Source organism: Paenibacillus sp. FSL R7-0652 (genome assembly GCF_038595045.1).
Lineage (GTDB): Bacteria > Bacillota > Bacilli > Paenibacillales > Paenibacillaceae > Paenibacillus.
Genome location: NZ_CP152001.1, coordinates 1,220,687 through 1,336,029, shown reverse-complemented (window position 1 = coordinate 1,336,029; position 115,343 = coordinate 1,220,687). Strand labels below are relative to the sequence as shown.

The 115,343-nt window shown below is 47.2% G+C and carries 95 protein-coding genes, 1 tRNA gene and 2 CRISPR repeat arrays (2 of these 98 running past the window's edge); of the genes, 41 read left to right on the top strand and 55 right to left on the bottom strand.

Features of this window, described 5'->3' with window-relative positions:
• Positions 1-405 carry the 3' end of an LCP family protein gene (locus tag MKY97_RS05885; RefSeq protein ID WP_342554564.1) on the top strand. Its footprint begins 597 nt before the window's first position, so 405 of the gene's 1,002 nt are visible here — the last part of the coding sequence; its start codon lies off the left edge, out of view; its stop codon occupies positions 403-405.
• 130 nt (positions 406-535) lie between these two features.
• Positions 536-1,804: an acyltransferase gene (locus tag MKY97_RS05880; RefSeq protein ID WP_342554563.1), complete on the top strand. Its 1,269-nt coding sequence runs from the start codon at positions 536-538 to the stop codon at positions 1,802-1,804.
• A 112-nt stretch (positions 1,805-1,916) separates the two neighbouring features.
• Here the strand turns inward: MKY97_RS05880 and MKY97_RS05875 are convergent, their stop codons facing one another.
• On the bottom strand, positions 1,917-2,648 hold the full coding sequence (locus MKY97_RS05875) for a hypothetical protein (protein ID WP_342554562.1): 732 nt from the start codon (positions 2,646-2,648) through the stop codon (positions 1,917-1,919).
• 213 nt (positions 2,649-2,861) lie between these two features.
• Between MKY97_RS05875 and MKY97_RS05870 the strand changes: the two genes are divergently transcribed.
• Both MKY97_RS05870 and MKY97_RS05865 read left to right on the top strand, forming a co-directional pair.
• Complete coding sequence (locus MKY97_RS05870) at positions 2,862-3,836, top strand: hypothetical protein (protein WP_342554561.1); 975 nt, start codon at positions 2,862-2,864, stop codon at positions 3,834-3,836.
• A gap of 25 nt (positions 3,837-3,861) precedes the next feature.
• Positions 3,862-4,104 (top strand): NHLP leader peptide family RiPP precursor, encoded by a 243-nt coding sequence (locus tag MKY97_RS05865; protein WP_342554560.1) that lies wholly within the window; start codon positions 3,862-3,864, stop codon positions 4,102-4,104.
• An 80-nt stretch (positions 4,105-4,184) separates the two neighbouring features.
• Here MKY97_RS05865 and MKY97_RS05860 read toward each other — a convergent pair whose 3' ends face one another.
• The gene (locus tag MKY97_RS05860) at positions 4,185-6,083 is read right to left on the bottom strand and encodes a HAMP domain-containing sensor histidine kinase (RefSeq protein WP_342554559.1); all 1,899 of its coding nucleotides are present in this window, start codon (positions 6,081-6,083) and stop codon (positions 4,185-4,187) included.
• A gap of 150 nt (positions 6,084-6,233) precedes the next feature.
• Positions 6,234-6,515, bottom strand: a complete 282-nt coding sequence (locus tag MKY97_RS05855) for a hypothetical protein (protein ID WP_342554558.1) — start codon at positions 6,513-6,515, stop codon at positions 6,234-6,236.
• A 146-nt stretch (positions 6,516-6,661) separates the two neighbouring features.
• Between MKY97_RS05855 and MKY97_RS05850 the strand changes: the two genes are divergently transcribed.
• The 3 genes from MKY97_RS05850 to MKY97_RS05840 all read left to right on the top strand — a co-directional run bounded on the left by MKY97_RS05850 (position 6,662) and on the right by MKY97_RS05840 (position 7,553).
• Positions 6,662-6,823, top strand: coding sequence for a hypothetical protein (locus MKY97_RS05850; protein WP_017690239.1), 162 nt, complete (start codon positions 6,662-6,664; stop codon positions 6,821-6,823).
• A 121-nt stretch (positions 6,824-6,944) separates the two neighbouring features.
• Positions 6,945-7,310, top strand: coding sequence for a hypothetical protein (locus tag MKY97_RS05845; RefSeq protein WP_342554557.1), 366 nt, complete (start codon positions 6,945-6,947; stop codon positions 7,308-7,310).
• Between the two features lie 39 nt (positions 7,311-7,349).
• Positions 7,350-7,553 (top strand): hypothetical protein, encoded by a 204-nt coding sequence (locus MKY97_RS05840; RefSeq protein ID WP_342554556.1) that lies wholly within the window; start codon positions 7,350-7,352, stop codon positions 7,551-7,553.
• A 188-nt stretch (positions 7,554-7,741) separates the two neighbouring features.
• Here the strand turns inward: MKY97_RS05840 and MKY97_RS05835 are convergent, their stop codons facing one another.
• Positions 7,742-9,004: an MFS transporter gene (locus MKY97_RS05835; RefSeq protein ID WP_342556246.1), complete on the bottom strand. Its 1,263-nt coding sequence runs from the start codon at positions 9,002-9,004 to the stop codon at positions 7,742-7,744.
• 176 nt (positions 9,005-9,180) lie between these two features.
• Here MKY97_RS05835 and MKY97_RS05830 point away from each other — a divergent pair, with 176 nt between their 5' ends.
• The 3 genes from MKY97_RS05830 to MKY97_RS05820 all read left to right on the top strand — a co-directional run bounded on the left by MKY97_RS05830 (position 9,181) and on the right by MKY97_RS05820 (position 11,600).
• Entirely contained in the window at positions 9,181-9,843 is a 663-nt protein-coding gene (locus tag MKY97_RS05830; protein WP_342554555.1) for a peptidylprolyl isomerase, read from the top strand.
• 493 nt (positions 9,844-10,336) lie between these two features.
• Positions 10,337-10,597 (top strand): YqkE family protein, encoded by a 261-nt coding sequence (locus MKY97_RS05825; protein ID WP_342554554.1) that lies wholly within the window; start codon positions 10,337-10,339, stop codon positions 10,595-10,597.
• Between the two features lie 208 nt (positions 10,598-10,805).
• Complete coding sequence (locus tag MKY97_RS05820) at positions 10,806-11,600, top strand: SDR family NAD(P)-dependent oxidoreductase (protein WP_342554553.1); 795 nt, start codon at positions 10,806-10,808, stop codon at positions 11,598-11,600.
• A gap of 243 nt (positions 11,601-11,843) precedes the next feature.
• Here the strand turns inward: MKY97_RS05820 and MKY97_RS05815 are convergent, their stop codons facing one another.
• Complete coding sequence (locus tag MKY97_RS05815) at positions 11,844-12,620, bottom strand: TIGR02206 family membrane protein (protein ID WP_342554552.1); 777 nt, start codon at positions 12,618-12,620, stop codon at positions 11,844-11,846.
• A gap of 297 nt (positions 12,621-12,917) precedes the next feature.
• On the opposite strand from MKY97_RS05815, the gene MKY97_RS05810 reads away from it, so the two are divergent.
• A complete protein-coding gene (locus MKY97_RS05810) occupies positions 12,918-13,892 on the top strand; it encodes a ring-cleaving dioxygenase (RefSeq protein ID WP_342554551.1) in 975 nt (324 codons plus the stop codon).
• 153 nt (positions 13,893-14,045) lie between these two features.
• On the opposite strand, the gene MKY97_RS05805 is transcribed toward MKY97_RS05810, so the two are convergent.
• The 3 genes from MKY97_RS05805 to MKY97_RS05795 form a co-directional block, all read right to left on the bottom strand.
• Positions 14,046-14,759, bottom strand: a complete 714-nt coding sequence (locus MKY97_RS05805) for a stalk domain-containing protein (protein ID WP_342554550.1) — start codon at positions 14,757-14,759, stop codon at positions 14,046-14,048.
• 242 nt (positions 14,760-15,001) lie between these two features.
• A complete protein-coding gene (locus MKY97_RS05800; protein WP_342554549.1) occupies positions 15,002-15,859 on the bottom strand; it encodes a hypothetical protein in 858 nt (285 codons plus the stop codon).
• Between the two features lie 181 nt (positions 15,860-16,040).
• A complete protein-coding gene (locus MKY97_RS05795; protein ID WP_342554548.1) occupies positions 16,041-17,318 on the bottom strand; it encodes a methyl-accepting chemotaxis protein in 1,278 nt (425 codons plus the stop codon).
• 331 nt (positions 17,319-17,649) lie between these two features.
• Here MKY97_RS05795 and MKY97_RS05790 point away from each other — a divergent pair, with 331 nt between their 5' ends.
• Positions 17,650-19,083, top strand: a complete 1,434-nt coding sequence (locus MKY97_RS05790; protein ID WP_342554547.1) for an aspartate ammonia-lyase — start codon at positions 17,650-17,652, stop codon at positions 19,081-19,083.
• A 119-nt stretch (positions 19,084-19,202) separates the two neighbouring features.
• On the opposite strand, the gene rpoN is transcribed toward MKY97_RS05790, so the two are convergent.
• Both rpoN and pruA read right to left on the bottom strand, forming a co-directional pair.
• Positions 19,203-20,549 (bottom strand): RNA polymerase factor sigma-54, encoded by a 1,347-nt coding sequence (rpoN, locus tag MKY97_RS05785; protein WP_342554546.1) that lies wholly within the window; start codon positions 20,547-20,549, stop codon positions 19,203-19,205.
• 246 nt (positions 20,550-20,795) lie between these two features.
• Positions 20,796-22,343 (bottom strand): L-glutamate gamma-semialdehyde dehydrogenase, encoded by a 1,548-nt coding sequence (pruA, locus tag MKY97_RS05780; protein WP_342554545.1) that lies wholly within the window; start codon positions 22,341-22,343, stop codon positions 20,796-20,798.
• A gap of 253 nt (positions 22,344-22,596) precedes the next feature.
• Between pruA and MKY97_RS05775 the strand changes: the two genes are divergently transcribed.
• Both MKY97_RS05775 and MKY97_RS05770 read left to right on the top strand, forming a co-directional pair.
• A complete protein-coding gene (locus tag MKY97_RS05775) occupies positions 22,597-23,520 on the top strand; it encodes a proline dehydrogenase family protein (protein WP_342554544.1) in 924 nt (307 codons plus the stop codon).
• A 508-nt stretch (positions 23,521-24,028) separates the two neighbouring features.
• Positions 24,029-25,951: a sigma 54-interacting transcriptional regulator gene (locus MKY97_RS05770; protein ID WP_342554543.1), complete on the top strand. Its 1,923-nt coding sequence runs from the start codon at positions 24,029-24,031 to the stop codon at positions 25,949-25,951.
• Between the two features lie 132 nt (positions 25,952-26,083).
• Here MKY97_RS05770 and MKY97_RS05765 read toward each other — a convergent pair whose 3' ends face one another.
• Both MKY97_RS05765 and MKY97_RS05760 read right to left on the bottom strand, forming a co-directional pair.
• The gene (locus MKY97_RS05765) at positions 26,084-28,156 is read right to left on the bottom strand and encodes an ATP-binding protein (RefSeq protein WP_342554542.1); all 2,073 of its coding nucleotides are present in this window, start codon (positions 28,154-28,156) and stop codon (positions 26,084-26,086) included.
• Between the two features lie 675 nt (positions 28,157-28,831).
• Complete coding sequence (locus MKY97_RS05760) at positions 28,832-30,502, bottom strand: PucR family transcriptional regulator ligand-binding domain-containing protein (protein ID WP_342554541.1); 1,671 nt, start codon at positions 30,500-30,502, stop codon at positions 28,832-28,834.
• 189 nt (positions 30,503-30,691) lie between these two features.
• Between MKY97_RS05760 and ald the strand changes: the two genes are divergently transcribed.
• A complete protein-coding gene (gene ald / locus MKY97_RS05755; RefSeq protein WP_342554540.1) occupies positions 30,692-31,825 on the top strand; it encodes an alanine dehydrogenase in 1,134 nt (377 codons plus the stop codon).
• Between the two features lie 105 nt (positions 31,826-31,930).
• Here ald and MKY97_RS05750 read toward each other — a convergent pair whose 3' ends face one another.
• Positions 31,931-32,848 carry a PD-(D/E)XK nuclease family protein gene (locus tag MKY97_RS05750; RefSeq protein WP_342554539.1) on the bottom strand — a complete coding sequence of 306 codons (918 nt, stop codon included), beginning with the start codon at positions 32,846-32,848 and terminating at the stop codon, positions 31,931-31,933.
• 1,227 nt (positions 32,849-34,075) lie between these two features.
• Between MKY97_RS05750 and MKY97_RS05745 the strand changes: the two genes are divergently transcribed.
• The 3 genes from MKY97_RS05745 (at position 34,076) to MKY97_RS05735 (ending at position 36,004) form a co-directional block, all read left to right on the top strand.
• Positions 34,076-34,759, top strand: a complete 684-nt coding sequence (locus MKY97_RS05745; protein ID WP_342554538.1) for a serine/threonine protein kinase — start codon at positions 34,076-34,078, stop codon at positions 34,757-34,759.
• Positions 34,760-34,853: 94 nt separating this feature from the next.
• Entirely contained in the window at positions 34,854-35,171 is a 318-nt protein-coding gene (locus MKY97_RS05740) for a transposase (protein ID WP_342553461.1), read from the top strand.
• On the top strand, positions 35,120-36,004 hold the full coding sequence (locus MKY97_RS05735) for an IS3 family transposase (RefSeq protein ID WP_342553462.1): 885 nt from the start codon (positions 35,120-35,122) through the stop codon (positions 36,002-36,004). The genes MKY97_RS05740 and MKY97_RS05735 overlap by 52 nt, the downstream gene beginning before the upstream one ends.
• Positions 36,005-36,203: 199 nt before the next feature.
• On the opposite strand, the gene MKY97_RS05730 is transcribed toward MKY97_RS05735, so the two are convergent.
• Positions 36,204-37,100 (bottom strand): AraC family transcriptional regulator, encoded by an 897-nt coding sequence (locus MKY97_RS05730; protein ID WP_342554537.1) that lies wholly within the window; start codon positions 37,098-37,100, stop codon positions 36,204-36,206.
• A 130-nt stretch (positions 37,101-37,230) separates the two neighbouring features.
• On the opposite strand from MKY97_RS05730, the gene MKY97_RS05725 reads away from it, so the two are divergent.
• Together MKY97_RS05725 and MKY97_RS05720 are read left to right on the top strand one after the other, a co-directional pair.
• Positions 37,231-38,118 carry a sugar phosphate isomerase/epimerase gene (locus tag MKY97_RS05725; protein WP_342554536.1) on the top strand — a complete coding sequence of 296 codons (888 nt, stop codon included), beginning with the start codon at positions 37,231-37,233 and terminating at the stop codon, positions 38,116-38,118.
• A 99-nt stretch (positions 38,119-38,217) separates the two neighbouring features.
• Positions 38,218-39,273, top strand: coding sequence for a Gfo/Idh/MocA family oxidoreductase (locus MKY97_RS05720; protein ID WP_342554535.1), 1,056 nt, complete (start codon positions 38,218-38,220; stop codon positions 39,271-39,273).
• A gap of 266 nt (positions 39,274-39,539) precedes the next feature.
• Here MKY97_RS05720 and MKY97_RS05715 read toward each other — a convergent pair whose 3' ends face one another.
• Positions 39,540-40,859, bottom strand: coding sequence for a glycoside hydrolase family 125 protein (locus tag MKY97_RS05715; RefSeq protein WP_342554534.1), 1,320 nt, complete (start codon positions 40,857-40,859; stop codon positions 39,540-39,542).
• Between the two features lie 254 nt (positions 40,860-41,113).
• On the opposite strand from MKY97_RS05715, the gene MKY97_RS05710 reads away from it, so the two are divergent.
• Positions 41,114-42,175, top strand: a complete 1,062-nt coding sequence (locus MKY97_RS05710; RefSeq protein WP_342554533.1) for a LacI family DNA-binding transcriptional regulator — start codon at positions 41,114-41,116, stop codon at positions 42,173-42,175.
• 169 nt (positions 42,176-42,344) lie between these two features.
• Here the strand turns inward: MKY97_RS05710 and MKY97_RS05705 are convergent, their stop codons facing one another.
• The 3 genes from MKY97_RS05705 to MKY97_RS05695 all read right to left on the bottom strand — a co-directional run bounded on the left by MKY97_RS05705 (position 42,345) and on the right by MKY97_RS05695 (position 45,227).
• Entirely contained in the window at positions 42,345-43,967 is a 1,623-nt protein-coding gene (locus tag MKY97_RS05705; RefSeq protein WP_342554532.1) for a hypothetical protein, read from the bottom strand.
• Positions 43,948-44,517 carry a sigma-70 family RNA polymerase sigma factor gene (locus MKY97_RS05700; protein WP_342554531.1) on the bottom strand — a complete coding sequence of 190 codons (570 nt, stop codon included), beginning with the start codon at positions 44,515-44,517 and terminating at the stop codon, positions 43,948-43,950. Before MKY97_RS05700 ends, MKY97_RS05705 begins: the two co-directional genes overlap by 20 nt.
• 194 nt (positions 44,518-44,711) lie before the next feature.
• Positions 44,712-45,227: a mismatch-specific DNA-glycosylase gene (locus MKY97_RS05695; protein ID WP_342554530.1), complete on the bottom strand. Its 516-nt coding sequence runs from the start codon at positions 45,225-45,227 to the stop codon at positions 44,712-44,714.
• 120 nt (positions 45,228-45,347) lie between these two features.
• On the opposite strand from MKY97_RS05695, the gene MKY97_RS05690 reads away from it, so the two are divergent.
• The 5 genes from MKY97_RS05690 to MKY97_RS05670 all read left to right on the top strand — a co-directional run bounded on the left by MKY97_RS05690 (position 45,348) and on the right by MKY97_RS05670 (position 50,041).
• Positions 45,348-46,268, top strand: a complete 921-nt coding sequence (locus MKY97_RS05690) for an AEC family transporter (RefSeq protein WP_342554529.1) — start codon at positions 45,348-45,350, stop codon at positions 46,266-46,268.
• A gap of 257 nt (positions 46,269-46,525) precedes the next feature.
• Entirely contained in the window at positions 46,526-47,593 is a 1,068-nt protein-coding gene (locus tag MKY97_RS05685; protein WP_342554528.1) for a WXG100 family type VII secretion target, read from the top strand.
• A gap of 39 nt (positions 47,594-47,632) precedes the next feature.
• The gene (locus tag MKY97_RS05680) at positions 47,633-48,115 is read left to right on the top strand and encodes an STM3941 family protein (protein ID WP_342554527.1); all 483 of its coding nucleotides are present in this window, start codon (positions 47,633-47,635) and stop codon (positions 48,113-48,115) included.
• Between the two features lie 566 nt (positions 48,116-48,681).
• Entirely contained in the window at positions 48,682-49,152 is a 471-nt protein-coding gene (locus MKY97_RS05675; protein WP_342554526.1) for a hypothetical protein, read from the top strand.
• A 49-nt stretch (positions 49,153-49,201) separates the two neighbouring features.
• Positions 49,202-50,041 (top strand): hypothetical protein, encoded by an 840-nt coding sequence (locus MKY97_RS05670; protein ID WP_342554525.1) that lies wholly within the window; start codon positions 49,202-49,204, stop codon positions 50,039-50,041.
• A 139-nt stretch (positions 50,042-50,180) separates the two neighbouring features.
• Here the strand turns inward: MKY97_RS05670 and MKY97_RS05665 are convergent, their stop codons facing one another.
• From MKY97_RS05665 to MKY97_RS05635, 7 genes are all read right to left on the bottom strand, one after another.
• Positions 50,181-50,432, bottom strand: coding sequence for a hypothetical protein (locus MKY97_RS05665; protein ID WP_342554524.1), 252 nt, complete (start codon positions 50,430-50,432; stop codon positions 50,181-50,183).
• Between the two features lie 250 nt (positions 50,433-50,682).
• Positions 50,683-51,237 (bottom strand): GNAT family N-acetyltransferase, encoded by a 555-nt coding sequence (locus MKY97_RS05660; RefSeq protein WP_342554523.1) that lies wholly within the window; start codon positions 51,235-51,237, stop codon positions 50,683-50,685.
• Between the two features lie 292 nt (positions 51,238-51,529).
• A complete protein-coding gene (locus MKY97_RS05655; RefSeq protein ID WP_342554522.1) occupies positions 51,530-54,250 on the bottom strand; it encodes a polynucleotide kinase-phosphatase in 2,721 nt (906 codons plus the stop codon).
• Positions 54,247-55,704, bottom strand: coding sequence for a 3' terminal RNA ribose 2'-O-methyltransferase Hen1 (locus MKY97_RS05650; RefSeq protein WP_342554521.1), 1,458 nt, complete (start codon positions 55,702-55,704; stop codon positions 54,247-54,249). Before MKY97_RS05650 ends, MKY97_RS05655 begins: the two co-directional genes overlap by 4 nt.
• A gap of 112 nt (positions 55,705-55,816) precedes the next feature.
• A complete protein-coding gene (locus MKY97_RS05645) occupies positions 55,817-56,635 on the bottom strand; it encodes a nucleotidyltransferase domain-containing protein (protein ID WP_342554520.1) in 819 nt (272 codons plus the stop codon).
• Positions 56,636-56,706: 71 nt separating this feature from the next.
• On the bottom strand, positions 56,707-58,200 hold the full coding sequence (locus MKY97_RS05640) for a TROVE domain-containing protein (RefSeq protein WP_342554519.1): 1,494 nt from the start codon (positions 58,198-58,200) through the stop codon (positions 56,707-56,709).
• Positions 58,201-58,370: 170 nt separating this feature from the next.
• Positions 58,371-58,470 (bottom strand) — tRNA-Asn (locus MKY97_RS05635).
• A gap of 159 nt (positions 58,471-58,629) precedes the next feature.
• Between MKY97_RS05635 and MKY97_RS05630 the strand changes: the two genes are divergently transcribed.
• Both MKY97_RS05630 and MKY97_RS05625 read left to right on the top strand, forming a co-directional pair.
• The gene (locus MKY97_RS05630) at positions 58,630-59,985 is read left to right on the top strand and encodes a WYL domain-containing protein (RefSeq protein WP_342554518.1); all 1,356 of its coding nucleotides are present in this window, start codon (positions 58,630-58,632) and stop codon (positions 59,983-59,985) included.
• Positions 59,933-60,775, top strand: a complete 843-nt coding sequence (locus tag MKY97_RS05625) for a WYL domain-containing protein (protein WP_342554517.1) — start codon at positions 59,933-59,935, stop codon at positions 60,773-60,775. The genes MKY97_RS05630 and MKY97_RS05625 overlap by 53 nt, the downstream gene beginning before the upstream one ends.
• 98 nt (positions 60,776-60,873) lie before the next feature.
• Here the strand turns inward: MKY97_RS05625 and MKY97_RS05620 are convergent, their stop codons facing one another.
• The 5 genes from MKY97_RS05620 to MKY97_RS05600 all read right to left on the bottom strand — a co-directional run bounded on the left by MKY97_RS05620 (position 60,874) and on the right by MKY97_RS05600 (position 64,146).
• The gene (locus tag MKY97_RS05620; protein ID WP_342554516.1) at positions 60,874-61,374 is read right to left on the bottom strand and encodes a hypothetical protein; all 501 of its coding nucleotides are present in this window, start codon (positions 61,372-61,374) and stop codon (positions 60,874-60,876) included.
• A 207-nt stretch (positions 61,375-61,581) separates the two neighbouring features.
• On the bottom strand, positions 61,582-62,322 hold the full coding sequence (locus tag MKY97_RS05615; protein WP_342554515.1) for a hypothetical protein: 741 nt from the start codon (positions 62,320-62,322) through the stop codon (positions 61,582-61,584).
• On the bottom strand, positions 62,319-63,017 hold the full coding sequence (locus MKY97_RS05610; protein WP_342554514.1) for an ABC transporter ATP-binding protein: 699 nt from the start codon (positions 63,015-63,017) through the stop codon (positions 62,319-62,321). The genes MKY97_RS05615 and MKY97_RS05610 overlap by 4 nt, the downstream gene beginning before the upstream one ends.
• Positions 63,010-63,405 carry a GntR family transcriptional regulator gene (locus MKY97_RS05605; RefSeq protein WP_342554513.1) on the bottom strand — a complete coding sequence of 132 codons (396 nt, stop codon included), beginning with the start codon at positions 63,403-63,405 and terminating at the stop codon, positions 63,010-63,012. The genes MKY97_RS05610 and MKY97_RS05605 overlap by 8 nt, the downstream gene beginning before the upstream one ends.
• 177 nt (positions 63,406-63,582) lie before the next feature.
• Complete coding sequence (locus MKY97_RS05600; RefSeq protein WP_342554512.1) at positions 63,583-64,146, bottom strand: STM3941 family protein; 564 nt, start codon at positions 64,144-64,146, stop codon at positions 63,583-63,585.
• 189 nt (positions 64,147-64,335) lie between these two features.
• Between MKY97_RS05600 and MKY97_RS05595 the strand changes: the two genes are divergently transcribed.
• On the top strand, positions 64,336-66,357 hold the full coding sequence (locus MKY97_RS05595) for a S9 family peptidase (RefSeq protein ID WP_342554511.1): 2,022 nt from the start codon (positions 64,336-64,338) through the stop codon (positions 66,355-66,357).
• 125 nt (positions 66,358-66,482) lie between these two features.
• Here MKY97_RS05595 and MKY97_RS05590 read toward each other — a convergent pair whose 3' ends face one another.
• Positions 66,483-67,172 (bottom strand): stalk domain-containing protein, encoded by a 690-nt coding sequence (locus MKY97_RS05590; RefSeq protein WP_342554510.1) that lies wholly within the window; start codon positions 67,170-67,172, stop codon positions 66,483-66,485.
• 275 nt (positions 67,173-67,447) lie between these two features.
• Between MKY97_RS05590 and MKY97_RS05585 the strand changes: the two genes are divergently transcribed.
• Positions 67,448-68,626, top strand: coding sequence for a MalY/PatB family protein (locus tag MKY97_RS05585; RefSeq protein ID WP_342554509.1), 1,179 nt, complete (start codon positions 67,448-67,450; stop codon positions 68,624-68,626).
• Between the two features lie 116 nt (positions 68,627-68,742).
• On the opposite strand, the gene MKY97_RS05580 is transcribed toward MKY97_RS05585, so the two are convergent.
• The 5 genes from MKY97_RS05580 to MKY97_RS05560 all read right to left on the bottom strand — a co-directional run bounded on the left by MKY97_RS05580 (position 68,743) and on the right by MKY97_RS05560 (position 74,702).
• The gene (locus tag MKY97_RS05580) at positions 68,743-69,819 is read right to left on the bottom strand and encodes an alpha/beta hydrolase (protein ID WP_342554508.1); all 1,077 of its coding nucleotides are present in this window, start codon (positions 69,817-69,819) and stop codon (positions 68,743-68,745) included.
• A 204-nt stretch (positions 69,820-70,023) separates the two neighbouring features.
• Positions 70,024-70,944, bottom strand: coding sequence for a hypothetical protein (locus MKY97_RS05575; protein WP_342554507.1), 921 nt, complete (start codon positions 70,942-70,944; stop codon positions 70,024-70,026).
• 459 nt (positions 70,945-71,403) lie between these two features.
• Entirely contained in the window at positions 71,404-73,443 is a 2,040-nt protein-coding gene (locus MKY97_RS05570; protein ID WP_342554506.1) for a hypothetical protein, read from the bottom strand.
• Positions 73,418-74,320: an ABC transporter ATP-binding protein gene (locus tag MKY97_RS05565; protein WP_342554505.1), complete on the bottom strand. Its 903-nt coding sequence runs from the start codon at positions 74,318-74,320 to the stop codon at positions 73,418-73,420. Before MKY97_RS05565 ends, MKY97_RS05570 begins: the two co-directional genes overlap by 26 nt.
• Positions 74,313-74,702: a GntR family transcriptional regulator gene (locus tag MKY97_RS05560; protein ID WP_342554504.1), complete on the bottom strand. Its 390-nt coding sequence runs from the start codon at positions 74,700-74,702 to the stop codon at positions 74,313-74,315. The genes MKY97_RS05565 and MKY97_RS05560 overlap by 8 nt, the downstream gene beginning before the upstream one ends.
• Positions 74,703-76,815: 2,113 nt before the next feature.
• Here MKY97_RS05560 and MKY97_RS05555 point away from each other — a divergent pair.
• Positions 76,816-77,613 carry a futalosine hydrolase gene (locus MKY97_RS05555; RefSeq protein WP_342556245.1) on the top strand — a complete coding sequence of 266 codons (798 nt, stop codon included), beginning with the start codon at positions 76,816-76,818 and terminating at the stop codon, positions 77,611-77,613.
• Positions 77,610-78,452: a 1,4-dihydroxy-6-naphthoate synthase gene (locus tag MKY97_RS05550; protein WP_342554503.1), complete on the top strand. Its 843-nt coding sequence runs from the start codon at positions 77,610-77,612 to the stop codon at positions 78,450-78,452. The genes MKY97_RS05555 and MKY97_RS05550 overlap by 4 nt, the downstream gene beginning before the upstream one ends.
• A 493-nt stretch (positions 78,453-78,945) precedes the next feature.
• Here MKY97_RS05550 and MKY97_RS05545 read toward each other — a convergent pair whose 3' ends face one another.
• Together MKY97_RS05545 and MKY97_RS05540 are read right to left on the bottom strand one after the other, a co-directional pair.
• Positions 78,946-79,599, bottom strand: coding sequence for a pyroglutamyl-peptidase I (locus MKY97_RS05545; RefSeq protein ID WP_342554502.1), 654 nt, complete (start codon positions 79,597-79,599; stop codon positions 78,946-78,948).
• A 104-nt stretch (positions 79,600-79,703) separates the two neighbouring features.
• Positions 79,704-80,705 (bottom strand): Gfo/Idh/MocA family oxidoreductase, encoded by a 1,002-nt coding sequence (locus tag MKY97_RS05540; protein ID WP_342554501.1) that lies wholly within the window; start codon positions 80,703-80,705, stop codon positions 79,704-79,706.
• Positions 80,706-81,149: 444 nt separating this feature from the next.
• Between MKY97_RS05540 and MKY97_RS05535 the strand changes: the two genes are divergently transcribed.
• The 4 genes from MKY97_RS05535 to MKY97_RS05520 all read left to right on the top strand — a co-directional run bounded on the left by MKY97_RS05535 (position 81,150) and on the right by MKY97_RS05520 (position 86,198).
• Positions 81,150-82,994, top strand: coding sequence for an AraC family transcriptional regulator (locus MKY97_RS05535; protein ID WP_342554500.1), 1,845 nt, complete (start codon positions 81,150-81,152; stop codon positions 82,992-82,994).
• 201 nt (positions 82,995-83,195) lie between these two features.
• A complete protein-coding gene (locus MKY97_RS05530; protein WP_342556244.1) occupies positions 83,196-84,167 on the top strand; it encodes an iron ABC transporter permease in 972 nt (323 codons plus the stop codon).
• Positions 84,168-84,169: 2 nt separating this feature from the next.
• Positions 84,170-85,222 (top strand): iron ABC transporter permease, encoded by a 1,053-nt coding sequence (locus MKY97_RS05525; protein ID WP_342556243.1) that lies wholly within the window; start codon positions 84,170-84,172, stop codon positions 85,220-85,222.
• A gap of 58 nt (positions 85,223-85,280) precedes the next feature.
• Positions 85,281-86,198 carry an iron-hydroxamate ABC transporter substrate-binding protein gene (locus MKY97_RS05520; protein WP_342556242.1) on the top strand — a complete coding sequence of 306 codons (918 nt, stop codon included), beginning with the start codon at positions 85,281-85,283 and terminating at the stop codon, positions 86,196-86,198.
• 238 nt (positions 86,199-86,436) lie between these two features.
• Here MKY97_RS05520 and MKY97_RS05515 read toward each other — a convergent pair whose 3' ends face one another.
• From MKY97_RS05515 to MKY97_RS05495, 5 genes are all read right to left on the bottom strand, one after another.
• Positions 86,437-86,859, bottom strand: a complete 423-nt coding sequence (locus tag MKY97_RS05515) for a macro domain-containing protein (RefSeq protein ID WP_342554499.1) — start codon at positions 86,857-86,859, stop codon at positions 86,437-86,439.
• Positions 86,860-86,945: 86 nt separating this feature from the next.
• Complete coding sequence (locus tag MKY97_RS05510) at positions 86,946-87,941, bottom strand: TIGR02452 family protein (RefSeq protein WP_342554498.1); 996 nt, start codon at positions 87,939-87,941, stop codon at positions 86,946-86,948.
• Positions 87,934-88,419, bottom strand: a complete 486-nt coding sequence (locus MKY97_RS05505) for an NADAR family protein (protein ID WP_342554497.1) — start codon at positions 88,417-88,419, stop codon at positions 87,934-87,936. Before MKY97_RS05505 ends, MKY97_RS05510 begins: the two co-directional genes overlap by 8 nt.
• Positions 88,420-88,472: 53 nt before the next feature.
• Positions 88,473-89,354 carry an NUDIX domain-containing protein gene (locus MKY97_RS05500; RefSeq protein WP_342554496.1) on the bottom strand — a complete coding sequence of 294 codons (882 nt, stop codon included), beginning with the start codon at positions 89,352-89,354 and terminating at the stop codon, positions 88,473-88,475.
• Positions 89,355-89,601: 247 nt separating this feature from the next.
• Positions 89,602-90,606, bottom strand: a complete 1,005-nt coding sequence (locus MKY97_RS05495) for a helveticin J family class III bacteriocin (protein WP_342554495.1) — start codon at positions 90,604-90,606, stop codon at positions 89,602-89,604.
• 199 nt (positions 90,607-90,805) lie between these two features.
• Here MKY97_RS05495 and MKY97_RS05490 point away from each other — a divergent pair, with 199 nt between their 5' ends.
• Positions 90,806-91,954, top strand: a complete 1,149-nt coding sequence (locus MKY97_RS05490; RefSeq protein ID WP_342554494.1) for a DUF418 domain-containing protein — start codon at positions 90,806-90,808, stop codon at positions 91,952-91,954.
• A gap of 152 nt (positions 91,955-92,106) precedes the next feature.
• Here MKY97_RS05490 and MKY97_RS05485 read toward each other — a convergent pair whose 3' ends face one another.
• Positions 92,107-93,687 (bottom strand): ATP-binding protein, encoded by a 1,581-nt coding sequence (locus MKY97_RS05485; protein ID WP_342554493.1) that lies wholly within the window; start codon positions 93,685-93,687, stop codon positions 92,107-92,109.
• Positions 93,688-94,117: 430 nt separating this feature from the next.
• Here MKY97_RS05485 and MKY97_RS05480 point away from each other — a divergent pair, with 430 nt between their 5' ends.
• Positions 94,118-94,318, top strand: a complete 201-nt coding sequence (locus MKY97_RS05480; protein ID WP_090917732.1) for a cold-shock protein — start codon at positions 94,118-94,120, stop codon at positions 94,316-94,318.
• A gap of 946 nt (positions 94,319-95,264) precedes the next feature.
• A complete protein-coding gene (locus MKY97_RS05475; RefSeq protein WP_342556241.1) occupies positions 95,265-97,001 on the top strand; it encodes a HAMP domain-containing methyl-accepting chemotaxis protein in 1,737 nt (578 codons plus the stop codon).
• A 205-nt stretch (positions 97,002-97,206) separates the two neighbouring features.
• Here MKY97_RS05475 and MKY97_RS05470 read toward each other — a convergent pair whose 3' ends face one another.
• The 10 genes from MKY97_RS05470 to MKY97_RS05425 all read right to left on the bottom strand — a co-directional run bounded on the left by MKY97_RS05470 (position 97,207) and on the right by MKY97_RS05425 (position 110,473).
• Complete coding sequence (locus tag MKY97_RS05470; protein ID WP_342554492.1) at positions 97,207-97,725, bottom strand: hypothetical protein; 519 nt, start codon at positions 97,723-97,725, stop codon at positions 97,207-97,209.
• Between the two features lie 759 nt (positions 97,726-98,484).
• Entirely contained in the window at positions 98,485-100,065 is a 1,581-nt protein-coding gene (locus tag MKY97_RS05465; RefSeq protein WP_342554491.1) for a hypothetical protein, read from the bottom strand.
• Between the two features lie 433 nt (positions 100,066-100,498).
• Positions 100,499-101,075: a CRISPR direct-repeat array (repeat unit 33 nt; unit sequence ATTTCAATCCACGCACTCCATACGGAGTGCGAC).
• Between the two features lie 183 nt (positions 101,076-101,258).
• Entirely contained in the window at positions 101,259-101,549 is a 291-nt protein-coding gene (gene cas2, locus MKY97_RS05460) for a CRISPR-associated endonuclease Cas2 (protein WP_342554490.1), read from the bottom strand.
• 10 nt (positions 101,550-101,559) lie between these two features.
• Positions 101,560-102,591, bottom strand: a complete 1,032-nt coding sequence (gene cas1c / locus MKY97_RS05455; RefSeq protein ID WP_342554489.1) for a type I-C CRISPR-associated endonuclease Cas1c — start codon at positions 102,589-102,591, stop codon at positions 101,560-101,562.
• Positions 102,588-103,247 (bottom strand): CRISPR-associated protein Cas4, encoded by a 660-nt coding sequence (gene cas4 / locus MKY97_RS05450; RefSeq protein ID WP_342554488.1) that lies wholly within the window; start codon positions 103,245-103,247, stop codon positions 102,588-102,590. The genes cas1c and cas4 overlap by 4 nt, the downstream gene beginning before the upstream one ends.
• Complete coding sequence (cas7c, locus tag MKY97_RS05445; RefSeq protein ID WP_342554487.1) at positions 103,234-104,103, bottom strand: type I-C CRISPR-associated protein Cas7/Csd2; 870 nt, start codon at positions 104,101-104,103, stop codon at positions 103,234-103,236. Before cas7c ends, cas4 begins: the two co-directional genes overlap by 14 nt.
• Positions 104,104-106,038, bottom strand: coding sequence for a type I-C CRISPR-associated protein Cas8c/Csd1 (cas8c, locus tag MKY97_RS05440; protein WP_342554486.1), 1,935 nt, complete (start codon positions 106,036-106,038; stop codon positions 104,104-104,106).
• Entirely contained in the window at positions 106,035-106,757 is a 723-nt protein-coding gene (cas5c, locus tag MKY97_RS05435; RefSeq protein WP_342554485.1) for a type I-C CRISPR-associated protein Cas5c, read from the bottom strand. Before cas5c ends, cas8c begins: the two co-directional genes overlap by 4 nt.
• 84 nt (positions 106,758-106,841) lie before the next feature.
• On the bottom strand, positions 106,842-109,310 hold the full coding sequence (cas3, locus tag MKY97_RS05430) for a CRISPR-associated helicase Cas3' (RefSeq protein ID WP_342554484.1): 2,469 nt from the start codon (positions 109,308-109,310) through the stop codon (positions 106,842-106,844).
• Positions 109,311-109,705: 395 nt separating this feature from the next.
• Positions 109,706-110,473: a DUF3800 domain-containing protein gene (locus MKY97_RS05425; RefSeq protein ID WP_342554483.1), complete on the bottom strand. Its 768-nt coding sequence runs from the start codon at positions 110,471-110,473 to the stop codon at positions 109,706-109,708.
• A gap of 352 nt (positions 110,474-110,825) precedes the next feature.
• Positions 110,826-111,390: direct repeats of the CRISPR family, unit length 18 nt; unit sequence ATTTCAATCCACGCACTC.
• 691 nt (positions 111,391-112,081) lie between these two features.
• On the opposite strand from MKY97_RS05425, the gene MKY97_RS05420 reads away from it, so the two are divergent.
• Both MKY97_RS05420 and MKY97_RS05415 read left to right on the top strand, forming a co-directional pair.
• Positions 112,082-112,660, top strand: coding sequence for a TetR/AcrR family transcriptional regulator (locus MKY97_RS05420; protein ID WP_342554482.1), 579 nt, complete (start codon positions 112,082-112,084; stop codon positions 112,658-112,660).
• A 74-nt stretch (positions 112,661-112,734) separates the two neighbouring features.
• On the top strand, positions 112,735-114,921 hold the full coding sequence (locus tag MKY97_RS05415; protein ID WP_342554481.1) for a YhgE/Pip domain-containing protein: 2,187 nt from the start codon (positions 112,735-112,737) through the stop codon (positions 114,919-114,921).
• A 192-nt stretch (positions 114,922-115,113) separates the two neighbouring features.
• On the opposite strand, the gene MKY97_RS05410 is transcribed toward MKY97_RS05415, so the two are convergent.
• Positions 115,114-115,343 carry the end of a hypothetical protein gene (locus tag MKY97_RS05410; protein WP_342554480.1) on the bottom strand. Its footprint extends 514 nt past the window's final position, so the window shows 230 of its 744 coding nt (coding positions 515-744); its start codon lies off the right edge, out of view — the gene reads right to left on this strand; it ends in the stop codon at positions 115,114-115,116.

Genomic DNA, 115,343 nt, shown 5'->3' with positions numbered 1-115,343 from the left:
GATGGCAAAACGGCCCTCCAGTATGTTCGTTTCCGGCATGATGCGACCTCCGATTTCACACGGACCCAGCGACAGCGCATCTTTATGACCGAACTTGCCAAGAAGATGCAGAGCACCACTTCTCTCTTTAAAATTCCTGAGATGCTGGAAGCAATCGCCCCTTATATCAAAACGGACCTCAGTCCAACGCAAATGCTGAAACTGGCTTCGCTAGGCTTCGATCTTCGTGTAAACGAGATCGATCAGCAGCAGATTCCGCCGAATAAGCTGCTGACAAACGAACGGGCCGGGGCTGCTCAGGTATTAGGTGTAAATGTCCCTAAACTTCAGGCTTACATTAAGAAATTATTTGAGAATGACAATCAGACTCCGGGCAGCTCATCTTCTGATGAGTCCAGTGAGTGACAATGCCATAAACAGTAAAAGGGCGGCTTAGGCCGTCTTTTTTAGTTCCTATTTTCGCCATTTAATGCAGCCTTAATGTTTGGAGGGTAGTCTTGTATGATGACCCCGGCCGGAGAAGGGAGGATTGTGGATGAAACTGCCAAAAATAGCCGAATGGACTGAACTGCGCGGGTTAGCTTTCCTGGCCATTGTCATGCAGCATAATATTGCAGAGTACATCTACCGGGCAGACATTGAGCAGCCTGATTCCGTTATGCTGACCATGATATATCATTTGACGAGGTTTGGTACCCCCACCTTCGTGTTTCTATCTGGTGTGATGCTGTTCTACCACCACCGGTACGTCAAACCTGATTATCCCCGGTTCATTGCCAAGCGGTTTGGTGATATTTATATGCCCTTTTTCATATGGACACTCATCTACTGGTTAGCTGTTCGTGTGTTCACCCCTGCGTTCTGGTCTTCAGGCATGCCGGATTTGGGAAGTTTTGTCCGTGAGCTGTTTATGCCGCAGACCGGATATCACCTTTGGTTCGTTCTAATGGTGTTTCAGTTTTATATTCTGTTTCCGTTGTTTCTCGCGGGGGCCCATGCCGTCCGGAAGCGGCTGAAGAATCTCAAACGTTTTACTTCGATGCAGCTGACGGTATCCATCATCCTGGCGGCAGCCCTACTGTACATGTGGCTTATGAAATGGTCATACTACGATATGCCTGATTGGACACGATGGTGGTCTGAACCTTGGTCTGGCCTGTTGGAATACCGTTCCTATTCATGGATTATGTACTGGTTTTACTTCTTGCTTGGCGCTGTCTGTGCCTGGACGGTGGAGAACTGGAGAAGCTGGACGGTGAGGGCGCTCCCTTGTACCACTGCCGTTTTTATTGTGATGTATATCTGGCTTGGCTACGATGTGCTGCGCGGGTCGGAAGATACGATGAACCTGAATATTTCTACTTATCTGAAACCGAGCACGTTTATTAATATTATGGCTCAGATGTTTATGTTCTACGGTTTTCTGGTGCTGCTGCGGGGTAAGAACCTGTGGTTAGAGCGCATACTCACCTGGATTGGACGTTACTCCTTCGGGGGCTATCTGGTTCATGCTCTCGTGATCTATGCCATTGCCTATGTTACCAGACCACTTCAGCTCAGCGGATGGCATTTACCCGTGACCATACTTTCCTTTGCTGTCACAGTTGTTACTTCGCTTGGTATCAGTTGGGCATTGTCCAGGCTGCCAGGCTCCCGCTTCACGGTTGGATTAGTGCGAACTCATAATAGAAAACAGCAGTCGGGCTCATACGGAAGTATGCCCGCGCATGGAAGAAAGTCATTCCCGGATCAAAACTCAACACCAGGTTCAGCTGTCAAAAATCAGATCCAGGAGACACCTTAATACGATAACAGCCAGCATCCAAATCTTTAAAAGAGATGGTCCATCTAAACGCATTACCAAAGAAAGAGCGTCCCCCATCCGGTGGATGCTCTTTCTTTGTATGCGCAGCTGCTTACTTCACTTCGTTTACAGCTGAACGTCCTGGTACATTCCCTGGACGGACCGGAACCGGGTGACCCTGATGCTTTTGATGAACAAATTTTTGCAGATCACCTGTCAGCTGCTCTTTAAGCTGATTCACCAGTTGTGTTTCGCTAATCCCCTTCGTTTGGGCGATTTCTGCCAGCGATCTGCCAGCCTGCAGCTGTTCATGTAATTGTTCGGTCGATATGCCGATGTAACGTGCGATTGCTCCTTTATCAAGCATGGAATGTTTCCCATGGTGTGTGAATTCACGCCGTAATTCACGAAGCGGTGTGTTCACAACTTTTTTCAATTTCACATCCATATCAGCTTTGGCTGCCGCGGCTTGTTCCTTCGTGAGACAGCCTTCGGCTGCGGCTCGATCAAGGCGCTCTGACAGCGTCGGCTTTAATTTCTGCAGCAACTGTTCCTCACTAAGACCTTTGCGTTCTTTGGCAATCTGGGACAAAGTCCTGCCAAGTTCCATCTGCTGCTTTAGATCGCGAAGTCCAATACCGAGCAAATCAGCAGTCTCACCGATCATAAACAGACCGTGCCCCGCATGCATACAAGGTTTTTTATTTCCTGCGGCTGATTCTGTCCGGTTCCCGTCTACCTGCTCCGAAGGAACAGCAGGACCAGCTAAAGCAGTCTGGCCCGGTGTAACGGTGATCATGGCAGCCGCTGCACCGACTGCCAGCCACGATTTCCAATTTTTCATTGCTTATCCGCCTTTCCTGTATCGATATCCTATGCCTCCCTAGTTTGGACCCAAATTCCAACTTTTTATGCTATAAAATGCAAATCGCCACCCTTTTTTCTCACAAATGATCACAAAAAATCCTATTTTTTTCAATACAAATGAGCTATAATGTATGTATCTCCTTGAGATTACTACATATTCCATATTTTGATCAGGAAGGACGTTGCCCTTATGCAGCGAGAATGGCTAGATCCGTATATGTTTGACGTGAATGCCTTGTTTGCTTCAACTGAAGAGCGGCTTCGGCAATACCCCGATCCACTGGCAGCACGTGCACTTGAGCAGCTCCGACTGCTCCACCCCGTAACGAAGGGGACAGGACACAGCTGCATCGGGTATATCACTCCGCTCTGGATGCAGTACACGGATGGACTTCCATCGGAACAGGCTCATCAGCTCAGTACAGCCTGTCTGCTGCACATGCTGTATTTTCTTAATCTGGATGACGTTATGGATGAACCGACTGAGAATGCCGTGCTCAAGTTGTCTTTAGGAAATCTTTACTACATCGATGCAATCCAAATCTATGGTGCATTATTTGAACCCGCTTCTGATTTCTGGAACTATTTCAGACAAGTTCTTCAAGAATGGGCCGTAAGTGTGAATGGGGAATTACACATCGATTATTTCCAGCAGCATCCGCTTCTCATCGCCCAGAAAGCATCACCATCAAAAATAGGAGCCATCGGTTCTCTGCTTCTGTTGGAACAGCCTGAGCGAATCGCTTCGGTCTGTGATGCATTGAATATCGTGCTCATGACTCTTCAGATGACGGATGACTTTACAGATATGAAACAAGATGCTGTGCATGGCAGCTACAACAGTTACCTCTCTCACATATCCGCAGCACTCCATCAGGAATACCGTGCTCACTCACTTCACGAATCTGCTCACCATAATGTATTTAATTCACAATTCATGAACACATACGTAGATATTGCACAGCAGTACAACAGCGCACTTACATCTTCTAACGCAGCCTTACCGCAATTCACTGTTTTTAATTCCGATCTGTGCGGCAGACTGGTACAAGCTGTTCAGGATATAGAAGATCACAAAAAAAGGCTCTATCAAGGCGGGTTTCACTACTGGATCAGCGAATTACAACCTCAAGCTTCGGGCAGGAGACAAGCTGATTCAGTTTAATCTAAATATGAAGGGAATGTTGGCGATGATGGTATTAGAAAAAACGCTGCAAGAGGAAATTATTGAAAAGGCTTGGACAGACGAACAGTTCAGACAACAACTTCACTCCAATCCCAAGCAGGCGCTTCGCGAAGCATTCGGGATTACAATTCCTGATCATATCAAGGTTCGCACGGTCGAGGAGCAGCAGAATGATTATGTACTTGTTATTCCTCCTAATCCTTCCAAAGTTAATTATGACGTCAATTGCGGTCCGTGGAGAGATTAAGCCGGTCCATTAGGTAAAATTGAATCCTGTATGAACTAAAACAGGGGTAGAACATTAAGCTGTGATCCTACTCGAGTTCGTCATTTGACGAACTCGGGAAAAGATACTACAGCTTCTGTTCCTACCCCTTTTGTACTTGTAAAACTGATCTGTCCATTCATCGCTTCTACGATGCGGAAGGTAACCATCATGCCTAATCCGGTGCCTTTAATTTTGTTGGAGAAATACGGTTCTCCCAATCGGGATAAAGCTTCCTCACTCATCCCTTCCCCGTTGTCTCTGACATGCACCTTGACTTTACCATCCTGTGAATAAGCCCAGATATCGATCTGGCCTTGTCCCTGCAATGCCTCAATGCTATTTTTGATGATATTGATAAAAGCCTGCTTGAACTTTGAGGAATTGCCTCGAATATGAAGACTTGGAGGAATATCCGTTGTAATTTTCCCACCTTCAAGATTAGCCATGGGTACAAGAATACCTTCAATATGCTCAAATTCATGTGCAATATTCAGAGATATAATATGATCAAATTCCGGTTTGGCAAAGGTCAGAAAATCGGTAATAATGCCAGATGCCCGGTCCAGTTCCTCCAGCGCAATCCGCACATATCCTTTATTTTTGTTATCCTCCTGCTCTGTCATAAGCTGAAGAAATCCTCGCGTAACCTGCAGCGGATTACGAACCTCATGAGCAACAGAAGCAGCAAGCTCGCTAATAATCTCCATTTTCTCGGATCGCTGCAGTTCATTATTAAACAGCTCCAGTTCCTTGGAGTACTCCAGCACTTTATTATGCTTTTCGGCAAAACGACTTCCAAGAATTGCGATCAAAGAGATGACAAATGCAACCATGGACCATTTCCACCATAACAGATGATATGTCCCGCTGCGCTGAAAGTACCACAGCAGTTCGAGTACGCTGATCAAAGAAAAAACACCAAAACCAGAGGCTAATAAAATAGCTTCACGGCTGCGCTGCAGCGCTTTGGCAATCGTACCTACGAACAGAATGGTCAACAGAATCACCAGCACGATGCCAACCACCCGCTGCACGAGCAGACTGTACAGCAGATCCCACTGCCCTCCCGAAACTACATATATAAACAAGGAAATCACGGCAATAATGGAATAAGCCCATTGAATTTTTCTTAACTTGGTAAATATACCGTATACTCCAGGACCAATAACTTGTTCAAAGAAATAACAAAGAGCGGGCATCCCCAGCAGCATCGCCAGATCAAAGAGAACAGAGTACAGGTCACCGTAGACTTGATAGAAGGTATACAAGAATTGCGAGTAAGTGATCACCATCGTGCCGATGGAACCCATGACAACACATAAGGATATCCATAATCCTTTATGAAACTGTCCCAGAAAAAATGTGCAGCTCAGCATAATAAGCGAGGTGAATACAAAAGTCGCACCTAAAATGACATCAATCAGACCGTTATGGATATACTTCTCCTGCAGCATGGAATAGGGGCCGACCTGAACATCACCTTGGATGCCTACCCATCCTCTCTCATTTTGAGCCCATACATAAAGTGTATTTCCAGAGTTTTCAGCCGATAACGGTAAAAAGACGGCGTTATTGTCGTAATTATAATGAAAATTCTCGTATACCTTCCGGTCTTCCAAATAAATTACAATATGATTACCTCTAATATTTTCAAAACGAATGGCCGAACTTCCATCATGCAAACGAGGTATCGTCAGACGTGTCCATAAGGAGACGGAAGACTTTTTATCACTACCTGTTATTCGGTCAGGACCCTTCTTCTCCCAAATTTCGTTCTCACCCTTAACCTCACTTATGAAGCCCTGATCTCCAGCGTTTCCCCATTTCACTTCCCATCCTGTAATGGTTACAGGCTGCTGAATCTCTTCTGGCGCGGCAAGCACGAGTCCATGCGGCATGCCCAGAATCATCCATACCGTCATCCACAAGATGATGATCGCTTTGGGCACATTTTTCATCCACAGCACCTCAAAGTTCTTATTTTCTCTTATTCATTCTCCTCATATATCATTCGCCGTCGTGAATCATGTCACCTTCTTAAACAAAACCTTAATTCACATAAAAGTTCATTTATAGTCATTTTTCCATTTTATTGTTATTCAAATCCGTTAATCTCGCAGGTCTTCAAACTGATTTTCAATCATTTCACGTTCCTTCTGCTCCACTTTCGTTCGAAATTCAAGCCACTGCTCCGTCTCTTCATCATCATAAATGGTCCATATATCCGAGAACAGAAAATCACGTAACTGAACAACCTGTCCCGACCAAATTCCACCGACCCAGAATAATCCATCCGGTCGACGAATGACAGTACGAGAGAATCCGGGTGTGGACGCTTTCTGTCCAATCCGAATCCGAGTAATCATATTGCCGAGTGTGAACCAGTCCACAGGACATCCCCCTTTATGTATTCAAGCTTCATCATAACATAGGCAAAACAAGAAAAGCTGTAAAAAACAGATGCTGCGATTCAATCCTTTTGATCATGTGTAATGGTTTCTCAAAGCAACACTCACCAAACAAGGAGATGATTACAATGAATGAGCCCCATCGTACGGTAGAAGTTGAGCATAAGGATGTTCAGCATAAATCGGATTCAAGTATGGTCGCTTCTACATTTATTAAATATGCCGCATACATCATTATCTTTTTTGGATTTCTCTACTTCCTCGTGAAGTATGTTTTCCCGAAATTTTAACGAATTTTGGACATAACCCTTTGTATTTGAGGGAATACTATCCTGCTTAAAGTAAGAACAATGTAGAATACACGATAAAAAAACGTATGCCACATAACTTGTGCGAAAGGAAGTGTCTCTTATGTCTGATAAACCAATCAGCAGTGTTGAAAGTGAACGTTATTATGACCGCTACCAGAGGTCTCGCGATATCCCGCCCGAAACGGAAGTACCTGCAGGAGATATGGATACTTTTGATGAAGTTTCCGGGCAGCGCATTGATATGGAAGATTCAGAACTGCCGCCTTCTCCTGCTGCGGATGAGGAAGGTCTGGAATCACGTTTGGCTGAAACGCCGCTGGAATCTGTACCTGATGCGGATTTAGTGCAGCCCGGCAGTCCGGTTGACCCTGCCGCACCCGATCCGGATGCCCTGCATGGGACAGATCTGCTGAATGGAGCCGGAGCCGATGCCAAACCACAGCAAAATATGCTGCCGCCGCGTTAAAGCTTCACCCTGCATATTCTGAAACAAGGAGGTGCTGACATGACCAAAAATGCTCAGGGAAGATCAAGTAAACAACCGGATAATCTCGTCACCGAGCGGGATATCGATCCTGATTTCGGGCTCTTTACCGAAGACTCTTTCCCGGACGCACTGGAGGATAAAGATCAGCGAGAGGCGATCGAACACGCCATCCCCAAGGAAGAGCGTTCCGCTTCCGTTAAACCCTCTTCGGATGAATCATAACATTATGAAACTGAATCGCACAGACAGCACGATATGAACGATTCCCATATGCGATTTGTGCTGTAACATTACGCTGCAGAAACCTCTTGGATAAGGGGTTTCTTTTTTTAGTTATTTTAAAAGTTGGCCTGAGTTTTTACAGAAAAAAGATGACTGCTGCATCTTCAGCGTCATCTCTCTATCCTGAACTACAGCGGCTGTTTCTCGGCAGACTTGCCTGCTCCAGGAAGCTTGTGTTCAAGTCTGGACCACTTCACCACAACTGCAGTAGCCAGAAGTGCAAGACCATTAATAATAAATATCCAGCGAATAGGAAGCCAGCCGCCAAGAACACCTCCGATAATCGGTCCGGCCATCGTCCCGATCTGGGCTGCCGACTGGTTCAAACTAAAAGCCCGTCCCCGAAATGCCGGTGCAGTCACCTGCACAATCATCGCATTGATTGCAGGGAATACAGCCGCAAAAAAGAGGCCATATACAAACCTGAGAATGCCAAAAGCGACATAACCCGTCGTGAAAAACTGCAGCAGGTTACCTACAGCTCCGCCTACAAGTCCAATAACCAATACTTTCCCAAACCCGATTCTCGATCCAAGCTTGCCCCAACGGGGAGCCATAATAACAGTCGCTACTCCTACCGCCGAGAAAATAATGCCGGAGCTTAACGAAGCCCGGTCAGGCTGAACACCCATCTCCATGACATACACCGTTAATAACGGCTCCAAAATCATGACCGAGAAAGTGCAGATCCCCATCATGCCCAGTACAGTGACAAATACCCGGTTCGCTCTGGCCTCACGAATATCATCCATGACATGTGAGCGCGCCTTATTCCGATTGAAGTTCTCTTCTCTGACCCAGAATGTCGCAATAAGTGCAGACACCAGCACCACAATCGCCGAAAATAGAAATGCACTCCGGTTGCCATAATAATGGCTGACAAGTCCGCCGATTAACGGACCGATGATACCGCCTGTCGCACCCGCAGTTGACATGATGCCTAAAGCGTACCCCGTCTTCTCTTCAGGTGTGTTTGTGCCTACGAGAGTAATTTCAGCTGGGACAAATCCGGCAAGCAGCCCTTGAAACAATCGAACAACAATGAGTGAATACGGGTCCTGTACAAAATAATTAATCAGATACAGGACAGCAAGGCTGTACCCTGAACGAATTAACATCGGTTTACGTCCGTATTTATCAGCCAATGATCCCCAGAAAGGCGACACAAGCGCACTTGCAAGAAACGTGATGCCAAAGGCCAGCCCTGACCAGAACTCCAGATGATTGCGAACGCCCAAATCGCTGCTTAGAAATAAAGGCAGAAATGGAATAGAGATCGAATATGCCGTGCTGCAAAAAAAGACACCGATCCACAAAATAATCAGATTACGCTTCCATGAGAAGTTCATACCCGCACGTCCTTTCCGTAGCTGACGCCGGGACTGCCGTATATGGAGAGGACGGAACAGACCCGTACGTCCCCCTGATGCGGAAGCATTTTCCTTATTTTACACCTATGCTCTCTTGAAGACCATCCCCAGTTCACCAGTTGAACACAGCTTGCATTGCCATGCTGCACCCGGAAACGGTATGATAGTTGAAGAACGAACCAAGGAGGAACCTATTCATGTCTTTACGGTGGAAAAAAACAACCGCAGTTTCGCTTCTTCTTATGCTGCTGCTGATCGTTATGAGCGGGTGTGGACGCCCTGCCAGCAATGCTTCTTCACAAACCCAGGTTCCAGCCCCGCCCGAGGGCCCGAATCCCGTGGCATCGATTGAGATGCAGGACGGACAGAAGATTGTCATTGAGCTTTACCCTGAGATTGCACCAAATACGGTATACAATTTCATATCACTGGCGAACAAAGGGTTCTATGATGGCACCATCTTTCACCGTGTTATTCCAGGCTTCATGATCCAAGGTGGCGATCCTGAAGGAAGAGGCACAGGCGGCCCAGGGTATGCGATTAAAGGGGAATTTACCTCTAACGGTCACAAAAATCATCTGAAACATACACGTGGGGTCATCTCGATGGCTCGCGGTGACAATTTGGATTCAGCTGGTTCCCAGTTCTTTATCATGTTAGGTGATGCGGATCATCTGGATAATGCTTTCGCCTCCTTTGGTAAAGTGACTGAAGGTATGGATGTTGTGGATGGTATTGCAGCACAGCAAACAGGCGAAGCAAATAAACCGGTTACCGATCAGGTTATGAAAAAAGTAACGGTTGATACGCACGGCCTTGAATATCCGGAACCGGTCAAGATTACAGAAGACAAGAAATAACAGACTCTCCTGCAGCAAACAAAAGCTCTGTCCTGTGCATCTGGCACGGAACAGAGCTTATTTAATGATAGCGTTTACACAATTGATTAGATCAGCCTGTTTTCTTTCAGTACTTTTGGTCATGTGCTGCATTCTCAATACAACCATCCTAATAGGCGCAGCCAACCAATAGCTGCAATCCACAACGGGAAGCTGAAGGCCACCCCCCATGCAAGCCCTTTCAACAAACGATGGTCTGTCTCCACGAACAACGACTCCTTTCTCCGGGGATAGTCGCAGTATCGGTAACATTATATGATTTTATACTCGTTTCCATTCGCCGTGACATACCCTTTTTCCTGTATCTATCCCGCCTTTGTTCTATCATTTGTTATGCATGGACTGCGGATCTTCATGGAATGCGCATCTTCATGGAATGCACATCGTGAACCTGATATACTATGACTACGAAACGATATAGACTATGATTCATGTTTGGAAAGGAGATTTTCCTATGGCAAAATCCAGAAGACACACCCCAGCGCCCAAAGCTCAGACACAGGACAAACCCGCTACGCTGAAGGATCTGCTCAGCAGCGATGTGCTGGAGAAGCTCAAAGCGCAGGCCAATGAAGCCAAAGCTGCCGAGGCGGAACGTAAAGAACAGGAACGTTTACAGGCAGAGGAAGCTCGTAAGGCGGAGCAGAAGCGTAAGGATAATGATTTTGAGTACTTGCTGAACAACAGCTCGATGGACTGGAAGAAACATAAGTAATATTGGAAGCAAAGAGAACTACACCTCTACCTCCACTCCCTCCTATAAAATGATACTTATAAAGCTGGTTATATGATGATGACTGGTTAACCGACAGGACCCAAACAGGGTCCTGTTTTTTAATATATATACATATGATTCATCACCCCCATGCCGGGTATTTAGAAGTAGAGTGTCCAAGGATAACCTATATATGGAGGGATCAGTAATGGCTGAACAACGTTTGGAAGGCAAAGTAGCGATTGTGACTGGAGGCGGCTCAGGCATCGGGAAGGCTTCTGCGATCCGTTTCGCCGAACATGGAGCCAAAGTATATATGTTGGATCGTACACCCGAGAATGCAGAGGAAACCAAACAGATCATCGAAAAAGCAGGCGGAGAAGCTTACGTCATTGAATGTGACATCTCCAAGCCGGAGCATGTACAGAAGGCGATGAATCAGGCTGCTGCAGAAGCTGGCCAGCTGGATATCGTTTTTGCAAATGCAGGTATTAATGGTGCGATGGCTCCTATTGAAACAATGAAAATCGAAGATTGGGACCAGACGATGGAGATTAACATGCGCGGCACGTTCGCAACGGTGAAGTATGCCATTCCTCATCTGAAGGAACGCGGCGGGAGCATCATTATTACCAGTTCGATTAATGGAAACCGCGTATTCTCCGGTATTGGATTTTCTGCATACGCTTCCAGCAAAGCTGGTCAAACCGCTTTCACCAAAATGGCCGCACTCGAACTTGCCCGTTATAAAATTCGCGTGAACGCAGTCTGTCCGGGTGCAATTGATACGAATATTGATGACAATACCTATCCATCCGATGACCTGAAGGATGTTCAGATACCAGTGGAGTTCCCTGAGGGACACGAACATCCGCTTAAGGGTGAACCGGGAACATCGGAGCAGGTCGCTAATCTGGTGCTGTTCCTCGCCTCAGACGAAGCCTCTCATGTGACAGGTACACGAATCTACGTAGATGGTGCTGAATCACTTCTTCGTGGTTGAACTCCATAAATTAAACAAACCCGCAAAAGCTTTGGATGACCAAAGCTTTTGCGGGTTATTTTAGGGTGTGTCTGAAAACGCTGAAGGAAGCCAATTTTGCCGAATTTTTGTTCCATGCCAGGAAGTTTACCGCAGGCGTGCCGGGGCACGTCAAGGGAAACTGACGCAGCATGGGACGAAAGGGGGAAAAGATGCACTTCAGCGGGTTTCAAGACACGCCCTAGTTAAAGATGAAGTTTCATGTCAGCCTTTGGAATGCAGCTGCGGCTGCTTGACCTTTTTTCCAGCCATCCGTTTCAGCCGCTCTGGAATGGCAAAGAGCAGCAGGTATAACAAGGAAAATAACACCAGAGCAAGAAGCTCCTCACCAAGAATGTAGACTGGATAAGGCCCAAGCACGTCTAACACGGAAGGTGTGTTCGGTTTATGTCTCAGAAACATATAATTCGCACCCAGTAAAACATCAACAATATACACCACCAGCGCCGCGACATTCACAAATATCATGGAGCCTGCAACTGATCGCCATCCTGGACGAAGCTGTTCCACCAATGTCATATAGAGCAGAGCAAAAATGATCATTGCATGAGCCGTAAAAAATTGGATGAAGCGAAAATGAGCAAATGCATAGCCCAAATTCGGTGTTACAATGGCCATCAGGGCACCTGCGATACCTGAGAAAAGCAGAGCAGAATACAACCATCTTTTGCGTGTTAGCAATAACAGTGCTGACAATAATAACGATAAGCTGCACAGCTCCAGCGGAAGTGAAGTCTGCAGGCTCCAAATCCCTCCATACACATACCAAAATTGCAGCAGGATCTCGCAGCCAATCATGAACCCCGCCAGCCCCATACGCGTAAGCTGGCTTGAACGTTTAGACATAGAACGGAGCTGACGTCTAAATAGAAATAACAGGAGAATCAGTACAGCGATGATGACGATCGATACGATATGTGAAGTCGAGAATGCTGCAAAAGGCTCTGCATCATACGGGTCAAGCCAAGATGGGTAGGCCATGCCTTTCCTCTCTCCTTTTGATCAGGTTAAAAGGGACTATTTCCTTACAATAGGAATGGTAACTTTTCTCATTCTGCCACCGAATCAGGTAACTGTCCACCTTCATATAAAATAAATATTGTATTATAAATATCTTTATGTTAAGATAAAGCCAAGAACAAAACATACAAAAAGTTAGTAACTTTAAATATGATAACTGAAAATGTGATTAACCTATCTTTGGAGTACTCACATTAGCGCTTCATGACATTCAGGATTTTTCGTAGGACTTCACTTTATCTCTAGGAGGAATATATTATGCTTATTAAAGGACTTCATCACGTATCCGCACTCACAGCACATGCTGATCAGAACTACCGCTTCTATACGGATATCATGGGCCTGCGCCTGATCAAAAAAACGGTCAATCAGGATGACGTCTCGGTCTATCACCTGTTCTATGGAGATGAGAAAGGAAATCCCGGTACAGAGCTTACTTTCTTCGAGATTCCGATGGCCGGGCGTACACGTGAAGGTGTGAACAGCATCTCGGCTACTTCCCTTCGTGTACCAAGCGATGCAGCTCTTGCCTATTGGGCGCAGCGCTTCGACGAATATGAAGTACCTCACGGCGAGATCATGCAGCGCGGAGGCCGTGCGACATTGGCATTCACAGACTTCGAAGGCATGCGGCTGATTCTTGTATCTGACGAACATAACACGGGTGTTGCAGGCGGCAAACCTTGGGATCGAAGCCCTGTACCTGCAGAATATGGCATCGTAGGTTTGGGTCCAATTCATCTGACTGTACAGGATGCTTCACTCACCGCACCTGTCCTCACCGAACTGCTTGGATTTAGAGCAAAAGGCAGCTATCCTGCTTTTACATCCGGTCAGCCTGATGTGCTTGTATTCGAATCTGGTGAAGGCGGCAGCGGTTCAGAAGTTCATCTGGAGGAGCGTAATGATCTGGAGCTGGAACGTCCTGGACGCGGCAGTGTTCACCACGTAGCCTTCCGTGTCGACAATGAGGAAGAATTGAGACAGTGGGTTGACCGCGTGCATCAGTTCCAGTTCCCAAGCTCCGGTTTTGTCGATCGCTTCTACTTCCGTTCCCTGTACTTCCGTGAAGCAAACGGTATTTTGTTCGAGCTTGCTACAGACGGCCCGGGATTTGATACAGACGAGGATTTTGCCACTCTTGGGGAATCCCTTGCGCTTCCTCCATTCCTGGAAGGACGCCGTGCCGAGATCGAAGCAAACCTGAAACCGCTGGATACGATGATTCGTTAATGTTCATAAGCACAAGGTAAACCAGCAATAGATTGTAATCACTAATGAATATAAGAAAAACGATGCTTTCATCATGCAGCTCAGAATTCAAACCTGGGTTCAGAGCCTGCCTGATGAATCATCGTTTTTTATGTTTGTGTTCCGTAAGAAGTTTTACTTGGTCAGATACGAGGTCGTGAGCGGTACAAACAGAGCTGAACCCGGATCTTCAGATACAATCTCGACATAGACAGCGTCTGTACCTTTCACATCCACATCAAGACTCATCATACCGGTTTCCGGAGTGATATTGAATTTTTTGAGAGTCGCGAGGTCCTGATCGTAGATATGAATCTCCTGATTTCCTTTCAGCGCGGCAAGTTCCAAGTGCAGAGAAGAATACTTTTTACCTGTATTGATCTGAATATCTTTTCCCTGCTTCGTAGGGTCATTATGCAGATAAACATCCTTATAATCCTTGCCTTTGTATGTGGTATCCGCAGGATCTTTAGTGTGCCAAGCGGTCGATCCCAATACGGATGTTCCAAGTACACTCAGCGTTACTTTTCCGTTTGTTCCTGGCGCAGGCGCAGATCCATTCGTTCCACCGATCAGGACGGATGAAGTTGCACCGTCATAATTGATCTCGGTTCCAAGCAGTGTCCCAACCGCACGCACCGGCAAATACGTTGTTCCGTTATATGTGATCGGCAGAACGGTCTTGCCATTCGCATCCTTGGCAGTCACTGTTTCACCGTTCAGCTTCAACGTAATTTTACTGTTCAGATATGCCTTGATCTGCTCCAGACCTGTTGCCGCCAACGCACCTGTACCTATCCCAAGCGTCAATGTGCCCACCATCAAACCGAGTACGACTTTTTTCTTCATCAAAATCCCTCCCAGACGTTTAAATGAGTTGTCCTTTATACATTTAAACGACTAAAGCGTGAATGTCAATTGTTTTCAGCATTTTTTCGAAACTTTTTTATATTCAGACAGCACAAAATGAGGCTGTAGTCACTCCTTTTTTTTCAGCCCCATCCGATGGTCATGCTTGCCATGACATGCTCCGTATTTTTATAGGTAATCCAATCTATATCGTTGTGCTGCAGCACAATTCCAACCTTTACTCAATCAAATGACTCGTAGTATTCCTCTTCATATACTTCCATACTATATTTTAAATCGCTCGCCTTCCATTCCCCATTCTGAAACACATAAGAAAACGTTAAATCGCCGGCATACAGCCCATCGCCATATGCCCCCGATGTAGAAACAACAAGCTTGTTATCCTCTACACTATAATAAGTCACACGACCAAATTGTAATTTCTCATAATACAGTACATCTCCGGCTGCCTTATCCACACGAGAGGACTCCGCTGGAACCCCGTTCAAGGTCACCCCAATCTCGATCTGGTCGGAGGTTACCGTAACTTTGGACTCCACACGTTCCTTCACAATCTCATCTAAAGTCTGCATCTTCATTACTTCCAGTGAAACCGGATCAAGAATGTGTGCCTGACCCAGATAAATTCCAGTGCCGTGCCCCTCCGAATACAACACCACAATCTCTTTTTTACCGTCGCCGTTCAAATCCAGTTCATGTACTTCAGGTTTGTACGAACCCCCCTCTGCTCTCCAATCACTAAATTCACGCTTTTTGCCGTCTGCCTCAACCACAAGGCCATTATATATATATCCCGAACCCTCAACACTCATCGGGTACACTCGAACGTTGTTATTCTCAGGTGCTGTCGAAACGTCATCTGCTTTAATCGGCATCATATCTTTAGCCTTATCTTTATTGCTGTTCACTGCATGGTTCATTCCATCTATATGGGAAGCCTCGACCGCTGCGGTCTGGCTGGATGATTCATCTATATTAAGCTGTTGTTGCGACTCATTTGTCGTTTTGGCAGTCGAAGTTACCGAAAGTGCGGCAACCGCCAAAATAATCATCAGCAGGATACCTGTCCAAGTTTTCAATATACTGGGCTCCTTCTTCTGTTGTGATATTCCTATTATATCTTCATTTATCGCCTGCGCGCTGCAATTTTGTTAATCTTTCTTAAAAAATCTTTACAAATCTTCAATCACACGAAAAAACGTTCGTCTTTAACCAAAATAAGCTAATTTCCCGGAAAATAAAAAGCATTTCGGAGACAGCTCAAGGCTGCATCCGAAATGCTTTGGTTTTGTCGAGCAGTCGATCTGTTAACTGCCTAAGTTCTTCTGCTGAAGAAGAGATTTCCTCCATGATTGCGGTCTCCTCATGCGCAGCATCCATAATGCGCTTAGCTTCATCCGAGAAGGAAACGGCTTTCCCTTGAATCTTTTTCACATGGCCATGGGTTTGTTCCACACGCCCTGTCTGGTCAGCAATTTTGGAACCGATATCATGGGCACCTTTCATAAATACTTCAACCGTGCCTGTAAGCTCATGCAGTGTCTGATCGACGGAAATGGTTCGCTGCGACTCATTCACAACCAGTCCATGCTGTTCATGGCTGAGCTGTACGGTTTCACGGATTCGCTCCTGCACTCGGCTGATCAGCTCATTAATGCGATGCACCGAATCTTTACTCTCGTCAGCCAGCTTGCGAATCTGCTGAGCAACAACCGCGAAGCCCGCGCCCTCTTCTCCGGCACGTGCCGCTTCAATGGAAGCGTTTAAAGCAAGCAGTCCGGTTTCTTCAGCAATATTTTTAACGGATTGGGTAATCACTTCAATATCCGAAGCTTCCTTCTCCAGAAGCAGCATAATATCACGGGATCGATTGTGAGATGCTGCCAGCTCGTCCATGCCTTTCATGAGCGATGAGAAGGTGCCTTTCGTATGATCCACCGAACGTTCCATCTGACCAGAGAGTTCTGTCATACCTACGGACTGATGCTGCATCTTCTGAAAATCACTTAACATTTCATCCGCTGTAATCAGGGAATGATGAGAAGTCACTTTCTGATCTTCTACACCGACCGCAATATGATCTACCGCTTCTGACATCATCTCAATCTGTTCGGCTGCCTGGGTAATTGCTTCACTTAAGGACTGAGCATTCTGAGAGGTTGTCCGTGTACTTTCCGCAATATCGTTCACGATGCTTCTCAGATTAGAAACCATTACGTTGAAAGCATCATATAATACAGTAAGCTCATCCTGAGTGCGGCGCTGCGGAATCTCCGTCGTCAAATCTCCGGAGGATACCTGCTGCGCTGCACGGGACAGCTGCACAATCGGACGAGTCAGATAGCGGGAAGCCAACCATCCGAGAATTCCGTTCCAGCATACTCCCATAAGCAGAACAATCGATATGTATAGCCAGCTCGGCATATTAAGCGAAATCCAATCCTTGACAAAAAAAATAAAAAAGCCGCTAGTTCCGTACGTAATAATTGAAATCAGTATCAAACCTGCGACAGTCTTAGCCCCTAAAGTCCACTTCATGTTCGCACCCCGTAGTCCTTTTTTCCTATTTTACCAATCATGTACCAAATTTCATGTGACATATATCACTGAAAACGCTCTATTCACCTCTGACCAATCGTCCATGAATGACTTTCATACCATTTAGCTCATAATGAATAAGACAAGCTTGGTACCCTCCCCCGCTGCTGTAATTAATAAAACAAAATTTAAATTCCCCAATTTAAATTATTATCGGTTACAACGAAAGAATCATTTAGCTTGGCATCTATTTTGCTTAAATGATATACTGAGTGCGCTTCAGCAGCGCTGGAGCAGAACTATTTTGATGATGCCAATGGAGGCGAACGAGATGTCTACTATGTCCACACGGACGGAGAAAGATTTTATCGGCGAAAAAGAAATCCCGGCTTATGCGTACTATGGAATTCAAACGGTGCGGGCTGTAGAGAACTTCCCGATTACCGGCGTTCCGGTGCACCGCGAACTGGTTACGGCGCTGGCTGCTGTTAAGAAGGCAGCGGCTATGGCGAACATGGAACTGAAGATGCTTCCGGGCAAAATCGGTGAAGTGATCATTATGGCAGCGGATGAAATGATGAAAGGCCATCATCTCGATCATTTTATTGTAGACTCCATTCAGGGCGGTGCAGGCACCTCCATGAATATGAATATCAACGAAATTCTGGCCAACCGCGGACTCGAACTGTTAACCAAAAATAAAGGGGACTACTTTCACTGTAACCCCAATAATCATGTGAACATGTCCCAATCTACCAATGACGTTGTACCAACAGCCCTGCGCATTGCAGCCTATCGTCTATCGGAGACACTGCTGGGCACGATGAAAAAACTGCAGGAGGCCTTTCGCAAAAAAGAAGTCGAGTTCAACGATGTGGTAAAAGTAGGGCGCACCCATCTTCAGGATGCCGTACCGATCCGCCTGGGACAAGAATTCGGTGCGTATGCCCGTGTCATTGGAAGGGATATCGAACGACTTGAATATGCCAATAAACGCATGCTCACCATTAACATGGGTGCAACAGCTGTAGGAACAGGACTCAATGCCAAACCGGAATACATCGTCAAGGTTACCGAGTATCTGTCAGAGGTCACCGGCCTTCCGCTGCAGACCGCAGACGATCTGGTTGATGCGACCCAGAATACAGATGCTTATCTGGAACTCTCGGCGGCTCTGAAAGTATGTGCAGTCAGCCTCTCCAAAATCTGTAATGACATCCGCATGATGGCTTCAGGCCCGCGTGCCGGACTGAATGAGCTGCTTCTGCCGCCACGTCAGCCGGGATCTTCCATCATGCCGGGGAAAGTCAATCCGGTAATGGCAGAGGTGATTAATCAGGTATCCTTCCAAGTCATGGGGAATGACCATACCATCTGTATGGCTTGTGAAGCTGGACAGTTCGAACTGAATGTGATGGGCCCTGTTATTGCATTTAACCTGCTGCAATCGCTGAAGATTATGAATAACGGGATTGATGTATTTACACGGTACGCCGTGGAAGAGATGGAAGCCAATCGGGAGCGCTGTGAGCTCATCATGAAACAAAGCTTTAGTGTCGTGACAGCCCTGAATCCTCATTTGGGCTATAATGTAGCTGCCTCCATCGTAAAAGAAGCACTGAAAACCGGGATGACCCTGCAGGAAATCATTCTGGAGCGAGGTTTGCTGACCCCTGAGGAATTGGAAGAGATTTTACATCCGGAACAAATGACTACACCTGGGATTGCCGGAGAACATTTCCTGCGTAATATGGAGCGCTTGTAAGTTCTCTAAGCTTAAAGGGAGTCAATGAAATGCCCTGTTATCCGTTTATTCGGTTAACAGGGCTCTTTTCTTTGAGGTACTTCACAGGTTGGTTTTAAAAAGCATACTCCGGCTTCTTCTCATCGCTTGGTCCGGGGAGAGGAAGCCTGATCCACTGGATGGCTGTTCCAGCGTTTTCGTTCCAAGGAAGGCAAAATCCGAAGTTCTTCCCTGTACTTCGCAACAGTTCGCCGGGAAAGAAGGATGCCTTCATCAGCTAGAACAGCAGCCAGCTGGCTGTCTGAGTACGGCCTATTGATCTGCTCGGTTCGAACAATTTCCTTTAGACGTCGTTTGACAGCGGATGCGGACGTCTGCTGTCCTGATACGGTTGATATGCCGGAGTCAAAAAAGCTCTTTGCCTCATAGATTCCATAAGGAGTGTGTATATATTTACCGTTTACAGCACGGCTGACCGTTGATTCATGCATATGAAGTTTCTCAGCAATAACCGCGAGATTAAGCGGTACCAGCGCATCAGGGCCCTCACTCAAAAAGTGCTTCTGCTCATCCATAACAGCCATCAGCACACGAAGCAAAGTCCTGCGCCTCTGCTGCACACTGCGCATAATGGCCCTCGCTTCTGACACCCGATTCTTCCAGAGTTCGCCGGGAGCCGAATCTCTGACCCAGCTGCTGCAGGCTTCATTCAAGGATACACGCGGATTACCTGCTGCAAGCAGTCTGAACACCCTCTCTCCGTGAAGCAGTTCCACGGCAGCATCGGGAACAACATAATGCGGGCGTTCAGCAGCTCCAATGCAGCGGCACGGCTTGGGGTCCAGCTGCGTGATATAGTTATACGCCGCCTGTGCTTCCCGCGAGGTGATGCCAAGTCTGTCTCCCGTTCGTCCAGGATGGAAAGGAACCAACGCCTCCAGGCCTGCCTGCACCATCTGCTCGGCGTACGGCGCTGCAGATGCATCACGGCGAATCTGCAGCAGCAAACATTCCTGCAGATTCCGTGCTCCCACCCCCGGAGGGTCCAGAGACTGCAGAACGTCCAGCCCTGCATTCAGCTCACTCATGGATACCTTTAATACAGTCTGAATGTCTGATAATTCCATCTTCAAGTATCCATCATCATTTACACATCCGGCCAAATAGACAGCCGCCTTCTCCAGTCCGTTCGGCATACTCATTAGGCGAATCTGCGAAGCAAGGATTTGTTCCACCGTAGGCTCTGTTCCTTTGGCCTGAAGTAAAGGATCATACGAAGTATGCCATTGCGTATTGTCTCGCCGCACTGATCTGAACGGGTACGCGGGCTGATCTTCCAGTTCAAGCAGCGGATTATCCGCTGCGGCTTCCTGCAAATAACGATAAAGCTCCTGACCAGACATGGTCAGCAGATGAAAGGACTGTTTCATCTCCGGCGTGATGGACAGCCGGAACCGCTGTTCCTGCACCAACTGAACATCTAACATCCGTCGCCCTCCTTATGTCAAGCTGGACATGAATTGAACACAGTGCGGTGCGCTATACGTTAAAGTAATGCCTTTTCTCCGGAACACTTCCATGACAATATAACCCGAAGAGCATCCGCTTGAATATCCCGTCTTCAATATTTTCATGGTAATTCGAAGTATTGTAAAAAAGGGATTTGCAGGCATATTACCATACAGTTCATTCATTGTCAGCATGTTAATACAGACATGCCGCATCCCGCTGCATTAATACTTTTCAGATACCAGCTTCGCTTGTGTAAACAGCAGCAGATAATCTCTGCCTCCTGCTTTGGAATCCGTTCCCGACATATTAAATCCGCCAAACGGATGGGTACCCACCAATGCCCCCGTGCACTTGCGGTTAAAATACAGATTGCCCGCAAAATATTGTTGTCTCGCCTGCTCCAGATGGGCCCGATTGCGCGAAATCACCGCACCCGTCAGACCGTAATCCGTATTGTTGGCAATCTCCAGAGCATCCTGAAACGAATCGGCTTTAATAAAGGCCAGTACCGGGCCGAATATTTCTTCCTGGGCAATCCTGGCCTGCGGGTCCACATCTGCTATTATGGTCGGCTCAATAAAATATCCTGCAGGATCTCCCGTACCTCCGCCATGGACCAGACGCCCTTCCCCTTTGCCAATCTCGATATATTCTGTGATCTTCGCGTAAGCCTTATCGTCAATAACAGGTCCCATGTAATTTTCAACTTCGAGCGGGCTTCCCAGCGTCAACTTCTGCGTACGTTCAATCACTTTTTGCAGTACTTCATCATATACATCCTTATGAATTATGGCACGGGAACACGCCGAACATTTTTGGCCCGAGAAACCAAAAGCCGAAGCTGTAATGGACTCGGCCGCCAGTTCCAGATCGCTATCTTGATCAACTATGATCGAATCTTTGCCGCCCATCTCGGCAATCACACGTTTGATCCATTTTTGGCCCGGAGCAGTACGCGCAGCCCGTTCATTTATTCGCAGACCCACATCCCGGGAACCGGTGAAGCTGATAAAACGTGTTAGTGCATGGTCGACCAGATAATCGCCCACTTCGCTTCCCGGCCCGGGCAGGAAGTTCACCACACCGTCCGGCAGCCCCGCTTCTTCCAGCAGTTCAATAAACTTGGCTGCGATGACCGGTGTCGTGCTCGCAGGTTTCAGCACGACTGTATTACCCGAAACCAAAGCCGCCGAGGTCATGCCTGCCATAATCGCCAGCGGGAAATTCCAAGGTGGAATAACGATACCTACACCGAGCGGAATGTACGTCAGTTCATTATCTTCCCCTGCAATGCGTACAAGAGGCTGCGGCTCACTGAGACGTTGCATTTCCCGGGCGTAAAACTCCATGAAGTCAATGGCTTCGGCGGTATCCGCATCCGCTTCCGACCAGGTTTTGCCCGCTTCATAGACCATCCAGGCGGAGAACTCGTGCTTGCGGCGGCGCATAATCGCAGCCGCTTTGTACAGATAACGGGCCCGTTCATTCGGGTCCGTATGTTTCCAGGTGCGGAATGTCTCTGCCGCCGTTTGAATGGCCTTCTCGGCCAGCTCCCGATCAGCTTGATGAATCGTTCCAACCACCTGATCTTTGGCTGCCGGGTTGACGGAGGTCAATGTGCGGCTGCCGGTTATTTTTTGCCCACCAATTATCATCGGATATTCCTGTCTCAGTTCGGATTCAACCTTACGCAGCGCTTCCTCAAAGGCTTTCCGGTTCGCTTCTACCGCAAAAACTGTAAATGGTTCGTTAACAAAAGGGATATTCATCAATGATTCCTCCTTCAAGATGCGGGTTCTGCCGCTATATCGCTGCTTGGATTCATGCAGCACTTACGTCTCAATCAAATATATGAAGCAAGAAGCGTGCCAACTCCGCTTGAGAATGAATTTTTTTTTGATTCACGGAGATAAAAATTTCCATAAAAAAATTAAGGCAAAACCACTGCACACAGCAGCTTTTGGCACGTTTTTTGCTAGATATATGAAATACACAATCATGAATGATTAGGGAGGAACCACGATGAGTGTCGGAACGGAACTATACCGTAAAACGTTGTTAACCGTGGCTGGCAATAAAGCAGTAGAAAACCTGTCGCTCAAATACGGGAAAAAGCTCGCTGGTAAGTTTATTGCAGGCAGTACGCTGGAAGAGGCACTGGATGAAATTCGCACTTTAAACAGCAAAGGCATTATGGCGACACTGGATCACTTGGGCGAGGGTATTACCCAATTACGTGAAGCGGCGCTATACCGTGATGAATATGTGAGGCTGGTGGACGGCATAGCGCATAGCGGCGTTGACTCCAATGTTTCACTCAAACCGACGCAGATGGGGCTGGCACTTGATCCCGAAGAGAGCTATCAAAATATTCGTACGGTTGCAGCCCGGGCGAAGGAGCACGAGCTCTTTGTACGCATTGATATGGAAGATAGCCCGTTCACGCAGGCCACACTCGATATGGTGCGAAGGCTGCATGCGGAAGGGCTTGATAACACCGGCACAGTACTGCAGGCTTATCTGCATCGAACGGAAGAGGATACTCGCGATATGATTCGGGAAGGCATTCGCCTTCGCCTCGTCAAAGGCGCCTACAAAGAGCCTGCTTCTGTCGCTTACCAGAGCACGACCGAGGTCATTCATCAGTTCAAAACGATGATTCGCCATCATCTTGACCAAGGTGTATACACAGCTGTCGCCTCACATGACGATCACATCATTAACTGGACAAAACAATACGTGAAAGATCGAGATATTTCTCCTGAGGCCTTTGAATTCCAGATGTTATACGGTCTGCGCATGAGTGAGCAGGAACGTCTGGCACAGGAGGGTTATCGTATCCGCTGTTATGTACCCTATGGCACGATGTGGTACCCGTACTACACCCGTCGTCTGGCCGAGAAACCTGCTAATCTCTGGATGGTTGTTAAAAATATGTTTCGCTAGAATGCACATAAAAAGCGCTGTTATGCCATGCAATCCACTCACCCTGGAGGGCATGGTTTTTGCCACTTTTTTAAATGACAGCTCCATCACAATTCGTCACCGAATCTTCAAACCGCATATATGTCTAAAAAATAAGAATAATCAAATTAAATGTCCAAAATTTTAGACTTAATTCTCGAAATTACGGTGTATTCTTCTCCGCTGCATTATTCTCTTCTCTCTCCAGCAGGTATTTCGGCTTATTTAAACACTTCAAAAGTGTCATATAACTTAACATTCATCCCGTGTATATTTTCTATAAAAAGTTATATTTTGTAGTAATATCAATATAAATCCTCATCTCCGTCTAATGAAATCGTATACATAAATTCCTCACTTCGAAGTAACCGTTCCCAAAAATAACATACGAACAGCAGATGTCAAAAAATATATACACAACACCCTGCAGACGATATACTATTTATAAATTCAATCACTTTAATCCGTATGCTGTAATGAGGTGATCCTGATGAGACATTTACTTCCCACTTTGAACGGACTAACGCGGACAGACATGCAGATCTACAATGAACTTCCCGTTAACGGACATTTCCTTTCACCAACACATCCAGATTGGGATATAACGACAGCGCGTCCTGTTTTTGCGCGTTCTGCTGCCGGAGCTGCTTATCTCTGCTGTTCGTCCCCTAATCAGCCCAGCTCGCTCATGGAGGAATATCCGTCTTCCATACTTTCTTCCGAGTCATCAGAATCCAACAAGGATCTGCTTCAACTAATGCTTCCTGTCCCGGTGATTTCGTCTTCCACCCCACTTGCACAAGCGATTCCATTGTTCGCCAAGAGCCCTGTTCTGCTCATTAAAAATGATCGTGACGAATGGGAGGGGTATATCTCCGCATCTGATGTCATGTCTTCCCTGCTTCAGGCTCATCGGCTGATGGAAGCCTATTTGGAAACCACGCTCGAGACAGCAGGCTCTGCACTGTCGTTAATTAATGAGGAAGCAAAGGTGGCCTACTGGACATCCGGCGCGGAGAACATCTTTTCTATTCGTAAAACCGATATTATCGGTGAGCCAGCCGCCAACTTTTTCCCTCCAGAACGGCTCCAATCGCTCAAAACGTTATATACCGGTGAGACCGTCTACCGTAAGCAGCATCAGCCAAGACCTGATCTGTTTGCGCTGATTAACGCCCGCCCTGTCAGACTGGACGGCCGCATTGTCGGAGCAGTTGCTGCCGAAGTGGACATTACAACCGAAATTCGGCTGCATCAGGAACTGCTGCATATGTCCTCCAAGGTACAGCATTTGGAAAAAGCGGTTGCCCGGCTTCGTCCCGAGACGGATCCATTCGCCCGTATCAAAGGCAGCAGTCCGATTATCCGGCAGTGTCTTGACACGATCCGCAAGATCAGCACCACTCCTGCTACAGTACTCATTATGGGTGAAAGCGGTACGGGTAAGGAGCTGTTCGCCAAAGCCATCCATGATCTGCGTGAACCGCAGACCGCTCCTTTTATTGCGATTAACTGCGGAGCCATTCCGGCTTCCCTGTTTGAAAGCGAATTGTTCGGTTACGAGAAAGGTGCTTTCTCCGGGGCTGATCCCAAAGGAAAAAAGGGGAAAATCGAACTGGCGGATGGGGGCACGCTTTTTCTGGATGAGATCGGTGAGATGCCTTCCGAACTGCAGGTAAAGCTGCTTCGCGTGCTGCAGGAACGGAGTTATTTCCCGGTTGGAGGCACCCGCATCAAACAAGCCAACTGCCGAATCATTGCCGCGACCAATCAGGACCTCCCTGCCATGATTGCCCGCAATCAATTCCGTGAGGACCTTTATTATCGCCTGAATGTCATCAATCTCATCATTCCGCCGCTCCGGCTGCGTAAAGAGGATGTTTACGAACTTACTCAGACATTTCTGCAGGAGTTCTCACTGCTCTACAATCGTCATATTGAAGTGATTCCTCCGGAAGTGTTCAAGCTGTTATTTCAATACGATTGGCCCGGTAATGTCCGTGAACTGCGCAACGTGATTGAACGTCTGACCATTCTGGCAGTGGATGGCGAGATTAAGTCGGAATATTTGCCTGATTCGCTGATCCCTGCAAACGCTAACGAAAAGTTTGAAATGAATCCTACAGCAGATAACCTCATCTCTGCAGGCCAAGCAGGAGCAGATCAACCACAGGTGACGGAGAAACTGCAGCATGGAAACACGTCGGAGGATGCTGCAGTATGGGACGCTCCCGGCAGTCAAGCAAGCTCCGAAGATCCGGGACTCTCTTATCAGCAGCAGCTGGATGCCTATGAGGCTCGGCTTTTGCAGCAATATCTGGAGGCTGCGGGAGGCAATAAACGAACATTGGCGAAGCAGCTCGGCATCTCCAGGGCTACACTGTATAATCGCATGAAACGGCTCGGTCTATAATACGCCGCAGGTGCCGATAGGCGGATTAAATGAACGAATGCACAGCTTAAAAACCCCGCAGTAACGGACCACCTGCCGTTTCGCTCGGGGTTTTAGACATTTCCAAAAAATATACAAAAACAAAATCGCTCCTTACAATATTCTCGCTAAGCGGATCAGTGCTGTTCTGAGATGGCGATAAAACGTAGCCCGGCTCATGGAACACACCTGTGCCGCGGCAGTTGGATTGCCAGCATGAGTCCAGTAAGCTGCATGCAGCAGCTTCTGGTCTTGAGGAGACACGCCGTGTACTCTGCCTTCCAGCAGGTCCAGAACGTATAACTGCAGCTGGATGCCATCCTTCACACCTGTTACTCTTTCCGCATACGGCTGCAGCTCTCCGGGAGAACGAAGATGTGCAAGCATTTTGCGTACCTCCTGCTCGGACCAAAGCTTTTGCCCTGCCGACGCTGTTCCAGGCTGTATTTGATTCGCTGGCAGATCCGGGTGAAGAAGCGACATCACCCAAGCGCCGAACTGCCCGCTGCGTAAATCGAGCTCCAGCACATCCGCCCGGTCCTCGTATCGGTCACAAGCTCGCGTAGAGGTGCTCCTCATCTGAAAACCGATGCTCCGCAGAAACAGCTTCAAATGCGGATTGGTTGCAACCAGAATGGCTCTCGCCCCGTCTCCCAGTAGGGACAAGCGGTCCAGCACCATATAGCCAACAAGTTCCTCGCGTGTATATCCAGGGACATCGTCTCGAGCCGCAGCCAGCAGCGCAAAGTGTGTATCGCTCTCGTCGGGATCACACTGCATCTCCTCCGGGGCAAAGCATTCTTTCATCTCATGCGGAAAATACTTCAAGAGCAGCTCACTTGTCTCCCGATGCACCAGCACGGTAATAAACATCGCAATCGGTTCTCCTCGCATGTCACGCTTCAAGACGATTCCCCCGGGATACTGCTGAGCCAGTTCATCCAAAAAGGGAGCATATTTCACAGCCTGCCAAGGTTCAACGCTGTATTCACACCACTGCTGCAGCAGTTTATGCATTGCGGGCAGGTCTTTCATGTTCATCGGTTCTAACGATGAGAACAGAGAGTCGCGGGATACATCGGCATACTTGCGATACTGGAGCATCGCTTCCTGACAGAGCAGCAGCATCTTACGCGCAATCTGACGCCGCTCTTGGGGGCCGGCTTGTTCATGGAGCGGTTTGAGCAGCTCGGCAATTCGAATCCGCATGCACTGCATGCGGTACGGCTCACGCTGCCGAAAGTCTCGCATCAAGTGCACTCTGGCCATATCATGCAGGGCCAGACCATCCGGTGCAGCGCGGATGAAAGACATTCGTCTCAGCATATGATACTCTTCGGGCTTAACCGCAATATCCAGCACAGCAGATAACAGTTCCTGATTTGCCGTCTCCAGCAGGGTTAATACTTCTACCATTGGATGCAGACGCGGCGTAGTAAGCTCAAGCAGGAGCCGGGCACTTATCATATGCGAAAGCTCGGCCCACTCCGCATGAGGAAGGTTTCTTCCTTGATCGGCCGCTTCCACCGCAAGTGCCAATCCAAGTGGATGTCCATCTGTCATTTTTGTTATGGTTCCGGCGACACTCGGTCTTAACGGACCGGCCGCTGCAATATATTCCGCAATCTCATCTGCATTGAAATGCTGCAGCTGCAGCTGTATCAGCCGCTGATACAGCCGTGGGTGCGTTCGCCATGCCGCTGAAAGTTCCGAACGGGAAGCAAGTATGATGAGTACCCCTCTTATATGAAGTTTGGCAATAAAAACTTCCATAAACCAGCCTTCAAGCAGTGCAAGCTCCTCGTAGTTATCTACTGCAATGACGAGCCGCTTTTCCCTGGGCATGCTTTTCAACACAGAGAGCAGCTGCGTGCCATGGCTTTTCAGCAGCCCCAGCTCTACCCCGAGTGTGGATATAAAATAATCTACAAACACCGAGGGTGTCGTACCACATGCCCGTCCGTCCATCCATACAGCCGTTGCTCCTCGTTCCCTGGCTATAGACAGCATTTCTGAAAGCAGTGATGATTTTCCAATCCCACCCATACCGGTAACTGAAAATATAGTCATAGGCGCTTCGGCATGCTCCAACCACTGTCTCAATGTCCTCAGTTCTTTGGTCCGACCGACAAAGCGTTTTCCGTCCCTGACATCGTTCTCATATTGAGCTTCACTACCGTTTCCCATATCTATCCTCCGTACTAGATTCTGACACTTCGACTATTGTTGATTTCTCATAAAATTGAGACTAGATTGAGACGCGCATATGCATATCCAATGTTAGAATCTTGATAAAAGCCAATTTATAGAAAAAGATACAGAGGCGGTTACACATGTATACGAACCGTATCACGGATACATATAACCACTTCTTAACATAAAGCAGCACTCCGCCGAGCACCTGAGCAAGCCTGTACACATCGTTTACCGACTTGGTTTCATGCATCCTTTCGTACCCTACTCCCAGCCCGATCATTCAGGAAAGGCGGATTTATGTGAAAAAACATCTTGATATCTGTAATTTGAGTGCACAACTCGGCATCCGTTCCCAACAGCTTCAAGCTTGGTTAAGCCTGAACAACCCAACTTTAGACCAACAGCAGTATGAATCAAAACCGTATGAACCAAAACGAAGGTCTAATCGTGTAACATCTGCATATCGTCTGGCAGCCCCTGCTTCTTTATCTTTGATTCTCTCATCCGCTTCATCCGTACGTTATCGGGGCCGCCTCTCTAGTGCAGGGTCTTCTCATGGCCTATCTCGATCTTCGCAAAGCATACAGCGCATCAATAAGCTGTAATCCGGTAAGACTCACTTTCAATACGTTCATATGTGCATCCTCATCTCCCCAACCTTAATTATCAAGGGGACAGCTCATCTCCTCCTTCAATCATGGCGTTAGCAAGCAGCGCCATCTCCAAACACACTCGTTTATCCTGCTGCATATAATCCGTTCCCAGCAGTTCTTCCAGTTTCTCCAGTCGGTTATATAGAGTCTGTCGATGAACGAACAGCTGGGCGGCGGCATCTCTTTTAGATCCAAAATTCGCAAGATAAGCGTCCAGTGTCTCTACCAATCTTAACTGGTGGTTTTGGTCATGCTCGATAAGAACTCCCAGATGATCCATGGCAAACGTCTGCAGGAAAGAAGGCGGCATTGCTTTTAACATTTGATATATACCCATACGATCATAGAAATGAACATGTTTCATCGGTTTGACAGAACGCGCCACCTCAATCACCTGATACGCTTCCTGTAGGCTGTCCTTCAGCCTTGTTAATTGATTTCGAAGTTTGCCGAAACCGGCGTGAATCTGTACTTGCTTCAGATTTGTACTGGCGAACCGTTTGACATCCTGAGTGATGCCTTCCAGCAGCTGCATCAGCTGCTGCTGCGAGGTCGTTCGCGCTTCTTCCTTCGCACAGCAGAGATAGACTTGATTGTTTTTCAGCATGACAAGACTGGTCAGATGATTCTTCTTGAGAAGCGAACGGAGCAGCACCAGAATATCCTGATGATTGGCCTCCATTCGTTCCCGGCCCGTTCCCTTCATACGGTGTTCAATCTCCAGTATACCTCCGGCAAACCAGTACTGCCCCTTCACCAGCAAACGAAGTCCCATGCGGGTTCTCGCCTGCTCTTCCTGCTGAATCTGGTCATTCATCAACTCTTGAATCAGTTCATTCTGGTTGCGTACCATCTTCTCTTCAAGAAATTGAGAACGAAGTGTAAGGGCCGCCGCAGCTTTGGCCGTATAATCCAGAAGCAGTTTAAGATACTCCACAACCGCTGACGGATGCACGATCATACCTATGGCTGAGAACACTTGACCAAAACAGACGACTGGGTAACACAAGAGTGAAGTCCCTTCATCCATGTGAAACCAAAGTTCGGTATCCGAATCGTTCAGATCCAGCTGCTCCACTTCCCGGCTGTACCAGCTATGGATCGCCTGCTCCATCTCCGGGGCAAGTCCGGGCACAAAACTGCCTGCTTCCATTGACGAAATGTACACTACCGGTTTGGCCGCATAGGTATGCAGCAGTTCCAACACAGCAGACAGATCGGTACTCTGCAGCGTTCGCTGTTGAAGTTCGCGGGAATAGGTCTCGAGGCTCTTTAACAATTGGTGCTGATGGTTAATAAGTAGAGAGTGGATATCCTGCGTAATCTCGACAAAACGTACCGGCTCCTCAAATACGATAAGCGGAAACTGGTGCAGGTTCGCGAGTTTAATGAGTGATTCCGGGATGGCATGAATGCTGGTTCCAAACTCTACACATAATCCAGCTGCTTCGCGGTTAATCAGCTGCATCAAATATGCTTCACGACCTTCTTCCGATTGAAGCCATAAACCCGTGGATAAAATAAGATCATGCTGGCTTACAAAAGGAGACACATTGGTTATTTCCAGCACATGGACCCAGCCCACCTGACGATTCAGGCCTTCCTGCCCTGCGGCAAGACGCGCTCGACCAAATACCGGACGCTGCAGCATATCTCGGACAGTAAATACGCGGTCATTTCGCAAAGTCGATCCCTCTCAGTGTCATTTTTTCTTACATTATAATCGATGGACATAAGTCCTGAATAGACTTATTCGACGAAATGTTGAGTCGATATTTCAAAAATTAGACATGGTGTAAGGTGCAAAACGACGTATGGGGTCATAAACTTGTAGTATAAGCTAACAACCAATAAATGGACGAGGTGCATGGCGATGAGAATCGGAATCCCCAAGGAAATCAAAAACAATGAAAATCGTGTAGCGATGACACCTGCCGGAGCGGCTGATTTCGTAAGTGCCGGGCATCAGGTTTTTATAGAGCAGGGTGCCGGACTAGGCAGTGGATTTCTGGATCAGGAATATACGCAGGCTGGCGCCGTGATTATTGAAACTGCCGCGAAGGTATGGCAGAATGCCGAACTAATCCTTAAAGTAAAGGAACCTCTCGCCGGTGAATACCATTATTTTCGCCCGGGTTTGATTTTGTTCACCTACCTGCACCTCGCCGCAGAGCCAGCCCTTGCCAAAGCACTAATCGAAAAACGGGTAACTGCCCTCGCTTATGAAACATTGGAAGTAGGCGGCTCTCTCCCGCTGCTCACACCCATGAGTGAAGTGGCCGGGCGGATGGCTGCGCAGATCGGTGCGCAGCTTCTGGAGAAGACAGAAGGCGGCAAAGGCATTCTGTTATCGGGCGTACCTGGCGTAAGCCGCGGCCGGGTTGTCATTATTGGCGGCGGCACGGTAGGGACCAACGCGGCCAAAATTGCACTTGGCCTGGGAGCAGATGTGACGATTCTGGATCTGAACCTGAATCGGCTGCGCCAGCTGGACGATATTTTTGGCAATCAGATCCAAACACTGGTCTCCAGCCCTTCCAATATTGCGTCCGCTGTCACTTCGGCGGACCTGCTGATCTGTGCGGTGCTGATCCCGGGCGCGAAAGCGCCAACGCTTGTCAGCGAGCAGGTCGTGAAGACCATGTCACCCGGGTCGGTCATTGTGGATGTGGCGATTGATCAGGGCGGGATCGTTGAAACCATTGATCATATCACCACTCACGACGAACCCACCTATGTGAAACATGGTGTCGTGCATTATGCGGTGGCAAACATGCCTGGCGCCGTGCCGCGCACGTCTACGGTGGCACTGACCAACGCCACCCTGCCTTATGCGCTGCAGCTGGCGAACCAGGGTGCAGCTGCTGCGATTCGCGGCAGTTCGTCCATTCGCAGCGCAGTGAATGCGCTGCATGGACATATCACGTACGAGGCGGTTGCCCGCGATCTCGGGCACGCCTATGTTCCTGCAGGACAGGCGCTGGAGGATTCCGCCGCGGTCCAGTAAATCTTGCGGCCGTTCCACCTGGAACCAACCGTGTCCAGCCTGTGGAACGCACAGAAGCGCAGTGCCCGAGGGGAAGATTACCCGGGTGCTGCGCTTCTTTCTTTTTTACACGATCCGTTCACTGCACACTTCGCGAAAATTGCAATCCCGGCATGCTCTGTGCGAAGGCATCGGCGTGAAGTAGGACATGTCCTTGGGACGATTGTAATACTCATCTGCCACACAGGAACGCATCTCCTCGATATAACGCCCTACGCTCTCCTCCACCTTGCGAATATCCTCCTCGGTGGCCCTGAACTCTTTATGTTTGCCGGTCAACAGGTACTCCACCCGAATCTCAATCTGCTCCAGCGGAATCTGGTAGTGCTCTCTTACATAGGAAGCGTACAAGATTAACTGATCGGAGAAATCATCCTCTTTGCCCGTCTTCCAGTCCACAATGACAATGTTACCGCTGCTGCGTCTGTATAATAAGTCCATCTTCACATACACGCGTGTATCATGCAGCAGCAGCGTATCCCATTTCTCAATCTCCAGAATCGTTGTGCTCGCACGGGACAAGTCTTCCCACGTCAGCGTCCGATACAGGTTACCTACGCAGGCGCCCGCACGTTCGCGAATAGTTGCGATCCGGTCGTTCAGTGTATCGTCGCCATAATAAATTTCGGACAACATCGTATGATTCTTCGGATGAAGACGCCACTGCTCGGGATTCATCGAATCCTTATAAGCCTGATTCAGCAGGTCACGTATCGTTTTCTCCAAGAAAACCTCACGCGGCTTGGGTTTCCCCTCTACCCTGCTCCGTACAGCCGACTCACACATCCGGTGTGCCAGATCACCAAAGACCAAATACAGATTGCTTAGCTGCTTCAGACGATACAGACGTACCTGCATCTCATCAGCTGATTCTGTTTTCCAACCGTTATGGGCACCGTAATAATGATAATAATATTTGCGCAGGCACTCATCGAACATACTCGCCCGCGACTGCGAATAAGACCACTGCGGGTATTGTGCCATATGAAATCTGCCTTTCTGTATATCGGATTTCCCCATACCAAATGCTGCATTAGGTACCGTAGGGTGGGTTCGAGGAACATTTATGTTTAATTTCTTCACGCCTCGCTCTGCAGCACAATGGACTGGAAGATCCTTTTATTGCTCACAGTATAAAGCTCTGACCGTTATGCCGCAACCCGGCTTGCATTATTTTCTTCCGAACGGAACCGTTTGAGGGGCGATACGTATCGTTTATATAGTTACATCAGGATGAAGAAAGCGGCACTCGTCATCGGTGAAGGAGATGATGATTCGGCTGCTCGGCATTAGAAATGAAGTTAGAATAAGAGGATTATTCTTCTATGCCGGGTAAGGGAATTGTCTTGTTTCAGGATCATCAGAATAAGGCGACCATGACGTGTTAATAGTGTTAGAATACTGAGATTGATTTTGTCAGGATAAAGAGGAAAAAAGACAATAGCGGGAATAAGCGTGAAAGCGGGAGAAGGAGTCGATCAGGGAGAGATTGGCATCTTAGTCTAGCCTCTCCATGCGGCGCTAACGATCCCCACAGACCTTATTCGCCCATTTTGTTGAGGATTAGAAACCTAACGATCTCCAGAGACGCTATTTAGCTGGATTTCAGCTGTCAGAGCGCTAAAATGGACGAATTACGCCAAATAGCGTAACTACGAATCGTTAGAATGTCAACATGGCTGTTTGGGGCGAAATAAGGCTTCTGGAGATCGTTAGAATTTGTGGAGGCGCTGAAACGTGGGATGATACAGGATTAGTTGCTGGAGTAACTTATTATGGTGGTGCGCATCAGTCCATTTACTTGAGTAACTTGCCATCGCGGTATATGCATCAGCCCAATTCACTTGATTCACTTATCAACGGGACCCACACCGACTTATTTACTTGAGTTACTTACTATCGTGGTTTTAGCATCAGCACACTTACTTGAGTTACTTGCCGTGATGGTGCACAGCGGCCCACTGGAACCTCATCAGCACCCTTCCACCCACTCATACATCAGAAAGTTGAATTCGATCATGAACAGCATTAATCTATTACGTGAATATAGTTTTCATATGAGTCTCTAACCATTTACAATCCTACTGAACTACTATTGCGGTGCGATTTACAGTACAACTAGAGTATAGAACACAGCGAACCACCCTTAATAACACTGCATACAATCACTACTGAAAATATGTACAGGCATATCCAAAAGGAGGCGCCACCATGAAGCAGCCGGATTGGTTCCAAGCGGAAGCAGCATTACAACAAATTCAAGTCATCGGAAGCGATCGAAATGAGCTGGTAAACATTATCGGCGAGGCAGCAGGAGTAAACTGCATTGGAATTGGTACGGATGCGGCTGTATTTACGTACGATCAGCTGCCGCAGTATGCCTTCAAAATGTACTCGGATCATGCTTTGGATAAATTAAATAATGAAAAACAGGTCTACACCCAGCTCCAGGGCCTGCCCTACTTCCCGACCTATTACGGCAGCGGCCGAAATATACTTGTCATTAGTTACGAACCCGGAGACACCTTGCTGGAATGTTTGGAAAAAGGAATCCCCGTCCCCGAGCAGGTCATGCTCGATGTAGACGCAGCGCGAGAAGCCGTTCGTCGCCTTGGGCTGAATCCACGCGACATCCATCTCAAAAATGTGCTTCTCCAGAATGGACGCGGCAAAGTGCTAGACGTATCGGAGTATATTCAGGAGGGAGACGATCATCGCTGGGAGCATCTGGTGTGGGCCTATCACAACATCTATCCACGTATCAAAGGTACACCGATCTCCCCCCGGATGCTGCAGACGATCAAATGGACATATAACCAGCTTGATCAGGCCAATCTCAAACTGGAAGACCTCTCTAAAAAAGCGAATCGACTGCTCTCCAGGTTCCTGAAATAAAACCACCCGGGTTTAGCCTGAAGTGCACCCCTTAGAATAGACATTGGAAAAACCCCTGGGTTTAACCGATGAAATTCTAGGGGGTGTATTTTTTATGGCGATTAAGGGACAAAAGTTTAAAACGTATTCGGAGACGTTGAAAAATGAGGCTATTCGTCTGCACACGGTTGAGGGCTGGACTTATCGAAAGATTAATGAGCATCTGGGAATTCATGACCCAGGACGAATGAAGCGCTGGATGAGAAAATATCGGGAACAAGGTGAGTTTGGACTGATGGATCAGCGAGGGCGACGTAAAGAATACTTGGACCAAGACCGTTATGTCCAAAAACTGAAACGGGAGAATGCGTTGCTAAAAAAGTGCTTGGTCATCTGGAAGGAGGAAGCAAACAAGAAAGATTTCAGATCATAGAAAAAGTAGCGGCATACGGGGATATCCAGAAACTTTGTGATGTATTTGGCGTGTCACGGAGTGGATTTTATGCCTACATAAAACGTAAACGATTTGACCGCGATACAAAGGCGATGAACCAAGTACTTCAAACCTATCAACGATATGAAGGGAAATATGGTTATCGACAACTCCAGTTGTTCCTTTGGCAAGATCAGGGGACTTGGATGAACCATAAAAAGGTGCTCCGCCTGATGCAAATGCTCGGTATTCAATCCAGGATTCGTCGTAAACGACGCTCCAGTGGCCCGTATGCACCTGCGCAGCGAGTAGCAGAGAACTGCCTGAAGCGAGACTTCAGTGCAGAAAAACCGAATCAGAAATGGGTAACGGACATTACCCAGTATCGTGTGGGAGAGCGCTGGATATATCTTTCAGCTATAAAGGATCTGTTTAATAACGAAATTGTGGCCTACGAAATAGGCGAACGCAACGATAATGAACTGGTGCTCCGCACATTCAGTAAGGCGTTTGCGAAGCAAAAAGACGTGACCGGACTCGTCGTTCACAGCGACCAGGGTTTCCAGTACACGTCTCATGCTTACCACGACATGCTGCCAAAGGTTGGCGCCCGAATCAGCATGTCTCGCCGAGGAAATTGTTATGACAATGCCTCGATGGAGAGTTTCTTCTCGCATCTCAAAACGGAAGGACTCTACCCTTATCATATCCGAACGCTTAACGAAGCACAAAGCAAAATCGAAAAATATATTCGTTTTTATAATCGAAAGCGGCCACAACGGAAACTGAAAAAACTGACGCCGGTAGAGTACCGACGCCAGTTTGCAGCCTAGGGTCTTTTTATAATGTCTACTAAATGGGGTCTTGACCATCCGAAAATCGGTTAAACCCGGGTGGTTCTTTACCTTTTTTTCTGCTTCACTTCTGCCCGGCTTCCTGCACATTTTCCCGCTCCGCTTCCTGCTCCTCTTCTATTCCTATCCCTTCTCATCAAACCTTATGTTCATGCCTTTCCTTTTCTCTGCCGCTTCTTCATCCATTCTTCATCCCCCGTGCCTGTGAAGGCGTCATTCCCTTGTACTGCTTGAATAATTTTGTAAAATAGTTTGCATTGTCACAGCCGACCTTGGCGGCAATCTCCGTTACTGTAAGACTGCTTCCCTGCAGCATGCGCTCTGCTTCACTCATCCTGCATCCGTTTACGTATTCTACGAGCGTACGTCCGGTAAGCTTTTTGAACATTTTGCAGAAATGGTACACGTTAAGCCCCACTTGGCCTGCAGCTTCACTTACAGATAATTTCTCCTGCGGCTCAGCCTCAATATGTGCAATTAACCGTTTAAACCGCTCGCGGTTAGGAAAATACCCTCCGCCCGATCGATCACGCAGCTGATGCGGCATAAACGTCCGGGCCATCAGGGTAAACAAGGCATGCAGCTTGGATTTCACCACAAGTTGGTAGGCTGGAGGCTGCATCGCCATCTCATCTACGGCTTCATTTAATAAAGAATAATAGCCAGCACAGGCTGCATTCTCAGCGGCCGGTTTAACCGGAAACCGCACACTGCCTTCCAGATAGGGCGCGACATACTGTTCGTGCACAGGATCGCTAGCAAAATCCTGAAACAGACCACGATTGACTACAATGGAGTCGTAATACACATCCCCCTCATCCAATGCGTATCCAACATGCAGTGCACCACCCGGGATGATAATGACCTCTCCCGCCTCGGCTTCATAAGGCCGGCTGTCAACATGGAATACCGCTCTTCCTTTACGCATAATGATCCATTCAAAATGCTCATGCCAGTGCAGATATAAAATGCATTCTTCAGCTTTTTTATCGGCACAGCGATTTTGGAACAGCTGAAACGGATGGGATTTATGATCAATTCGCGTATTCTCGTGAAGCGCTTTCAAGTCCAACACGGCTTTCTTCCCCCTCACCACAAAATCCGACTAATAAAGCACAAAATTGTTTAGAGCCTTCGCGCAGCTCCACGGCTATAATGAGTGTGTCACGAAGTACTATAAGCCAATATTGGAGTGAAATACAACCATGAATCCATCTATTCGTATCGGAACCCTTGTAGGCGGCCAGGATGCCGTTCGAGTCATTCCGCAGATCATGCAGCACGGCTTTGAATCCTTTAACCTGACGTTCTGGCAAACGACAGGAAGCCTTGACCTGGCAGAGACGGCCAAACGCGTTCGCGACATCGTTGACGAACAAGGCATTACTATTTCGGCTTTAAGTGTATTTGGTAATCCGCTCACCGGAACAGGGGATAACGCTGATACCTTGGCAAGCTGGGAGCGAGCTATTGACCATGCGCAGCTGTTTGGAGCAGATATTGTCTCCGGCTTTACCGGACGATTGACCAATCAGCCGATCGATGAATCGATTCCACGATTCAAGGAAGTGTTTGGTGAACTGGCGCGACGGGCGGCAGACCGGGGTGTGCGCATTGCTTTTGAAAATTGTGATATGGATGGGACGTGGCAGACCGGCGACTGGAATATTGCACATAACCCGGCTGCCTGGGAATTGATGTTTAATGCTGTACCTGATGAAAATGTCGGTCTGGAGTGGGAGCCGTGCCACCAGATGGTCAGCCTGATCGATCCGATTCCACAGCTCCGCAAATGGGCTCCGAAAGTGTTCCACGTCCACGGCAAGGATGCAACCATCGCCTGGGATGTAGTTAAGGAACATGGCGTACACGGCCCCCATGAGTTTGTATGGCATCGAACACCCGGCTTTGGAGACAGCAATTGGGCAGATATCATCACCATTTTGCGTCAGAACGGCTATCAGGGTACCATCGACATTGAAGGCTGGCACGATCCGGTGTATCGCGATGAACTTGAAATGACCGGGCAGGTCCATGCATTGAATTATTTGAAACACTGCCGCGGAGGAAGCTTTGTACCCAATCCGGTGTAACAGATAAACACCAGCACCTCATTTACCTAGGAATACGGGAACAAGCACAATCCCGGTGATCACATGTATTATTCACATCTTTGCGAGGGAGTTGAACATATGACCTATCCTTATAGGGTTATCATTGCAGGCTGCGGAGTAATGGCTAACACCTGGGCCGACTATGCCAAAGAGCGACCAGATACTGAAATCGTGGGACTCGTTGATCTTTACGAAGACACAGCATCTGCTTTCGCCAAGCGCCATAATCTTGCCTGTCCAACATTTACGAACATTCGTGATGCGCTTCAGGCTGTCGATGCCAACATTGTATTTGATGTGACCATTCCTTCCAGCCATTACGATATCGCTATGACTTCACTGCAGGCAGGTTGTCACGTTTTTGGCGAAAAACCGCTTGCTGAATCGTTCTCGGACTGCACCGATATTGTGCAAACCGCCCGCAGCACAGGACGCATTCAGGCCGTCATGCAGAATCGACGTTTCGATCCTCGCATCCGTGCCTATCGTCAGCTTATTTCCAGCGGAACGATCGGACAGCCAGGATATGCCGGGGCAGACTTCTTCCTTGGCCCGCACTTTGGCGGTTTCCGTGACCTTATGGACAGCCCGCTGCTGCTGGATATGGCGATACATACCTTTGATCAGGCGCGTTTTATCCTTGGAGCCAATCCGGTGTCGGTGTACTGCCACGAATTTAATCCTCCTGGTTCTTGGTATAAAGGCAATGCGATGGCGATATGTATTTTCGAGATGTCCGACGGGTCTGTGTTCGACTATCGCGGGTCCTGGTGTACTGAGGGCGTGCCTACATCATGGGAAGCAAACTGGCGGGTGACGGGTGAAAAAGGAACCGCCATCTGGGATGGTCATGACAGCATCTATGCTGAAGTGGTCAGCACGCTTACGCTGGAGGCTGATGGCAAGCCATCTTTTCTCCAGCGCGGTGAACGAATTGAAGCCGAGCTGCCCGTGATGGGCAAGACCGGACACCACGGCTGCCTGGAAGACATGTTTACTGCACTTGAAGAAGGACGCCTGCCCGAAACGGATTGCAGCGACAATCAATACAGCATGGCTATGGTTCTCGCGTCCCTCGAAAGCGCACGTACCGGGCAAAAGGTTCAGATTGCCGATTTGTTGAAAACGCTATAAAAACGATAGAACTCATATGAAGCTTGTTTGTAGGTTGTTAGAAAGCTGTTTTAGAGTTATTTAATTGATTTGATTATATCCTCTTATACAAACAAACCCGGATGCCATCTCCAGAACTAATCCCTGTCTCACAAACAGGGGTCAGTCCCCTCCCTCGGCCGTCCGGGCTTTTTTTTCATATGCAGCGAACGAACTTAGAACTCTTCTGAATACATCTCCAGCATAGCGACTTGTCAAAATATACGGCGATCACCCTGAATCTTCAGCTAAAGAATACCTTTCTTCATCGCCTTGTACACCAGCTGCGCAAACAAACTGTTGGACCATGCGAACCATGGACGCGTGTACGTATGCGGATCATCGACATGAAAACCTTCGTGCATATACCCCGTTCCCGCGTCGGTGTTCTCCAGCAAATCAATCATGGCGAGCATCTCCGCGTCATTGTCTGCCGTCAGTCCTTGCATGGATAATGCCATATGCCAGATGTACCCGGGAGGAGTGTGCGGGCTGCCAATGCCCTTGGCCGCTGTTCCTTCATAATAGTACGGATTTTCTTTACTCAATATAAAACGCCGTGTATTCTGATACACCACATCTCCCACGGATACATATCCGATATAAGGGATCGACATGAGTCCCGGTGTGCCCGCATCATCCATTAGACAGACGTTGCCATACCCGTCCGTTTCGTAAGCGTAAATCTGTCCATGTACCGGATGACGATAGGTACCATACAGGGCAATGCCGTGCCGGATTTCCTCCTCCAGGCGCGCCATACGGCCCACTAGCTGTTCATCACGGAACACCCATTTTGCAATCTCCCCCATCTGGCTCAGCGTCACTGCGGCGAACATATTGGACGGAATATTGTAGTGAAAATCACAGGCATCGTCGCTTGGGCGAAAGCCTGACCAGATCATGCCCGTATAGTTTACTGACATCCCCATTCCCTTGTTACGCAGTGTATCGTGCGCCGGGCAGTTACGCCGCATGAATCGATACGGGGATTGCTCTACATGACGCTGTTCTGTCTCCCACAGGTGCACGATCTGCTCCATAACCTTTTTAAAACGTTCATCAAAGATGTCTGTTAACTCAGTCTCACGCCAATATGTATAGGCCAGCTTCATGGAGAAACACAACGAATCCAGTTCAAACTTCCGTTCCCATACCCAAGGTGACATCTCTGTCTCATCATTCGCGTCCCAGTGCCAGCCATTGGCCGTTTCGTTAAAAGCGTTAGCATAGATGTCTATATCCGCATAGAATGTATGCCGTTTAATCAGCCCTCCGATAATCCGCTGCAGCTGCGCTTCATCCTTTGCCAGCGGAACATAATGGATCACTTGCTCCACTGAATCCCGGAGCCACATGGCAGGGATATCTCCCGTAATAACAAAGGTTGTACCATCATCTAACAGCTTGGTGGTCGTTTCGAGCGTGTTTGGAAAACAATTGCGAAACTGAGCCAGCAGCTTCGGTCTGTGCTTTAAGCGTTCATCTGCTTCAGCCAAAACATTAAGAACAGCTTGGGGTAATTCTAGCTCAGGCATCGGAATTTTAGGTAATCTGAACTGATCCATGGGAGTCCTCTCCTTTTTTATGTAAACTGTTAATCAACCAAAATAGACTAATATAGACCTTCCAATAGGACTATTGTTATTTTTGTTAGTTTAATTTATAATAACGTTATCATTCTGTAAGTTTACCTTTTACATGTAGGCACGTCAATTCACAATTAATCAGTTTCCTATTCAAACATCTACCTATAGAACATAAGTCATTCACCTACACGTCCATCCCGACTCATCCATCTGTCCATAAAAGGAGTAACCATATGTCTCGAAAAGTATCGATCCAGACGCTGGCTGACCAGCTGGGGTTATCCAAATATGCCGTGTCCCGCGCGCTCAGCGGTAAAACCGGCGTCAGCGAATCTACGCGTGCACGTGTTCTGGAACTTGCCCGTGCACTCGGGTATCGTCAGAATACACCCGGCTCGGCGGGTCATACTGCCAATACCAATCAGGCTCATGAAGCCGAGCCCCCATTTACCCTAATATGTATGAATCAGCTTAACCGCGGTGAGCCGCACTATTGGCAGCGTGTACTGTCAGGCATCATCTCTGGCTGTAACGAGCAAGGCTGGCATCACGTCATTGTGTCACCTTCACTGGACTTGCCGGGCAAGGAGATTTCACCTGAAAAAGCGATCGCACCTCATCTCGACTGGACACGCTGTGCCGGAATTATCGTTATGGGCGCTTTCCCGCATACCGTGCTGCAAACACTGGTACAGACAGGCCACCCCATGATTTTGGTCGATCATCAGGAGCCTTTGCTGAACTGTGATACGATCAGTCATGATAATCTGGAAGCTGGCATTACCGCTGCCAGATATCTGATATCGAAGCAGTGCAGACGAATCGGCTTGATTACCGATGACGGCCGTGCGGCAAGTTTTGCACAGCGTAAGATTGGAATCGAGCTGGCTTTGAATTATTTTCATACCGAGGCAGGGGAAGACGTGAGCTTTCAAGCTTGGGAGGTAGCCTATGAGAGAGGTGAATGGGTGAACAAACTCGCCGCCACAATTAATCGGCTCCCTGCTGAAGAACGCCCTGAAGCGTGGATTGGCGCAAACGACGATATCGCGATGCAGTGGATGCAGAAACTCGGGCAGATGAGCGTCTCGGTACCACAGGATTGTCTAGTCATTGGAATCGACAATGTGTACGCTGCGGCTTCCTCATCTCCTCCCCTTACAACGGTGCACTTGTGCAAAGAGGAACTTGGACGGCGTGCTGTCGAGGCTTTGCAGCGTCGAATCGAACGCCCCGGGACACCGAAGGAAACGGTTATGTTGTCCACCACATTGATTCCAAGAGATTCGGCTTAATGGCCTATCCACATCAAAAAAGAGCCTCGCATTTTGATGATGCAAGGCTCTTTTCTTTATAATTTATACTCGAAGACGTTTCCTAAAAGCGCTCACACTACGTTGTGACTATATGACTTCGCGTCTAATCTGTTATTGAACGATCTTGCCAACCTTTGCTTAGTGCTCGTTATTGATCCCAAGGCATACTTGAATCACTCGTAAGTTTTACTTTCCAGTCTACATCCCCGAAACCACGATGCACCACGGTTCGTTTTAAAGTCAATTTCGTACCCTTATCCTTGTTAAAACCATGAACAATCAGCTTTAGGTCATTAACAACGTACTCTTCCTTATTATTGGGTTTGTCTCGAATACCCATCACTTCGACAGGATACTCTCTTCCCTTAGGATCGATTGCAATCCACTGATCACCATAAAATTCATTTTTAAAAACACCGCCTCCCTCCAGAACCAGGGAAGCTTTCTTCTCCACGCCTGTATGAGCAGATTGCTGCCCAAACTGATAACTGTAGTCCATTACATCTATCAAATCCCCAAGGTGATTAAACGAGGCAAATAAACGATACGGATTATCCTTTCTGCTCAGATCAACTTCCATCGTCTGCCCCTCTTTCACAGGTATCGTGTAACCATCCAGGACAAAGCGAATATTGTCTGAATTCAATGTTACCAAAGACGGGTCCCATGTCTCCGATATCTTAAGTGGTCCTCCTGCACTCACTTGACTCAGATCACGATAACGGAATTTGGCCTGACGTGCAATGGGCCTGCCCCCGTTGAAAACGCGGTACTCTCCCGTGTCCATAACTTCAATATGATACAGAATGTCCATGTCCTTAGCCCAACCTTCTGCTGCTTTAGCGCGAAGCTCGTCGTTCAGATTCACTTCCAGATCAAGCCGGGTTCCATTTGGTGTCTGCACCAATTGTGTCATAGCCAGTTCCAGCCCCTCCGGTGTTGTATAGGACGCATTCATCGGGGTTTCTTTGGACATCACTTTGGCTTGGGTCATATCCAATTTGAACTGGAAGCCCCAGTTCACGGACACCTTTTTGTCCGTATAGGTTTGGGTATTCGCATCATAGCCATAACCATCCCCTACATTTAAATGTCCGAAGTCTCCACGAACAATGATTTCATCAGGGATATCTTGGTGCAGCTGAAACACAAGCTTATTAAAAGAGCCGCTCCCTTGCCTTGTATCAAACGCAAGCTCAGCAACGTCTTTTCCGTTTTTATCCGTGATGTGGATATCCTCGGCTTTTGAGCCGAGCAGATACATCGCTGTCCCATCAGGCGCCGTTTGCTGCAGCATAAGTATAAGTTGAGAACCGTCTACAAGCACATCTTCAATCTTGAGTTTGTAACCCTGATCATTAATATCCATGTTCGGGTTCACCACAAGTCCAAGCGGTTGAAGCCGTTTGTAGTCGTCTGCCAAATCGGCATCTCTCAGAACTTCCGGGACAGGAATATTAGGCAAAGGAGGAATACTTACGACGTTTACAGGCGGCTGAACTGGCTTTTCCTTTGTCAGATCCCAAGCAGCCCAAGCTCCTCCTGCAAGCAGTACCGCAGACGCTGCGGCGATTCCCGTTCGATAAGTCCATGTCCTCTTATGCGACTTTTTGGTTTCCCATGGTACCTGCACATGAGGTTCTTCCATAGACACATGATCCAGCTTCTGCATCACTTGTAATGTAAAATCTGCATCCGGCCCCTCGCGGAACAGCTCCTCTTCCCACTTGCGATCCTGCTTCTTGTCCTGCTCACTTGAAATAGGCTTCATAGGTAGATAAACCTCCTTTACGTTCCATCTGCTTTCTCAGCATTTTCTTCCCTCGATAGAGTGCATTACGCACTTGTGCGTCATTCATATCTGTAATTGTGGCGATCTCTTCATAGGTCAACTCATTGGTGTATTTCAAGAGCAGTACAAGCTTGTACGTTTCCGGCAACTGTTTAAGCTGAAGATGGATTTCGCGCTTCATCTCCTTGTGCAGCAAGCGTTTCTCAGGTGTTTCTTCACAAACCGAATAGATATCCTGATCTGCCGTCATCACCGCTTTCTTTTTCCGCATATGATCCCTCATCACGTTCACGGCAATGGTATACACCCAGGCCGAGAAACTGCTGCCTTCTCTTCTGGTCGGCAGATATCGATAGATGCGGATAAATGTATCCTGCGCGAGATCCTGGGCATCCGGGTGACTTGCGCCCATTCCGCGCATAATGCCGTAGACTTTATTTTTATATCGATCCACGAGCATGCTGAACAGCTGTTTGTCCCCGTCTATAATGCGCTGAATCAGTTCCTCCTCCGGTATCTGATGTGTCATGTAATCCTCCTTCTCTACAGCGTCCATGCATGGTTCTGTACTATATAGACGGAAGCCCTCCCTGAAACTTCTCACTTGTTCTAAAAAAAGAATCCACCCTCTCCGGCCATCGCCGAACGGGGTGAACTCACATAATCGCAGAACGGTTGAACTCACTTATACGAAGCTATTTCCAGTCATTACAGAGAACCCTCTCATTGTCCACCGTTCTTCTCCGCCACAAAATCCGCAAGCTGGGCATAGATTGCCACAATTTCATCCATCGACATGCGTACAAGTCCACTGGACGAAGGCGCAACGAACTCCTGAATCTCTTTCACAACCGGGTCATCCTGGAATCCCCACTGCACTTTGGACCGTTTGCTGTACTGGGTGTATACCCCTTTGCCGACAAAACAGGCAATATCCGGGCGGTAAGTCTCCAGCTTTTTGCGTAAAATCTCGCGTCCTTCCGCATACTCTTCCTTCGTAATATCCTCTATGCCTTTCGTTGGGCGGGCTACGATATTGGTGAAGCCATATCCCAGCTTCAGCAGTTCTCCGTCCTCTGTGGTATCGTACAGGCGCGGGGTCAGCCCGGAACGTTCCAGAATACGCCAGAAACGATTGCCTTTATATGCATAATGGTGGCCAGTCTCCCCCGAGGTAATGCTTGGGTTAAAGCCGATAAATAAAATCGATAGACCGGTATCCAGATGATCCGGGATCATAGTGCAGCACCTCCTGAACTTTTTTGAGCAAATGACCTTGCGACTGTGTATAAAATGATATAATGATCGAAGTGTTTTCCGTAAAGAACAGAAATTTTCATGAAAAAGGAAGCTGAACCAATGATTGCAGACATCATGTTAGAAGTCGTCCTGCCCGTCTTTCTCCTGATTGCTGTCGGGTCCTGGATGCAAAAGGTGTTCAAGCTGGACTTGTACACTCTCGCCAAGATCAATTTCTATTGTATTACCCCCGCAGCCGTCTTTATGAGCATGTATCACTCCAATATGTCCGGTGAACTGCTTGGCACGGTTACGCTTTTTTACGCGATCTATGTACTTATTCTCTATATTATCGGCTCTGTGGTTTCCCGCTCATTCCGCATGAACAAAGGCATGAAAGCTGCCTTCAACAACAGCATCATGCTGGATAACGCAGGCAACTACGGTCTGCCGATTAACGCACTGGTATTCCGGGGTGACCCGCTCGCCTCTTCCATTCAGGCACTGGTCATGTCCCTGCAGTCTTTGCTTACTTTCACCTATGGTGTATTGTCGATCCAAGGTGCGAAGCTAAAGGGCAACTACCGTGCAGTCATTATCGGTTTTCTGAAAATGCCTGTACCGTATGCATTGCTGTTAGGCATTTTGTTTCAGGCGTGGAAGCTGCCTTTGCCTACATTTCTGTCCATGCCACTCACCTATGCACAGCAAAGTATGGTTGCCGTTGCACTGCTGACACTCGGGGCACAAATTGTGAAATATCCGATTCGATTATATCGTCTTGATGTGTATATTAGCACATTTATACGCCTGCTGATTGGTCCGGCAATCGGCATCAGCATCGTGCTGCTGCTCGGAATGGAAGGCATTGCCGCTCAGGCACTCATCATCGCATCCGGTATGCCTACCGGGGTCAACTCATCCATTCTTGCCGAGGAATATGATAACGAACCTGATTTTGCAGCCCAGACGGTGCTGATCTCAACACTTCTTAACATTATTACGATTACGGCCCTGATTTCGTATGCCAAAACGTTCTAAAACACAGGCAGCGCCATATACACTTCAATCTGATCAGCTGCAAGCTATTAAGTCCACGCCCACTTTAAAGGTTGTGGACTTTTTGTCTACCTTAATTCCCTGCTTGCAGGGAATTAAGGCTCAAGGGCAAATCTAATCAAATCCGACTAAAGAAGTAATTTGCTCCTCAGATCCTTGTTAGCTGTTGCCAAATTCTGTTTCACTACGTAGAATAATTGGGTAAATATCCCTTATTTATATCTATTGAGGTGGTTTAGGTGACTCGAATTGTTGTTCCTCCTGAACGTCTTCAGGATATCTCTAGACAATTTGCTCAAGCTTCAGATCAAAGCCGTACCATGATTGGACATCTGAGCAGGCAGATTGCTTCTCTTCAGAGTCAGTGGTCCGGAATTACGCAGGAGCGTTTCTTTCAATCCTTTCAGACCGCTCATCGTCAAATGGAAAGCTTTTCTCAATCTGTATCCAATATCGGAACAGAACTGCAGGGAATTGCTGCACGTTTTGCACAAGTAGATCAGTCACAGGGATCCGGTTTAAAGACAACAGCAAGTACTTTGCAAGCTGATTCCAATGGAGGTACAACCCTTTCCAATATGTTCGACACTGGTAGGGATGCCTGGGGGAAACTAAATGGCATACGAGGCAATCTGGGATTTGCCGGAACAGCAATGTATGCCACACTGGCGACGTCCATGGTTCTCACCAAGACGGTACATTTCAAGCGCGATCCCCGTAATGCTGCCCGTGCCAAAATTCATAATGCTCCTTGGGTGAAAGGCAAGGGGAACTCGGTCCTTAGCCAAATGGCTCGTAAACTGGATAAGCAATTTCGAAATCCTGGTCTATTAATGAGAGGTTTAAAAGGATTTGATCAACTCGCGGGTAAGTTGAAAATGGGAAAACTAGGACTTGGGTTCAACAAAGCTAACAGCTTTAAGGAATGGACACGTAATGTTATTGGCGGTGTAGATAAAGGTAAGTACGGTATTAAAATATCCCAAATTCCTAAAATGATCGGAAAGAAACTGTTTCCTATCAACGTTGGACTTAATATATTTGATGAAGGAGTAAAGACTGTCTCCAAATGGAAAGACGGCAGTCTAACCAAAACAGACCTTGCTGTATCGGCATCTAATGTTGTCATTAAATCCGCTGCCTCCGGTATTGGCGCTTTTGCACTTGGCAGTCTTGGAGCATTAGCAGGTCCGCCTGGTGCAGCAATTGGAGCGTATATGGGAGGAACTATTGGTGCATGGGCCGGTAAACATATTGCGGGAGCTGCAGAAAAGGGCATCCGATGGGTGAGCAAGTTATTCAAGTGATACTACAAATTAAGACGAAAGCGAGTGATCAACGAATTCATGGAGCTTATTACATATCGTCGATCCATCGTGTTCTACAAGGCAATCACTTCGTTACTCTTCGTACTCTTGGGAATTTTCATGATTGCAGTTGTTGAAAAGGGTACTCTCGGCTGGTTCCAACCCATATATTATGTAACCATGTTTGTATTATCTGTGTGGTTTTTTGGACCCTTATTTTTTAAGTTCACTTACTTTTTAATGACCAAACCGTTACTCCTTTCTTATGATCAGTACCATGTTTTTCTTAGAAATCGTAAGTCAATTCCATGGTCAAGTATTAAGAAAATTGAAATCATCGGGAGTACAACCAACAAATTAGCGCAACCTGTTCCTGATATGTATCGCTTAACACTCTTGAATAGGTCTCAAATTGATATTTCCACTCACTTTTTATTGACAAATAAGGAACTGACAGATGGGTTTAAAACCTTACAAACAGCTTGGTCTCAAAATAAACATCGCAAGAATGAAGGAGAGTGAGCTGTCCAGCTAATCATGGAGTCAATCAATTTTAGTCGTTCAGTAGTCCTGTTAAGAGCTATAGGCTCTCTAATTATGATGATTTTAGGCAGCATGATGATCCTGGATCTTAAAAATATGGCGCTAGGCTGGTTTCGCCCTCTCTTTTATGTTTTCGTATTTGTTTTATCGATTTGGTATGTTTTTCCCGCCTTCTGCAGACTGGCTTTCTTTCTCTTTTCGAGAACGCCTATCATCTCATTCGATCAGTATCACGTGACTGCCAGAGACGGTAGATCCGTACCTTGGTCCATTATCAAGCGAATTGAAGTGGTTGGAGATACGATTAATAATATAGGGCAACCCGTGCCTAGGTTATATCGTTTTACTCTTTTAGATCGATCATGTGTCGATATGTCCACATATCATCTGCTAACAAATAAACAATTTACAGATGGTGCAAAAATGTTACGTACAGCCTGGTCTCAAAATAAACATCGTAAGGTGGATAAGTAATATAAGACAGACGTTGGGTGAGCAGCTTATTTAAAGTAGACATACTTATTCTCTTCCATTGAGGAGGAACTATGGAGTCCATAACCTATACTAGAAAAACAGCATTTTACAAATCCTTCGTCTGTTTTATTCTAATTTTGATTGCCTGCATACTTCTATATGAAATCTTGACCGCTGACCTCAGCTTCTTTCAATATGTTTATTACGGTTCGGCTTCATTTCTATGTTTTTGGTTCTTTGGACCAGCTTGGTTATCTTTAACTTGGATTGCATTGGCTAAGGAACCTATACTCGTTCGTTGGGACAAAACACAAGTCCTACTAAACAACGGTACGTCTATTCCTTGGAAAACGATTACGAGAATTGAACTTAAACAACCTTTTCTCCGTAAATGGGCGCAACATTCACCTCCCTTTTACCGGCTTCATTTACACCATAATAAGTTTCAAGATATAAACACATTTCATATGCTCACTGACAAAGAACTAACCACTTATTTAGGGATGCTGCGTCAGTACTGGCATCAATATAAAGACAACTAATATACTTCACCTGTAATATTCAGCTAATCGAAAGAAGGAGATTACACTCATGACTAGACCTCTAGTAACCTTGTCCATTGAGGAATTCGGGTTTGCGCTTGCTGCCCTTGGAGCAGAAGACATTGCCGCCGGGCTTCTAAAACCGATGTATGGTGAGTTAACTGAACAGCACTGGGAGCTTGTTCTGAGAGCTGCTTCTCATAGTTTATTGTCCAAAGGACTCATCGTACGTATGGAAGAAACGGAGGTTGAACTCGAGCCGGAGTTTCTGAAGATGCTGATGCATTTTGCTCAAAGCCGCAGTATGATTCGTGCCTATTCGGACAGCCTCGGACAAGAAAAGGTATTAACCATTCATCAAGATACAGATAACAACGATACATACTTATATCACTTGACCGTGGATCAACGTGTGCACCTGTTCACCTGGACAGAACCGAAGGAATGGAAGGAAGAGCTGTTCCAGTTTTACACGGGTCAGCAGCAGCCATTCATTGAGCATCCTACTCGGTTTAAAATAACGGAAGAACAATGGAATGTACTTACTAACGAGAATCCTACTTCCTTGGATTCCTTAACGAGTGATTGGGGACTGCCCTCCGAATCATGTGAGTTGCTATTACGTTGGCACGAGTCCTTTGAAGCATCTGATCGCCAAGTAGACAACCTAAGTATTATTCGTTACACCAGCGACCAAACGGAAATACCTTTGCCCGATCAAGCCCTGCTCCTACTTCATACCGAGCAGGGCTTCTGGAGCATTTCCAAAGATCACTCCGGCAGCGAAAATGATGCCAGCATCGAGATTACCCAACATTCCGCAGCATCCTTTCGCAGTCAGCTGCAGGCTTGGATTGATCACTCCGCTATCCCGGTCTCTCATTCTTAAATGAACATCCAACACGAAGAAGTCCAAGTACAGCGACTCACCGCTGCGCTTGGACTTCTTCTATACAGCCCCTCTTGAACTGCACCTGATGCTATCCCAATGGTCCGATCAGCCTTATTGCTGGAAGACCTGCGATGGACTATGATTCAACCGTGGTTCGCTCCGGAAACTTGCCGCCTTCCCGGAATAAACATCGCACAAGCCACTGAGCAGCACGGTTGAAAAAGAAGCTGGGACTGATCCCTTCCACCTGAACAGGCTCCAGTTCTTTCACACTTTCCTTAATCTTGTTCATTTCAATGAGTCCCATTTTCCGCTCATTTGGTCCGAATCGATAAATAACCTTTTCATCGTCCTCCGTCTGTTTCACCAACAAAATCAATGACGCCATACAGGTTACCCCCTATCGTTACTTAGTGAGATTCCAATGCTCCTTTTATAATTATTACCCAGAACAGGAAGATTAGATATAGGCCTTTGGTGCTTCAGACTGATCCAAACCTCCCATCTTCCCCACATAAAAATGAGGCCCTTTAGGCCTCATTTTGTCCGTGCAGGCAGCAATAGTTATGTTCATATGCCGTGTAAATTCAATAGCAAAAAACAGATATATAATGTTTTAAATACGTTGATATACGAAGTTAAATTGAAGTTTTGGTTGCAGCCTTCTCTGATGGTACAAGCCACGGAAACCGTTCCTTATGCGTGTACACTTCCCGGGCATTCACAATAGCCGGAATCACATCCTCCCCCTTATAAAATACTCTTCCCCCGATTTTCTGAACCGGCACATGATAAGAGATTCGCAAGGCTCTCATTAACACAGGCTCCAGTAACATGGCATAATAACTGATCTGCTTCATCTCTGCATAATGCACAATCGCAGATAATAAATCTGTGACATATCGCCCCCGAAAGGTCGACAAAATGGCCAGTTTATCGATCTCTGCAATGTTACCCATTTCCGCCTGAATCAAGGGATGTTCCAGAAATGGCCCAATTTCGTTCATCAGGCTTTCTTCGCCGTATGGTTTGATTTCAATCGAACCTACATAGTGACCTTCCTCGGTAACCACCACATACCTTTCCAGAAATTCCTCGGAGAACTCAAGCTCAAATCCTTTCTCGGTCCAGACCGTTGTCCATATTCCGTTGAACATGGCAAATTCCAATTCATTCTCAACACTTTTAAACATACGCTTCGCTTCCTTTCTGAGTCAGTTATACTGAAAACTCACCATTACTATCGGTACATATAAAGGTGAGATTTAGGAAAAAATACCATCCCATGACTGCAATAAACAAGCAAAGAAAGTGAAGAACAAACCGTTTATGCCGTTAAAAATAAACAACAAAAAAAGGAATGTACTCCGAATGATGAATCATCCAGTTCCATTCCTTCTCAGGTTTATACCATTACGACGGTGCACACAGAATAAATCGGTTCATATCATTAACCCAGAATGCACTTATCGTCTCTAACCTCTTTTACAAACGCGGATCCACACGCTCCGATTCGAGAGATAAAGCAGCCAGTACACATTCATGAATCCGCTCTACAGGTTCTCTGCGCACAAAACGTTCGATCCCCTCCATACCCAGAGCGCTTTCAAGCAGCGCATGTCTTTCCTTTTTAGACGTTTTGCGTTTACGCAGGCGGGATATATGTTCAGGAGCCAGATAATCCATGCCGTAGATGATATGCAAATATGCACGTCCCCGCACTTTGAGGGCAGGCTGAATCATCTTGTTACCGTTCCAGCTGCGGAACGTCTCGGGTTTGATAACGATCCCCTCATGGCCTTCCGCTGTAATCTCCTCCCACCAGCGAACGATCTCCTGCTCATCCGCCTCGTCCGTAATGACACGATATTCCGTTTCCATCATCAGTTCCGAGATTTGAGCCAGCTCACGGTTCTGCTTCATATGCCACTCATGTGTGTGCTCCCAGAACGTTTCCGTGCTGTGTGCCAGCGTATGGAAGGGCGCGATGCGAATGTCGTCAATATCATTTACATCCCAGCAGTAATATTGGAAGACATCCCGGAATGTCCGGGCATTCTCCAGCTTAACCTCGGTTTCCTGCAGCCAGTCCGCAGTATCGCGGCCTGCAGTCACGGCTTCACGAATCTTGTCCGCCACAGCGCTTCGATCCAGCAGAGCCGCTTCAGCCACATGAGCATATTGAGAAGCAATAAGCTCGCGAGCTTTCAGGTTCCAAGGTACAATCTCAGCATCCAGCAGGACAAACTCGGTCTGATACCGTTCAAAGTAACCATCTGCAGTCAGGTCCGCATGTAATCTGTTGAGCACTTGCTTCTCCGTCGTTTGATCAAAAAAGGATCGACCTGTGCGAGTGACAATGCTTCCCAACATAGGTCTGCCTACACGCTGTACTGCCGCCTGTTCATCACGGAACAGGAGCAGCACAGCCCGGCTGCCCATATGTTTTTTCTCCGCAACCATGCGGGTCACACCCTGCGAACGATAATAACGGAATGCATCCCTTGGATGCTCCATGAACCCATCCACGGAACATTGACCCGGGGGCGGGCTCATCGTTGGCGGAATATACACCAGTTCCTCCAGCGGCACTGTAAAATGGGAGAACGTATCCACTGCCGTCTGCGCCAATTCTCCCTGCACAGTGACGTCCAGCCGTGAACCTGTCTGAACAGTAAAACCGTCCTTAAACTTGCGAATGTTCGGCGGTGCAAAGCGCCGCTGCTCCCATCGCTTCAATGGACTATCTGAATCCTGAGCGTAGTCCTGCTTCGCAGGTACACTAACCGACTCCCGTTCCGGCATTCTCCACGCCGTCAGCATCCCGCCAAACACAACACCCTGATCAATATTTACAGTATCATTCACAATCGTAGGGTATGGTCTTGGGTCATGTCCCCAGACAATGCATTCACCAGACGTATGATCTACATACCAATCTCTGCGCACGGGTCTTCCCTTTTCATCCATTCCTTCCACATCGCCATAACGACAGTAATCCTGAATACGCTTCGACTGCTTGCCGATAAAATGATCCCGAATCCCGGCATGGGCCACTACAACCTGTCTTACCCCATTTCGTGTAAACACCAGGTGAGATGGCGCATGCAGCAGAAAGCATCTCAACGCTTCTCGTATCTTTTGGGCCTCATCACTGCCCTGCTCCTGTTCCAACTGCCGCAGTTCTGCTTCTACCCGCTCATCCCCATGACTTAATGTAACATCACGACCATCCAGATAACGCGCTATCTTCCAGCCATGGTTGCTGTCCACCATGTAAGCAAGCCCAGCGGCACAATGGCGTTCCCAGAAAAGCAAACATTGTAACGATTCCGGCCCGCGGCTGCTGACATCACCGACAGAAACGAGCTTTCGTCCCAATGGATGGCGCATGATCCCGTCGCCTTGTTCGTCCACGTAACCCAGACGATGAATGACCTCCATCATCTCATCATAACAACCGTGGATATCACCAATGATGTCAACACCTGCTCCCATATCGACCATCAGCGGATTCGCTGTGCGAAGAAATGTAACCGGGTACGGATGCTTCAGCACATAACTGGCATCGAAAGCTTCATCACGGATGGATCGCAGCGTACGCTTGAACTGCTGCGCCTGCTGCTTTACCCGCTGACGCCCACGCGGATGTCTGCGCTTGTCATCCCGTTCAAGCAGTACATGCTCCGGCACATCCAGCACCACAGCAATGACAGGTACATGGGCTTGACGTCCCAGATGGATCAGCCGTTCCCGATCCTCGGGATACAGATGCGTTGCATCCACCCAGGTCAGCTTGTTCAGACGACAGCGTGCTGCGAGCACTGCCTCCATTGCTTCAAAAGCTTTGGCTGATACCTGCTGATACTCCGCATACAGTACATCCGCTTCACTGCGATTCCGGTGCTTCCATTCTACATACTCATCGTCTCCTATCAACATTCGAAACTGGTCAGATGAGACCACCTCTGTAGAGCGAATAACCCCTTCCTCCACGAGCCCTGCCAGGAGTGTGCTTTTACCGCTGTTCGACGGACCAATCAGCACAATAATTCCTGCATGCGGCAGCTGAATCTCACGCTGTCTGTACGATGGTTTATCCTGATGCCTGTGCTGGACATTATCCGCGGGATGCGGCTGATCTCGGCACGGCCCGGTGTGTGAACGATCGTGATTGTCCGTATTCGGCTGTGTGTTTTTTCTCATGCGTGACCCTCCTTCCTCTGTGTGAATTTCACCAGCTGTGTCGGCTGCCCAAATCCTTCCTTATTCTCTCCGATACCTCTGATCTCATAGTCGTAACTTCCCTTCGCTGCCCATTGTGAACATTGGAAGTCCAACTCCTCGCGAGTCCATTCAAAGCGATGGTCATGGTGACGCAGCTGCTCACGTTCCATCGAATATACTTCGTTATATTCCTTGTTCGGTGTTGTAACCAGCAGTACTTTAGGCTGATACTCGTTCAGAATGGTATCCATAATACCATCCAGACGATACGCATCAATGTGCTCGATAACTTCACACAGAATCATCACATCCTGATGCTGCATCCGCTCGTCAAAATAAAACAGTGAACCGAGCATAAGCTCGGGTACAGCTTGGACCCCGGCCCGATCCTGCAGCTTGGCAAAACGGTCCATCGCCCGTAAACGGGATTGGCCTGATGGCTCCACGGCAAGAATGGTTTCCACGCCCGGGATGTAAGAGAGTCGGGCAGACAGCTTGCCTTCACCTGCACCCATATCTACAATACGTGCTCTATCCGGCAATGAAGTCACCATGTCTGTGATTGCACGATAGCGAAGCTCATTTAACCGCAAGGGCACTTCGGATGCACTTACAGCGGTATCTTCAGCTGCTGCAGAATCTGAAGTGCATTTCTCCTCCAGATCACTGTCTGCTTCTCCTGCCTGAGCAGTTCCATGGGGTTCAGCAGTTAACGGCCCGTGCTGGCGTTCATAGGTCCGAATCAGTTCGGCAAAAAGAAGCGTGCGCCTAACGATAAGTTCCTTGAGCGGATGAGCATCTAACCAACCCTCGCCATAACGCTTGATTTTATCAATCTCATCTTCACTGATGAAATAATGCTTGTAATTATCCAGCACCGGAATCAGCAGGAACAGCTGGCGCAGTGCCTGCTGTATCGTCTGCTTACCGCGAAGCGTGATGTGACGGACCGTGCTTCTATTTTTCAGATCAAAAGAATACGCCGACTCTCCCCGTCCTACGGTCACTTCGTACCCCAAGGGTGAAAACAGCTCCTCCACCACACGGTCTGGCAGATCGGATGCTGCAGGCCCAAACGTCAGCTCCAGTTCAAACGCATGGTCGACCCATTGAACATAAGCTTCCTTTGGTCTGCCATTCAGCGCAGTTCCCAGAGCTCCACGAATGTAGGAGCAGAACAGGCTGCTTGTCACAAACTCCCGGTCATTAATATACTGCGTGATATCATATCCATCCGGCGTACCCCTGACCAGATCAACAGGATCAGGCTCGGCGTGAATCAGCACCTCCGTCACCTGCTCTTCGGCCTTGGTGTACACGATCCGCACACGCACGCCCTTGTCTGTCCGGTCATACAAATTGTTAGGATTTTTGGCGAGCAGGTGGGATACCATCCCTGCGCTGGCTCCGCTTGCTTTTATAATCAGATGCATACCTTCTCCTCCTCTCATTTGAATCTTACTTTAAGAATGGCGCTGTTCCTTTGATGCCGATGTCCTTCACTCCACAGCTCTTTAATAATCAGCCCATTATGAGTTCGTCCGCTCATTCCTCGGGGGTTTCATTCCTTCTCTCCCAGACCTCCTGCACAGCCGTTCGAAAGATCCGGTTTAATACTTCAAACTCCACAGCGTCATGCCCTCCAATTCCAGCAACTATCTTCTCCACATGTGCAATTTGCGCTGCAATGTACGCCTGAATCGCTGGAAGCTGAGGTTCCATATCCATCTCTTCTCCTGCTTTTTTCCGCCGCAGCAGTTCATGAATCTCCGTATACAGCGATGTATCCGAAGGTATCAGGGCCTCTACAAGTTCTTCAAAGGACATAGGAGGCATCGTTTCATTACGCTCAATCCAGCTGCAGGCGAGCAGCGGTCGCAGCACATAGAAGTATTTTTTGATCTTTACTTGTTCTCCCTGCAGATAATCGCGGAAATTGCCTTTGGCCATATTGAGGTAGTGGTACATACATGACTTTGGCGAAAAAGTCAGTGGTGATATCGCCCGAATCTGTTCTGCAACGCTGTACCGCTCATCATACTGAATCGGGGACTGCAGCCACTCGAGCAGGGGCGGATTGGACTTGCGGAACAGCTTCAACGCCTTGCGTATATCCCATCCGTTAATATCCAGCTGATCACTGATTGGACGTTCAATGACATCCCGCTGATCCTCAATCGATAAATACCACGCCAAGGGCCTTACATAAATAAAACGCACATCGTAGTCACTGTCCTGCGAAGGGAATCCCCACGCGCGGCTGCCTGACTCACAGGCATATATGATGCGAACCTGCTCCTCCTGTTCAATCTGAGCGAGCTGTCCCGCAATGATACCTCTCATCGTTTGATCTACATGTGTCATCTCGCTCTCCTCCTCTGTCCACCGATTTAAACATTGCTGTGAAGTCCGGCACTATGATCGAGTCAAACGATCTAAAGTGTTATGCTCCGTACACGCTCGGCAATCGTCTCGTATCCTGTTATGGTGTCCGCAATATAAGTCAGCACGGCTTCACTCCAGCCATAGATATAAAAAGTTTGCCCGTCCCTCGGCGGGACCATCGCCTGTCTGTACGGGGTAATATCCACAATGAAGGCCTGCAGCTGCGGATTCATTGTCCGCCGATATCGTTCAAGCTCAGCGTAAAATGGACTGCCTTCATTTTGCTGCTCATCCGTAATCATAATGATCCGATCCACCCTCTCTTCAGCTTCCCGCAGCTCTCGTACAGGTCTTCCCGTATCCGTTCCACCTTGTGCACGAATCTGATCTGCCTGGGCCAAAATGGCTCTATCCAGTGCGGGGTGAGCATCCTGAACCCTTTGGTCAAATAACCAGAACAGCGAACTGCCCCGGGTTTGTTTGTACAGTGCCAAGGCAAGCACGGAACCGATACGTAAATAGTCTCCCTGCATGGAGCCGGAACGATCAAGAAAGATCGCTGTTCTTCCCGGCAGTGGTGGCAAATTGTGAATGGACAGCTCTACAGCCTGTTCCAGGGCTTCCCGCAGTTCTGTACGCTGCACCGTCTCATATGCTTTGACAAAGCGAAAGGGCAGTATACGCGATTGACGCAGTGCCTCAGCATCAGTTAGACGGCGGGTGACGTAAGCGATATTTTTCTTCTTAGCAAAAACACCGGCACGGTCCATCGCATTCAAATGGCGCAGCATGGCAAACATCGGCATCTGGAACATCAAGGCTTCCCAGATCTGGCGTGTTGGCTGAAGAATGGAGGTCACCACGGAATACGGCAGCTTTCCCTTCTCGATCTGGTGTATCTGGCTGGCCGGATTACGTGTCGTTCTCAGCTTTTGCAGTGCCTGCAATTGCGGGAGTAACGCCAGGTCTGTCTCATGTCCTCGCAAGTATCGGAACAAGGCCAGCTGCTTCTCATCTTTTGGACGGGGATGTGCGGTGGCGACCATATCACTCAAACTGTAACCACGCCCGCGTCCATTATATTTCATCACCCAGTATTCACTAATTTCGTTCAGAAACTGATTGATCTGCCGCTTCACTGCACGTCCCCCCTGCCCCCGTCCGCTTCCTCTCAAAATGGTTAGAAAATCCGCCAGATCCGCCGGCGTCTTCACGACATGGGAGAACACTTTCCCGAACTGCTTCGGGTCCAATCCGGACAATACAGCCAGCCCGTACAGAGGCTGCAGACGCATGAACCCTTCATTCCGGGCATACACCAAGGCTCGCGACATGAAGCCCGTATCCAGTTCAGCCATCTCCTGATGGCTGTATGCTGCTTCCTGCATCAGCTGATGTTCATCTGCATAGAACGTATTATTCATTGTGTTTGTCATCAGCATCTGAATATACTGTTCCTCCACCAGCCGCTCATATGCTGTATATTCATCATGATGATGCAGCACGGATCGAGGTGCATTAAATAATGATTTGGCTCTGCTCATTACACATCACCTCCTGAATGCAGAACGAAATATGATCTTAACTAAATCTGTCGATAACAGCTCTATAGTTTCTCGCGTTATAAATTATTCGTTTTTGCTTTTATGAAATACTTCCGAGGAAAAAGGGGGAAGGTTATACCTGCTCTACCGCTGAGCTACACCGCCACGAACGGCGGCGATTGGATTCGAACCAACGACCCGGTCGATTAACAGTCGAAGTAACCCTCCCAGGCGCCTCGGAATTCAGATCCGCCGAGCTTCTTCACTGCCCCGCTTCACACCCTAATTATGCTTGACACCTGGTTACACGAACATGGTGAAAGTATGACGACTTTGGGCTTCTTCGAGCGATTAGAGCAACTTTGCGATGAAAGCAGGCGTTTATGTTGTTACAATGAAAGAAACACAGTCCTATCGGGAGTGAGACACATGGCTAAAGAAAGCTTCGACAAAGAGATTCAGTTCCTGCGGATGCTGTCTCTGACCAGCGGTGCATATAACCGTCAGCAGTACGCCAAACGACTGGGCATCTCTGTACATACCTTTGATAAAACACAGCGCAAGCTGCGAGACATTCGCCAAAGCCTGACAGACCCGCACACCGACAGTGAGGGCGGATCGGAGATAACGGACCTTGTCCGATTTCAATACGGCGAGTCTGCCGAGCCGCTGCTGCTCTTCCTTTTTCGCGCCAAATCCATGAAAGAAACCGAAGTGGAGCGCCTGTCTGTTATTTTACGTACACTTCAGGATGCTGCCTTGACCGCAATGGAACTGCTTGATGCATGCTGCGCGGACCTGCCGGAGGAACTGGCTCTGCCGGATGAGAAAACGATCCGCTCGGATCTAAAGTATCTGGAGGAAGTGGGCGCCATTCGCAGAGAACCTGGCGGCCGTCCCTATCGATATGCGCTGCAGCAGGATGTGCTGACCAAGCTGACGCCGGAGGAGCAGCTGGAACTGTACGACTTCGTGGACATTATGGCGAATACGCAGGTTCCATCGGTGCAGGGATATTTATTACGGGATAGTCTGAAAAAAGTAATTAAGGCAAATTATCAGCAGGAAGAAGCAACAGAGCCATATATTTATAAGTACCATTATTATTCACGTATTCTGGACGAAGCACATCTGTATACCATACTCGGTGCAATCCGCCAGCGCAGACGTGTGCAGTTTAAGTATTTTTCACCAAAGAAACCGTCCAGCTACAGCTCGCAAAATACCAATCCGAAGTTCGAACGCGAGGCTGGTGGGAGCTCTAACCGGATCATTCCGATTGAGGTGGTTTATGATCATCAGTACGGCCGCTGGTATGTGATCGGGTATCAGAGCCGGCGAAGATTCGTAAAGTTTCGTATGGAGGGCATCACCCAGCTCGAGGAGCTTCACTCTATCGAAGAAGAGCATATGCAGCAGTTGAAACAAGAATGGGCGGAGATCAGCCGGTTCAGCTGGCTTGTCGATACGGGGCGTACGGTGACGGTGCAGGCGCGCTTTTTCCATCCGACAGATGGTCAGCGCAACTTTATTCTGGATCGCGTGAAGCTGCAGGGACAGTGGGGAACGATTACCCCGGAGACGGATCAGACCTTTCTGTATGAAATTCAGGTCAACGGCACCACCGAAATTAAGCCCTGGCTGCGCAGTTTTGGCTCCAGCTGCGAGATTCTGGCTCCTCCTAAGCTGCGCCAGGAGATGATTGAGGAATGGAAGGAGATTGCGGCGTATTATGAACCTGTTCGAGAAAATGTTCAACTACCAGATCATGACGAGGCTGAATGAGACGGGATTATTCACCTGGACTTCACAAGAAAGAGCCTGGCTGCGCATGATGATGAAACATCCCGCGGCACAAGAGGCACTGAGTCCAGCAGTTCTGGCCAAACTGAACAGCATGCTGGAGGGCGAACAGCACTTGAATCTGCAGGACTACCTGACCGAAAAAGCCAAGAGCGAAGAAAACAGCGTCTCCCATCCGCTGCTGAGACCGTTACGGCAGATGATACTCAACGGCCAGGGGTTTCAGATGACAGGACGTATTCGCAGCGGACGCATAGGTCAGGAGCAGTTCGGATTTCCGTATAAGCTCGAATATTCGATGGTTAAAAAGGAATGGTATGTGCTCTGGTATGCGCCTCATTTTGCGAGGTTAATGTCCACCAAGCTGCACAGCATCACCAGGCTGGAGCCTCGGCCTATCCAACCGGAGGCCGCAGCTCGATACAAAGCGAGCATAGCCCTGATCACCGAGAAACGCAAAACGACGATTACCATCGAGGTGCTTCCGGAGTTCAATGCGGAATTATCCCGTATTCTGTATGCTTTCTCGTGCTTTGAGAGACAAGTCGAGTACAACGAAACAGATCACTTGTACCGGATTCTGCTAACGGTTCCTCGAAACGAGATCGATTACGTTCTGTCCAAAATGCGTTTTCTTGGCAAGCGCGTCCGAATCAGCAACCACATCGCCCTGCAGGAACGTATGTCCGAAACGGCTGCCAAAGTACTGGCACGTTACGCGCAGTCCGAGTCTGGGCAGATGGATCAAGGAACGGCTTCACAGGGCGATTAGCATAGATAATCCGCTGCCTACTGCTGGCTTAACAACAAGGAAGCCTGATCTGATGTGCTGAACATTACAAGCCAAACAGACGGAATGCTGCCGGGGATTTATGAAGAGCTGCTGCTGTTCGCTGCATTCCGTCTTTTATTAATGGCATGCACTCCCATGACCACAGCAACCAATTCATAAGTGTCCAGGTATTCAGATTGGTTATCCAGCACAAATGCTCCGGAACTAAACCAGCCGCTTGTTCGGCGGAAGCTTGCTGCCATACGTCCGGCTCCGTCGGTCACATCATATTCCTGGGAAAATGCCGGAGCAAACACTTCATAGATGCCGCGCGAGCCCGCATCGTATTCATACTTTTTGCTGAAAAAACTGAATCTTGCTCGCAGCAGTCCCAGATGTGTACCGTCGGCTGCCGTCACGTCCCAGCGATTCGTTAACATGCGGAATTTACCGCTGCAGACCAGCCCCGTTTCATCCGACACATCGAGTGATGATCCAAATACACTTTTCAAATCCAGGTGTCCTGCCCGCTCCTGATCGGCATTCAAAATTTCGGTATATCCGGCATTGAAAAAATTATCTCTGAAGTATAACTGCATATCTCTATCTCCTTCCTGTTTTTGCCCTGTCTAATGATGCTCATCATGTTAATCCATCTTTTATTACTCTATTCGCAGTCATTATACATAAATTTACGTATTCAATCTGGAATAGGGTGCATATATCCTATCATTTCTTCCAAAAAGAAAAACGAGCAGCTTCGCCGCCCGTTATACCCGTCCTGTATTCTTTTGCTGACGCAGGGGTCAGACTTCTACTTTTTTATTGTTCATGTAAATGATGGCCCACACTAGAATTGCAGCAAGCGCCATTTCAAACAGTGTAGTTCCCCACCGACCATCGGCCCATATGACACCGTTGGCTGAAAATGAGATGCCCGTGCTTTCTTCGGTGAACTGGAACAGATCGTTGGGACTGAACTTCCCTTCAAAAACAACATTCTCCAGCCAACTAAGCAGGTTGATTAAGATCAAGAACGTGACGATCCCGATCCATGGGCCTGTTTTCCAGCGAAAAGTGCCTGCGACGCTAATGGAGAAAAAGACAATGATCGTCATAAATAAAACAATCCAGCCTGTAAATAACAATGTACTCATGACTTCAGCAATATTTATATTCGGTACATCAAAAAACGCTAACAAACTCAGCTCCAGTTTCATTGTGACATACAGGCAGACGTGGACAAAACCAAGCAGCAGCAGGCCTAGTCCGCAAAGCGCACCAAAAATGATAGGCGACATGACATGAGACAGCCCCGTTACCGGGATAAGACGTCGATTGTAGGAGCGAATGTTTGCCGTATAGGTTTTAATCATTTTCACAAAAATCGCCACACCTGCTCCCACATATGCCATGATACCAAGCACATTTCCAGTGACGCCAGATACAAATATGGTCAGCGCCAGCTGAACGATAATCAGGAGCACGACTCCTGCCAGCAGGGTGTTCCAGTTTCTTCTAAAGTCATACTTCAACAATGTCATCATTCTGCATAGACCTCCTTGAACATCTCATCTACACTTTTTCCATGTTTCAGCCTTATTGTCTCGACTTCCTCATGCATCACCAATTTGCCTTCCCGAATAAAAATCACTTCATCAAAAATGCGTTCAATGTCATTCACCAGATGTGTGGAAATGATCAGGCTGCTGTCCTCATCGTAAAACTTAACAATGGCATCCAGAATCTTGCCCCGGGCTACCGGGTCGACTCCGCCAATGGGTTCATCCAGCAAATACAATCGCGCCTTGCGAGACAATGCCAGTGTTAGCTGCAGTCGCTCATTCATGCCTTTGGACAGGTGACTAACACGATCATCCTCTGCGAGACTCATGAACTCCAGCATCTCCCGTGCTTTTGCCTCATCAAAATCTGCAAAAAAATCACGGTAGTACGCAATCGCATCCCTTACCTTCATCCATTTCTCGGTTAATGGACGATCCGGCATGAATGAAACGAGCGATTTCGTCTCCAGACCGATCGGTTGGCCCGTGACCTCAATACTTCCACTTGCAGGATGAAGCAAACCTGCAACAAGTTTCATCAATGTGCTTTTTCCGCTGCCGTTGCTGCCGAGCAGTCCTACGATTCGTCCAGGAGCGATATGGAGTGAGACATTATTTAATGCCTGCTTCCTGCCGTATACTTTGTTGACCTGCTTAAGTTCAAGTATGTTACTCATGTGTCTGTTCCCCTTTCTTCTGACTACCTTCTGCCAAAGCGTCCGTCACAATGGACACAATATCCTGCTCTTCAATTCCGAGTTCCTGCATTCCGGTGAGAAAGCGATCCAGCAGTTCACCGGCCATTTCCTTTTTGATCAGCATGATCTTCCTCTCCTCACTTGTTACATATCTGCCCAACCCCCGCTTTGTTTCAACCACTTCTTCCCGCTCAAGTTCCTGAAATGTACGCTGTACTGTATTCGGATTAATCTGCAGTTCGGCAGCCAGTTCACGAACCGAAGGAATTTTATCCCCTGCCTGGAGGGTTCCGGTTACAATCTGCCGTTTGATGTGCTGCATAATCTGCAGATAAATTGGCAGATTGTTGTCAAAATCTATAGGCACAATATTTTCGCTCCTTTCCGTGTCACTGTATTAGTTACATAGTACACTAGTGATATAGTGTTGTAAAGCCTATTTTTTTACATTACAAAAAAAGCAGATCGCTAAGACCTGCTCCTCTAGTCGTTATATACGATTCAAAAAAAGACTGCTTCAAGCCGATAAAACAGCTCTAGGCAGTCAGTATTCATTCGTGCTTTTCAAGTCATATGCCCTGTTATCCTTCACATGCTGCCAATGCTCCAACATTCTAAGGTACAGCTGATCCAGCGGCAGGGAAATGCTATTTTGAGCAATGCTGACCGTCGCATCAACCATATTGCTGTTCGCCATCATGAGCTTGCGTTTCATCCCGTTATGACGCTCCAGAAATGCCTTCTCGTCCTGAAGTTTAACACCGATCATCTGCTGTCCCATCAGCTCATACATAAAAATATGTTCAACATCCTCCCATGCCACTTTTCCGCCTGCAGTATAAGAGGAAGAATCAATAAATCCGTGCTCATTCATGACAAAAGAAGGCTCTTTCCTAATCATCTGTACCAAACTATAAACGAAACATATTCCAAAAAAGAGGACCGATAACAGGCCGATCACACTTGATATGATGGAAGCCCCTGCTTCTGATGAACGGTCAAACATCAGGAAGAACCCAGCACTCACAAAAAGCGCCGACCCTGCTGTAAGCCAAGCCATTCTTCTCCTGCTCGGATATTCCACGTGCTGCCCATAAGATGTGTTCAAGCGTAACTTCCTCCTTCTTGCCGCTATGTAGTGCACAGTTCAAAACAGGAACTGCATTGTACATTAAACCATTTCGAGCTGATCTTAAACATACTTCATTCAGTAAGTTATTGTCCCCTGCCTGTCTTTCCGTTAATATAAATGGAAAGCTTAGGAAATTATCCAATCTGAATGATAACGGGAGGGCACATGATGAACGAACAACGCGGTATGACATCGGAAGATTTGGTTCAGATTACATGGGTTAATGATCCGGTTCCGTCTCCCCAAGGTGGACATCTGGTCTATGTTAGCCGACAAGTCAATGACAAACATAACGGCTATCGTTCTCACTTGAGACTGCTTCATCTCGACAGTCGGAAGGACAGGCCCTTTACCTCTGGTGAGAACGATCATTCCCCTGCATGGTCACCGGATGAGAAACAGCTTGCTTTTATACGTGAGGTGGACGGCAGTTCTCAGGTGTGGCTCATTGCTTCGGATGGTGGTGAGGCTCAGCAGATCAGTCATCTGAAACATGGTGTGAGTTCCTTCTTATGGTCACCGGATGGCAGAACACTGCTTGTAAAATCCTCTGTAGATATGGATGAAGAGCAGGGAACACCATTGGCAGACCCCACGAAGGGGACCGGTAAAGACAGCACTCTTCCTCAAGAAAAGGTCATAGACCGGATTCGCATGAAATCGGACAGCAGCGGAATATGGAACGGCCGGCATTCTCATCTGTTTGTTATTGCGCCAATCAGCGCAGAAGCAATACCTGTAACGACAGGTCATTATGATATCGGCGATTACGCCTGGTCACCCGATGGAACACGGATTGCCTGGATCACCCAAATGCCTGAAAAAGGCGAGGATTACAGTGACTTTACGTTAACCAATCATGTTTATAGCTCCAAACCCGACGGATCAGATCTCCAGCAATTAACCCCGGAAGGATACACGTTTTACCGGCTTGCTTTTGCACCCGATGCACAGTCGCTGGCCCTGCTCGCCAGCGATCGTTCTTATGGCAACGCTACCCTTGTGAAGCTGTATATACTCCCGATAACGGGCGGAACACCCGAATGTTTAAGCACGCATTGGGATGTGCAGCTGCATCACAGCCTGGTCGGTGACATGCGGTCTCATCTCGTCACGACAGGTCCGATGTACTCACGGGATGGCTCATCCATTCTCTGTCTTGCTTCCATACATGGCAGCGTGCGGATAGCAAGATTTGCAGTGGATGGAAGTTATGCCGATTACATTTTGCCGGATGAATGTGAGATATATCAGTTTGCCGAGCTGGCACAAGGCCAGATTGTAGCGGCGATTGCCGATCCGCAGCATCCAGGTGATCTGTATCTGTATGAGCAGCCGAATGATGCCGGGGCCGAATCGGTACGCCTCACTCGGAGCAATCCACAACTGGAACAGGATATATGGCTGAGCACACCGGAAACGTTCTGGCTCGAGTCCTCCGATGGAATGCAGCTGCAGGGATGGATTATGAAACCTCATGGCATCGTCGAGGGTGTCAAAGTCCCAACCATTCTTGAAATCCACGGCGGCCCGCATATGATGTATGGTTACACCTTCATGCACGAGTTTCAGCTTCTTGCTGCTCAAGGTTATGCTGTAATGTATATCAATCCGCGTGGAGGTCTGGGATATGGACAGCAGTTCGTAAATGCCTGTCGTGAAGATTACGGCGGCGGTGATTACCGGGACCTGATGGAGTCTGTGGACTATGCTTTATCACAATATCATTTTATTGATCCATCCAGATTGGGCGTAACAGGCGGAAGCTATGGCGGTTTTATGACCAACTGGATCGTCGGTCATACCAACCGCTTCAAAGCCGCTGTTACCCAGCGATCCATCAGCAACTGGCTGTCGTTCTATGGTGTCAGTGACATCGGATATTTTTTCACGGAGGATCAGATTGGCGGAAACGTCTGGGAGGACACGGAAAAACTGTGGAAGCATTCCCCGCTCGCTTATGTCGGCAATGTGCAGACACCCCTGCTCATTCTTCATGGCGAACAAGATCTCCGCTGCCCGATTGAGCAGGCCGAGCAGTTGTATGTAGCGTTAAAACGCCTTAAGCAGACGACTCGTCTTGTTCGCTTCCCTGGTGCCAACCATGAGCTGTCCCGCGGAGGACATCCTCACTTGAGAATACGTAGACTGGAGCATATCATCGGGTGGTTTAACGAATACCTGTGATATAAGCTGAACCTGTACGAAGAGAAGCCTTGCAGTGCACGTTAAAAAGCCGTTTGTCCGCCATCCCTAAGGATTGCAGACCAACGGCTTGCTCTATTTCAATAGAGAGACACAGCACTAACCTCTTATTCTTCTCCCCAAATGACAGTAACTTCATTTAGATCCTTATTGTCCGAGGACACATTACCTGTAATGGTCACAGCGTACTTGCCTTCCTCACGGCCCAAAATACTGAATTCATCAGCTTGAATATCCTCACTTTTTTGAGTCAGGTTTTTGTTCTGGTAATAGGTTTTGTAGGATGTACCGATTGTCGTCAAGTTCTCCTTGGTTGTGTAGATGAGGACTACTTTTTTGTTACCATCAACCATATTCTCGATAAGGCTGGTTGTTTTAGCATCCTTTGGCAGCGGGAAATCAGCTGGCAAATACTTGGACTTCACGCCTGAAGCCTGAGTGTTCGTACCTGTGGTTGGAGACGCTGATTCACCGCCACCACTAGATGCAGATCCGCCTGAAGAGCTGGAAGAACCGATGCTTACCTTATTATTTTTGGCATCATATTTCACTTCGGTATTCAATGCTTCTGCTACGGAGCGAACCGGAAGATATGTACTGCCTTGATACGTAATCGGTGCAAGCTTTTTACCTTGATCACCTGTCGGTGTAAATTTCTGTCCATTTACTTCTAGTGCAAGTCCATGATTCAGATATGCTTTGATGGTCTCCAGCTGCGTACCTGCGTACACACCTGCTGATCCTGTAAGTACCATGCCAAATACACCTGCAGCAATCAGCCACTTTTTGTTCTTCATGTTTATTCTCCTCCAAAATTCAATAGAATATAATACGATGCCGCGAATTCATAATTCTTATAACAAGGAATTGTATACCCTTATTTCTTAATCTCACTTCATGTTAGCCATATCATAAGCACTTGATGAAAGGTTGTAAATAAAATCTGCAGAAATCAGGACTTGCGGCATATAAAAATGGTTTGGAAGTTGCGAAATTATACGATGTATTAGATAATGAGGTCTTGTTTGAAGGACGCAACAACGAATGAATGATTCGAGGAGGACCTTTTGTTATGGTAAATCACAGTATGTTTGATACACCATTGACCCGGTTGTCTACCGGTTCCGAGAAATGGGACGGACTGGAGCACTTCTTCGGTGTAACAGATGCACTCCCGATGTGGGTGGCCGACATGGATTTTGCTGCTCCGCCCTCCGTTATTGAAGCACTGCATACACGAGTGAGTCATGGAGTTTTGGGCTACACCCTTCGTACCGAAGCCTATCATGCTGCAGTCACAGACTGGATGGAACGGCGCCACAACTGGAAAATCAATGCAGACTGGATCGTATTTACGCCAGGTATCGTACCAGCACTCAGCATAGCAGTGCAGCAGTTTACTTCGCCAGGGGACGCTGTTATTATTCAAACTCCAGTGTATCCCCCCTTCTATAATGTAGTGAGGGATCAAGGCCGGGAGCTGATTATGAATCCGCTGATCGAAAAGCAGGGACAGTACACGATGGATCTGGACCAGTTGGAAGCAAGTCTGCAGACCGGTAAAGTGAAAATGCTGATTCTATGCAGCCCCCACAATCCGGTCGGACGCGTATGGACTCGCGAGGAACTGGAAGGACTTGCGGCGCTGTGCTTAAAATATAATGTACTTGTCGTTTCTGATGAAATTCATGCCGATCTTGTGTATGAACGCGGAGCCCATACACCGCTGAGCCTGATCTCGGAAGCGATCGCAGATCACAGCATCATCTGTACAGCACCGAGCAAAACGTTTAATATCCCGGGATTATCTACTTCCAATATCATTATTCCAAATGCCGATCTGCGGGCGCATTTTGCCCAAGGTGTCTCCACCATGGGGTTGTCCAGCATCAGCACATTGGGAGCCACAGCCACCGAAGCAGCCTATAACGGTGCTGAAGACTGGCTTGACCAATGCCTGACCTACATTCGCGGTAATATGGAATATATACAGCAGTTTATTGCAGAGCATATACCCGGCGTTCATGTTCATCTACCAGAAGCAACCTATTTGTTATGGGTCGATTTCCGTGGATTAGGCATGGATCATGCACAATTAAGCAGCAAACTGCTGCATGAGGCCAAACTCGCATTTAACGACGGAGTGGTATTCGGGGAAGAAAGTGCGGGATTCATGCGCATCAACGCAGCCTGTCCACGTGCAACGGTTGAAGAGGCCATGCGCAGATTACTGGTTCTGGTCGATAAGTAAACAATCAAAGTAAACCTAAGGGTGTCCCGGCATTTTTACCATGATTCTTCATGGTTAACTGCCGGGGCACCCTCTTTTTGTACAGCCAGACAATGTCGACATGCAGCCTATCCCTACTAATATTTATAATTCTGGATAAATTGAACCGTTGCCTTCATTGCCTGCTGTGCAGCCTCTCTTCCCAGATCAAACTGGTAATCATGCCCCAATTTCTCCGAAGTGGCTTCAAAGAACAATGTTTCCGTTGTGACACCCTGACGTTTCAGCGCCTCAGCCAATTCAATGGACTGTACAGTCAAGGGATCATCATTTCCGGAGGTTATAAATGAAGGTGGATACGCAGCGGAGGCCTGAAGTACCGTTGACATTTCATTCAGACGCGGATCATGTTCGTATGCCTTGGTTCCCGTATATGACCACAGAAATGTACGCATAAAGGGGAAACCTGTACGTTCGACTGTGCCCAGGTTATAAGGTCCGCAAAATAAGAGCACTCCTCTTAAATGTCCTGGCTCAAGCGAAGGGGCGATGTTCATTTGTTCTGCCAAGTCGGGATTTGTCACCACCGCCGCAGTTTGACTTGCAATCTGAGCACCTGCCGAATTGCCTGCAAGAAATATATTGTTCGGGTCCCCTTGATGTTGACTGATATGATTTTTAATATAAGCTAACGCCTGATTCGTTTGAATTACAGGCATGGGGTAGGTTGTATCCGGTCCTAGTGCATAATTCATGCTGACCACCACATGACCACGTTTGGCTAACTGCACCGCATAGTCGGCGATATCTTCTTTATCGCCCATTACCCACCCGCCGCCATGAACCCACAGTATTACTGGTAGTGCTCCAGCTGCTGTAGACGGATAATAAATATCCATTGTACTGCTCTGATGGCCTTCGTTGGCGTAGGCTGTATCGCTAATACGAGTAATCCCTTCCCATTCATTCGTATCCCTGCTGTTCCCGTTTGAAGAGATCCATTCAATTCCGGACTTCAGCAAAAAAACAGTTATTTTGGGCGTAAACTGCGCACTGATTCCTACAAATCCTGTAACCAGAACCAATACAGCGATAGGGAGCCAGTAACGTTTACGTTTCCACCCTGTTCTGCCTGCATGCCTCGAATTGGTTTTGTTCCCACGTTTCAACATGGCGCTATCTTCATGTTTCTTCTCTACCTTGGTCTGCAACAACCTGCACCTCGCTCCGTGATTACCGAACTAACCTATTTAAAAGAGTGTACGCATCAGAGCAGATCAAGTTTCTCGTATGAGCGCTTTCTTTTGCTGCTCTATCCTATTCAGGTAACATCAGTTCTCACTAAGATATGTGCTGATTTCTTCTATAAGATAGAGAGCGAGCAGCGGATCAAACATCGGATTAGAAAGCCGCTTTGTTCAAGAGCTGCTTTTAATCTCCTGACTGACTTTCACGTAGATCGCAGTTACTTTCTGCTCTAGGGTATATAAGTTCCGGTTGGCAGATGCCCACCTCTCAGCCGAAGAAACCACGGAGCCCAGAGCGTTTAATACGCGTGCAGGCTGACCCTTTTTCAGCGTTTGCTTGAAGCTGCGGAGCACATTGGAATATCTTTCTCTGGACAGACTGACCTGTTTCCTGGCTGTTTGTATCTGTTTCTTTACAGTACCCGTTCCCTTCAACATCGTTCGCAGCCGCTTCACTTCGGTATTTTTCCGTTTACGTGCTTCAGCAAGATCCTTTTTCTTCGCTCGAATATCCTCCCGAGCCAGCTGTACTATCGATTTCAACTTGTCCGTCTGAGCACGAACAGCTGCACTCCACTCTTTATTCTGAACAGCTTTGGCCGCAGATCGCTGCTTGTTTAGTGAGGTGTAGAGTTGAAACAGCGGTTCGTAACGCGCCTGCGTATGCTCCAATGTTTCCTGAAGAGCCGCCAGTTTGGCAGCATCAGTATCTCTTATCCTCTTTTTAAGCTGCACCAATACAGCTGCATTTTCAGTCCGAAGCTGTTTGGTTTTCTGTTCCCACATCTCTTTTTGTATCTTCCACTTCCCAGCACTCTCATAGGACTGCTGCAGGGAACGTCTGGTCTGTGCATCCGCCTTGTCCAATACCGTGTTCCAGGCTTTCTCTGCATTTACATTCAGACCGATGCCCTCACCGTGTACTGCAGCTGAAGACCAAACCAATCCAATACTGAACATCACAGCAAACACAATGAGCAGTCTCTGTCCCATCAATACTCTCTCCGGTTCTTTCGCCCCAACCCTTTTCGATTGTTTCATGAATGTTAAATAATGCCCTGTTACTGCTCTCTCCTTGAAGTTCAGATGCATACGTTAATTCCTCCTCTTTTCCATTGCTCAAGATTCAATGACAGTATCCGCTGACCCGAATAAGGACGAAGTCACTGGCTAAGCTAACTAATGACCTAAATAACGACTTAGCCCGTGTCAGCTAATGACCTGAAATAAGGACCTGGATCATGATTTAGCTAACAGCCCGGTTAACGACCTGATTCATGACCCTGCTGTAGATTCTCCCTAACAATCCAGCTAACGACAAAAAGCACCCGTAAGTCAGGCAGTATGCCTGCTCTTACGGGTGCTTCCCTCATGAGCCGTTCCCTATAAGATTCATTGAACCAGCGAATCAGTTGAATCTTTTTTTCTAATATATTCCACATAAGTGATTTGGTCAAGCTGGATGCTGCAGTACTTTATTTTGCAAAGGTTAACGAACTCTGCAGATTAAGTGCAATGAATTACGATGTGCATGACAGTTTACAGCTTGTTTTAAGGCGTTACCAAAATTGCTTTCATGTCCTCTGTCAGATCTTCCTCTTTTAACATCATATAGACACTCTGGCCTTTGACAAAATTAAGCTTGATCTGATAGACAGTATCCCTTTCCGTGTAATGACCCGATCTTTGACGCTGGAGCAGTTCGCTGATAATTTTTTTATTTTTGGTCGCGACTTTTCGGTTTCCAGTCAGGTTTTCATCGATAAATTGCGGATCAGGATAAACCAGTTTAGCTTTACCAGGGCTGTTAGTCTCCTGTTTGATAAACTGGGCTGAGGCAATTTCGTCCGTGGATACCTGCAGCTGATCATACAGCTTGTTATCTTTGAGCCATTGAATCAAGCGGCTATAGGTTGCTTTAATCTCATATGTTGAACTAAGATTAGGCCGATCCAACATATGCTTGGGCGATGACTCATCCATATAATTCTGATAAATCTCAGCTGATGCTAGAGAGTCCCACTCGGATTTCTGATCTTCATACGTTTGATCTAAAATTTCCGATTTCAGCAGCGCCTTGAATTCACGGATTAACTGAGGATCACTGATGTGTACAGCACGCTCTCTGAGGAAACTTGACCGGATACCAATACTTCGGACGTCGTCATCCAGTGCATAAGTTTCATATCTGGTTATTTTGTAATCCTCCCAGTTTTTCATATTCTCGAACTCCGATTGAAAATGGGGCTCTAAAACGGTGTATTGCCGAGACAGGGTTTTCCCATTCTTTAACTTATAATCAATAATGACGCTCTCTTCTCCTGGTATATATTGATTCTGTCCCCTGTCCTGAAGAGACGGATCGGCATCCACAATTTTCTGATGAAGGTCAAGAACCGCCTCGATATACCCCGACGTGTTAGAGTATAACTTTTCGTCATCCAGCTTCACATATTTATTATCAACATAGATAGAACGATCGCCGCCAATACGCACCTTCTCTACATTGTCCCTGGAGGGCACATTGGCTGCATAACCGTTCCAATCCGCAACAGGCACGTACAGGATCAGTGCCGCCGCAATCCCGTAGGCAGCAAATCGTGGCAGTAAACTACCGTTCCAGATTAGCCAGGTTTTGCGAATAATCATCTCGGCTCCAATATAACCGGCAATGCCTCCAATAATATATCCTGTGATGCCCCATAACTCCGAATTTCTGGGCGCAATTGCCGAAAGGTACGCACCACCCAGCAGCACAAGCGTGAACATAAATCCAAAACGAAAGATTGGCTTCACAATGCGGAATGTAATGGCCTGCGAGGCCGATTCCACATGCCGTTTACGATACAAAAGATATGACAGAACGATAAGGAGCACCGTCAAGCCAGCATAGATACCAATTTCGCTCCAGCCTGGGGCATCTTGAAGGACGCTCATTCGGGTGACCGGAGATATGCTTTCCATACCGGATTTGAGCGCATGCTCTGGAAAACCTAACAAATAACGCTTCAGATGCATCTCAAAAGTTCCCCAGAAGATTATTGGAATCAGGCTGATACCGTACACAGTAAGCCCTTGTAAGATCGACTGCCCAATACACATGCCTACAGCCACGGTCAGCATAAACATGAACAAAGAGATCACACTCATCGTCACGCCCCACATCCAGATCACACTGCCGTCAAAAATAAAAGCAGGTTCCTCCAGAGCGGCGGACACCCACGCGGTAACTCCGGCTGTAATCCAGATAGGAACCAGAATCATCACATATCCCGTCAGCAGGTTCATCGTCAGCAGATGTTTACGCTGCAGCGGCAGGCTGTGATATACAGAAGCAGGCCCACCGGCCTGAATGTACCGGAACAGGAATAATGCGATCGCGACCGGAACCGTTATCGCGAAGAACCAGTGAAATTCTCCACGCGCTCTGAACAAAGTGCTGATTTCTTCTGTATAATCTCGGTACTGTGTACCGATAAATAACGGAAGTGAATATAACAACAGAAGCAGATAAATGATACCCAGCCATCCATGCTGCCTTAGATTTTGGTACAGGATGCCGCGGTTAAAGTATAATCGGTTGAATGTCATAACCCGCACCCTCCATTTCATAGATAAAAATTTCCTCCAGCGTCAGCGGCAGCACATCCAGCAGATACGGATCATGCAGACGAAATTGCGCCGTAACATCTTCACGATGACCTTTAACAATGTACAAGGTGACACTTCCTCTTTTTTCTTCATGCAAAATGTGAACCTGTTCTTGCAGCGAACCGGCATGATCCGGGTGGCGGAAAGCAACCTGAATCTTGTGTGTGTCCGACTTAAGGTCATCCAGATCTTTCTGTACGATAATTTGGCCTTTGTGCATAATAGCCACATGGTCACAGAGGTCTTCGATCTCCCGCAAATTGTGGGACGAGATGATGATCGTTACCTGACGCTCCGCCGCTTCCTGGAACAGCAGGTTTTTGATCTGCTGCCGCATAACAGGGTCGAGGCCATCAATCGGCTCATCCATCAGCAGCACCTGAGGCATACAGCTGAGTCCAAGCCATACCGCGGCTTGACGGCGCATGCCTTTGGACATGCGATGAAGCTTGCGTTTCACATCTAGTTTGAATACAGAAGCCAGTTGATTAAATCGCTCATCACTCCATTGTGGATACACGGAACGGTAAAATTGAGCCATGTGAGTTATCGAAGATTGTGGAAAAAAGTACGGTGCATCGGCCATAAAAATGGTACGACCTTTAAGATCCAGATTTTCATAGATTTCCGCTCCTTCGATACGTACAGTTCCACTATCTTGACGATAGATCCCTGCAATGATTTTGAGCAGCGATGTTTTGCCTGCCCCGTTAGATCCGAGCAGACCGTAAATCGATCCCTTATGTATGTGCATACTTATTCCATCAACGGCCTTTTCCTGTTCAAAAGCTTTAATGACTTGATTAAGCTCAATCATGAGGCACCTCCTTCTCTATACGGGCCATCGCTTCTTCAAACAAAAGAGTCATCTCCGCCTTGGTTAAACCGGAAAACGAAGCTTCAGCAATCAGTTTCACCAAGGACTCTCTGATCTCATCTTTCATAGCCTCCTTCGGATGTTCCACAGATGATGATACGAAACTTCCTTTACCCTGCAAGGAATAAATATAACCTTCTCGCTCCAGCTCACGGTATGCCTTTTGAATTGTATTCGGGTTCACGGTGAGCTGTGTTGATAATGACCGAACGGAAGGAAGCTGCTCATCGGGTTTCAGAATACCGTATACGATCATTTCTTTGATTTTATCCACCAGCTGCTCATAGATCGCCTTACGGCTGCGTACATCCAATTCGAACATCCCGCACCTCCTCTCTAAAATGGTTAACTGTCAACCTTTATGCCTCCACGGTGCTCGTTTGGGCTTAACTCCTGACCAGTTAGCTCAGCTGCAGTCTTTATCAGTTAATTTGGGAAAAAGATCTTTACCCCTCATTCGTCCATTCGCGCACCGTATTAACTGTACTACTATTATTAATACACTTAATACAGATTGTCAACATGGTTTGTTGATTTTTCCCAGGTGGATGAAATATTAACGAAGTCTCCTTATATGGTATAATTGACATATCGATATATGTGAGGATAATGAGCAGGAGCGTCAGCTGCTGTTGTTAATCCTATTTGTTTTACAGGGAGAGCGTGTCTCAAACTCATTTTAAATAAAACTTCAATCTCCTGATGACTTGTACAGTGTGACAAAGCGATAGAGATTTCTTACAAAGTGATAATGAACATGAAGATATCGAATGGGTAATCATCGCGTAGGATGATACGAGGGTAATACGACGACAGGGCTGCATTTATGGAGTATGCGGAAATATTATTATTTGTCATTATCGCAACATGTGATGCCTCTCAGACAAAATGCCTCCGAAAGGTTGTTCTGCGCTGGCCCCTTCGATATGATGGGAGTACCTCGGTTATCTCATTGTAATGCTTAGATTTGCATTAATTCTTGGGCAGCTGCCTTTAGAACGCGGAATATCTGGCAGATTGAGAATGTACTGGGAATACGGATCGGATCAGCTGCCTGTCTAGATTGGACCACGATTGAATTTGGGAATGAACTGCGATTGAACTTGGTACTGAACTCGGGTGGTAAGGGATAATATGGGTTGAATCGGGTTCGGTTTGGATGAGTTGGATTGGGTTGCGTTGGATTGGGGTTGGGTTGAGTTAGGCTGGACTTGGATTGGTTTGAGTTGAGTTAGGTTGGAATTAATATGATTAGGCTGGGCGGGTTAGTTAGATAATTAGATAGTTAGTTAGTTAAATTAGGAATAATTAATCTAAGTCAGTTAAATTATATAAGTTAGTCACCTTATTAGGAGAGTCTTATTTTTTTGGTTAGTCGTGCTGTTTAGGTTTGTTGAGTTGCGTTGTGCTGCTCAGGATATTGAAATTAAGTTATTTAGATCAGGTTAGTGAAATTGGGTATCTAAAATACTTCAAATCGTTTCCAACTCGTCCGTCTCTCGTGCACATTTCAGAGATTTGTTTATCAAAAGGCGGACAAATATTTCAGATCGCCCCCTCATCACCCCTGACCTACATATAGATAAAAAGTTTTATTATTAAGATTTTAGTCTATATATAGTATCTAAATCTATGGACAAAAGATAGTATCTTTTTGAGAGCTTTGTCCACTCTTTGAAAGACAAACACCCCTATTTGTCCTCTTGTTATGGACACTCAATGTAACAGACTATAAAGTTTCAATCTTTAAAGATTAGAAAGACTTGAAGATCATTTTCTTGCTTACTGTGTGGTCTAATTATCTACCTGACATCTACTTTTAAATTTTGCAGCATCTCTTTTTTATTGTTTCATTTAGTTTAAATATTGGATTCATATCTTTTTGGTTCATATCTTTTTGGTTCATATCTTTTTGGTTCATATCTTTTTGGTTCATAATTTAGGTTTATATCTCGGTTTATATGTTTTGGTTTATATGTTTTGGTTTATATGTTTTGGTTTATATCTCTGGGTCCATTCGATTCAAATCATTTCATTGATGTCTTCATGTTATTTTGATTATGTTGCGTTATATTTCATTATCGTTTATTTCGTTTATGATTTATTTCATTTATAAGGAGCATTTGAAAATGACTAGACAACCACAGCCTGCTGAACGTAACAACCGTTTATATGCAGCGGCCCGCAGCAGTGATCCCTCAGAAACAGCCGGGATAAACGCCTCAGTGACTGCAAGTTCAAACTCAGCTTCAAATTCTACTTGGGGTTCTACTTCGGATCCTACTTCAAGTTCGAGTTTGAGTTCTACTTCAAGCTCGAGTTTTACTTCAACCTCGAGTTCTACTTTAGATGCTTCTTCAAGTTCAACTAAAAATACAAATACAAATACAAGTTCAAGCCAGAATCCAAGTTTAATTTCAGACACCAAAGACTCTCTGAATGAACTCTATGCTTCTTCACGCGTGCTGATTGTAACAGCAGTTGATGCAGAAAAGGATGCCGTTCTTCGCGGATTGGGTGAGCAAGCTGCAGCTTGCTTTGATGTCATTGCGGCGGGCGTTGGCCCTGCCTCGGCCGCAGCAGGAACTGCCGCTGCCATAGCTTTTGCTTCAGCAGCGGCAAGTGCACATGAGCTGGCGCAGGGCACCGCTGCGCCAGCTGAGTTGGATGCGGCACAGGCTTCTGCCGCATCTTCAGGGCCGGGGCCCGCTGCCGGGACCGGCGCACGATCATCAGCCTATGGGCTGGTGATCAGTGCCGGCATCGGCGGCGGGTTCCCCGGCCGGGCGGACGTCGGCTCCATCGTGGTAGCCGACGCCATGACTGCTGCCGATCTGGGCTCGCAGACGCCAGACGGCTTTCTCTCTGTGGACGAGCTCGGATTCGGCTCGTCCCGTGTGGCGGCGGACGCGGTGCTTGCCGCGCGCCTTCGCCATGAGCTGCAGCGGGCAGGGCTCGCTGTCAGCGGGGGCACCGCGGTCACCGTGTCCACGGCGACCGGGACAGCCCAGACGGCTGCGGAGCTGCTGCGCCGCGTGCCGGATGCTGCCGCCGAAGGCATGGAAGGCTTCGGCGTGGCAGCTGCCGCGCAGCAGTTCGGCCTGCCGGTGCTCGAACTGCGCGGCATATCCAACGCGGTCGGTCCACGCGACCGCGACGCTTGGCGCATCAAGGATGCCCTGGATGCGCTCCAGGCAGCAAGTTCTATTTTACGGGAGGTTATCACATCATGAATATTGCTTTTTCCCCTTGTCCTAACGATACATTCATCTTCCACGCATGGGTGCACGGATTAATTCCTGGCGCGCCTGAACTTAAGGTTCGATATGCGGATATTGACATTACTAACGGCCTTGCTGCGAGCCCTGTCGGACCGGAGATTCCGGAAGTGATGAAAATCTCTTATGCAGCGCTGCCTTATGTGCTGGAAAACTATGCTTTGTTACCTGCTGGCGGTGCTCTTGGTAGAGGCTGCGGTCCATTGGTTTTGACAGCTAATGATACAACCGATCCAGCATACCTGTCTGGACGACGGGTTGCCGTACCAAGTGAGCGTTCTACAGCCTATCTCCTATTCCGTCTATGGGCCGCGCAAAATGTACCTGGCGGTGTCGGGGAAATTGTGGTCATGCCCTTTGACAAAATAATGCCTGCCGTTCGCGACGGTCAGATTGATGCCGGACTGGTCATTCATGAAGCACGCTTTACGTACCAGAACTATAACCTGCAGCTGATGACAGACCTTGGCAGCTGGTGGGAAAATGACACGGGCTTACCGATTCCACTGGGTGCGATCATTGCACGCCGTGATCTGGACGCTCATGCACTCGCTGATTGGGCCCGTGCTTCTGTGGAGTATGCTTGGGCGCATCCAGAGGAGTCGAAATCCTACGTCATGGAACACGCACAGGAAATGGATCCGGAGGTGGCTGCTCAACATATCGATCTGTATGTCAATGAATTCAGTGCCAATCTGGGCGAAGACGGATATGCCGCCATTACTGCACTGCTGGGGCGTGCGATGAAAGAAAAACTGGTTCCCGAGTTCGACCTGAACCTGTTACGGATCTGATCTTCACATTATTCGGATGACCAACTGCTAACGATCTCTAAAGATCCTCACAGGCTCACAGAGCTTATTTGGCCCATTTCTGCACTCTACAATATCTAACGACCCTCAAAAACCTTATTTCGCCGAAAACAACTCTTTTTGATCTCACTCTTGTTGATTTTCGTGAAATAGCGTTCCTACAGATCGTTAGAATGTTAAAAGCGCCTGAATTGGCGCACATAGCATAGCGTCCGCTGAGATCGTTAGAATTTGCGCCATATAATCGTGCAGTATCATTGGAGCTAACGCGAAGTATCTTTGAGGTTAATCAACGTCCACCTCCTTAATATTGGACAATAGCTCGCAAAACCTTCCTCTAATTGGCGGATATACGTAAACATCAATCTAAATATGCATGTGAATTAGGGCATCTCCTCTCGCCACCTTTGTGACGTATTGGAGATGCCCTTTCGTTGATTCGTTCGTTCGACGGTTGGTTTTATTTGCACTCAGTTTATTTGATTGTTTCCACCTGTGTGTTTGTTTCTGTCTCTGACACAATCGTGCGGATTATGATCCGCAGTGCATCCAGCATCATGGACAGCGGTAAAGAAGGGACTGACGGCGCCGATGCTGCCATTTCTGTAGAGGCCGGAAAATGTATAAATCCCGCCTGCACAGACAGCTGCTCCAACCGAATATAATCCAGCACCCGATACATCGTGTTGTTACATATATAAGTTCCTGCCGTATTTGAGACAGCTGCCGGTATACCTGCTGCTGCCATTTCATTGACCATCGCCCGGATGGGCAGGGTGGAAAATAACCCGTCGGGACTTCCCGCCGCAATGGGCTCGTCCACAGGACGCTGACCCTGATTATCCCCGTAAGATCCGGGCGGGGTGTCTTTAACATTTATCGCGATGCGCTCTGGTGTGATGGCTGTTCGGCCTTTTGCCAAGCCGCATGAGATAACAACATCCGGCTGAAAAGCCTTCATTTCTGCAATCAACAGCTCTGCACATTCATCAAAATGCACAGGCAGCAGTATTGTTTTGATTACCGCACCCTCCAGGGCCTCATGATGTAATGCCTGCATCAACGCCCCCGTCGGATTTATGACATCCCCGCCAAAAGGCTCAAAGCCTGATATCAATATTCTTTTCATCCGCTCTCCCCCTGATATCATCCTTTCAATATGCAGCCTATCATTAATTTATCAACTTCACACAATGTCCGTCCCATCACACTTTCTCGCACAATCCGGCACACTTACTCCGATCTGTAACGCAGGCCCCATTGACGGCGGACTGTATCCATCAGCTTCATGATTTCCAGCGACTCGTCCAGCTTCATTGTGCTGCTCTCTGTGCGGCCCTGCAGGATGCATCGTCCAGCCTCTTCTGCTTCAAAGGCATATCCGATACAAGTCCGGTCATCCACAAATTTCTCTGGTTCATCCTGTCCGTTCACATGTAAATACGCTTCTTTACCTGCAAGGAAAAACGGCAGACGAATTCGGCCTTCCGTGCCGTAAATGACAGCCTCATTGTTCAGATTCAAACGAATCGCGCCATTTAATGAAGCTGACCGCCCTTCGGAATACGACAGCAGGACAGAAAATTGTTCGTCTACACCTGTTTCCCCGATATGTGCCGTGCTCCATACATGCTGAGGCTGTTCGCCAAAGATCATTGACGCAAAAGAAAGTGGATACACCCCGGCATCCAGCAAGGCACCACCGCCCAGATCCGGGTTAAGCAGTCTGCCTTCCGGCTCCCAACCGATACGGAATCCAAAGTCTGCCTGAACCATTCGCACCTCACCGATCCGTCCTTCTGCAATCCAGGCGCGTGCCTGGGCAATCGTCGGCAGGAAACGGGTCCACATACCCTCCATGAGAAAAAGCTTTTGCTCACGCGCCGTTTCCACCAGCTGTTCCAACTGACGTGAATTCATCGTAAACGGTTTCTCACAGAGCACCGCTTTCCCTGCTTCAAGGCAAGCCATCACATTTTCCTTATGTACCGGATGTGGAGTGGCCACGTAGATGATATCCAAATCAGGGTCCCGCAGCAGTTCATCATATGAAGCGTAAGCGTGTTCAAAACCGTATTCGGCAGCAAACTTTTCTGCACTGCCTGCTGTCCGTGAGCCAACTGCAGCTTTTACCGCGTTACCGGCATGCTCCAGATCTTTGGCAAACTGGGAAGCAATCCATCCCGTGCCCATAATGCCCCAACGTACCTTATCCTGCCCTGCTTTACGTGCCATAAGTGCATCCTCCCTAACGCATATTTCGGTACTGCCCATCTACCTTTTCAATCCTGCCAATATCGTATCTCTCTTATTTTACCAAAAAGGAGCCCTTTCGTCAGAAAATGATGCTGCCCTTGATTGCATTTCATTTCCGCATCAGATTTGCTAAGATGATTTGGAGACAAGCCGGACCACCATATACTAGAATGTATATCAATCGAAGGCAGGGCCGGCAGAAATGGATACGACAGCCGCCTCAATTAATCTCTTGTGATTTGGCACTATCCCTTCTCACAAGAGAAATGGATTGATAGTAAATCATAAGATGAATAAATGTCTAAATGGAAATAAAGAAATTCAAGTAAGTTGAAATATAGAAATTGAAGGATAAAGGTTGAAATATACAAGTATAGAAGTAATAAGCACAACAAGAGTAACAAATAGAAAGGAAGGTAAGCCATGATCAGCGAACCGAATATCGACCATAGCCGCATACCTTCAGACGATAAACATGAGCGCCCTTTGGGCGATTCTAATAATCAACGTTCCGCCCAGACCGCTCCGGGCAAACTTGCACAATACTTCATGACCAGCAGCAGCAGGGCATCATTAACTAGTAAGAACGCCGAGCTTTCCTCAAAAAACACAGCTTTTCGCGCAGAGTTTAACCAGTTCCTGGACCATACCTTGATTGAGCTTCGACGGGCAGTGTATGTTAACACATCAAGCAGCTTCCATTCGCGTTCAGATGAGCTCCCGCATCATACCTTCATCTACATGCACCGATTCAATGGCACACATATCGCGGGCACCGAGCAGACTCGTGTCGTTCGTAAAGCAGCCTGCCTATACCCGCCTGGAACAAGTCTGGAACTGCTATCGGATGTCGATCACGATGCCGAGCTGTATATTGTAGAATTTGACCTGTTTCGTGTTACGGAGAAAACAGAGGCGAGGCGCATCTATGAACGTGAACATGGTTCACCTGTTGCGGGATGGATTCAAGGTCCTTTTTACGGCATTCAACGTATCGCCGCCCAGCTGACCGAGCTCGCACAACCCGATCACCAAGCAGCCCCCCGTGAAATCAAAGTACAGCTGCTGCTGACTGAGCTGCTCTGTATGCTCTGGCCTGAAGATAATTCAAGCCCTGCTGCAGAACCGGAACAGGATGATCCCGAGTCGTGGCTCAAATCAACACTTCAATATATGCAGCAGCATTACATGCATGAGATCAAACTGGATACACTCGCTGAGCTGGCTGGCATGCATCCATCCTACTACTCCCAGCTCTTCAAGAGCCGAATGCAGAAAAATCCAATTGAGTACATCACTCATCTGCGCATGAACCGGGCCAAGGAGATGCTGCTGACCTCGGATCTGCGCATACGGGATATCGCACGGGAGGTCGGTTATCGTGATGAGTTCTATTTCAGCAGGCGTTTCCGCAACCATGCCGGATATGCACCAACGGCTTATGCCAAACAGGTTCACCGCAATATTGTTTCACTTTCTTATCCCTATACCGATCATCTCATGACTCTCGGGATCACACCCTGCGCAGCCCAAATCCAGGGTCATCTGCCGCATCTGCCTCGGTCACTACAAATGCCTTTTCATGCGTATGAACCTTGGGAACAAGGACGGCAGGCTTTTCTGGATGTGAATCCCGATCTGATCCTGACCAAAGATAACGCCGCGGCTAAAGCGATAGAGCATATTGGTGATGTCGCACCGATTATTACGATTCCGTGGAACCAAACCGACATGTTCGGTCATCTGGAACAAATTGCTTCCATTGTAGACCGCACACAGGCGGCAAAAGAATGGATAGATCGACATGAGCGCAAAGCGGAGCGAGCACGCAAAAAGATTAAAGAACAGGCTGGCAGCCTCACTGTTGCTGTAGGTACGTTGACAGCCAAAGGGCCAAGGATGTACAGTCACCGTAACTTCGGTCATGTTTTCTACCGCACGTTACAACTTGCTGCACCGAAGCGGATTCAGGCTGAACTGCAAGGTAAAGCTCCGGGGGTTGGCTTCAACTGGATGTCTTTCACTCCCGGTGAGTGGGACGGCTTGGAAGCAGATGTCCTTGTGCTTGCGACTGACAGCATGCATAATCGAGCGGCTCTGATGCAAAAATTAAAGAATGATCCGCTATGGAACAGCCATCCTGCCGTTCACAGCGGGCGAGTTCATCTCGTCGATTGGAACGCGTGGGTTGTTTACGCCCCATATTCCATCAACATCCAGCTTGATGAAGCACTCTCGATGTTGACGAACAAGCCTGCACTTTTGTAATCTATAAAATGTCCATTTCCCAAATCTTAATTTATGCCATGTACGGGCCTGGATTAAGATTTTATAATAATCACTAATTGATAATGATAATCAATAACAACGAAAGCTGTTATTTGTTATAAAGGAGTGACCCGTATCCAACACCCGGGACTGCCTCATCGCCCGTCAAGTAAACAACGTTCTACCGTAACCATTGGTCTGATGTTCCTGTCTGCCATCGCCTTCCTGCTGATTAGCATGTTTGCCGCCATTTCCTTGGGAGCCAAGGGCTTAACACTGGAAACGGTCTGGACCGCCGTGTTTCAATATACCCCTTCTGTGACATCTCATCAGATCATTCACGAGCTGCGGCTGCCGCGTGTACTGGCTGCTGCTGTCATTGGAGCGGCATTCGCCGTGGCTGGGGCACTAATGCAGGGCATTACTCGCAATCCGCTGGCCGACACCGGCATTCTCGGTATTAACGCTGGAGCTGCATTTGTAGTGGCACTGAGTTTTGCCTTCTGGCCAGGATTACCTTATGGCTGGATCATGCTTTTGTCCTTCATAGGTGCTGTGCTCGGCACACTGCTCATCTTCCTTCTCGGTATGGCAGCACCCGGGGGCTTGAGCTCCATCAGGCTCACGGTGGCTGGCGCAGTGATCGCTGCCATGCTTGGTTCACTAAGTACAGGGGTAGCCATTTATTTTGACTTGAGCCAGGACTTGGCCTTCTGGTACGCAGGTGGTTTTGGAGGCATGGAATGGCGTCATCTGAAACTGGTTCTTCCCGTGCTGCTGCTTACGCTGCTGTTGACTATGCCGCTCGCCCGGCGCATTTCGCTCATGTCTCTGGGAGAAGAGGTCGCCATTAATCTCGGGATGAATCTGCGCTGGACCCGTTTTCTTGCCCTTACCGCTGTCGTGGTACTCGCGGGTGTGTCCGTCTCGGCTGTAGGTTCCATTGGATTTGTAGGTCTGGTGATTCCTCATATGTCTCGTAAACTGGTGGGCGTCGATTATCGGCTTATCATTCCAATGTCTTCGCTGCTCGGGGCAATACTGCTGGTGCTGGCCGATCTTGGGGCACGAATCGCGAATCCTCCTCAGGAGCTCGCAGTAGGCATCATGGTTGCCTTTGTCGGTGTACCGTTCTTCCTCTATCTGGCCCGCAAGGAAAGGAGGGCTTTGTAGTGATGAAACGGGGAAAGAACTCCGCAGCAAGATGTCTGAAGAAATTCAATCAGCTCTCGCGCGGCCAAAGATCGCTAATGATCAGCGTCGTCCTGCTCTGTCTGGGAGCACTGGTGATCCTCATCAGTCTGAACACAGGCACAGTGCGGGTGTCACCTCTGGCTGTCATACAGACCTTCCTGGGACAAGGAAACGAACAGGACCAAATCATCCTGTTTGATTACCGCCTGCCTCGCATTCTGGTGACCGTCCTTGCTGGAGCGGGGCTGGGAATTGCAGGAGCAGCCCTGCAGGGGATTACACGCAACGCACTTGCCGACCCGGGAATTCTGGGCCTGCATGCCGGAGCTGCCTTTGGGCTGATTGTGTTTGTCAGCCTGTCGTTCAGTATGGACACCTTGGTGGCTCTGCTGATTCCGCTCTTTGCTTTTGCCGGCAGTACGGCTGCTGCTCTGATCATCATGCTGCTGTCCTATGACAAAAACAGCGGCGTATCGCCGATTAAACTTATTCTGGTCGGCATTGCCGTCGCTGCCGGATTCCACGCACTTACACTGTATCTGTCCCTGCGTCTGGACGAGGACACGTATTCCTTCGCAGCACGCTGGCTTGCAGGCAGTGTGTGGGGCCGTGACTGGATTCATGTACAGGCACTGCTTCCCTGGGTTGTGCTGTGTACCGCCTATATCTGGAGCCGTTCCAAAACGCTGGACGCCTTCCATCTGGGGGATGCCGCTGCCACCAGCATCGGCACTCCGGTCCGTTCCCGGCGCATCCTGCTGCTGCTCTGCTCGGTAGCCTTATCTGCAGTCAGTGTATCTATGGCTGGAGGCATCGGCTTCATCGGGCTGGCCGCCCCGCATCTGGCTCGCAGACTGGTCGGGCCGATGCATCGCCACTTGATTCCGGCCGCAGGACTGATCGGCATGGTCATTTTGACAGCTGCCGATACAGTCGGCCGGACGATATTTGCACCGAATGCCATTCCGGCAGGGGTTGTTGTTGCGGCGATTGGTGCACCTTATTTTTTATACCTGCTGGTACGGACCAAATGATTATCAATCAAAAATATGAATTCCATCCAAGAGATGTGCAAGGAGAATAACGAATATGTTGAAGAAAAATCTTATGTTTTTGTTAACCATCAGTTTGGTGCTGGTACTCGCAGCCTGCGGGACAGCCAAAACGTCCACCTCGGGCTCCGGCGATTCGAACAGCAGTGCAGCTTCCGGCGAACCGCGTATCGCATCCATGTCCATCCATCTGACCAATGATTTGCTTTCCCTCGGGATCACTCCGGTTGGTTCTGTCATCGGCGGCGAAGCAAAGGGGTTTCTGTCCCATGTAGCTGATCGCCTGAAAGATACGACACCGCTCGGCCCGGTCAAAGACCCTGATATGGAAGCTTTGCTTGCCCTTAAACCGGATGTCATCTATCTGGATGAGGAATTTTCCGGTGACGATACTGCCAAGTTCGAGAAAATCGCACCTGTGCATGTGTTCAATCTTGATCAGGGTACATGGCGTGATCACCTGAAAGAGATTGGCAAACTGGTAAACCGTGAGAAGGAAGCAGAGCAGTATATTCAGGACTACGACACGGAGACAAAGGAAGTCCAATCGCTGATCCATGATCAGATCGGTGACGGTACCGTGATGGCGATCCGTGTGACAGCCAAGGAATTACGTGTATTCAGTACACGCCGTCCCATGGGTCCTATTTTATACGATGATCTCGGCCTGACCCCAGCCAAAGGCATCAAAGAAATGGATACTGCCAAACCGTATCAGGTTGTATCGCGTGAAGTGCTGCCAGACTACGACGCTGACGCCATCTTTGTCGTGGTTAACTCGGACGATGAGGCACAAACGATGTTCAAGGAGCTGCAAAACAATCCGATCTGGCAGGGACTAAAAGCGGTCAAAGCAGGCCATGTATACCCGATTGGGGCACAGCCTTGGCTCGATTATTCTTCCATTGGTAACAAAATGGCTATGGATGAAGCCAAAGAGATGTTTTCCAAAAAATAATATTCACTTCCACTATTGATTAAAAAACAAAAAACCTCGCTTCGGCAAAGGCACAGCGTTCGCTAGAGCATAGAGCATATTAACCATGCTCCATCTCCATTTGGTATAGGGATTCGAAAACATGAGCATTATCCATCCCTCTACCTCGCGCGCTTCCTTACCAAGCTGAGGCTTTTTTGATTTAAGAAACATCCATCATACCGAGTTAAGAAACATCCATCGTACCGAGCACCATTGCTCATATTGTACATACAACAATTTCGATATCCATATCCGCAAACGTGTCCTGAATGATTACGCTAACCTTCTCCCATTTTAAGCGGTCCAGCCCGCAGCCAATTCGGGGCATTGCCAGATGAGTTATCCCCTGCTGCTCACAGACATCCCGCATCGATTCTACTGCCTGAGTCAGCGATAAATACGTTGGTTTGTTCGAAAACTTCGCTTTGGTAACCAGGTTAAAGGTGCGTCCAACGGCATAACAGCGCCCGATCTCCAGAGGCTCCTGCCGAGCTTGGTCTTGAAGTACCTGCAGATCAAACCGCTCCCGAAACTGCACCGCAATCCCCTTCCCCATTCTGGCATCTGCTGAAATACAGTGAGCCAGCCTATAATGCTCCTCTAATTCAAATAAATCCTGCTGCCGTTCGTGAAACTGCATGCGATCCCTTCCTTCTCTATTTTATTTGCCCGGATAAGATGGATGACTTTCAGACCTGTTTATGCTGCTGCAGGACTGCTTCCATCTCACGCTCCATCTTCTGTGTTCAAACGCTTGAACGCCTCCAGCGTTCGCTGTCCGGCACTCCGGTCATATACAGCAAATACGATACGATCAAAATAATCCTTGTATCCCTCTCCAATCAGTACATCGGCAAAATACCCTGCAACTTGTACCGGATTATTCCGAAACACACCACAGCCAAAAGCTCCCAGCACGATGCTTCGATGCCCCTGCACAGCTGCAATCTGGAGCACATATCGAATACGCTGCTTCATCACAGATTTGATTTGTTCATCCATCGCTTCATTTCGCTCCTTGACCACACCCGCATTTACGGCTGGAGCGGTAATAAATGAGCTGGTGTAATATTGATCCAGCAATCGGTCATAATCGTCCCGGATTACGGGCACATGAGGTGAATAGATCATATGATCTGAATAGAGGCAGGAGCGCTGCTTGCGATTGTACTCATACATTTCCTGCATCTGGACAATGCATGGATACAGTCCTGTTGCTCGCGCCAAGCTCTCCTCTTGAGCTTGACTTCCACCAAGGAAACCACCGCCCGGGTTTTTCGCTGATGCAAAATTCAGACAGACAACGTCTGTTCTTCCTTCTTCCACAGTCAGCCGGGCTGCCGCTGCAAGCGTTGTTTCTCCGGTGACTTCGATCCGTGCTGTTTTTCCTTGAGACCCAGTAGATATGGAGTTCTGCAGATTTCCGGATGAGCTGACTTGCGATCCTGCGCGCAGCTTCTCCCCTAGACCAGTAAGTTCCGAAGGCCGATACAGAACAGATTGCTGTACAGCCTGCTCCATATCTTTCTTGATATGAACAGCACGGTCATATCCGTTCACGTACACGCCTTCTTTCAGAATCTCCAACGTCTGATGTGCGGTACGAGAGCGCCCGGAACGCGAATTAACTCCTGTATGTTTTGATGATGCGTTAGATTGTTCAGACCCATTAACTCTGCTGCCTGATTCATTGTATTTATTGTATTTCTCCACATTACTCATTTCGATCACTTCCTATCTCTTCTCTCAGACGAGTAAGAATTTCGCCAAGCCAGTTCGTTCCCCGCCATGTCTTTCGATTACGAATTCGTGCATCTTCCTCTGCCAATCCCACTCCCCAGATCCGGTCGTCGGGGCTTGCTTCTACGAGCGTAGTGTCGCGGGTGTCCAGCAAAGCGGCCAGCAGGTCTTCATTTTGTGTGAATTTAGCCCGATTGCCTTCATAGACAATGCGCTGGCACTCGGCCTCCCATACCGTTTGGTCGAACCCAGCGACCTGCCTGCCCAGCTTCTTCTGTGCCGAAGCCGAACGGGTCTTCATGATTTTGTCTGCTGCGTTCTGGTCGCCAAAGAGCAGTGCTTTCTGATGCATCATATACTGCTCTGCACTCGTATAATGGACCCCGTCTACCGTAAAATTAGCGGGAAACCATTGGGAAAACGGCGATGCTGTACGCCAAAAAAATGTAAACTTTTCCATAGGTATCACCTCTTACCGATTTCATTAGCAGTCTTCTCTTTTTCTCAGATCAACTATAGTGTTTCTCGCTCTGGATTCAGGCGGTACAGCCGGGACGGCCGATGACCGGCACTGCTTGTGTATTCCCCCGTCTCCAGTACCCAGTCCGCCATTTTACGTCGAAAGGCAGCTGCCAGCAGTTTTTTGCCGCTTATAATCTCATAGACTTTCTGCAAAGCCGTCAGCGTAAACTTCTCAGGCATCAGATTGAACGCAATATCGGTATATTCAATCTTGGAACGCAGGCGCTCCAGCGCATAATGAATAATCCGGGCATGATCGAATGCGATCCCCTGAACGTCCAGCAATCTGATGCTGCTGCTCCGTACACGCCCCTCCACCTGATCCATCGTCTCCACAACTGCGGATAACTGCTCTGTTTCATGGGTCAAAATAAGCTGCAATCTGCGCTCCGTTACCCGTCCGCGTTCGTGAATATGGCGTTTCTCTTCAATTAACCTCTGCTCCACCCGAAACCAGCTCGCCTCACTGGCATCATCACCGGCTTGAAGCTGCAGTTCACTGCTGTCCACAAGGGACATATAAGAGCAGCTGATTACACGAGTACGCGGGTCACGGTCCACATCGCCCCATGTATAGAGCTGTTCCAGATAAATGTCATCCAGCCCTGTCTCTGTCTGCAGCTCCCTCCGAGCAGCTTCTTCCAGGGATTCCTGCATCGAGACAAAGCCTCCTGGGAGCGCCCACTGTCCGAGAAAAGGGTGGCCTCCCCGGCGAATCAGCAGCAGTCCAAGCTCCGGCTGTGCCAGCTTGCGGTAATTTTCCTGTTCTCCGCTGCGGATTGTAAATACGAGCATATCGACGGTAACCGATGGACGTTCGAATTCACCCGCATCATAGGTTTTCAGAAACTCTTCTTCACTTATATGAGACACATTTGATGCCTCCGTTCTGTTATTAACATTTTGTTATTAACAACTTGTTAATAACAATGTAACATATGATCTGTTTACAGGTCAAATCTTCCATTTTCGCTATCACGGGCTGCGCATCCATACCCAACACAAAAAAACCGTCATCCGGCACTCCTTAATTTCCAGAGTGAGGACGACGGCTGGGGCATACCCGAGATTTTGCAGTCTTCTTCCGCAGTGCAGTTCTCAGAGACCCGTCTGAGGTTTCTTAAAACAAACTATCCGAAACGTAGTATATTTTCTGCCCGTTCTTTTTGTTTCCGGGGTCGGCCACGATCGTGAAATATACACTTCCGTTCTTCGTCTGCACACCTTCAATTTCGCGCTTTCCGACATTCGTTATTTTCACAAGGGACTGATAAGTACCTGCACTCGAAATTTTAGCGATCTGAGGAGTTTCTCCTTCTGCTCCGCCAGATGTAAAGATTTGAGTTTTACCGAGTAAGTCTACGCCTTGGAAAGAACCATTCGGTCTAATAATTCCACTGCCCGACTGCGTAAAACTGGCGACCGCAGCTTTAACTGCAGCAGGGCTGTCCATCCGAACCTGCTTATTCTGATCAAGCAGCCTGTTTAATGCAGCCGTGTCGTATATGGACCATACCACCTTATCTGCCTTATTTTTTTCCTTCTTCATCTGAACCCGGAACACTGTATATTTACTGTTACCTCCGCCGTCAACCCGATACGTTTCCCCTTGTCTCGAACCATTTTTGTTCGCATAATTCATATAGGTGAACCGATGAAGATCGGTATAATCTACCGTTTTTCCGGCCGCGTACTGCAGCCTCGCCACCTGAAGTGACCAATATTGTCGCGTGGACGGGTCGGCTTTGGAACTGAAATAGAAATAGTTCGCCCCATTGTACGTATACATATCCAGTGTCTGACAATGACCGCTGTTCGTAATGGTCATATGATCCACATATGCTGCATCACTGCCTTTGATCAGCAGTCTGGATAGATGACACGCCCCACCTACCCGCTGCGTTACGTATACATACTTGTCCGCAACATAAGCCTTTTGTACGACCCGATCAAACTTGAGCCCTTTGAGATTGTAGGCCAGTCTGGCCGAAGCATTTACCGTTTTTCCGGGAGAAGCTGCGATTGCAGGTGTAACCGACATTACAAATACAATGAAAGCCAGAAAGGCAGACAGCAGCGTTTTCCATCTCATCGTTGTAACGTTCATGAATTGATTTTTAATCATAAAAGCGCCTCCTTATTCATCCGCAATAAATCAATAATCTGGATATTCGGCTGTCTCTGAGATTAAACCGCACCAATTAAATAATACCATATTTACCAATTAATAAAGCGAAAACAAAGCATGATTTTTATATTGTTCTTTTTAGCACAACTGTGTTATATTAATTTTAATTCATTTGTACCAAAAAAAGGAGGATTTCATGAAACGCATCGCCTTGCTCGACATCCTTCGGGGTTTTGCCATTATTGGAACTCTGGGAACGAACATCTGGATTTTTGCTTACCTTGGCGATCTGAACCTTGTGTTTGGAAATGCTCTTGAACCGTGGTGGAGTTCCGGGGACCGCTTGCTGCAGACGATTATGCTCATACTGGTGAACGGAAAATTTCTGGGCATGCTTACTTTGTTATTCGGGGCTGGTATGGAATTAAAACGACAAAAGGCTGTTCGTGAAGGATACACTTGGCCTGGTGTTTATATCTGGTCATGTGCACTTCTGCTCCTGGATGGTCTACTGCATTACATTCTCGTAATGGAATATGATGTACTGATGAGTTATGCCATCACTGGCATGATTGTTTCCCTGATCATTCACCGTTCCCGGCGCTTCATCCTGGTTATGATTTGGCTCGCGGGGAGTATACATGTTATTGGCGTGACCGGGATTACAGCTCTGCTGGCATTCGAATCCGGCGCAGCCTTGAATGGTATGGATACGATTACGCAGCTCTACGCTGCCGGTACGTGGTGGGAGCAGGTCATGTTTCGGCTGAATCATTTCGGATTTTTCCGTGCTGAATCTATTGCTATCATCCCTCTGAATGTCTTCCTTTTCCTGCTGGGGGCGATGTTCATGCGAACAGGAGTGTTCTCCAACGACGAGTCTGGACGTCTCAAACGCCGAAAACTAATGATTGCCGGGCTGGGAATCGGTATTCCTCTGAATCTGCTCTTACTTATTCCCGGTGGAATCATGGATCTCTGGGTACGGTATATCAGTGCACCTGTGCTCACGCTTGGTTACCTTGGAATCATTGCCTACGGGATGGAGAAAGGTATATTTGACAGGCTGTTCCAGCGTTTCGGCGAGATTGGCAAGATGGCGCTGAGCTGTTACATTTTACAAAATATCATCGCCTCAATACTCTTCTATGGCTGGGGACTGGGATTCGGCGGACGCCCATCTTCCCTGTACATTCTGCTGATATGGGCCGGTATCTGCCTGTTATTGATGATCTTCTCTCATCTCTGGCTGCGCTTCTATCCACTTGGTCCGGTCGAATGGTTATGGCGCAAACTATCCATCTCTCCTGTATCCAAAGTTACGTCACGAGATACTTCTATATAAATGAGCAGCACAACAGGGGCTGTCCGAAACTCCATCGATCATTGATCATAATCAACAACCGGTGGCCGCAGGACAGCCCTTTCCTCATCGATACTGATAACATCCCCAGCAAGCCTTATCCCCCTTTTTTGGCTGGTCTGGCATGTACCTGTTTACATTTCCACTGTCTCCGCAGGCAGACATAATGTGAAGGTTGAACCTGTGCCCATCTCACTCTGTACGGTTATTTTGCCGTTATGATCCTGAATAATTTTCTGACAAAGCGCAAGGCCAAGTCCTGTCCCCTCTTCCTTTGTTGTAAAAAACGGATTAAAAATGGCAGATAACGAACTCTCGGGAATCCCGCTTCCCGTATCAGATAAGGAGATCAACACGATATTTCCTTCCTGTTTCATATCGATATGTACCTCTCCGGGGTCTGTCATCGCTTCAAATGCGTTACGAATCAGATTGATCAGAACTTGTACAATTTTATCGCGATCCATATTTACACAAACAGACTCATCCCTCATATGAAGTGTAATCCGGTGTCCTCTTGAAGCAGCATCCGATTCAGTCAAAGACATGACCCGCTCCAGACATTGTGCCAGCTTTTCGGGTTTCATATGATGGGCTTGCGGTTTGGAAAATTGCAGAAATTCCCCCGTTAAATCGGTGACCCTTGTTACCTCGCTCATAATAACTTCATACCACGGTGCAATATTGAAGGCTTGTCCACGTGACAGCTGCAGAAATCCGCGAATAGCGGTAAGTGGGTTGCGAATCTCATGCGCCATGCCAGCAGCAAGCTCACCCACAGCCCGCAGTCTTTCGGAACGAAAGACTTCCTCTTCATTCTTGATCCACTGGCTGCGCTGCTGCTTAAGCAGCTGGTCTTCGGCAGCAGTCATGAACTGCTGCAGGTTCTGCGATAACTTCGGATAATGCGATATGCTGTAACTTACCTGCAGCCCTTGAAGCTGATTAGACAGCAGGGAGGCTATCCTCTCTTCGATATGCTGCATCTGAGGCAGCACTACAGCAAACCGGTCCCCTGCATACCGGGATACCCCGTAAGCTTCGGGAAACTGGTTTGTAATCATCTTACCTGTCCCCGTAATGACGGAACACCAGGGGTCATCTGATCCTTTTTTATACCCGCTGAAATTGTTGACATTCAATAGAACTAACAAGAAAGAGTGTTCTCTCTCCAGCGTTTTATGGAGCACCTCCACGTAACCTTCATAATTTAGCAAGCCCGTCAGAGGATCATGAAGAGTCAGAAATGTATTCTTTTCCCGAAGTTTTCGTTTCTCCGACTCGCTGTTCGTTAATGTATGGTATATAAAAACAATCAGGATGGCAGTCAGCAGATCGAAAAAGGATACAAGCAAAGTGTATGGTTCAATCGGAACGTAAGATAGTCGGATCAGCGTATATTGAAGCATGAGCAGCAGTGAAACCGGCAAGGTCTGTGTCATCTGCTGTTTGTTCTGAATCATGGAAATAATAAGCATATAGTAGAGCATGCTGCACCAGTTCAGTTGACTGAAATAGTGAAATGCACCAAGAACCAGCCACTGTATCTTTCTCAGAAATGGATAACGCTGTTCGCCCCATATGCTTATGATCAGTAAAGCACCTGTAACCATCATCCATATCGGATGTGATGTTTGTCCCAGTATATTTGAGGATACAATGACAAGCAGACAACCTAGTGGGAAAACTACCATCTTCATTGTGTAACTTAGCAAATAGCCTCGCCCCCTTAGACAGAAGTCACACTAACAACATATTCACAAATATTATATCGATTATGATTAGCTGATGTTGTCGATTATTGGAATCTGTTAAAATTCGCAAGGATGTATAATTTTTAAAAACAATAGGGCATATGAAGTAATTGTAATATCTAAACGTGCATATCGTGATCTTATGACTTTCTGAACTGCGCAAATCTCTCATCAATAATCAAGCCAGCTCTCTAAAGGTGAGGGGTCGAATTTATTTTTTTAGAAAATACATTCAAAAATTGACTTATATTGGCACGTGTGTTATGATCATATAGGTCGATACATTAGTGGACATCAAGTCTACGGTTTAACTGCCGGATGAGCATTCATCAGAGTTGAATGCCGCTCATTCCAATGATCGTACAAAACTTATTATTTTTGGAGGAATCACATGCAAACAGGTACAGTAAAATGGTTCAACGCAGACAAAGGATTTGGCTTCATCGAAACTGAAGAAGGAACAGACGTATTCGTTCACTTCAGCGCCATTCAAGGTGATGGTTACAAAACGTTGGACGAAGGTCAGCGTGTCGAGTTTGAAGTAACTCAAGGTAACCGTGGACCACAAGCGGAGAACGTTACTAAACTGTAATTGATACGAGGGCTGCCTTCGGGTAGCTCTTTATTTATGCCCACTTATTTCCATCACAGAAAAGAGGTTTTTATTCCAACAGATCATTATAAACCGATTGAACAAGTTGTATTTTCCACGGTTGACGACATCATTAACTTCTATTCACCTCAGCAAACGAGCACAGAAAACACCGAAGCTCACTCGCATCCTGCGCATACGGCAGATCCATCAGAACATACAGACCGCACTGCCGAACGTTAACCACGAAACTGCAGCACCTATCCGAATAAGCAAAAGGCCCTGAACCGCTTGAACGGTACAGGGCCTATTCTAGTTCTATTCTTATATACTCACTTTGTTCCTGCTGCTCAGGTTCACCTATTGTGATCGATTTCTATTTGGATGTCGGACGTACTAATGCATTGTCTGTCCAAGTTAACGGAAAAGTAAGCTTCAATGGTTCAAATGACGAATCCTCCTTTTGGTTTATCATAAGCAGCCGGGGCTTGTGTAACCATGGTAGAGGATGAAACTTGAGCCAATCTTAAATGAATTATCAGTGCTGGATCGATGTGATCCATACTGTGACCTGGCATGATAAACACAGCTTAAATGCATATGCATTTTTTTACGTAAAAACACGAAAATAATTCAAAAGTTTCAGTTCATAAGTCCTATTTTCATTAAAAAACCTAACATTAATATGTCGAAATAACGATATAACTGAGAAGTAGAACTTACCTGGATTTTCATATACGTGCATATTAAAAACAAATTATCGTTATTATATTTTTAGCAACCGTAGTTGTTTTCGCAGCTGCATTAAAGAAGTTCGTAGAAAATGAAGATGTATGTCCATCCTAATTTCAACACAATACGAAGCGTATACGACGTCCAGGTGAAGTCCTTTTTAATTTTACAGGAGGAGTGAACTACCTTGTTTAAAAAGCTTCGCTGGAGTACCATGCCATTTTTCGCAAAAAATCTGGTCATTTCATTCGGGAGCATCGCCCTTATTGGAATTATTCTGATCACTGCAGCTTACCAGCTGCAAAAAAGTATTCTGATTAACCAACTGCACGATCAAGCTAAGATTACAACGCTGAAATGGTCTCAGGATCTGGACACAAGTCAGGTCGAACAGGCCGTATCCGAAAAAAGTTATTCCGATACATATCAGAGCAAACTCCGGGACTATCTGGATTCCATTCATACCTTTAATCCCAATATTGCGCAGGCTTATATTTTCAGTTCGCAGCTGGACGAAAATAACGGGGCTCCGATTTATGCGATCCCGACCAGCCTGATCGAAGCATTTGAGAAAGAGAAGTTACTGCCTGGCACGAAGTATCCGCTATCCAACCAGATCGCACACGGTCTCCAAGATATGAATGCGACGGGCGGACCGGCATTTAGTGATTTTTATACCGACGATTTCGGTACCTGGACTACACTGATGTATCCCATCAAAAAAGCAGACGGCTCCATCTACGCAGCCCTGTACTTTGATGTCGATGCAAGTGCAGTACCCAAAGGACTTAATAAACTGCTTACATACGGTTTGATGTTCCTGATCGGCTTTCTGATCCTGTTCATGGTACTGCAGTTTATTCTGCTGAAAAAAACAATGCGCCCTATTCACAACCTGATGAAAGGTATTGAGGAAGTGAGCACAGGCAATCTGAACGTCACCGTTCAGACGGGACGCGATGATCTTGGTATCATTAACGAGAAATTCAATACGATGATTGATCGTTTCAACACAACCCTTTTCAAAGTGAAAAATACTTCACATCATCTCTCGAATTCGTCCAGAGAACTGCTGGATATTTCTGCGAGAAACAACGATAATATTCAATCCATCAGCACCAACATTCGGGAAATCTCTACGGGTCTGGTATCTCAGGATAAAGCCACTGTGGAAAGTGCACGCGCCATGACTGAAATGTCTACCGTGGTGCAGAACATCGCCGGAAGCTCTGCCGAAGTAGCGGATGAAGCTGTCAGCATGGAGCAGCGATCCAACAGCGGGCATGAAATTATGCAGCAGGTGATTGATCAGATGGGCCTGATCTCAGGTGCGGTGCAGAACACATACGCATCCATTCAATCTTTGGAAAATCGTTCCAATGAGATCAGCAGCATTGTGGGTATTATTACGGATATTGCCAGTCAGACTAACCTGCTCGCCCTGAATGCTTCCATTGAAGCAGCACGTGTCGGGGAAGAAGGAAAAGGGTTCGCCGTCGTGGCTGGTGAAGTACGCAAACTGGCAGAGCAGTCTCAAGAGTCCGCAACTCAGATTCGTGCACTGATCGATGAAATCCAGCGGGATATTGGACAATCTGCCGAGGCGATGGAACGTGGTTCGGAAGAGGTGGAAAAAGGACTCAACGTCACGCGTGAAACCGGCGCTTTCTTCGAAGACATCCGTACCGCCACCAACAAAGTGGCTAACCAGATTCAGGATATCTCCAGCTCCACCGAGGAAATCTCGGCGAGCACACAGGAAATGTCCGCAACTGCAGACGAGCTGTCCTCAAGTGTCAGCAAAGCAGCGAGCAGCACCAAGCACATCGAACAATCGATTGCCGAACAGGAAACCTCTATGGCTGCCATCGTCAGTGCCTCCGATGAATTAGCCGAAGTATCCGAGCAGCTGCAGGAACTCATCTCGTTCTTTAAGGTGAAGGAAGTATAAACCTGCTGCAGAAGGCATTCGTAAGCGATATGCGTAACCTGCAACTTACGTAACATGCGTAACATCAACCAAGGCTTGAGCTTACACTCAAGCCTTGGTTTTTTTACACCGAAATGTTCAAAGCATAAGTGACAATCGCTAGAATTGGAGAAGGCCATAATATGATGAAATAAGCTCTCCTGAGATCGTTAGCGTTCAACCTTGACTAGTTCATCGCATCAGCTATACTCCGCAAACTGCCCCTCACTTGCTCTAAACTTCGATAGGCTCCCGCAATCTTAACCAACTTCCATTCATTTTTCCGTTTCAAATAATGCACCGTCACCGCACTGGGCAGCAGACACACTCGCTCATCTCCCAGATCAAACCACTCCAGCTTAATTCCTACGTCTGATGCAAAACACTGCATACCTTCAGCTGTCCTTAATGTAACTAACTTAGATGGCTCTGTTCCCTGTTCTACTCCTGCTGCCTCTTCCTCCCAAACATCCACACTATCGAACAAATAATTCCCATCTGTCTGGAATGTCATATTCACCGTATATCCTACATAATCCATACTGATTACTTCCAGCTTTTCTCCCTCCACACTCCACACCTCATCCGCCTGTACTTTGGCCTGCTCCAGGGTGATCGACACGTCTATGGGTAAACATTGCGGTAACTTCCCTTTTTGTACGTACTTCTCCAATGAAATCACACCGATGTGCTGCTTTGTATTCATTGTTTGTTCGTCAGCACCTTTCTGAAAATGTTGGTCAAGAACATGCTATGAGTGGCACTCGCAAAGTAATAAGCTTTCCCGTTTTCATTCCTATCCATATTGGACTTCGCTGCTAAAGTTAAGAATAAAAATATGTATAGAATGGGTTGTATGTCGTATGAATGTTTAATAAAATGAAAGTAAGAGAAAATAAGAGTAGCCAGGCCAATGGCTACTCCTGCACAGCTTATGTGATGTGATCACCTCTGAGTAGTGCTAGTTCAAAACGAAGTGACCCAACCTTCGGCGGTCAACCTGTGGCGGGTCACTTCTTCTTACGATCGATGTATGTCAGCAACGCAATTACAAACATTGCTAAAAGCATTACTTGTTCGAAGGTAAAGTTCATGTGATCACCTCCTCTCAGGAGATGACCAGTTCCCACCACAAATTGGCTGTACAATTTAAATTATACCAATGTGTAAGTGCTCAGACGAGCACCTTTTTTTTTAAAAACTTACATTAGTTTCACACATTTACAAGAAGATCGTTACTGATACTTTGATCCGATTGCGACCCAAGGACACGCCGAGGAATTCGCTGACATGATCGTGGAACGGGCAGAGCAGAACCGCAAGTAATACATTTTGCCCACCTCTATCTTTATCTATCTTTAATCCTCTTTAGCTTGTTTCTACTTTTCTATAGAAATGAACAGATAAAGACGCTCGGTCAGGTGTAATATCCTGTCTGGGCGTCTTGTTTTATAGTGCAGCTCTTTTATTTCAGGTATCCTTTGGATTTCCAATATCGCTTCGCAAAGGACTCAACAGCATAGGGCAGTTCTCCATCCAGCAAATCCTGATTCGCTTGCATCAGCTCTTTGCGTCCACGTTCCAGCAATTGAACGGCATGTAGTAATTGGGGACCGCCTACATAATGAAGTTCAAGCAACAACGGCTCTTCCTCATCCTCTTCCTCCTGAGCCGAGTATTCAATTAACACAATTTCCGTGCCGTCCGCATGCTGGTGCAGCGTATAGAAGTATTTCTCCACCTTCGTCTCCCCTTGGGTATCCGTATACTCTCTACCAATACGCAGCATAGCTGGCTGGGGAACATCATTATACATTTGACCTGCTTGTCGAAATGCATAGTAGAAGTCTTCAATCCACAACCCATGCCGGTCATCATCATAATAATCGTCATACGGCTCCACGATAGGCAGCGCTAATAAATCACGAATACGTTGCGGCAAAATCAAGGTACGGACATACTGGTAATTTGATACGGACCGCAGCAAGGTATCCCATCCACGGTTGCTTAACTGCTGAATATCCGGAGGTGAGTCTTCCGTAAATACGCTCCATTCGGAGTTCTCACTGTTCACATAACGATATGCGCCTGAGATCATCCAAACAGGAGTGCCCGCTTGCTCGGCAAGTTCATTAGGAGAGCCTGAAGCTTGGTCTGCTGGCTCTATTTTGAGCAACAATGCACAGCCATGGTCGTCTTGAAAATACAGACTCCGGAAATAGCCCTCCGTATGCTCATCCCCGTAGACAGAACCTCGGCAAAACTGTCCATCCACCCAAAACTCATAGCTGTTCAGCAGCTCATCCTCCTCTCTTACAGGTAATAATGAAGGGTGAGTAAGACGCTCAATGTTCGCAGCTGTGAACTGATGATCTTCGAACCAATCCGGTACAACTGGCGCTAGTTCCGCGGCATAAATATACTCTCGTTTAATAATAGGCTGTCCCTGCTGCAGCCTCTTTATCATCTCTTCTCGCCATGGAAAAGGCTCTTCTGTATCTTCGTCAATTACACACTCAGGAACAAATAACTCCAGCATGTCAAAGCCTTTCCATGGTCCGTGATCCTCCCAATCTTCAAGCTGACGCTTCACTTTCCGCTGTCCTTGAACCTGAATTCGATATTGCTCTGTACTTACCAGCAGCCCACCTTCTACGCTGCCTCTCACCGTCAATTCTCCATGGTTGTAATCTCCCCAGAACATATCCTCCACATAAAGATTACCTGTAATATATATTTCCTGCCCTCCCACGAGCATATAAGGCGTTGTAAGATCACCAAGCACAACCAGGTTAGAAGCGGCCGCGTCGGATCCTGTGTTTCCAATATAACGATCAACGATCAGATTTCCCTCCACCATAATTAAAAAAGGCCCCTCATCCAGCAACAACTTACTGATATGAAGATCACCTGAATGCAGCCATACTTCCTCGGCATCAAATTCACCATCATGTGCTTCATTCTGTGTATACATCCAGCTTTCGTGAGGCAACCTCGTTTTGATATCGGCAAAAGTAACCTTTTGACCTATGTGATGTATGGACATGTCTTGACACTCCTCATCGGTTGATATATGGATAACATCTTCAAAACTTCTGATCTTCGAAGTTTAATTATACTGGAGGAAATTGAGTTGAGCTTTCTGCTGACGGCATTGCAGCGATAAGCAGCGCAAAGTTAATCACATATGATGTGAAATTTCATATACTCCACCACCTGGATTCCCATTTCATTTTTTATGTTGTACGTTGTTAGATTTTGGAGAAAAGTTTCATGTCGGATAGTAGGTGGCTTTTGTTTGGCTTACGCTTATCAACATGTGGATAATTGAATCGCGTCCGGTGTATACTTCTTCTTCCTCAAACCCTAATGATAGTAAACCTAAAGATGTAAACCTACTGATTGATTGCTCAGAGTGAGTAGCCGATTGCTCATTATGATCTTTCCATTGCTCATTTTGACACCTACTACCCTCTATGATTTCAATCCACGCACTCCATACGGAGTGCGACCACAAAGCTGCCCATCGCGAATGCCATAGTAGCTAATTTCAATCCATGCACTCCATACGGAGTGCGACCATTTACAGAATACGAAACAAAACATGGAATGATTATTTCAATCCACGCACTCCATACGGAGTGCGACTGGCGCTCTGTCCGGCTTTGCTGGTACCGGAATTTTTATTTCAATCCACACACTCCATACGGAGTGCAACCTGACACTCGCGCTTGGCACAAAGCTGCCGCAAAATTTCAATCCACGCACTCCATACGGAGTGCGACGTAAGCCTACGCAAATATCTCTAGTCGTACCGGTAATTTCAATCCACGCACTCCATACGGAGTGCGACTTGTTCTCTGGAGCAGTTCCGGTCCTTGCAGTTGTATTTCAATCCACGCACTCCATACGGAGTGCGACCATGCATCAGTTGGTGTAACTACAGCCGGAAGATTATTTCAATCCACGCACTCCATACGGAGTGCGACAAGTTGTAGAACCTTTCACGTGCTCTATCTCGATATTTCAATCCACGCACTCCATACGGAGTGCGACAGCGAAAAATAACGTAGATACCTCATCAATTGATAAATAGCAAACGTATCTTCGCTTTTATATCTTTTACTAACCTTCTAAATATCGATTATTGCTCAAATCTGTTGCCAAAAGGTCACGAAAAAGTGCTTTTCGAGGTGCGAATTCCCCGGGAAAATCATGTGAGCTTGGCATTCGCACCAGTTATAAGATCAGCGGATCACCCATATCATAGGTATCCTTAGCCCCGACATGATCTACTTTATTTTTGTAATTGTCACCAAGATTGTAGAAACGCAAGCTATCCGTATCCTTATCAATTAATTCTTCCAGTTCTAATCGTAAACGTCTAAATTGTGCAGCATCCAAAATACATTCAAATACCGAATTTTGAACACGTTGACCGTGATCTACACATTTTTTGGCCACTCTAGACAGTCTTCTGCGGCCTTCACGATCCATCGTACTCACATCATACGTTATCAAAATAAGCAAATTCCTTCACCTACTTCCATAAAAACGGCGGATATTCATCCAGATCGCCACGAATATGTCGTGCTAGTAATAATGCTTGAGTATAAGGGACGAGTCCCCAAGGTATGTTTTCATTCAAATACGGATGAGTGATCTTCTCCTGTTTGCGATCTTGCCATGCTTTTATTACTTTCTTACGAGTATCGTCGTCCATGATAACAGCCATATTTTCTTTGACATAAAAACCTTTGTCATTTACAACCTTCTTATTAATTAGTGAAAGGACAAAACGATCTGCATACACACCCCGAAGCTCTTCCATCATATCTAATGCCAAAGATGCTCTACCTGGACGATCCCGGTGCAAAAAACCAACATATGCATCAAGTCCCACTGATTCAAGTGCTGATTTCATATCATTCGCAAGCAATGTATACGCAAAAGAAAGCAGAGCATTCACTTTATCCAAAGGGGGACGTCTGCTCCGCCCGTAAAAATAAAAGGATTCCTTTTGCTGAAGGATCAGATCATCAAATACAGAGTTATACTGCACAGCCGCTGAGCCCTCCAGCCCTCGCAGCACATCCAACTGCTCCACCTCACGAAGAAGCATCATCGTTTCCCCGAGAGATCCTGCTACCTTTTTAATCCGCTCTGTGTCAATACGTAAAGCATAGTCCCTCGTGGCCCGTTCCAGAACCCACTTATTGTTATACAGCTTGCCTGTAATCATGTTTCGTGCGATCCGTGCACTGCGCGTCTCATCGTCCGAGATACGATACTGCTCCTTGCGAAGCACCACGTTCCCCCGATCCTCTCCAATCACCCGAGCCAGAAAACGCCCTGTTCGTGTCATAAAGGTGAGACTGACGTTACGTGCTGCACATGCACCCATCAAAGCAGGGCTCACTCCGGCGTATCCAAACGCACATATCGCCTCCAGATTATGCAGCGGATAACGAGCCAATATCTTGTCTTCCTGCTTCACAAGTACATTCTCTCCATCTAACGCAAGGTAAGTGTCAGGTAGCGTCACAAATAGAGTATTTAGAAGTTTTTTCATTCGTTCAACCTGCTTTCGATGTAACTTGAAACAGATCGTTTATTTAAAATATCTGGCACACATATGTTGATCAATGAGCAGCTTTGACAGTGCGGTCCGGTTTTGGCTTTTGGCGTATGATTTCGTTCAAAATAATGCCTCATCTCCTGAATGCTCGAACGCACTCGTTCCCGATCCGCTTGGGTAATGACAACTTCCACCCGATGTTTAATCTCATCATAATAAAAGTAAGCTCGTTGTATCTCACATACAAGCATCTCTTCGAGACACATCACTTGTGCCACCAATTGCGAATGATCCGAATCATTCCGTTTGGGCTTACCTCGCTTATATTCAACGGGAAAAGGAAGGTATAAACCTTCCTCCCCTCTCAGCGGAACACCTTGCGGATCACGGATAAATTCGACTACGTCGCAGACGCCTGTAATTCCGAGCGTTCTGGATTGCACAGGCAATGCCCGCACCACCAACTTGTCCCCCCGTTTTTCTCGAATTAAAGGCTCGTCTGCTTTTCGATGCAAGTGATCTCCTTCAATAGTGCGCACATTATCTTCCCACTGCTGTTCAATATGGATCAAGGCCCATTGTCTACGGCAAAAGTTAAAATGCTGAATGCCGGATAACAATAGGTAATCCTCTTCGTTATAGTCCATCATACTGCTGAACTTCCAAGCCCTCTAACGGCACTACAGTATACTCGTAATCTTCGTAAGACTTCGGTTCCAACACATCCGGCTTCAATGCAATTTGCAGTGAACGATGCACTTTGGCGGATGAATACTGCCCCATTTTGGAATTATGCTCCCACCAATACAACTGATGCACCTCCATACTTCCATCTGGACGAGCCGACGATGTATCATTTTCAAATAATGTTCTTAGCGACTCACGGATTTTTTCTGCATCTTCATATGTAAAACCTGTTTTCTCAGCAAGTTGTGTATTGATACTGCCGTAAAATACATACAACCCAAAATCTACACGGTGCTTCATGCCCATCGTATCCGAACCTTTTTTGTCCGGGTCTTTCGCCGTTGTCACCGAGTTCACACTCTTCGTAATTTGCATGCTCGTAATATCAATTCGATTCAAGCTTACAGCGGTGTGAATAGAGACCGGGCCACGAATACCTACCGATACGTCCGTTCCACTAAAAGCAAAAACTTGCCCGAAGCTGCGCACATCCATCCAGGACTGACATGCAGCATCTGCATATAGTTCTTTGTTCGCTTTTTTTCCTTTGGCATGTTCTTGCACAAGCTCATTGGCATCTACACGATCCTTAATAGAGCGGTGGGCATCCGTTCGCTTCTCATCTGATTGCACCAGGATAGACTCTCCCATATCTAACAGACGGTTACGAATTTTACGCTTAATGCACACGTCTGAAATTTCACCTAAACCATCGTAGTTCTGACGAGGACGATTTCCGTTCAGCGGATCACCATTCGGGTTTGCATTGCGGACAGACAATACAACGGCAAAATCAATTTTGCGATCAAGTGTACTCATTTAGTTATCCCCTTGTTCAATAGATTGGTTTTCTTCGTGATCTTCGGGTGCAGCTGCAGCAGTCTCTTTATCCTTTTTGCTTGTGTACAGGTCTTTCCTCTGGCTATAAAATCCAAGCAAATACAGACCTGTGAGCGGCTTGTCTGTGTAATCCTCAAGCTGAAGCTTGTCGCCTACTTCGTCCAATAATGAATTATAATAACGTGCGTCTGTGCCCATCCGAGCTTGATACGGTTGAAGATTCGATTGAATAATACTCCATGTTCTACCCGGGCGTTGAGCAAAAGCATTCATATAACGAACTGCATTCGTTGCCCGCTTCTCTTCCTTTCCTAACGCACTTCGTTCCAATACGTCTGCGATAGCCAACATTCTGCCAAATAAATAACTGCGATCCGTCGCTTCGAGATCAAGAGCCACGCCATACCCCTCCTCTTTGTTCACCAAAGCACAGGTAATGCTCAGTGATTTCTCCCACTCCCATAATTCCATGCCTACAGGGTTCGATGCACGATGAATAGCACTACGAACAATATCCATTGGAATAGGGCGTTGATCAATGATACATGGAAGCATCCGTTCCATGAGTCCTTTCACGATCTTGTCACTAGCCCGCTGACCATAAGCGGCAAAAGCTATATCTTTTGTTGCAGGAGCTCCGATAAAAGAGACAAACTTATCATTTTTATTTTTCCGATATCGATGTAACCAATAACAACTCTCATGCCATGCTGCAATCCGATCCAGATACAGGTTCTGATCTAGATTCCGATAATACATAATGGACATTCTACCTGGGGTTGCGGCATCCAGCGTCATGATGGTTACTTCATGCAAAGATTTATATTCTCCATCGTAACGATAACCCTGAATCGCATTGCGAATCTTCACTGCAAACTCTTTATGTGTGGTATCACCGTCAGTGAGCGCTTCTTCCTCCTCATCGCCCCATAAACTATAGGCATCATCATAAGGTTCAGGCATATTAAGATTCGTACTGCCCCACACCAGAAAAACTTTGCCATCTATCGTTGTGCCTTGTTTATCTATCAGCCATTTGAGCGCGTTATGCCCTTTCTGAGAAACCTCATAACTGACTGCGGCCGCTTCACGACTGGTGCGAAACCGTCCTCGAAATGTAAATCCGCTGGAATCATTTGCTGATATCAGCTTGGACTTATCCCCGGAGTGACGTATGCGCGATGCATGTTTATCCGCCACGGGCAGATACTCCCCGGTAACGAAACAAACATCTTTATCTTGCAAACTCATCTCATAAAACTGGGTAAACGACTGCTGGACGGATGCATCCCGCCACAATCTCGATTCAGGCTCCCCTGGAATATTCACAGCAAAGCGGACAAACGCCCCACTCTGATCGGATGCGATAACATTGAAAATGTCAGGCTTCTTACTCTCCTGACCTTCTGCACCCGCCACCCACTTATCCAGCAACTTTCCACGGTTATCCGTGTGCAGCACACCCCGATTTACTAAATCAGCGATCAACGTACCTTTGCTCACATAGGTCAACACACTCTGTACCTTGGCATGACTAAAAGGTGAATCACACCAAGCTTTAAGCTGAGCTAGATAATCCTGATGGGGAGTTCCCCTGACTTCTCCACAAAACGAGATGTAGTCTCCCGCCACAAACATTAGTTTATCAAATAATGGATGAGGTACAGGTGTTATTCCAGCACGACTTGCTGAAGACTCCGTACAAGGAATAACAGTGCTGCCATCTTTTTTATCTACGACCTTCGCATTGACGATCTCTCCTGATACATTCAAATGCACCTCAATATGCGCTGTCTGCGTAGTGTGGGAGATCGGAATCAAGGCGTACTCTTTACCATTCTTCTTCGTTTCAAACTGCCCCACAACCTTGGCATGGTCATCATAGGTTTTGCTTAGATTGGCAAGCCAGTTCATTCACGCACCTCTTTTCCAAACCATTCAGAATGAAGGTCATCGACCGACTGCATGTTAGAGTTATCGAACACTTTCGCTGAACCTTCCCCAGCTTTGCGAACCAATGTGCATTGATCTGGACGATCAAATCGGATAATGCCATGTTTCATTTTTGCTTTCCACAGCCGCACTTCACGCTCATTACGTCCCGTCTCGTCAGGATAGCTGATCCCGTGCAGCATCGTGCCAAAATCAAGCTCCCCGATACCATCATAAAAGCCCTTATCTTCACCAAATGTACAAGGCTCTACATACCCCTGACATTCACGTGTGCCAAGAAAAATATCTCTTCTTCCTCCGACCTGAACGGCCCGTTTGGCAATATTGTGGTGCTTGTGTTCGTTCTGATCATGCAGCAAGTCTTCACGATGTTTATTAAATTCAAAATGAGCTCTCACCTGATAACGAACATCTCTTAGATACGTATAATAGGCCAGCGTGTTGCCCCCGCTATATTCAATTGGACGCATGCCTTTGGATTCCGTTTGAATAGGATTCATGATGCGAACCTCGTCTACAATCCAGATCAGCGTTGGTTTCCAATATACGGACTCCACGATGCCTTTGAGTGCCTGGTATGTAGGAATTTGATAGGAAAATTTTTCTCCCCCAAGCTTCGTCAGCGGGTCAGTGAATAACGCATAATTTCCCGAAACTTCAAATTCAATCTGATTTCTCACCAGTTCTGCTCACTCCTTTCTGTTTCATGCAGCAGGGAGATCATGTGGCATGAATCTCCCTGCTGCAATTCAAATTTCATCTTTTCAAATCACAGCCATATCCCAAGTGCCCTCGCCCTTAGGCTCCACACCGAAATGTTCGGAATACGCTGGTTCACGCAGAGCAAGGACATGACCATGCAGCAAGTGTATAACATCCCCATTTTTCTCTAACTGCCTCAATTCCTGATCATAGATGTTCACCGTATATTGTTGAGCTTCGCGTAACAGGTCTCCCAACTCGTTAGGTTCCAATTCACCATTTAAATCCAGAATTAGCTGCTTCCCTTTGTGACCATAAGGCACAATTACCGCCGTAGCGTTGTTGGATATGGCCTCAAAATACTTCTCTGCTGTAGCAATGGCATAATGGTTCAAAACCTCTGGTTGCTTGGCGTGTTTGAGTCTATAGGCATCAACGTAATAACGGTTACGATCTATTAGATCAAACAAGTTTTTCTGTTCAAGTTTCTTGATCGGGTAATGCATCTTGTCTTCTATATGATGAAAATAATATTCAAAATAACGAGCGATCGCAGCAGAAGATAACAGATCATTGCCCAATAAGGCTGGATTGTCCCTAAATTCCTGAAGGACTCGCTCTGTTTTTTCTGCACCGATTTTTATATCTGGCAAATGGGTTAACACTTCATCCGAAGCCCGAACAATATACACATTGCGACGCTCATCCTTGCCATGACGGTTGCATCGTCCAGCCGCTTGGGCAATGGAATCTAGACCAGCCAATGATCGTACAACACACTCGAAGCTGATATTAACGCCCGCCTCAATCAACTGTGTACTTACGCATATGATCCGTTCACCTTTTGCCAAACGTTGAATCAGACCCTCCTGCTCGTCATTGCCCGAAAAAACATCTTTCCGATGCGCCGGACACATATTCGTGCTCAGGTGTACAATTTGAACTCCTTCATCTTGCAGCCACTCTACTTCATTTAATGTTTCAAACAGCTTTCGAACAGCCATTTTGGTATTCAAAATAACGAGTACACTGTTCACTTCCCGCATCTGATCTTGTACAAAAGAGGAAAGTTCCTCGGCACCCCAGCCAGATGGCGATTGTTGTGTGAGATCATGTATTTCAACGCGTTTGAAACTGCGTCCCACGTGGTCCAAATCTTGAATAATCTCAGGTTCTTCCGAGAAATGGAGCTTGTGTTTTACAAAATCAAGTCCTGGCTGAGTCGCTGTACAGAGCAGCAAGCTGGAACGCCCGATCACATGTAAAAAGTTAAGCGCCGCATTAAAAAGCGAGATACAATGCACGGGCACGGACTGCACTTCATCAAATACAATAACAGCGTTTGATAACTGATGAAGTCTCCTTACATTGCGAGTACCTTTGGCATAGAACGTGTTGAGAAACTGAACCATCGTTGTAAAAATAATCGGGCGATCCCAATGATCTCGGGCCAGCTTGAGATTTTTGGTACGGACCTCATACATTTCACCGTTATCATCATCCTGACGGTCTTCAAACTTATCATCAATAACGTTGGAATGATGCTCCAGAATCATGTCATCATTTTGCAAAATATTGCGAATCTCCGCGGCGTTCTGTTCTATGATGGTTGTGTATGGAACGATATAGATGATACGCTCTTTGTTATGCTCTATAGCATGTTTCAGTGCATAGCGCATACTGGCAAGGGTTTTGCCGCCACCTGTGGGTATGGAAAGGGTGTATACACCGGAAGGACGATATGCAAACTCTTCACACTGGCGCGACATTTCTCTCCGTAAAAGATTTATGGGGGAGTTGGCAGAGTCTCCTTGTTCAAGCGCTGCCAAGTGCTGAGACAACAAGGTATAGCTTTTATGAAAAAATGATCTGTGATCTATTAATTTTGTTGAGGCCTCATTTTCCTCGAAAATTCTTGTGTTGGTTCGATCTGCGTCAATCAAGCAGCTAAACATGTATTTCATAAGTAATGATCCCGTAATGGGTGGAAGCTTGTGATCCTTAATGATCTTTATGTAATGTTGAAGTTCTGCTGTGGCAAGTTCGAATAATGAATCTAAATGCTCGGGAGGATTGTTCTTAAAAAACTCTTCTTTTGCTTGTTGGTATTGCTTCAATTCTTTAGTGACGACACGTTCTATATAAGGAGATGTTTGATCAGGAGATACATAGTCTCTCAAGCCTTGATGATGTGAGATGATGCAGTTAGCAATCCATTCGGCTGTGACTTTGAACTGCGGTGCAGCCTGGCTGATATGGTAGCGCTCATGGATCAACTTTCCTCCGGCAGTAGAGTGATCTACCGATCCTTTTTGTGGAGGTTTGTCGGGGTTTGCTGCGGCTTCTTGAATGTAATCGCGAAATAGCTCGGTGTTTTTGCCCATGTCATGCAATAAACCTGTAATGCCAGCCAGATTTTTGATGCCAATCTTCTCTCCAGCCTGTTCTGCCCCAAGCTGCACCTCGATTAAGTGCGCCTGCACCGTTTGAATCTCGTTGTCTTTTTGACGGATATGCGCAATGTAAGTCATGCCTGCTCACCCTTATAATGAATATTTTAAATAATCCACTAAAAATCGACACAAAAATCTATTTTTATACAATTCTCTAGTCAAAGACGAATTCCTTTTAGCAGTTACAATAATTAAATTAATTCTCAATTCTTCATCTCACGCTTTTATTGACATCAGACACTCCCTTGATCTATAATTTATGTAATAGGAATGAGTTGACTCGCACATGGGTTCGACCCAATTCATTCGCTCTATAAGGGCATTAACCATTAACTCGTACATTGGTCCGACCTAATGGTAACTGTCCTTTAGTTATTTTTATCATGTTTTTACCTATACTGGATATACTATTATATGTGGCCGCACATTGGTTCGACCACCTAGAGAGAGCGTACATTGGTACGCTCTCTTCTCTATTTCAACAATTGGTACTCCCAAATTATTGGAGCTAGAGGAGAAATTATATTCTGGTATAATTCAATCAGTTCTTGGTTGTTGGCCTTACGGGCAATATGTCCATAGTTCGATCGATAAAAAATAGTTGTAAGAAAAACGACTAAATCAGCTAGCTGTACTAGTTGGCAATGATGTGAATCCTGAAGAAATGAACTATTAAATATTCGATTTGTTGTAGTTTGTTGGCGAATAACCTGAACTAACAGTTCTCGCTCCTCTGCACGTCCCCGATCTGGAATGATAATACCAGTTTCGTTCTTTTCATTAAGCTCATTCTCAATTAATTTAATCAAATTTCCCATAGCAAGTTGATGCATATTAGTGTGATGGGTCTCGCCTGTATTGTTTTGATAAGATTTTTTATCAATGACTGTAGCAAACACTTTACAGTTGTACCGAGCAAGTAAAACTAACATTTCTTCTGCAATACCAAATCGATCTTTAACTGGAATTTTTGAATACAAGTCATCCCCGTCAAAAAAAGCCTTACTGTGGATTTCATAATCTCGAAAAAATGGCATTGTATTTATATGTTTATTGTTTAACCCTTTAATTTCACCTTTTATTTGAAGTGCTGATTTATAAGAGAGAGCTTCAAATTCCCTTTCAAGCTCTATAACACTATTATTCGGAACCATAATCCCACCATAACAAACAACAGGTTGCTGTGAAATATCTCCAAACCCAGTATTACCTGACTCATCCAAGTAAAATCCATTAATCACCTATGTTCCTCCCACTCCTTGAATAACTTTTAATCCTTCTGAATCATTATGTAACCACGCCCCGGTTAAAGGGCGCATTTTGAATCTACTTCTTACAATCACAATTTAGCATTTTCAATCCACACAATTCAATGAATTGTGACATATTACAATCACAATATAGCAGAAGAAAATTTAAAAAGCAATCTTTTTCCAAAGTAAAACAACTACCTTTTTAAAACAGGCAGTTGTTTTGATAAAGTGTTAGAATCAGTTATTTATTAAAGACGAGGTACATCCAAATATAATTCAATCTATGCATTCGTTTAGAGTTTGACTTCCTCCTGTGCTGCTAGATACAATTGTGGATCGTCATTTGAATCCAAGACTCATGTAGAGTGCGACTGCCTGCTGCTTCTTCTGCCGCTCTTGCCTCTTCTATTTCAATCCACGCACTCGGGTAGAGTGCGACTTAATTTTAAAATTATAGTCATGCGACATTGTAGTATTTCAATCCACGCACTCGTGTAGAGTGCGACGTTCTATTTAACTGGGCGAATATCGACATCACATGATTTCAATCCACGCACTCCATACGGAGTGCGACTACCCGCTTCCTTGCTTCTCGCGCAGTTAGCCGAGATTTCAATCCACGCACTCCATACGGAGTGCGACCACCTAAGAGATCTGGAGTTTTCCCAACAAGTTGGATTTCAATCCACGCACTCCATACGGAGTGCGACAGACCACTCAGACGAGTGCAAAGGTTACTCGGCTATTTCAATCCACGCACTCCATACGGAGTGCGACCACAGGGGTAATGGAGCGCATGTCGCGGTGGTTTGATTTCAATCCACGCACTCCATACGGAGTGCGACTACCCTGGCCGGATTCACCTTTACACCAACAGCCCGATTTCAATCCACGCACTCCATACGGAGTGCGACAGCGAAAAATAACGTATAAACATTTTCTCCAACCAAAATGTCCCGCAATTCCGCACTTTCTAATCAAGATTCCCCCTAATTTTATACAATGCAATCAATTAATTCAACAAATTTGTTGCCAAAAGGGAATAACAAGAGGTGTTTTTGGTGCGAATCCCCCAGGAAAATCATGTGAGCTTGGGGTTCGCACCACGAGCAAGCTTGATCTCAGGAACCTAACGATTCACAGCGACGCTATTTGGCCCATTTTGAGCATTCTGAGATTCTAGCGATCTCCACAAACCTTATTTACTTGAAATGACGCGTTTTGTTCCACATTTTGGAGGTTTGAACCACAATAACGCTTCTGGAGATCGTTAGATTTTAAAACTTCACTCAGGTTGCAAAATAAGGTTCTGTGGGATCGTTAGCGTGATGGTTCCCCCTCCCCCCTTTCACTATGACAAACATCACATCCAACATTCCCCTCAAATGCTACATTAATTAACGACCAAATGACCAATATAGTAAATTGGTCATTCACAAGATCAGCTTCATGGACTACTTCCATCGTTCCACAGGTGCAGCACCACGGCTTACTTACATTTAGATTCACAACTTCTTCACCTGCAGCCCCAATGCTTCAACTTGTTTTACCCGCTTCACCCATTACACACGTCAGACCCCAAGGAGGTGCATAGCCGTGAAAACGATAGATCGAAGGCAACAGGTGATGGACTCTGCCGAGAAATCCTTTGCCCTGTTTGGCTACAAAGCCACAACGATGGAGCAAGTGGCGAGACTGGCCAATGTGGGCAAAGGAACGATCTATACCTTTTTCGAGAACAAAGAAGAATTGTTTGATGAGATCCTGCGCTCGATTATTGCAGACATGAAACGGATTACGGAACAGACCGTGAAGGAAGAACACTCTTTTCTGGATAACGTGCATCGGAGCATGGACTCGCTGCTGGAATATCGGGAGGAGCATGAGCTGCTGATCAAGCTTTTCCAAGAGGTCAACGATTTCGGGACACCTCAAGCAAGAGAGGGCCTGCAAAAAGTAGAGAAAGCCATTCTCGAATACCTCGAGCGTCAGGTTAGTTGGGCCATGGAGTTACAGCAGATTCGGAGCGATGATCCCAAGCTGGTCTCATTTGTACTGCTGAAGTTATACGTCAGCCTAACATCCGATTGGAATAAAGCGCATCCTACTTTGCACAAGGATCAGATCAAAGCTTTTGTGGGCCTCTTTCTCAAAAATGGATTATCCCCCACCTAGAGTAACGCCTGCGGACGCACATACCATACTAAATAGAGAAACAAGGGATAAGCGTAAGATAGGGAGAGAACATCATGAAATCATTTCGTGTATTCGGGCAGGATCTGAAATCCGCCCTCCAAAAACCAAAAGTATGGATTCCCATTCTCGTTGTGCTGTTCATTCCCGTGTTATATAGCGGACTGTTCCTGAACGCCTTCTGGGACCCATATGGCAAAATGAATGAATTACCTGTAGCCGTGGTCAACACGGATCGGGGTGCAGTTTACAATGACAAATCGCTTGAAGTCGGCCAGAATCTGGTCGATGAGCTGAAAAAAAGCGATGATTTTAACTGGCAGTTCGTCACCCGCGACCAGGCAGAACAAGGCATGAAAGACAACAAATATTACATGACCATTGTCATTCCAGAGGACTTTTCCGCCAAAGCAACTACCCTGATGGATGAGCATCCGGCTCCCGCAGAGCTGATCTACGAGCCCAACGAAGGCTACAATTTCCTTGCGGGTCAGATCGGCGGCACAGCGGTCAAACAGATTCGCTCCAAAGTCTCTGCCAAAGTCACTGAATCATATACCGAAACCCTGCTGGATAAGGTCGAGAAAATCTCGGACGGTTTGGCGGATGCCGGAGACGGCGCAGGTAAAGTCCATGATGGAGCAAGTAAACTGGGCGAAGGGGCGGCTGCGTTAAAAGAAAACCTGGCGAAACTGGCTGACGGTGCAGGCAAGCTGCAAAACGGTACCGTTTCGTTAAAAGAGGGCACAGCCTCCCTGGCCAAAGGCACAGGTGATCTTCACACCGGCGCGAGTACCTTATCTAATGGTCTCGCACAATTGGCTGCCGCCGGCACCAAGCTGGGTGACGGCGCAACCCAGGCGGCAGCTGGCAGCAAACAGCTGCATGCCGGTATCCAAGCTGCGCAGGAAGGCGCGTCCAAACTGGACGCCGGACTCGCAGCAGCCGAACAAGGCAGTGCCAAGCTGACTGCGGGACTGCAGACTTCCGTGGAAGGCAGCGGCAAAGTCAGCGAAGGCGCCAAAACGGTCGCCGAAGGGCTGGCTCAACTAGCCAAGTCCAGTCCTGAACTGGCTGCCAGCCCCGCTGTTCAACAACTGCTCGCAGCCAGTCAGGCTGTAGCCGCTGGCAGTGAGCAGGTATATCAAGGCGGACAGCAGCTCGTTGCCGGAAGTCAGCAGCTGCAGGCTGCACAGCAGCAATTACATCAAGGCAGCAGCCAGCTGGTTCAAGGTGAGCAGCAGCTTGTACAGGGCGCTGCCCAGTTATCCGGCGGACAAGAGAAGCTCACTGCCGGACTCAACCAATTTAACGAGAAGTTAAATGAAGCCGCGGCTGGTGGCGCCAAACTGGCAGCAGGTTCAGCGCAGCTGAACGCTGGTGCAGGCAAGCTTTTGACTGGAGTAGATAAGCTGGAAGGCGGCGTGTCTACACTAACAGACGGATCTCATAAGCTGGCTGACGGTGCAGGTAAACTCAAAGAAGGCACGTTCAAATTAACCGATGGCTCTGGCGAACTTGCCACCAAATTAAATGACGCAGCCGACCAAACAAGCAGTGTGAAAAAGACCGATGAACTGGTGACGATGTACGCCGAGCCTGTTCATGTCGATGAGCACAAATTAAACGAAGTGCCGAACTACGGCACAGGATTTTCACCCTATTTCCTATCACTCGGATTATTTGTCGGTGCATTGATTGCAACACTGGTTGTGCCAACACGCGGCAGCAGTGTAAGCGACGCAAGCGGCTGGAATCGTTTTGTCAGCAAGACACTTGCGTTCACCATGATGAGCGGCGTTCAATCGCTGCTTGCTTCCTGGCTGGTTTTATACGCTCTGGGTCTGAAGGTACAGAGTGTACCGTTATTCCTTTTGTTCAGTTTCGTCACCAGTCTGAGCTTCATGTATATCATTCAGGCTTTGGTCACTTGGCTGGAAAATCCAGGCCGTTTCCTGGCGATCCTGATGCTGATCTTCCAGCTCACCACAAGTGCAGGCACGTTCCCGTTGGAGCTTATTCCAAACTGGCTGAAAGTGTTTAACCCTTGGCTGCCAATGACCTACTCGGTAACTGGTTATAAAGCGGTTATTTCAAGCGGACAGTTCGGCGTCGCTTGGGACCAAATCGGCATTCTGTGCATCTTCGCTGTTCTCGGTCTGGTCGGTACATTATCGTATTTCCTGAAACATCGGACGGTCGAAAACGAAAGCCTCAGCAGTGAAGCTGTATTACAGGCTTAAATAAAGCGACTTCAAGCTTAAGTATAAGCATTAGATAAGATATTGAAGCAATATGAAGTCGAAGTATTAGACTATTAACGAATAGAAACCAAAAGGCATATCCCCTGTCCTGACTCGCTAATTCACAGCCAGTCTGGCGTATAGGATATGCCTATAAATATTATAAGATCTATCATACTAATACAGCTGAACTTACCTAGGATTCAAAGTGAATAAAAAATTCCAAGTTGAGCCCTTCACTTCAATTTTCGCTGTAGTTCTAGTAGCAACTCTAGCTGCTGGGGAAGGTACATTTACTGGTGACCATCCATAATTTCTTGGAAGTATTGTTCCAGAGGTACCTATATCCAAAACTTTTGTTTGATTGCTTATTGCTTTACCACTAATACCCATCCCATTTTGGTGAACCTCCATCTTTTTCT

Excerpts from the sequence above, each read along its gene's own strand:
- pruA (WP_342554545.1), bottom strand. The coding sequence starts at position 22,343 with ATGAATATCCCTTTTGTTAACGAACCATTTACAGTTTTTGCGGTAGAA.
- cas4 (WP_342554488.1), bottom strand. The coding sequence starts at position 103,247 with ATGATGGACTATAACGAAGAGGATTACCTATTGTTATCCGGCATTCAG.
- MKY97_RS05700 (WP_342554531.1), bottom strand. The coding sequence starts at position 44,517 with ATGACACATCAGATACCGGAGGAGGAACTGATTCAGCGCATTATAGAC.
- MKY97_RS05830 (WP_342554555.1), top strand. The coding sequence starts at position 9,181 with ATGTCTTTACGGTGGAAAAAAACAACCGCAGTTTCGCTTCTTCTTATG.
- MKY97_RS05680 (WP_342554527.1), top strand. The coding sequence starts at position 47,633 with ATGGAGCTTATTACATATCGTCGATCCATCGTGTTCTACAAGGCAATC.
- rpoN (WP_342554546.1), bottom strand. The coding sequence starts at position 20,549 with ATGTTAGATGTTCAGTTGGTGCAGGAACAGCGGTTCCGGCTGTCCATC.
- MKY97_RS05590 (WP_342554510.1), bottom strand. The coding sequence starts at position 67,172 with ATGAAGAACAAAAAGTGGCTGATTGCTGCAGGTGTATTTGGCATGGTA.
- MKY97_RS05705 (WP_342554532.1), bottom strand. The coding sequence starts at position 43,967 with ATGAAGCCTATTTCAAGTGAGCAGGACAAGAAGCAGGATCGCAAGTGG.
- MKY97_RS05540 (WP_342554501.1), bottom strand. The coding sequence starts at position 80,705 with ATGGCACGTAAAGCAGGGCAGGATAAGGTACGTTGGGGCATTATGGGC.
- MKY97_RS05515 (WP_342554499.1), bottom strand. The coding sequence starts at position 86,859 with ATGCAGTTTCACGAACGGCAGCAGGATTTATTTGAATTAGAGGAGCAT.
- MKY97_RS05620 (WP_342554516.1), bottom strand. The coding sequence starts at position 61,374 with ATGCAGTTATACTTCAGAGATAATTTTTTCAATGCCGGATATACCGAA.
- cas3 (WP_342554484.1), bottom strand. The coding sequence starts at position 109,310 with ATGACTTACATTGCGCATATCCGTCAAAAAGACAACGAGATTCAAACG.
- MKY97_RS05745 (WP_342554538.1), top strand. The coding sequence starts at position 34,076 with ATGAAGCAGCCGGATTGGTTCCAAGCGGAAGCAGCATTACAACAAATT.
- MKY97_RS05660 (WP_342554523.1), bottom strand. The coding sequence starts at position 51,237 with ATGTTTAAAAGTGTTGAGAATGAATTGGAATTTGCCATGTTCAACGGA.
- MKY97_RS05870 (WP_342554561.1), top strand. The coding sequence starts at position 2,862 with ATGCAGCGAGAATGGCTAGATCCGTATATGTTTGACGTGAATGCCTTG.
- MKY97_RS05725 (WP_342554536.1), top strand. The coding sequence starts at position 37,231 with ATGAATCCATCTATTCGTATCGGAACCCTTGTAGGCGGCCAGGATGCC.
- MKY97_RS05845 (WP_342554557.1), top strand. The coding sequence starts at position 6,945 with ATGTCTGATAAACCAATCAGCAGTGTTGAAAGTGAACGTTATTATGAC.
- MKY97_RS05490 (WP_342554494.1), top strand. The coding sequence starts at position 90,806 with ATGAAACGCATCGCCTTGCTCGACATCCTTCGGGGTTTTGCCATTATT.
- MKY97_RS05690 (WP_342554529.1), top strand. The coding sequence starts at position 45,348 with ATGATTGCAGACATCATGTTAGAAGTCGTCCTGCCCGTCTTTCTCCTG.
- MKY97_RS05805 (WP_342554550.1), bottom strand. The coding sequence starts at position 14,759 with ATGAAGAAAAAAGTCGTACTCGGTTTGATGGTGGGCACATTGACGCTT.
- MKY97_RS05595 (WP_342554511.1), top strand. The coding sequence starts at position 64,336 with ATGATGAACGAACAACGCGGTATGACATCGGAAGATTTGGTTCAGATT.
- MKY97_RS05720 (WP_342554535.1), top strand. The coding sequence starts at position 38,218 with ATGACCTATCCTTATAGGGTTATCATTGCAGGCTGCGGAGTAATGGCT.
- MKY97_RS05415 (WP_342554481.1), top strand. The coding sequence starts at position 112,735 with ATGAAATCATTTCGTGTATTCGGGCAGGATCTGAAATCCGCCCTCCAA.
- MKY97_RS05770 (WP_342554543.1), top strand. The coding sequence starts at position 24,029 with ATGAGACATTTACTTCCCACTTTGAACGGACTAACGCGGACAGACATG.
- MKY97_RS05530 (WP_342556244.1), top strand. The coding sequence starts at position 83,196 with ATGTTCCTGTCTGCCATCGCCTTCCTGCTGATTAGCATGTTTGCCGCC.
- cas7c (WP_342554487.1), bottom strand. The coding sequence starts at position 104,103 with ATGAGTACACTTGATCGCAAAATTGATTTTGCCGTTGTATTGTCTGTC.
- MKY97_RS05550 (WP_342554503.1), top strand. The coding sequence starts at position 77,610 with ATGAATATTGCTTTTTCCCCTTGTCCTAACGATACATTCATCTTCCAC.
- MKY97_RS05545 (WP_342554502.1), bottom strand. The coding sequence starts at position 79,599 with ATGAAAAGAATATTGATATCAGGCTTTGAGCCTTTTGGCGGGGATGTC.
- MKY97_RS05640 (WP_342554519.1), bottom strand. The coding sequence starts at position 58,200 with ATGAGCAGAGCCAAATCATTATTTAATGCACCTCGATCCGTGCTGCAT.
- MKY97_RS05475 (WP_342556241.1), top strand. The coding sequence starts at position 95,265 with ATGCCATTTTTCGCAAAAAATCTGGTCATTTCATTCGGGAGCATCGCC.
- MKY97_RS05875 (WP_342554562.1), bottom strand. The coding sequence starts at position 2,648 with ATGAAAAATTGGAAATCGTGGCTGGCAGTCGGTGCAGCGGCTGCCATG.
- MKY97_RS05575 (WP_342554507.1), bottom strand. The coding sequence starts at position 70,944 with ATGCATCTGAACTTCAAGGAGAGAGCAGTAACAGGGCATTATTTAACA.
- MKY97_RS05495 (WP_342554495.1), bottom strand. The coding sequence starts at position 90,606 with ATGATTAAAAATCAATTCATGAACGTTACAACGATGAGATGGAAAACG.
- MKY97_RS05470 (WP_342554492.1), bottom strand. The coding sequence starts at position 97,725 with ATGAATACAAAGCAGCACATCGGTGTGATTTCATTGGAGAAGTACGTA.
- MKY97_RS05480 (WP_090917732.1), top strand. The coding sequence starts at position 94,118 with ATGCAAACAGGTACAGTAAAATGGTTCAACGCAGACAAAGGATTTGGC.
- cas8c (WP_342554486.1), bottom strand. The coding sequence starts at position 106,038 with ATGAACTGGCTTGCCAATCTAAGCAAAACCTATGATGACCATGCCAAG.
- MKY97_RS05750 (WP_342554539.1), bottom strand. The coding sequence starts at position 32,848 with ATGGCACAATACCCGCAGTGGTCTTATTCGCAGTCGCGGGCGAGTATG.
- MKY97_RS05505 (WP_342554497.1), bottom strand. The coding sequence starts at position 88,419 with ATGGAAAAGTTTACATTTTTTTGGCGTACAGCATCGCCGTTTTCCCAA.
- MKY97_RS05560 (WP_342554504.1), bottom strand. The coding sequence starts at position 74,702 with ATGTTCGAATTGGATGTACGCAGCCGTAAGGCGATCTATGAGCAGCTG.
- MKY97_RS05840 (WP_342554556.1), top strand. The coding sequence starts at position 7,350 with ATGACCAAAAATGCTCAGGGAAGATCAAGTAAACAACCGGATAATCTC.
- MKY97_RS05715 (WP_342554534.1), bottom strand. The coding sequence starts at position 40,859 with ATGGATCAGTTCAGATTACCTAAAATTCCGATGCCTGAGCTAGAATTA.
- MKY97_RS05815 (WP_342554552.1), bottom strand. The coding sequence starts at position 12,620 with ATGGCCTACCCATCTTGGCTTGACCCGTATGATGCAGAGCCTTTTGCA.
- MKY97_RS05820 (WP_342554553.1), top strand. The coding sequence starts at position 10,806 with ATGGCTGAACAACGTTTGGAAGGCAAAGTAGCGATTGTGACTGGAGGC.
- MKY97_RS05850 (WP_017690239.1), top strand. The coding sequence starts at position 6,662 with ATGAATGAGCCCCATCGTACGGTAGAAGTTGAGCATAAGGATGTTCAG.
- MKY97_RS05860 (WP_342554559.1), bottom strand. The coding sequence starts at position 6,083 with ATGAAAAATGTGCCCAAAGCGATCATCATCTTGTGGATGACGGTATGG.
- MKY97_RS05740 (WP_342553461.1), top strand. The coding sequence starts at position 34,854 with ATGGCGATTAAGGGACAAAAGTTTAAAACGTATTCGGAGACGTTGAAA.
- MKY97_RS05645 (WP_342554520.1), bottom strand. The coding sequence starts at position 56,635 with ATGACACATGTAGATCAAACGATGAGAGGTATCATTGCGGGACAGCTC.
- MKY97_RS05650 (WP_342554521.1), bottom strand. The coding sequence starts at position 55,704 with ATGCATCTGATTATAAAAGCAAGCGGAGCCAGCGCAGGGATGGTATCC.
- ald (WP_342554540.1), top strand. The coding sequence starts at position 30,692 with ATGAGAATCGGAATCCCCAAGGAAATCAAAAACAATGAAAATCGTGTA.
- MKY97_RS05535 (WP_342554500.1), top strand. The coding sequence starts at position 81,150 with ATGATCAGCGAACCGAATATCGACCATAGCCGCATACCTTCAGACGAT.
- MKY97_RS05525 (WP_342556243.1), top strand. The coding sequence starts at position 84,170 with ATGAAACGGGGAAAGAACTCCGCAGCAAGATGTCTGAAGAAATTCAAT.
- MKY97_RS05630 (WP_342554518.1), top strand. The coding sequence starts at position 58,630 with ATGGCTAAAGAAAGCTTCGACAAAGAGATTCAGTTCCTGCGGATGCTG.
- MKY97_RS05695 (WP_342554530.1), bottom strand. The coding sequence starts at position 45,227 with ATGATCCCGGATCATCTGGATACCGGTCTATCGATTTTATTTATCGGC.
- MKY97_RS05510 (WP_342554498.1), bottom strand. The coding sequence starts at position 87,941 with ATGAGTAATGTGGAGAAATACAATAAATACAATGAATCAGGCAGCAGA.
- MKY97_RS05865 (WP_342554560.1), top strand. The coding sequence starts at position 3,862 with ATGATGGTATTAGAAAAAACGCTGCAAGAGGAAATTATTGAAAAGGCT.
- MKY97_RS05665 (WP_342554524.1), bottom strand. The coding sequence starts at position 50,432 with ATGGCGTCATTGATTTTGTTGGTGAAACAGACGGAGGACGATGAAAAG.
- MKY97_RS05675 (WP_342554526.1), top strand. The coding sequence starts at position 48,682 with ATGGAGTCCATAACCTATACTAGAAAAACAGCATTTTACAAATCCTTC.
- MKY97_RS05825 (WP_342554554.1), top strand. The coding sequence starts at position 10,337 with ATGGCAAAATCCAGAAGACACACCCCAGCGCCCAAAGCTCAGACACAG.
- MKY97_RS05790 (WP_342554547.1), top strand. The coding sequence starts at position 17,650 with ATGTCTACTATGTCCACACGGACGGAGAAAGATTTTATCGGCGAAAAA.
- MKY97_RS05465 (WP_342554491.1), bottom strand. The coding sequence starts at position 100,065 with ATGTCCATACATCACATAGGTCAAAAGGTTACTTTTGCCGATATCAAA.
- MKY97_RS05615 (WP_342554515.1), bottom strand. The coding sequence starts at position 62,322 with ATGATGACATTGTTGAAGTATGACTTTAGAAGAAACTGGAACACCCTG.
- MKY97_RS05765 (WP_342554542.1), bottom strand. The coding sequence starts at position 28,156 with ATGGGAAACGGTAGTGAAGCTCAATATGAGAACGATGTCAGGGACGGA.
- MKY97_RS05710 (WP_342554533.1), top strand. The coding sequence starts at position 41,114 with ATGTCTCGAAAAGTATCGATCCAGACGCTGGCTGACCAGCTGGGGTTA.
- MKY97_RS05655 (WP_342554522.1), bottom strand. The coding sequence starts at position 54,250 with ATGAGAAAAAACACACAGCCGAATACGGACAATCACGATCGTTCACAC.
- MKY97_RS05585 (WP_342554509.1), top strand. The coding sequence starts at position 67,448 with ATGGTAAATCACAGTATGTTTGATACACCATTGACCCGGTTGTCTACC.
- MKY97_RS05775 (WP_342554544.1), top strand. The coding sequence starts at position 22,597 with ATGAGTGTCGGAACGGAACTATACCGTAAAACGTTGTTAACCGTGGCT.
- MKY97_RS05610 (WP_342554514.1), bottom strand. The coding sequence starts at position 63,017 with ATGAGTAACATACTTGAACTTAAGCAGGTCAACAAAGTATACGGCAGG.
- MKY97_RS05795 (WP_342554548.1), bottom strand. The coding sequence starts at position 17,318 with ATGAAGTGGACTTTAGGGGCTAAGACTGTCGCAGGTTTGATACTGATT.
- MKY97_RS05570 (WP_342554506.1), bottom strand. The coding sequence starts at position 73,443 with ATGACATTCAACCGATTATACTTTAACCGCGGCATCCTGTACCAAAAT.
- cas1c (WP_342554489.1), bottom strand. The coding sequence starts at position 102,591 with ATGAAAAAACTTCTAAATACTCTATTTGTGACGCTACCTGACACTTAC.
- MKY97_RS05625 (WP_342554517.1), top strand. The coding sequence starts at position 59,933 with ATGAACCTGTTCGAGAAAATGTTCAACTACCAGATCATGACGAGGCTG.
- MKY97_RS05810 (WP_342554551.1), top strand. The coding sequence starts at position 12,918 with ATGCTTATTAAAGGACTTCATCACGTATCCGCACTCACAGCACATGCT.
- MKY97_RS05670 (WP_342554525.1), top strand. The coding sequence starts at position 49,202 with ATGACTAGACCTCTAGTAACCTTGTCCATTGAGGAATTCGGGTTTGCG.
- MKY97_RS05565 (WP_342554505.1), bottom strand. The coding sequence starts at position 74,320 with ATGATTGAGCTTAATCAAGTCATTAAAGCTTTTGAACAGGAAAAGGCC.
- MKY97_RS05880 (WP_342554563.1), top strand. The coding sequence starts at position 536 with ATGAAACTGCCAAAAATAGCCGAATGGACTGAACTGCGCGGGTTAGCT.